The organism is Marivirga tractuosa, from assembly GCF_042140215.1.
GTDB classification, from domain to species: Bacteria; Bacteroidota; Bacteroidia; order Cytophagales; family Cyclobacteriaceae; genus Marivirga; species Marivirga tractuosa_A.
Genome location: NZ_CP159478.1, coordinates 1860687 through 1976029 on the forward strand (window position 1 = coordinate 1860687; position 115343 = coordinate 1976029).

Genomic DNA, 115343 nt, shown 5'->3' on the forward strand with positions numbered 1-115343 from the left:
TCCCATTTTAGCATGTCCACCCGCTATGATAGTAGCTCGACCTCTTATGCCTTTATGAGCAGTACTTTCTACTTTTAAAAGTGACTTAACCTCATCTGTTAATTCAAAAATTGAATACTCGCTTACGCAACTATCTATAAAATCTGGCAATAATCCTATGTCCAAAATTACAAATTTTCCAATATATTGCTGATTTTCGGCCATCATAAAAGCAAGTTTCGGCACTTGAAAACTTAATGTATAATCAGCTTTAAAAATTGTATTTCCTGGACTAGGTTCATCTGCAAAAATACCGGAAGGGATATCTACTGCTATTTTTATTCCTTTCACCGAATTTACTTTTTCTATATAAGTGGCAATTTTTCCTTCAATAGGGCGGGAGAGTCCTGAACCGAAGATGGCATCAATAAAAATAGTTTTATCTGTAGGATTTAATGGTTCTAAATCATCAACTATTTCAACCTCATGAATTGACCTTAATCTGTCTAAATTTTGTTCAAAATCATCTGAACCAGATTCGCTCATCACTAAAACGACATTTACCTTATACCTTTGATTCGCAAGCAATCTTGCTATTGCCAATCCGTCTCCACCATTATTCCCAGAACCAGCTAAAATGATAACTGCATATTCATTTGAGAAATGTTTAGAAATCCAATTCGCCACTGCTCGACTAGCTCTTTCCATCAAATCAATACTTTCGATAGGCTCGTTTTTGATGGTGTATTGATCAGCTTCTCGTATTTGTTGAACGTTAAGAATTTTCATAAAAGTAAGATAGGGAAAATGAGTTTAATATCCAGAATTTTGCTCTTACTATTGTTTTTTTTGCCATTCTACCACATTTTTGGCTACAATATTTTACAGTCTCCCAATCCTTTTTCCATTTCTTCCTCCAGGTAAATGGTCTATTACACATTGGACATATTTTGGAAGGCAATTCACTTTTTCTAAGCATTTTTGGCATAGATGAAATTTAGTTATCAATAATGCTAAATCAATGAGTTTAATGATTGTTTAAATTATCAATGTGTAATTTATTCCGAAACAAGCACGAAATTACTTTGTGAATGAAGCCTTTTCTTCTATTTTTGCAAAAACTTTAAACAGAGCATAATGAGCGTTTTAGTAAATAAAGATTCTAAAGTAATTGTCCAAGGTTTCACAGGTTCAGAAGGAACATTCCACGCTGAGCAAATGATAGAATACGGCACCAATGTAGTAGGTGGCGTCACTCCAGGAAAAGGAGGTCAAAAACATTTAGATAGACCAGTTTTCAATACTGTCGAAGATGCTGTTAAAGAAGCTGGCGCAAATGTATCCATCATTTTTGTTCCACCTGCTTTTGCCGCAGACGCCATTATGGAGGCTGCCGATGCAGGAATCAAAGTTATCATCACCATTACGGAAGGAATTCCTGTGAAGGATATGATGAAAGCAAAAACTTATATTCAAGATAAAGATTTAACCCTAATAGGTCCAAATTGCCCAGGTGTTATTACTCCAGGTGAGGCTAAAGTAGGTATCATGCCAGGATTCGTTTTCAAGAAAGGAAGAATAGGGGTTGTTTCTAAATCAGGAACTTTAACTTATGAAGCTGCTGACCAAATCGTAAAAGCTGGTTTAGGTATTTCGACTGCCATTGGTATTGGTGGTGACCCAATCATTGGAACTCCTACCAAAGAGGCTGTACAAATGTTGATGGAAGATGATGAAACTGATGCTATTGTAATGATAGGTGAAATCGGTGGAAATTATGAAGCAGAAGCTGCTCGATGGATAAAAGAAAATGGTAACAAAAAACCTGTTGTTGGATTTATTGCCGGTAAAACTGCCCCAGCTGGAAGAAGAATGGGACATGCCGGTGCTATCATTGGTGGAAAAGACGATACTGCAGAAGCTAAAATGAAAATTATGGACGAATGCGGTATATATGTTGTTCAGTCTCCAGCTGATATTGGTGAGACTATGAAAAAAGCATTATCATAAAATAAGGTCTAAAATTAGACAAAATACTTCATTCAGAGACTGTTTCAGAGTTTAAGATATTAGATCTATAAGATTGATATCAAATTTGAAACAGTCTTTTTTATTTATAGCACTTTAAATAGTAGAGATGACCAACAATGATATTATAAAAAGGATCCGCTATATTTTTGATTATAGTGATGAACAGATGATAGCTATTTTTGAAAGTGCAGATTATAAAGTCACAAGGTCATTGGTTACGGATTGGCTAAAAAGCGATGATCATGCAGAGTATAAAGAAATTCATGATGATCAACTAGCTGTTTTTTTAAATGGCTTAATAAACGAAAAAAGAGGTAAAAGAGAGGGAGAGCAACCTAAGCCTGAAAAAATACTGGATAATAATACCATCCTTAAGAAACTTAAAATTGCGTTGAAATTAAAAACGGAGGATATAACAGAGGTTTTTAAATTGGCAGGTAAACCGATTAGTCCGCATGAGGTAACCGCATTTCTAAGAAACCCTAAACAATCTCAATACCGTCCTTTTTTGGATCAATATTTAAGAAATTTTTTGAATGGTCTTCAGGTAAAATATAGAAAAGATGTTTAACCTTAGTAATCTTTTTCTTGAGTAGTCACCTTAGACTTATGCTGAATTGGAAAATTGCAAGAATTGGCGATAAAGCAAAACTCATTTGCTTTTTGATGGAGTGATTCCGCTAATTCAATTTTATCTTTTTCTAAAATCACTACTTCAGGATATAAAATAGCTTTAGTAAAATGACCTTTTCCCTCAGCTGTTTCTTCCATAGTTGCAGTTGCTTTATCCTGATAATCAATTACTGTAATTTTGTTCACTGAACAGAAATGCAGATACCACAACATATGGCAAGAGGAGATAGAAGCTAAAAATAAATCTTCAGGATTATAGAGCTCAGCATTGCCTCTAAATGCTGGGTCGGCACTTCCTTTTAGAGTAGGTTTATTTTCAATTATAATGTCATACGATCTTTCGTAGGAAGTATAGGATTTAGTGCCCTTTCCTTTGTTGCCTGTCCATTTGATCAAGGATTGATATTCGTGGGATTTCATATGATAATAATCTTTAATTCAGGGATTTAGCATTTTTGATACTGTTGAAAAAATCTAAAAGTTCCAGTGCTTTTTCCAAAGCTTCCTCATCCGTTAATCTCCTACTTTTTTTTGAAGTGGATTTTAACTCTTCGAAGCTGTTGTATTTCGTGATTTTAGGTTTATTTAATTTATCTGATTTCATTAACTTCTTGTTTGAAATAATCAATCAATATATATAACACTGAAACTCATAATTTCTATTACAAATATAAAGATTATATAATTACTATAATTCTCCCACAACTACCGTCCAAGGTCTAACTTCCCAACTTTCAATTAAACCATTTTTCAAATATGGATCATTTTTGGCAAAATCCTCCGCTATTTTAGGGCTTTCACCTTTAAAAATCAAAACTGCTCCATCTGCTGGTTCTGCCATCGCACCTGCCATAATTAAATCGCCATTTTGATGGGCTGTTTCTGCCATTTTTAAATGCTCAGCACGATAGGGAGCTCTTTTTTCAACATAATTTTCAATGGTTTTAAAGAAAAGTAGGTAGTATTTCATATAATTAATTTACTAGTTCAGGATTTCATAAATTTAATTAAAATCTAATCCTATTTTAAGTTTGAAACACCATTTTTAAAATTTTAGTAAATTGAATTACTTTTTAACCTAATACACTCATGAACAACAATAAAAAATGGCAAAACGAGCTAGAATTTTTAAGAGCCATAATCATTAAAACAGAACTGGAGAAAACCAAAAAATGGGGAGGAGAGGTTTATACCCTAAATAATGGAAATGTATTAATGATAGGGGCTTTTAAAAATTATGTCAGTATATGGTTTTTCAATGGAGTGTTTTTGAAAGATCCTTATCAGGTTTTGGTAAATTCCCAGGATGGAAAAACCAAAGCTTTACGCCATTGGCAATTCACCTCTGTGGAAGAAATGGATGAAGATAAAATCATGGAATATATCCAGGAAGCTATTGAAAACGAGAAAAAAGGATTGAAATGGAAACCAGAAAAATCAGATGAAATTGAAATCCCTGAAATTTTGCAAGAGGCTTTTACTTCTGATAAATCATTCAAGGATGCCTTTGAAGAACTAACATCATTTAAGCAAAAAGAATATATTGAACACATAGATTCAGCCAAAAGAGAAGTTACAAAAATGAGCAGATTGGAGAAAATTAAGCCTATGATTTTGGAAGGAGTGGGGCTGAATGATAAGTACAGGAAGTGAATTTCCAGGGTTTTCTATGTTAGTTTGTTACTTATCCAAAGCACCTACCACCTTCTTCAAATTTCCAGAAATAGTCACCAACCATTTCAATTGATCGGTAATTAATCTTGTAGCTTGCAAACTTTTTCTAAAGTCGGGATCAATAGGTTTAGATTCTTCTTTTTCCAATTCTTTTGTGCGGATAGCTACCAAATTTTCAAATTTCTCTTCTAAATGTTGGTAGGCTTCTTCTAGTTTTTCTTTTGCGACATTTTCAGTTTTGGCTTTCTTTAGTAAAGATTGCAATGCTTGTCTCAGATTGGTATCCACTGTTTTGATGATAACCTCAAAATCTTCCGAAACGCTTTCATGTTTATGATTTAAAATATAAGTGCCTAAAGCGGCCATAGCAGTCAAGATAGTGTGATTTAAGCCCACTATCTCATTGATCTTCCCTAAATTATCCTGATGTGATTTAGGTTCCTGACTCATCCGCTGAAAAGCAGCATTTAAGTTTCCCATTTCCAAAAAGGCATCCTTTCTGGCTAATTTGTATTCGGTTAAACCATCTGACTGATGATAGTAGCGATTGATTTCAGCCAAGTATTTCTGGTTGGCTCTTAAGGCTTGTATGATGGTGGTATTGATGCTGTAAGATTCCCAAGCAGGCCAAAGCAATGAACCAGCTGTAAAGGCAATAGAAGCTCCTATAATGGTATCTACGATTCTATACTGAATGACTTCAAAAGCATCAGGATTGATGAGGGCATAAATAAAAACTATACTGGTCGTTACAAAAATAGAGGAGGTTCTATAGTTTTTCTGTATAAAACTCAAGGCCAAGGTGAGAGAAAATATAGAGAGAACGGCATATACATAACTGTTTTGAGTAATTAATACAATGACACCAGCTATGGCTGCGCCAATAAAAGTTCCATATAGCCTATGCTTCGATCGTTCCTTGGTTAATGTATAGCCGGGGCGCATGATGACCACTATGGTCAATAATATCCAATAAGTGTTTTGTAAGGAAAAATAAGTCCCTATTCCAAAGCCCAATAGCATGGCAATCGTTAGGCGTACTGAGTGCTTGAAAATCGGAGATTTAAAGCTGAAATTTTCCTTAAGGATATTAAGGTCGTAATCCTGTTGGGTGATGAATTGCTTGCCCTCTTTACTTTTTAAACCAACATCATTTTGATTTTCAAAGTCATGGAAAATTCTTTCTATGGATTGAATTTTTTGAAGCTGATTTTCTTCATAATCCAATAAATTATGCAAGAGCAAAGCTCCTTCTCTGGCTTTGGGTAGTTTTACTTCATTCACATAGGCTTGAATATTGTCCCGGCATTTTTCAAACATAGGCCCCAAGTCATCTCTATGCTTGAGTTTTCTGCTTTTATGCATGGCTTCCGCCATTTGTTCCAGTCTATTGGATAATTCAAAAACCAGATCGATAAAAGGATTAATGAGTGGAAGTTGATTTTTAAAAAGGGCATTGATTTTTTCATAGTTGGCCGGATTAGCCATTGAAAGCTCCAGTATATCAATCAATTCAATGAAAATGAGCAATTGCTTTCTCTTGTAATTGGAGAAACCTGAGTTTTGTCTCTCGCTAAGTAATAATTCTCTTAATGACTCATGTGAAGCATTAATTTTCACCTGTAAATCGAATAATTCATTCTTTAGTTCTTCTTCATTTTGGATGGTGATAGACAATCTCCCCCTTATGCGAATATATTGTGCCGTTAATTGAAGGCATTCAGTCAATTCATTATTGATTTGACGCTTTTGTAGAAAAGGATGAAAAAGGAAAGATAGCAAAAATGACCAAAGTCCACCTATTCCGATAAACATGGCATTGATAAAAATTTCTGAACCTATTTGTTGATTAGCAAAGCTTAATACTATAGCCAATAATCCTGCAAAAGAAATTAAGGATGCACGAAAGCCATAAACTGAAATATAGGATATCCCAAAAATGAGCAATGCCATTATGGGAATTAATAGATAAAGATTGGATGCAGTAGCTGCGATAATAATGGTAGCCAAAACGGCAATAACGGAAGCTATTAAAATCCCTATACTTTTATGTTTTCGACTTCCAGGGACATCACTACTTGAGGTTAAAAACATCCCAATTGAAATGCTAAGAAAATAGGGGAGAAGGTCGAGTTGAATTCCTATCAAGACCGGAACAACTATACCAAATGTAACTAAAACAGATTTAAGGAAATCTGAACTTTTCAGGAAATTTTGAATCTTTTGGAGGTACTTTTTTATCATAGAATATCAACGACTGTTCTATTGTACTCAAAAGAATTCAAATCAGTTGAGTTTGAGCCATGTTTTTTATAATAAATATTGATTTACAAGATGTCAGTTAACCATTCTGACTTTGTTTTTTTACCAGTCATAAATGTTTAGTGGATTCATTTTGTAGGTCTATGAATTATGGGTTGGGTAAAAAAGTAGCTATTAATAGTTTTTAAGGAATGCTTTGTACTGGGGCATGTGAGAGCACTAGAATAAAAAAAGCCCCAAAGAAGTGAATTGAAGAAGGTTCTACTTTTTTACGGGGCTTCATTTTGTTTCCTAAACATTACAAACATACACCCTGTTTTCATGTCAAAAATCCCCCTTTGTCGGGGAAATATTTCTTACGGTTCATCACTGCAATTGTAATGATGAAGGATTTAATGACTGAATATTAAAGTTAAATGTAGATTATAGATAAAGTGATTATTTCTTAATATCACTCAATATGAGGGATATAGAATATTGTGAATTATGACAGTTTTGTACGATATTCATTAAAAAATAGAGAAAGTCCATGCTTCAAAAGCAATTTACTATCTTAATTCTAGCCTTTAGCATTATATGTGGTCAATCAATTTCTGCCCAAAAATTTGAAAGGAAGCATATAAACTATGCTTTTGGCTTATCAAACAGCCAAATATCGGCTCTTAAGCAAGATAGTCTTGGATATATTTGGGTGGGGACTCAAGGTGGTGGAGTTTATCGATGGGATGGAAAAAATCTAAAACCACTGCATGATAGTTTAAAATATGAGGTTGTTCGAGATGTTTTACAAACTCCTACTGGTACATGGGTTCTAAGTGTGGGGAAAATATTTAAAGTTAATAATCAACATAAAGTTAAGTCCTACACCTCGGATTTCAATTCTAAGTTAGATACGATTTCTAAAAATAGTGATGATCAATTCTTTAAAATATTTCCTGTATCCAATCAGAAATATTTGCTTCAAAGCCTTAGTGGTAAATTAATACTGATCAATGAGAAAGGAGGATTGGTAGATGAAACAGATTTAGATTACTGGTATCTGAAATCGGAAATTTATGAAGATTCTTTAGTTTTTTTCTTCGACAATAAAGTTTTTAAAATTTCAATTACGGACAACCATATACAAACACAGCAATTTGATGATGTTTTTGTTGATGATCAAATAGAAGGGTATAGCAATCGAAACACCACTCATATAGTTGATGGCCAATTTTGGGTTCAGAGAGAGAAAAGTATGATGGCTTATGATCAAAATTTCTATTTCATAAAGGAAGTTCATTTACCGTTTTCAGATCATATATATTCAATAGAGAAATGGAATGAGAATATTTGGTTTTCTACTGAAGAAGGGCTATTTCGGACTATTGAGGAGGGTAATCACTTGAAAATTATTTCTAAGGAAATGACCACTCAAGTTTACAGATTGTTGAAAACCAAAGAAGGATTATGGACTGGTACTTTAAATGGAATTTTTCATTTTACTGCGCCTAAATTGCATTTGTTGGAAAAGGAAACAGAAAATGAAAATATCAACGGATATTTTGCATTTGATTCTATCAATGGAAAGTTATGGGCAGGCAGCTATAATTCAGGGGTTCACATTTATGATGGAGAAGAATTGATTGATAAAATTGATTTTAAGGTTGAAGGCATGAATGAGATTCGTTCTATTTTACAGGATGGTGATTCCGTTTGGATAGGGACTGCAGCTGGATTGTTTAAATTAAATCTAGAAACTGATCAACTAAAAAAGATTGAGGATGTCAATTCAAGAGTAATCTCTTTGAATAAAGTAAATAATAGTATTGCTGTAGGAACTTCATCTCAAGGATTTTGGATATTCAATGATTCAGAAATAAAGCATTTTGATCATAATAATGGTTTAAGTGAGGGGGCCATTTGGACTATGAAAGCATTAGGTTCCAAAATATTTATCGGAACAGAGCGTGGTTTATTTACTCTAGAAGAAGATTCAATTCATAAATTCAGCATCAATAAAACTTTAAATAATGCACCAGTAACGGCTATCGAAAAAATTAATGATTCGATTTTTGCTGTAGGATATGCTCAATATGGAGTTATTATTTATGATTTAAATCAAAATCAAATTCTACATTTTTTTCATGATTCGAATGGTTTAAGTAGTAGCTATATCTATTTTTTAAAACTGATCAATGAAAAGCTTTGGGTTGGAAGTAGTTTAGGGATCGATATAGTGGATTATGAAGCACCATTCAATGTTTTTCAATTGCAAGATGTAAACAAATTAGGTGGTGCAGAGACATTCATGAATGGAATTGTCCACTACAGAAATAAGGTAATTGCCAGTACCATTGCTGGAACAGTAGTGGTGCCTTACAATATTTTAGAGAAAAAATCTGAGACGCTTAGCAATTTTAATCCAATTGTAATTGAAAGAGTTGAGCCTTTATCTTTTGAGCCTGTTGATGATTTTTTGGGGTTAAAACAGCAAGATGATAAGTCTTTAGAAATACCTTTTGGACACGGAAGCCTTAAATTCCATTTTAATGTGGCTCATTTTGGAGCTGAAAGATTAAAATTTATCTATCAATTGGAAGGCTATGATGAGACAATCTCAACAGCATCAGATGAGAAGTTTGCAATTTATAAACAATTGCCTGCTGGAGAATATACTTTTAAGGTATGGCGATCATTCAATAATCAAAAGGTAGGTGATCCTGCAATATTAAGCTTTGTTATTACGACTCCATTTTATAGAACAGATTGGTTTCGTGCTATAACTATTGCCTTCATCTTAGCTGTAATTATATTATTCTTTATCATTAGGGCAAGAACAAAGGCAGCCAGAGCAGTTGAAACTATTAAAATTCGTGAACAAGCACAAAGTGAATTGCGAAAGGAAATGGCTATAGATTTTCATGATGAAATGGGGAATCACTTAGCTAAAATTATAAATTTAAGCGGTGTGCTTAAAATGTGGGGCCTACAAAATGAGCAAAAAAATGTGGTCAATAAGATTGAAAATGCGGCAAATTCCTTATTTGTTTCTACAAAGGATTTGATTTGGAGCTTGCGGAAAGAGAATAATAACCTTGAGGAAGTTTACTTTAATGCTAAAGACTTTGCAGAAAACCTATTGGATAAAGCGGATATTAATTTTAGGACTTATAAAAATAATAATGCTGAGCACATAATTTTAAACCCTAAAGCTGCCCGTGATTTAAGTTTGATGATAAAAGAAGCCCTGACCAATGTTTATAAACATTCAAAAGCAAAAAATGTGAATTTGAATTTTGAAATATCATTGAACAATCAAGCAGAAATTACAATATCAGATGATGGATGTGGCTGCCTTGATTTTGGTAAGAAAACTGGCAATGGACTCAAAAACATGAAACAAAGAGCATTAAGGTCCGATTTTCTTTTAGATCAAATAGCCTCGAAAGATTCTGGATGTGAAATAAAAATCCGTATTAACCACCATAAAAAGCAAGCCCATGTTTAAAAAGAAAGTAATCATAATTGAGGATCAGGAAGATTTGAGGTATAGCTTCGAGCTGATTATTAATGGAGCGGACCAGTTTTTTGTGCATAAAACTTATGAAAATGCAGAAGATGCCATAAAGGAAATACATAAGACAAAGCCAGATATTGCCATGGTTGATTTGGAATTACCAGGAATAAATGGAATTGAGGCCATTAAGCAAATAAAGGAACAAAACCCAAAAACTGAATGTGTGATTGTAACGGTTTATGAAGACTCAGATTTGGTATTTGAAGGACTAAAAGCAGGTGCTGGAGGCTATATTATTAAGAATGCTAATTACTTAGAAATTATAAGAGCATTGGAAGAAATTAGCAAAGGAGGTGCACCAATGAGCTCACAAATTGCAAGAATGGTTATTCAGAACTTTCATGTTAACCCTAATTCACCACTTTCTAATAGAGAAACAGACGTACTCAAGTTGATTGCTGAAGGGAAAAGCTACACTCAAATTTCAGAAGACCTTTTTATAAGCAAAGAAACTGCACGCTCTCATATAAAGAATATCTACTTAAAGCTAAATGTAAATTCAAAATCTGAAGCCATATCTAAAGCCAGAAAAGATCATTTGATTTAATATAAAGATTAATTCCCTCATTTTGGGGGATAGCCTTTCTATTTTTAGCAGCTACATTTCAATTTTAAAATACATTATGAAAATATTCCTCTCTGCATTTATTGTTTTCACTATTTTAAATAGTGCATTTTCTCAAGAAAATACCATAATAGCTAATGGAGCTAAACTTCATTATAAAGTTTACGGAACTGGAGAAACCATCCTCATAATTAATGGTGAACCTGGAATGAATAGTAATGGATTTGGCGATTTGGCGAAAGAACTAGCTAAAAAATATCAAACTATTATTTATGACCAAAGAGGAACAGGAAAGTCCACTTTAGATCAAGTCCATAATAATACAGTCACAATGGACTTAATGGTTAAGGATATTGAAGCCTTAAGGGAACATCTCAAGATTGAAAAGTGGACATTGCTAGGGCATTCCTTCGGTGGAATATTAGGCTATTATTATGCATCTAAGCATCCTGAAAGAGTTAAAGCCATGATTCAATCCTCTTCAGGAGGAATGGATTTAGCCTTATTATCCTTAATAAATATACGTGAAAAACTGACAAAAATGGAATGGGATTCACTTCAGTATTATGGAAACAAAATAAATGAAGGAGATACCACTTATGCCACTTTATTGAAGAGAGGAGAATTTATGGCTCCTGCTTATTTGTATAACAGAGAATACATCCCTGTTTTAGCAGAAAGAATGACTCAAGGTAATATGCAGCTTAATGGTTTGGTATGGTCGGATCTCAGAAGGATAAATTATGATACAAAGGAATCCATGAAATCATTCGAACAACCAGTATTAATCTTTCATGGTAAGAATGATTTATTAGAGACCTCAGTTGCTGAAACAGCTCATAATATTTTGCCAAATTCTCAATTGGAGCTTTTAGATAGATGTGCTCACTATGGTTGGTTAGATAGACCTGATGTTTATTTCGATTTGATTTATGATTTTATGGATTCAGTTAAAATTCAATGATATGAAGCTATATTTTATTTTTTCAATAGTGCTTTCTTCAGTGTATTATTCAAGCTATGCTCAAAGTAATTCAACAGTTACACATAATTTAATTGAAGATCGCCTTCAATTAATGGCTGAAGAATTCAATCAAGGTAATCTAAATGAGGTGGCTGATTTTTATACTTCAGACGCAGCTGTGATTGGCCCAAAAACCTCTGTAAAAGGAGAAGAAATTAAATCCTATTGGCCAAAGTTTGGAGGAGTGGATAATTGGAAATTAGAAAGTTTGTCAGTCGAGGTCCTTTCAGCAGACGTTGTGAATCAGATCGGAATTTCAAGAATGTATTACAAAAATGCTGAGGGAAAAAATATGACTTCAGCATCTAAGTTTACTCTTATTTGGGTAAAGGTAAATGGTGAGTGGAGAATAAAACAAGACTTCTTTTTTCCAATAAGTGATTGAGGTTAATCATTTTCCCATAAACTGAACTTCCATAAGCTAAACAACAACAGACCCTATCCTTATTCTTCCTACATTCGAATTATCTGCTTTTAAGCTTCTAAATCTCCAAATCACCCAAATTAGGTTAAAAAATGGTGCAAAATACACCAAATTATGAGTGGCTGAAATACTTTCATTAATCACCACATTTGAGTAATGAATGTTTCTCTGTAATCGTCAAGGTTAACAGAATAATATTCTTCAATTCAATTTTTAACTTAAATAAATGAAAGTATGAGAAAGATTCTACTAACATGTTTCATGTTTGTGTTCGTGCTACATGCATGGGCGCAAGATCGCACCGTCAGCGGTACAGTCACTGACGCTGATACAGGCGAAGGCTTACCAGGTGTGAACGTATTATTGAAGGGTACTGGAAATGGTGTCAACACCGATTTGGATGGAAATTATAAAATATTAATCCCATCTGATGGAGGTGTTTTGGTCTATACATTTATTGGTATGGCTAAACAAGAAGTACAGATCGGTTCAAGGTCAGTAGTTGATATACAGATGGAAACTGATATTGCTGAATTGAGCGAAGTGGTGGTTGTAGGTTATGGTACTCAAAATACTAAATTATCGACTCAATCTATTTCAAAAGTCGATTCAAAATCATTTGAAAACATGCCAATCCTAAGTGCTCAAGAAGCATTACAAGGTCAAGCTGCAGGTGTTCAAATGACAAGTTCATCAGGGGTTGCTGGTTCACAACAGAATATTCGTATTAGAGGTGTATCTTCTATAAATGCTGGGGCCAGCCATTATTCGTTGTGGATGGAGTTCCAATGAATGATGCTAATGATCCAAATAATCCTTATTCTACTGCCCAAGGTGCTGTGGCGCTTAATCCTTTGCAGGAATTAAATCCTAATGAAATCGAATCAATTACTGTATTGAAAGATGCTTCAGCAACAGCAATTTATGGCTCAAGAGGATCAAATGGTGTTATAGTTATTACAACTAAAAAAGGCAAAGCAGGTAAGACGAGAGTAAATTTCGATTTCTATACTGGGGTTCAAGATATTAACAATCGAAGACCTACTATGACTGCAGACCAGCATAGGCAATACATTGCAGATATTGTTAGTGCTCAAAATGGTATTGATTATACTGTTCAAGATGTTATTGATGACGGATTAGCAACAGAAGGATCTTTTGATTGGCCAGATGCTGTTATTCAACAAGGTTCTGTCTCGAATGCTAACTTCAGTATTAGCGGTGGGGATGAGAAAACTCAATATTTCTTATCTGGGACACGTTTTACTCAAGATGCATATGCAATTGGCAATGAGATAGAAAGATTAAATACTAGATTAAACATCCTTCATAACATTACTGATAAACTCAGGGTTGGAACAAACATTGGAATAGCTAAAGTAGAGAATGATAGAATTGGTGCTGATAACAACACTTTTGCTCCATTAACTTCTTCCTATTTGCAATTGCCATGGGTACTGCCGTACGATGAAAATGGTGCTTATACTAATACAGGTTTTGTGGCTAATGTTTTAGCTATTGAAGATTTGGATAAAAATCTCAATGTCAACAGAAGGTTAACAGGGAATGCTTATTTTGAATATGATATTGTGCCTGGATTAACTTTTAAAACAGATTTTGGTACAGATCAAATTCAAGTAGAAGAAAATGCTAGAAGCGTAGAAATAGTATCACCAGGTGGAACCGCCTTTTATCAAATTACACAAGATAATAAGTGGTTGAACACTACTACTTTAAATCTAGATAAAACTTTTAGTAATCATTATGTTAACGTAATAGGAGGATATTCTTATGAACAATCTAATTTCTCAAACATTGCGGTTGCTGGGTCTGGTTTTTTAAGTGATGATTTGCCAAACACAGCTTCAGCTTCAACCCCAACAATTACTAATAATAATGCTAGTGGTTGGAGGTTAAACTCCTTGTTTGGAAGAGCCTCATATAGATATGCTACCAAATATTTAGCGGAGTTTTCATTACGTAGGGACGGTTCTTCAAGATTTGGTGAAGGTAATAAGTTCGGTGTGTTCTATGCTGGGTCTTTAGGCTACATTCTTTCAGAAGAAGCTTTCTTAAAAGATATTGATGCGATTAGTTTCTTGAAATTAAGTACTAGTTATGGGACTACAGGTAATGACCAGATTGGAAATTTCCCATCATTAGGTCTTTATCAAGCAGGAAATGATTATAATAATGTACCAGGTATTGTACCTTTTCAAGCATCTAACCCTCAATTATCATGGGAAGAAACAGCTCAATTAGACATCACCATGAACTTGGGTTTATTTAACGACAGAATCACTTTAGAAACTTCATTTTATGATAAAACTACTAATGGGTTATTATTGAATGTACCAGTTCCTTACACAACTGGTTTCGTTTCAATTACCCAAAATGCAGGTGAAATGAAGAACACAGGGCTTGATATTTTATTAAATACCAAAAACTTGGATGGTGACTTCAAATGGGAGACTAGTTTTAACTTAGGATTATTGAATAATGAAGTAACTGCACTTCCTGGGGCAACAGAAGATGCAGATGGCAGACAGTTTGTTGCTGGAACAGCCTCACAACGAGCTATTGTTGGACATTCAGTGAATACATTCTACTTGATTAGATATTCTGGAGTTAATCCAGAAACTGGTGATGCTGAATGGTTAACTAAAGATGGTGAGATAACAACTTCTCCAACTGCTGCCGATAGAGTAATCGTAGGAAGTGCAATTCCTGATTTAACTGGTGGTCTGACTAACACCTTCTCTTATAAAGGAATAGCTTTAAGTGCTCAATTAACCTTTGTGCAAGGTAATAGTGTGATGTATGATGATCTAAGATTTACTGACAATCCAAACAACGCTGGGGGGTTTAATTTAAATCCAAGGTTACTTGATTACTGGGAACAAGCAGGCGATCAATCGTATTCTCCTTCTTTGACTTCACCAACATTTGGTACTTTTGGTCAAAGATCAACTCTACAATTGCGTGATGCATCTTATTTGAGATTAAGAAATGTTTCTTTATCGTATGCCTTACCTAAATCAGTAATTGAAAGATTAGGATTAAGGTCTGCCAGAATATATGGTCAAGCTCAAAACCTAGTTACTTTCACCCAAGTTGAGGATGAATTGGAGCCTGAAATTAACGGACTGGGAGGTAATAACCTTGGAGCAGGTGAATCATTCTTTACTTTACCACAAGCCAAGTCATTTACAGCTGGTATTTCTCTAGGATTTTAATTTTAACAATTATGAAGATGAAAAATTTAAAATATATATTCTTTCTATTTGCAATAGCAACCTTTTTAGGTTGTGAGGAGCAATTAGAGTTCGATCCGCAGCAATCATTAGATACAGACCTTGCATTTGCAAATGGTCAGGCTGCGAACGGTGCACTTGTTGGTGTATACAGTGGTCTGCAAGATTTAGAAGTTCTGGGATCTATGCCGCAAATGATTAATGAATACATGGCTGATAATGTAGATTTTATAGGTTCATTCCCTACTTTACAGGAAATCAATCTGTATAATACATTATCTGATAATGGATCAATAGATCAATTATATGAGGATAATTTTGAAGTAATTACAGATGCAAATCTTGTCATTGCTAATACAGCTTCTGTTGAAGATCCTTTATTTTCAGAGGAAAATAAAGTTCAAAATATTGCAGAAGCAAGATTTATTCGTGCAATTGTTTACTTTAATATGGTAAATCTTTTTGCACAGCCTTATAATCTTAATAATGGTTCAAGTCCTGCTTTACCTTTAGTAACTGAACCATTTGATGGTGAAATCATCGAGTATTCAAGATCTTCAGTTGCAGATATACACAATCTTATCATTGAAGATTTAGATTTTGCTATTGCTAATTTACCAGGTATTAATGCTAATAGAGGTTTAGCTTCTTCTGGTGCAGCCAAGGCTTTAAAGTCTAGACTGCATTTATACAGAGGTGAATACACTGAAGCGGCTACTTTAGCTGGTGAAGTTATCAATCAAGGTGACTATGCAACAGCATCTGATTTAAGTTTCTATCCTAGTGTTGCTAGTTCCGAGGTGATTTTTGGAATTATAAATTCTGCTATTGATAATGGACGTACTGGTTCAGGTGGTTGGGATTCTTATTTCAGCCCAGCTGAAGACGGTGGTAGAGGTGATGCTCCTTTTAGCGATGATCTTTTAGCTGCTTATGATGCTAATGATCTTAGAGTTACCGAATTAAGTGCTGTTGCTCCGAATGGAAGAATATTTACATTGAAGTACAATGATGCAGTAAATAATACTTCTGATTATTTAGCTATCAGAATATCGGAAATGCATTTGACTAGAGCAGAAGCACTTGTAGTAACAGGTGGTTTAACTTCAGCAGCTGAAGCAATTGCATTGGTTAATCCTATTAGAGAAAGAGCTGGTTTAGATGCCTGGACAGTTGCAGATTTTGCAAGTGCTGATGCTTTAGTAGATGCCATCCGAACGGAAAGAAGATTGGAGTTGGCTTTTGAAGGACATAGAAGAATGGATTTATTAAGAATTGGTGCTGACTTAAGAACTGGACTACCAGCAGCAGCATTTGGTGCCAATAAAACTATCCTTCCAATTCCTCAAAGAGAAATTGACTTGAATCCTAACTTAGCTCCAAATAACGCTGGCTATTAATTTATTATATAACCATATTGAAAAGCAAGGAGAACCAATTTCCTTGCTTTTTTTGATTACAAAAAATTAGATTTTGAATTCTGCTATTTAGTATGGATTAATTTACTCATACTCGTAAAATCTGCTAAGCAATTATATCTATAGCCAACTATTAATAAGCTAATTTTTATAGTTTTATTAAATTCTCAATTGAAAACTAATATTCCTCATTTTACTATAACTTCTACATATAAATACTATTAAGTATGATGGTAACTCTATATAGCTTTTTATTTGTCATTTGGCAGGCAATATTTTGCGCAGATATTCAAAACTTAGAAAAGGTAAAGCCATTTCACATACTTTTTGTCGGAAACAGCCTTACATACACTCATGACATGCCAGCCCTTTTTAAACAAGTGGCAAAGGAAAATGATATTAAAGTGAAAGTGAAAACTTTAGCCAAACCCAATTATGCATTGGAGGATCATTGGCTAGAAGGCTCACTGCAAATGGAAATTGCAAAAGGAAAATATGATTATATCATTCTGCAGCAAGCTCCATCTCAACAAGATGGGAAGGACATGCTTATTAATTATGGCAAGAAAATAAAAGAATTATGTGAGCAGAATGGAAGTCAACTAGCTTTTTTTATGGTGTGGCCCTCAATGAAACATTATTCCAGCTTTGAGGGAGTCATCGATAATTATAGATTTGCTTCAGAACAAACTGATGCCATTCTTTGCCCCGTTGGTGAAGAGTGGAAAACATATTTTGAGCAAACAGATGATTTCTCATTTTTAAGTGAAGATGGTTTTCATCCATCCGTAAAAGGCAGCAAATCAGCTGCTAAAATTATATTTGAATCGCTAGAGCTTACTAATTAATTGAAGTGTAAAAAATATTTATCCCCCAAATTAGGTGAAAGTATATTGATTCATTATTAGCATTTTAGCAAAAAAAATATTTTATGCGCAGCTTTTTGTCTTTTCTTTTTATTCTCAGTGTCCTTACAGTTAATGCACAAACGTATCAATCCCATTTTCAGGAAGCTTCATCAGCCTACAAAGCAGGAGACTATTCTCAAATGTTAGTGGAAATAAAGAATTCTCATAAGCTACGACCTCACCATCAAACCCTTATTTATTACTTAGCTATAGCACATTCACTTAATAGTAATATCGATTCAGCCAATTATTGGCTAAGAGAAGTCTTGAGCATTGACGCTAAAAATTATGATATAGATATAGATGATTTTGAGAATCTAAAAAGTACACAAGCTTATAAAGATTTATCAGCTTACCAGGCTGAATTGCTTAAACCTATTATCAACTCAGATACAGCAATTGTGATTCCAGACGAAGAGCTTCACATAGAGGATGTGGCTTACAACCCATTTGAAAATAGATATTTATTGAGCAGTATCAATAAACGCAATATTTACTCATTTAAGATTGGAGAATTAAAACCGCTTTTTGAAAATCCTTTTCCCTTAGCCATTACTGGAATGGCAATTCAGGACACTATTCTTTGGTTTACAGGGGCAGGTTTTTCACAAGCAGGGTTAGATGAGAATGATCCTAATTTAGAAACTTCCAAATTGTATAAAGCAGATTTGAAGACAGATATTGTGTTAGATAGTTTCTCAGTTGAAGATAGTGAAACGAATGTTTTTGGTGATGTGATTTTGTCTGAGAGCGGCAAAGTTTTAGTTTCTGATAGTAAGACCAATACAGTTTATAGGCTTGAGAATGGAAAATTGAAAGAGTGGATTAGTTCTGATGAAATTCTTTCCTTACAAGGAGTGGATCTGATTGGTAAAAAGGTGTTTTTGGCTGATTATAGTCAAGGTCTTTTTGTATTTGATACGGTGCAGCAATCCATGAAAAAGATACAAAAATCACCCGATTTAGCTTTAAAAGGAATAGACGGATTATATGCCTATAAAAATGGATTAATTGTTATTCAAAATGGAGTGATTCCACATCGTATTGTCTATTTAAAATTCGATGAAGAGTATAATAAAGTTAAAAGCTTTAAGTACTTAGAGAAAAATCATCCTGCTATGGGCGAACCGACTTTGGGCTATCTTCAAAACGATTCATTGGTTTATATAGCTACTAGTTTCTGGGAATTAAATGAGAATGGAAAAATTAAAAATGAGAAAGGCATTAAGCCAGTTATTCTAATATTACCATTGGCTGAAACGTATAAATCCTACAATTCGGTTTCGGTTTTTGATTATGTCAAAATACTTGATGGAAAAAATCAGGAAGTATATCATTTCTATGAAAATAATTGGGCTGAATTTCGCAGATACGCCTTAGCTAATGGTTTCATTTCAGGTTTTAGAATGATGAAATCTGAGAGTGATGAATATGATATAATTCTGGAAACTCAATACACAGATACTATTCAACTAAACAATATTGAAAAGCATTATAAAAACTGGTTCGAAAGAAATCCTGGTACTAATTTATTGAATGAATTAAAACCAAATGACTTTCGAAAGAATGTAAAGAATGAAACAGTTTATAATAATGCAAATTTCTCAAAGCCTAGTTCTCAAAATAAAAATTGCAATTCTGAGAATCATAGAGCCTTTGATTTTTGGTTAGGCAATTGGGAAGTTTATAATAAAAACGGAGATCATATAGGCACCAACAATATCTATCTAATTCAAAATGGATGTGGCATTCAAGAAAACTGGACTTCCAAAATGGGGGGAGCAGGAACAAGTTATAATTTTTATGATGTAAAAACTGAGAAATGGCATCAAAGCTGGATTTCCAGTTCAGGTAATGCATTAATGATGAGTGGAGGTTTTTCCAATGGCAAAATGCAAATGCAATCAGAACCACTAAACGGAAAAATAGACAAGATTAGTTGGGTGCCTCAAGAAGATGAGAGTGTACTTCAAATCTGGGAAATATCTACTGATGATGGAGAAACATGGAAAGAGGCTTTTTGGGGAAAATATGTAAGAAACGATTTTTGAATAAATGATTCTGTTATTCTTTGTTATTATTAAAAGCGAGCTATTTAGTTTTTCTGCCCAGGCTTGATAAAGTGATCTCACACAGCATTTCAATATAGAACCTATTTAAATTACTGCCTTGTTAAATTAATGCATTCAAAATATTTTGTTCGGTAAACTTATTGTCTCTAAATTTGTTGTTATACTAACTAAATTAGCTCAAAGCTTAAATTTTTTCAGTTATGGCAATAATGATAACAGACGAATGTATTAACTGCGGTGCTTGTGAACCTGAGTGCCCTAATACAGCAATATATGAAGGTGGCGTTGAATGGAATTGGTCGGGAGGGACTTCCCTTTCCGGAAAAGCCAAATTAATAGACGGTACGGAGGTTGATGCAGAAGAAATGCAAGAGCCAGTTTCTGATGAGTTCTATTATATAGTAACAGGAAAATGTACTGAATGTACAGGTTTCCATGAAGAGCCTCAATGTGCAGCTGTTTGTCCGGTTGATTGCTGCGTAGATGACCCTGACAATGAAGAATCGGATGGGGAGTTAATGGCGAAAAAAGAATGGATGCATCAGGAGTAAAAACTTTCTGATTTTGAAATATTTAAACCCGCAAGATTCAAAACCTTGCGGGTTTTATTTTTTATACCCCTTCTAAAAGCAATAACTTACTGTCTTTTTCAAAAGTTAACTTCCCATTTTTAACGGTTGAACTTTCACCAGTATAGAAGTTCTTCACTTCTTGATTTTCGATAAATACATTTTCAACCACTATTTCTTTTACGTTTTCTGACATTACCACCATAACCGTATCCTTAAAATCATTTTGATTTAAGGTTCGGCTAAACGAATAGGGTGCATCCGAAATTTTTTGATGATGTCCTGCGCCAATTGACGGGTGGTTTTTTCTAAACTGCCCTAATTTTTGCCAATGATTATGGATTTCCTTTATGCTGTAGCCATCTCTTTTGGCATCAATTTCAAGCTCATCCCAATTCATTAAGGAACGTAATTTGGCATCTCCCTCTGCATCAGCATTGAGCAGTCGAGCAGTTTCATCTCCATAATAAATCTGTGCGGCTCCTGGTGCTAGCATCAAATAGTTAGCAGTATTAAAAACATTGGTTCTATCCGCATCATAAGGATTGCCATCGTCATGAGAAGAAAGATAATTTAAAACTGATTTTTCTTTCAATTCACCTTGATTTAAAAGACTGTCATACGTAGTAAAAACCTCATCAGGATGTTTGTCCTTCAACTCCCATTTCAATGAGAAATTGATCATACTGTGGAAGCCTTCATCGAAGAAATTGACAGCTGTGTCTCCATCATAAGTATAGTTTAATCCATCATAAATAGAGTAATTATAAATTTCGCCTACCATATAAAAATCCAAATCATCTAGCTTTTCTTCTGGATTTTCATTTTTCCAATCTCTTAAAGCTTTTAAGGCTTCTGCATATAATTCGCCCCATATTCCGGCTTCCGTATGCTTTACAGTATCTACTCTAAAACCATCAACTCCAAATTCTCTGATATAATCTGTAATCCATTTAATCAGGAAGTATTTTGGTGCTCTTGGGTAACCGGTGCGTTCAAAGAATTCGTCTAATTCAGCTAGTTCTTTTTCCAGTCTGCCTTCTTTTTCCCATTTGTCTAATAAATGCTGAGGAAGCTCTATTTCTTCTTCAGATTCGGTTAAAATATCTGGTAGATTGTCCACCAATGTGCATTTTACAGTACTTTCCCAATCTTGATAAGTACAATTTGGATCAGTCCTTACCCAACCATCCCAAAGAGGATCTTGCTCAGTTACAGGTCCAGTATGATTCATTACTACATCTAAAAGAATTCTTATTCCATTTTCATGGGCTGTTTTTACCAATTCGGCTAGATCATCCATAGTTCCGAAATTAGGGTCTAATGCTGTCCAGTCTTTAGTCCAGTAGCCATGGAAGCCATAGGTTTTTCCGGTTCCTTCATCTACTGAGCCATGAATTTGTTCTACCAATGGATTAACCCAGATAGCATTAACCCCTAAATCATTAAAATAGCCTTCTTTTATTTTTTGAGTGATGCCTTTAATGTCTCCACCCATAAAGCTTCGAAGTGTTGCACCATCTTGTTTTCTTCCAAAATTATAGTCATTATCAGGATTGCCATTATTAAAGCGATCCGCTAAAAGGAAGTAAACGGTGGCATTCTCCCACATAAAAGGGGCTTCTTTTATGGTTGTGCTTTGTTTTTCTGGAGCCTTGCAACTAAAAATCAGAATAAATAAAAGTAGTAGAGGTGTGCTTTTCATTGTTGTAGTATTTTATTATAGAATGAAAGATTGAAATTGCTAATAATAATTGATTTTGGCAATTAATAAGACACTTTGATTAATTGAAACAGAGTTTCAATTTGACTAGATTCCTGTTTTCACAGGAATGACGCACGGATTAGGCCTGTTAAGTTAGATGCAGTTAGTAAATTCATGAAGGGGATTTAGTACAAAAAAATTCGTTGGGATTAAGTCAAAAGCCAGAAAAGTCCGTCATTCCTTTGAAGAAAGGAATCTATCCATTTTAATCTCTGATTAAAATATCAACCTATGAATTGTGGTTCATTCTTATATTTTATACTTTAGTAATTATTCAACCGTACATCGAACCTTATGAAAGCAAAAGGAGGTTATCTTTACATCGAAAGTAATTTCTCTCGCTCAACCTTATATACAGGCGTTACTGCTAATTTATCTGTTAGATCACATCAACATAAAACAGGTGAAGGTTCAAAATTCACTAGCAAATATAAATGCACAGATCTTGTTTATTATGAGTTTTTTGAATCTATTGAGGAAGCTATTCTCAGGGAGAAGCAAATTAAGAAATGGAAAAGAGATTGGAAAGTAAGGTTAATCAAGGAGATGAATCCTACATTTAAGGATTTATATGATGAAGTTGCTGATATGGGTTAATTGAAACGCTGTTTCAATTAGACTAGATTCCTGTTTTCACAGGAATGACGCATAGATTAGCCTTATTGAGTTAATTCACTATTGTAGAATTTAACTGAACTGATAAGCAGTATAGAAAATTAGTAAAAAGCAAGAAACACCAAATTACTTTCTTAACATGATGATGCACTGATTGGACTTATTTGGTTAATTAATTATTGTAGAATCCTACTGCACAACTAAATTAGATAGACTTTACTCAAAAGCTAGAAAAGACCGTCATTCCTGCGAAGGCAGGAATCTATCCATTTTAATCGAAGATTAAAATATTGAGATAAGAATTGTGATTCATTCTTAGGTTTTATACTTTAGTAATTATTCAACCAAGAATTTAACCCATGAAAGCAAAAGGAGAGTATCTTTATATTCAAATTAATATTTCCCGCTCAACTTTATATATAGGTGTTACTGCCACCTTATCAGTCAGATCACATCAACATAAGATCGGTGAAGGTTCAAAATTCACAAGCAAATACAAATGCACAGATCTAGTATATTATGAATTTTATGAATCAATTGAGGAGGCTATTACCAGAGAGAAGCAAATAAAGAAATGGAAAAGGGAGTGGAAAATACAGCTCATCAAGGAGCTTAATCCTACATTCAAGGATTTATATGATGAAGTTGCTGATATGGGTTAATTGAAACGCTGTTTCAATTAGACTAGATTCCTGTCTTCACAGGAATGACGCACGGATTTGGCTTATTCAGTTAGCTAATCAAGGTAGAATTTAAATGCACAGATAAATGGTATGGACTTATACTCAAAAGCTAGAAAAGTTCGTCCCCGACATAAAGTACGGGGCAGGTAATTCCTTTGAAGAAAGGAATCTATCCATTTTAATCTCCGATTAAAATATCAATCCATATATTCAGAACTTAGCAAAAAAAAAAGGGCAGCAAAAAGCTACCCTCAATTATTAATTCTCTAATTATTAATTACTAATTAACCAGGTATTTGCTGAAATTCAACAGCAGGTTCTCCGTTTTTGAAAGCTTTTCTTGGCTTTAAATTAAGCGTTTGAAACAATTCCGCATCCTCATTCACTTCCGGATTTGGAGTAGTCAATAATTTGTCTCCTGCAAAAATGGAATTGGCTCCTGCCATAAAGCATAAAGCTTGTTCTTCTTGATTCATTCTTACTCTTCCGGCAGATAATCTTACCATGGCTTTTGGCATAGTAATTCTTGCTGTAGCAATCATTCTAACCATTTCCCAAACGGAAACTTTTGGTTGCTTTTCTAAAGGAGTCCCTTCAACAGGCACTAATGCATTTACCGGAACCGACTCAGGGTGCTCTTCCATAGTGGCCAAAGTGTGCAACATGCCCACTCTGTCTTTATGTTGTTCACCTAATCCTATAATTCCACCTGAGCAAACAGAGATTTTTGCTTTTCTAACATTGCCTATGGTATCTAATCTGTCATCATAAGTCCTGGTGCTGATGATATCATCATAATGCTCTTCTGAAGTATCTAAATTATGATTATAAGCATAAAGACCAGCTTCTTTTAATTTCTGAGCTTGAGGTTCTGTTAGCATACCCAATGTACAGCATACTTCCATATCCAACTCATTAATTCCTTTCACCATGTCTAGCACTCTGTCGAAGTCCCGATTATCTCGTACTTCTCTCCAAGCTGCGCCCATACAGAATCTGGTGCTGCCATTTTCCTTCGCAATTCTCGCACTTTCTAATACTTGCTCGGTAGGTAATAATTTATGAACCTTTACATCTGTGTGATAACGAGCCGCTTGCGGACAGTATGCACAATCTTCTGGGCAACCGCCTGTTTTAACACTCAATAATGTACAAACCTGCACCTCAGAAGGATCATTAAACTTTCTATGTACGGTAGCCGCTTGATAGATAAGTTCTAATATAGGTTGATTATATATTTTTTCAATTTCTTCCTTTGTCCAATCGTTCCTAATCTCTGTCATTTTAGTTTTTTATTTTGATATCAGCTAAACTGAAATTCTAACTATAATGTAAAAAAAGGAGCAAATTATTTGATTTCCAAATCAAATGGCATTCTTGTTTGCAATCCTTTATTTTCCATAACATATTCTAATTCTTCAACATAATTTGCCATTTCTCCATAAGTATATTTTTTATGAAGAATTTTAGCAGAAGTACCCATTTCACTCAACAATTGTTGGAAAAAAGGTTTCTTTTCCGGGTAATATACTCTCATATAGTCACCTTCTTCCAGTCCAGCTGAATTGGCAGCAATATTTACAGCATCATCAAAACCACCTAAAACGTCAACTAAGCCATTATCTTTAGCTTCAATACCAGACCAAACCCTTCCTGAAGCTACATTTAATAACTCATCTATTGACATATTTCTACCTTCAGCAGCTTTGGAAGTGAAGTCTTCATATCCTCTTTCTACGGAATTTTGGATAATTTGCTTTTCGGAATCATTCAAACTTCTACTGATAGTATATAAATCAGAATATTCTCCAGTGCTTACTCTATCGAATGTTATTCCTAATTTTGTATCCATAAATTTTGACAAATCCGGAATAATGGCGAAAATTCCTATTGAACCCGTAATGGTATTAGGCTGAGCAACTATTGTATCGCAAGCCATCGCCATATAATATCCACCTGAAGCGGCAACACTAGACATAGAAGCAATTACTGGCTTCACTTTTTTAGCTAATTTAACCTCCCTCCACATTACATCAGAAGCCAATGCACTTCCGCCTGGACTATTAATTCTTAATACAATGGCCTTGATCTTATCATCTAATCTAGCCTTGCGAATTTCTTTTGCAAAAACATCAGAACCAATTGAACCTTCACCACCTTTACCAGAAACGATATTTCCTTCGGCAACAATTACGGCAATTCTATTGGTATTGTATTTATCTGCAACAAATGATTTACTATATTTTTTGACAGAATTTACAGGGATCTTCGCACCTTCTTCTAGTCCTGTTATTTCTCTCATTTTAGTTAGAACCTCATCGTAGTATCCTAGTTGGGTAACTAATTTATAATTTAAAGCATCCTCAGTGGTTCTCACTTTAAGTTCATCTGAAATAGCTCTTAATTCCGATGCTTCAATTCCTCTTGATTCCGCAATATTCTTGATAAAAACACCATATACAGAATTTAGTAGTACACTGATCTGCTCCTTGCTGGCTTCACTCATATCTTTTCTAATGAATGGCTCAACAGCACTTTTGAAAGTACCTACTCTAAAAATTTGCGGTTCTACATTCAATTTTTCAAGTGTTCCTTTAAAGAAGGTAACTTCAGATGTCAGTCCACTCATATCCAGCATTCCAGCAGGGTTCAAAACGATATCATTTGCAACTGAAGCCACATAATAACCAGTTTCAGTAAAGGTTTCACTATAAGCTAAAATCGGCTTTCCTGATTCTTTAAAATCGATTAAAGCATTCCTGATTTCTTCTATTTGAGCAAAACCAGCCATTACATATGGTACATCCAAATAAATCCCTTTTATTTTATCATCTGTTTTAGCATGTTCAATAGATTCCAGTATATCTTTCAAGCTAATTGGAGTAGGTTCGTTTGTAAGTGTTTGACTAAATTCAGCAAACGGATCGTCCGAAGTCATTTCAACGATTGGACGGTTTAGCTTAATTTCCAAAAATGAGTTTTCAGAAATTTTCACCTCACTATCTTGGGAGGCTATTCCAGCAAAAATGAGAAAAAAACCTACAAAGAAGATTACTAATGCAAGTAAGCTTGCAAAGAATATTTTAAAGAAACTTTTCATAATAATAAAGATTGATAATCAATTAAATTTTAATGTTATTCTAATTCAAGTATAATTGTAAACAATTTACAAATAAGCTATAAAATTATTTGATTTGAAAGTATAATTCTATTGATGGCGAAACTTAATTATGGAAGGAATATTCTTGCTACTCGGCAGTAATTTAGGAAATCGAACAAAAGTGTTGCTTAAAGCAATTGATTCGCTTGAAAAAAATGGAATTGAAATTGTTAAAAAATCCTCTGTTTATGAAACTGCAGCATGGGGTAAAACCGATCAGCAAGATTTTTTAAATCAGGTTTTGCAAGTTGAAACAAGTTTGGATGCTCATGAATTATTAAAGTTAATTTTACAGATTGAACATGACTTGGGTAGGATAAGAAAAGTAAAATGGGGAGAGCGTTTAATAGATATCGATATTTTATACTATCACGATAGTAAAATAAAGCATGAAGATTTAGAGATTCCACATGCTGGCATTCCTTATAGAAGATTTACTTTAGTTCCTATGGTGGAAATTAGTCCTGATTTTATTCATCCCTTATATAATAAAACGCAATTGGAGCTTTTGGAAATTTGTGAAGATGACCTGGCTGCCACACTCTTTCAAGAGAAATAATTTAATTTTATTGATTCCCTTTTGATAGATTATTTCATATATTCAACCTGATATCGAAATAAAAATCATTATGAAGCACTACATTTCATTATTAAGTTTAGGAGTAATTCTCTTCATGGCTTCTTGTGGAGGATCAGAATCAAATAAAGATTCAATTGATGAAGAAGTTAAGCAGGAAGAAAAAATAGCAGATGAGGTAAAAAAATCTTCTGATCAGGCTAAAGAGGATGCAGAAGAGGTAGAAAAAGAAGTAGATGAATTGTTAGAAGGAATTTAAAAACTATAAAGAATATGAAACGACTAATAAAAGAATCGATTCTTTTTGCTCTAGCTTTTATCTTTATTGTAGGATACCAAAGTGAAGTTCTGGCTCAGGGTAATTCACAGGAGAAAAAGGAGCAAAAACAAAAAGGAAAGCCAGCTGAGGCTAAAAAGAATAGAGGCGAAAAAGCAGATTCGATTAAAAATTCTGAAGTAGATCAGGATACGGTCAGTAATAATTCAGATAGACCAAAGCAAAAAGGTAAAAGTAGCCAAATGAAGGGTGAAAAGGGGAAACATCATGGTAAAATGAAAGGTGATATGACGGGTAAAGAATTTGCACATATCCGTTCAGAAGAAGCGAAGAGTAAAATGATGGAAACTCATGAAAACATGCAGAAAGCTCAGGAGGCAATTAAACGCTCGGAAGAAAAAATTGCAAAAGCAAAGGAAAGATTAATGAAAGCTGAGGAGAATGGAGAAATGACAGAAGAAGAGATAGCTGAAAAAAAAGAAAAAATTAAGATGGCGGAGGAAAAAGTAGAGGAAGCCAAAAATAAATTAAAAGCCCAACATAATCAGGTGCATGATAAGATGATGGAATCGAGAAAAAATAAAAAGAAAAAAATAAAAGAAGCTGAAGAAGTCGAAATAGAAGATTGATTATAATAAATTTTTCCTAAAAAAACTGATTTGATGAATTCAAATCAGTTTTTTTATTGTTGCTTTAAGAAATGAAACAAAACAAGTATATGAATAATGAGGCTTTACGATAAGGTTAAATGGATATTAGGAGTGCTAATGATTATCACACTAGTTATCACTACAAATTTGGTAGATAGAAATAATTTTTTAAAAATTAATGATGCTATAGAAACCATATATGAAGATAGGCTTGTAGCTAAAGATTTAATTCTTAAAATTTCCACTTTAATACACAAAAAAGAAATAGCGGCAATAAAATCTGATTCTGTTTTTTACTCCGATCAAAATAATCAAATCAATAATGAAGTAGAAAGTTATCTTTTGAGATATAATCAAACTAAATTAACAACCAAAGAAAAGGAGTTGTTAACTAATTTTGAAAATGATTTTCAAGATTTAAAGAAACATGAATTGAATTTTATAGAATCCAATTACATCCAAAATTCTAAACTTCTAAATCAATTTCCAGATGTTAAAACTGATCTTGAAAACCTAGCTGCAATCCAATTGAAAGAAGGGGGAAGGCAATTACAAATTAGCAGAAGAGCAATGGACTCAGTTGAACTATTTACTCAGATTGAAATATACATATTGATTGTGCTTGCCATTGTAGTTCAAATAATTGTGATGTATAAACCTAAAGAGGAATAATCAAACACTTTAATCCACTTATCCACTTCCTTCAGAATTTTAAGGCAACTCCTAATCCTGATTGGTTAAAAGTTAAATTCAAAGATGGTTTTGGTTTTAAATTACCCATTAGTTGTCTGGAATTATAAAGCTCAATAGCTTCATCTGCTTTTCGGTTCGCCTTTGTTTTTATAGGAACAGCAATTGCAATTAAACTAACTCCAGTGATAAGTAATGGGACAGTGATTTCGGGACTAGGATCGAAAAATGTGGGCATAAAAGACCCTACACCAAATCCTAAAATGATTGATGAGGTCAAAGCCCATCTCCTTGATGATTTCATCATTTTATGAGCAGGCTCATAAGGTTTCATTTTCTTTACAACTTGCCTTCCAGTTACTTCTTGCCCTAAAATGAAATATCGATTTTGAACAAGATTTCCTTTTCGTTCGATTAAGGGCGCATCATTTTGACTAAATCCTATTTGAGCGATAAATAAAAATAATAGAAGAATTAATTTATTCATTGGTTGATAGTTTTTGATGATTTCAATAAATTTAATATAAAAATCTAAACCCTGAAAGCCTCAATCAAATCCACAAGCATTTCTGTTTGTTCTTTAGAATGGGTCGGGAAATTAGCTATTCGAATTTGCTCTTTTTTATAGCCTCCATAACCAGTTCCTACATGAATTTTTTTCTGTTTGAGATGGTCGATAAGCAAACTGCTATTAAAATCAGTTTTTATCACCTTTACCGTTTTAGACCTATACTTTTCATTTTCAACAAAATGATGAAGCTGTGGGTGAGCCTCTATCACTTGATTTAGTATGGCGGATTTATAATCGATTTCTCTTCTGATTGGTAAAATTCCCTTTTCAATCATATCAGAAGCTACTTTGGCTAATGTATATATTCCTAGAATATTAGGAGTCTCAGCAGTTTGAAACGCTTGTGCTTTTTCTACCATATCAGGTAATCGGTGATAAGAACCAATTGATCTTCCATCCGCTTCCATTTTTTCAGCTTTTTCAAGGCATCGGTTATTTACTATCCAAATTCCTAATCCAGCGGGTAGTCCAAAAGCCTTTTGTACAGAAAAATACAAAGTATCTATATTTCTGAAATCAATTGGAATAACTGGAACGCCTGAAACACCATCGATAGCTATCAATTTATCAGGATATTTTTCTCTTAAGGCATTGATAGTATCCAATGGAAATGTAGTGCCACAAGCAGATTCATTCAAGCAAAGGGTGATGATTTCAGCATTTTCAGGTACATCTAATACATCAAAGTCTGGAACAGTTCCGTCTTCCACCACCAATTCATGGACAGTTCGACCCAATTGGGTAGCTATTTTAGCAAAACGCTGAGAGAAAGCTCCCATACTCACATGATAACTTTCTCTTTCTACGCAATTTTCTATAATTCTTTCCCAGGCTTCATTGGCAGAGGAGGTAATCAGAATATGATATTCATCTGGAATATCCATTAACTTTCTTAACTTTTGCTGGCATTCCTTGTAGATATCCTTGAATTGCTGACCTCTATGAGAAGTACTGCAAACTCCTTTTTTCAAAGCAGTTTTAATATGCTCTTCAGCCGTGAAATACAAAGCTGATGGTCCTGGTGTAAAGAATAATTCAGACATTGGCGGTTTCTATACTTATTTTTGACTTTTTCTTATAATCGGATAATGTTATTCCAAAAAACAAAGCGGCTGGAATAATCATACCGATAGCGCAAAATAAGTACATCTGAGATAGAGAAAAAATTTCTGCTATGTTTCCTAAGAAAAAAGCCCCAATTCCTATCCCTAAATCAATGGAAGAAAAGAAAGTACTGGTAGCTACTCCTCTTTTTTCTGGCTTCACCATATTGATCACCATGGTTTGCAAAGTGGGCATTACTATGCCATTACCCAGTCCTAAAACAAAAGCAGCTACTAAAAAGCTGGGTTCAGCTGAACTTTGGGATAGTAAAACTAATCCTGAGATAGTGCCAAGAAAACTTAGTAGCATCACAAATGCTGGCCCTTTTTATCCATCATTTTTCCTGTGGTCGGACGAATAATACTTACCCCAATGGCGTAAATCAAAAAGAACATCCCTGTGCTTTCAATAGAAAGTTCTTTAGCAAATAGTGTAATAAAAGACATGATTCCTGCGAATGGAAAGGCCAAAAGTAACATCACCATGGACACCTTTAAAACTTTAGGCTCAAATACATTTTCCCAATTTAATTTATTGTTTCTATTACTGATTTTTGGGTGGTTTACAAAAAAGGACATCACTACTGCCAAAGAGCAAAGTACTCCTGAGGTAATGAATAACACTTGATAACTGCCAGTTTCTCTCAATATTTGCAAACCGATGAGTGGACCAATTGCCATGCTTAAAGTCATGGATAAACCAAAAATCCCTATACCTTCACCTCTTCTGCTATTGGGAACCAGGTCAGAGGTAATCGTACCACCTCCGGTAGTCACAATACCCCAGAATCCACCATTGACCAGCCTTAAGAAAAGTAGGAAAATAAATGATTCAGCTAATCCGTAGGTTGCCATCACTATTGCATAACAAATCATGGCAAAAAGGAATAAATTTCTTCGTCCGTATTTGTCAAAAGCATAGCCACTTAAAGGTCTTACGATTAAAGCCGATAAGGCATAAATTCCAATGATATACCCTACTTTATCTGCATTTTCTCCTAAAACATCGGTTACAAAGGTGGGTAGGGTGGGTAGTAAAAAATAAAATGATACAGCCATTAAAAGGTAGCTGAAGCAATGCAGCAGGAAATCTTTAGTGTATAATGGGGCTTTAGTCATGATGAAGTTACTAGAATAGTTAATTGAATGAGGCTGTCCAAAAAGGACAGTTTTTTTTATGCCGCTATTTTCAGATACCCACATCCATTTTCACTTATTTTTTGCTGTCCATGGATTTTCGACTTAATTTCTGTGGACATTTTATGATAAGGGGCATTTTTACCAACTCTTGGTAATTCGGCATCTGATTTTGATGTTAAAATCACATTATTGGCTATCATTTTCCTGAAGTTGTGACCTATTGCCATCAACAAAAACTCTAATTCTACTTTTTCTAATCCTGAAAATGTAAAACGGTTAAATTTATTGTTGCTTTTTAATTGACCAAACACAGCCTCTGGCTCTATTGGTCTTTTACTTCTGTGCTCAAGTCCTTTTTTGCTTGTTAAGTTTTCTCTGGCCTGCCGTTTTAGAAGGTTTAATCTGTGGTTTACCTCTATTCTTCTGTTACCTATAGCCTTATGGCAAGATGTTCTCAATGGACATTGCTCGCATCTTTTTGCTTGGTAGTAAGCGACTTTAGACTCATAACCGTTAGTTGAAGTGCGTTTCCCCTCTCCAATTTTTTCCATTCTTTGCCCCATGGGGCATACGTGAAAATCTTGCTCGGCATTATAGAAGAGGTTTTGTGGAAGAAACGGGTTGTTCTTCATCTTTTTCTTTTGCTCTTTATGGAAGTAATTATACTTCACATAGGCTTCAACACCTTTTTCTTCAAGCATTTCATAATTTTCTTCGCTGCCGTATCCTGCATCGGCCACTATTTCTTTACTCTGTTTATGGTAGAGTTCTTCAAAACCGGTCAAATGTGATTTTAAAGTAGTGGTGTCACCAGGTGTTTGATGGATGGAAACATGGGTGATAAACTGATTTTCTGTTGATATTTGGGAGTTATAAGCAGGCTTTAATTGGCCGTTTTTCATGTGGTCGTCTTTCATTCTCATGAATGTGGCACCCTTATCGGTTTTGCTGTAGGATTTTCGCTTGTCCAATATTTCCAAGTCCTTTTCATACTTCTCTAACTTTGGAAGATGCTCCTCTTGAAGCTTTTGCAGTTCTTTGGCAACTTTCTTTGATGGCTCCTTTAGTTTTTTGTTGAGTAGCGAAAGTCTTTCCTTTAACTCCTTCGAATCAATTTTTTGGGGCAATTCCTCCTTATTGACTTCTTGATTGTCTGATAAAATACTCCTTTCAATATCCGATAGAACGCTATTGATTTTTGTTTCCAGCTTGTCTTTGTACTTTTCAACCGAGCCCCGCCAAACAAAGGTGTATTTATTCGATTTAGCCTCTATTTTTGTTCCGTCAATGTACTGGACATCAAGGCTGACATACCCCATTTCCACCAGCATTTTCACTACCTCTGCAAATAAGGTCTTGATCGAGTCTTTTAAAATTTTACCACGAAAATCATTGATCGTCCTGAAATCAGGAGTTGAATTTCCCGATATAAACATAAAATGAATATTCTCATGGAGTGCCTTGGCTATTTTTCTACAGGAATACACATTGGAGAGATAACTGTAAAATAAAACCTTGATCATCATCCTGGGATGATAGGCCGATGTCCCACCTCCTTTGTACTTCTTAAGAATGTCGCTGATATCCAATGAATTGACCACCGAGTCAATTAAACGGACAGGATGATTTTCAGGGATTTTATCAAAAATGTTTACTGGAAATAATTCTGGGCAATTGCCTGTTTGATTTTTAAAAACTATCTTAGCCATCGTTGTATTTTGTACGACTCTAAAATAATATTTTTAGAGAAAATCAACAAACAAAAAAGGGTGTCTCGACTTTTCGGACACCCTCATGAATATTGCTAACTGCTGTAAAGGCTTCTTGGTTTCTTTTTCAGGTAGGAAATTAAGGAAATTAAAGTTGATTTTAACTTTCTGAGCTTGAATTCCTTAGTTTTTCTATAATAGTTGGGATATCTTCAGGCTTACAATCATGCAGCAACTCGCCATTAACGACCAAATTTGGACCTAATTTACAGTAGTCCATACATTTGGTTTTGATGAGCTTCACATTTTTAATTTTATTTGCTTTAAGTGATTGTTTCAACTCTGCTTTCACTTCTTCGCAACCATTTTTCTTGCAATCTTTTCCGGTGCAAATAAAAATATGATGATTTTGGTTTTGTGTGGATTTCAAAAAGTTTATTGGATTTTTATAAAAGTTTCAATTCAATACCTAACCTAAGAGGTTTATTTTTGATTTTTTAAAATCTATGATGTTAATAAATTCTCTTCAGTTACTTTATTAATCAGTTCAATTGAGTTCTTAACATCAAGTTTTTGCATCAAGTTTGCCCTATGGGTGTCTACGGTACGGTTACTTATAAATAATTCTTCGGCAATCTGATTGCTAGTATAACCTTTCATTATTAATTTAACTATTTCTAGTTCTCTCTTAGTAAGATTGATTTTAGGTTGAGCCAATTTTTGCTTCTTCTTTTTTAAGCTAGTGATGTAATTATTGACCATTACATCTCGAACATCTTTACTATAAAAGTTAGTGCCTTCCATTACTTTTTTCACACCATTTATCAACTCTTCTTTATCGGCTCCTTTGTGAATGTAGCCATGTACTCCAGCCTCCATGCAAGAATTGATATATTGCTCATCTAAATACATACTAAGCATGATAATCTTTGGTTCATTTGAAGAAGATAAAATTTCTGGTGCAACATCCAGCCCATTTTTCTCTGGCATAGAAATGTCAAGAACTGACCAAATCTGGACATAATTCCTCGTTTTTTTCAATAGCTTCAATTCCATTTTTGGCTTCTCCAATTACTTCGAAACCTTCCTCAGATTCTAGAAAAATTTTTATTCCGTTTCTTAATAGTTGATGATCATCGGCCAATAATATTTTAAGCATAGTTTTTAGTGTTAATGTGTATCATGATATTGGTGCCAAATTTTGAGTTACTGTCAATATCTATAACTCCTTCCATAGACTTAACCCTATCTATCATATTTATTAGTCCATGACTTTTATTAATTCCTGTTTCATATTGTACTTTTTGCAAATCAAAACCGTTTCCGTCATCTTCTATGCTCAACCTGACTTCGTTCAAATCTTTGTAGAGCTGAATAGAAATATTTTTAGCATTAGCGTGTTTAATGATGTTATTTAAAGCTTCTTGTACTATTCTGTAAATATTGATTTTTATAGCTTCTAAATCTCCTTCATTTAAGTTATTTATGAAATCGATTTTAAATTTTTGTGAATCATAAGAGTTACATAAATACTCTAAACTCGATTTCAAATCAAATATTTGTAATTTTGAAGGCATTAAGTTTTCTGAAATCTTATGAGATTCATCTATAGAAGCCTCTATCAATTCTACTAGCTTTTCTTTTATCGATTTGTCTTCAATTAGACTTTTAGTATTCATTTTAACCACATTTAGCATTTGCCCTAATCCATCATGCAATTCTCTACTTACTCTTGCTCTTTCGGCCTCCGCCCCTTCTATTTGAGCTGCTAATTTTAGTCTTTTCTGTTCCGTTACTTTCTTTAATCTTTCCAAACTTTCACTTGCATCATTAAACATGATCAGGTATTGTTCATTATCCTTATTGAAGAACTTAGCTTTGGTTATATTAATATTATTGACTGGAAATTTTCTGCCTGCAAAATTGATGTAGATTATTTCTTGAGTACTTAAGTTGTCTTGATTATTTTCTTTTAAAAGGGAAATAGAGAGTGGTTCATCTTTAAGATTTGATATTTTTATATCATCACCTAATTTAAATTCCAGTAGTATTTCTGGTAGAGTTTTAAGTAAATCCGCTGTAAATTTGTTTAAATATTGGATTTTGTATTCTGAATCAATTACGATCAAACAACTCTTGATATTTTCTAATATAGTGGATAAAAGTTTTTGTGACTCTTTCTTTTCTTTTTCCGCTTGATGTTTGAATAAACTTAATTCAACATTACTTAATAATTCTGCTTCAGCAAAAGGCTTACTTAAGAAAGTATTAGGGAAGGTAAGTTTAGCCCGGTCAAAGGTTTTTCTATCGTTTAATGCAGTTAGGTAAATTACTGGGATATCCTTTATTTTATTAATTTCTATAGAGGTTTCAATACCATCAAATTTACCCTCAAGCACCACATCCATTATTATTAGGTCTGGAGTTTGTTTTTTTATGAATTCAATAGCCTCTTCCCCAGATGTTAGGATTTTTAGAACATAATAATTGGCTCTTTGCAATACTTTTTGCAAATGCATACTAACTATCTCCGAATCTTCAATTATTAAAATGCTTTTAGGCATGATGATCTATTGGTTTGCCCTTATTTAATATTGGGAATTTAATAATAGGTATTTTTCTTATTTACAACAAAATTTAAGTTGATATTATTTCAATAATATTTTGACTTAAATCTTGAAAAAGTATACTGATTTAAATTAAATACACTTTCTAAGTATATATACTTAGAAACCAATAGGTATTATTTGCCATTAAAAAATACATAAATTTCTTTATTGATTACATTTTTGTGTTGCCATACCTTTATATCATCATAAAAATCTAAAAAAGACATGGTAAAAGCAGCCACAAAACTAGAAGAAAATATTGCCCCTAAATCAAAGGCGGCTTCGTCCTCCAATTCAAACGGAAAAGACTTAGAAAATCACATCAATGCGGTGAATAATGCATTCGCTTCCATTGAATTTGATCCTAAAGGATTCATTATTAATGCTAATGGTCAGTTTCTTAAAACTGTTGGCTATAATTTAAATGAAATAAAAGGTGAGCATCACAGTATTTTTGTATCTGATGATTATGCTCAAAGTAATGACTACAAAAGCTTTTGGAAAGCTTTAGGATCAGGAGATCATCAAAATGGTGAATTTTTAAGATTTGACAAAAATGGCAATGAAATTTGGTTGCAGGCTTCATATACTCCAATTCCTGATGATAATGGAAAAATTGTAAAAGTGATTAAATATGCTTTTGATGTAACAGAAAAGAAAAGAGTAGAACAAGAAGCTATCGAGACAGCTCAGGAATATGAAAAAGTAAAAGTGGAGTTGCAAACTCGAATGGACCAAATAAATGTTGCTTGTTTGGTTTCTGAGTCTGACTTAAAAGGAAACATCACTTATGTGAATGATAAATTGTTAGAAGTAACAGGCTATACCCGCCAAGAATGTATGGGTCAACCACACAGTATGTTCCGTCATGCAGATTCCCCAAAATCTTTATTTAAGGAAATGTGGTCTACAATTGGAAAAGGAAATATTTTCCGAGGTGAAATTAAAAACAGAAAGAAAAATGGCGATCCATATTTTGTTGATGCCATAATCGCACCAGTTTTAGGGCCAAATGGTAAGCCAGTTAAATATATTGGTGTCCGATATGACATTACGGAGCAAAAATTAAGAGAACAAGAAATCCAGCAAGCTATGGAAGAACAATCAGATGTGATTGAAGTAATCCGTGCTATGGCAAAAGGTGATTTAACCCAGAGAGTGCAAAATGATTCTGAAGTGGCTGATGAGGTGAATAGTGCACTTGATAATTTGAATGAGGTTCTGAACAGCATCAACAATGGAGCAGAAGTAGTTTCTACCTCTTCTGGAAATCTTTTGAAAAGAAGTGAAGGGATCAAAAACAGTTCTAATGAAGTGGCTTCTGCCATTTCTCAAATGGCAAAAGGTGCTCAAGATCAAGCCTTAAGAACAGATGAATCTTCAAAATTAGTTGATGGTGTGATGAAATCTTCTCAGGAAATGCAATCTAAAGCTGATTTCATTAATAAAACTGCTCAAGATGGTCAAAAACGATCTGAAGAAGGCTTGAAAATCATCAAGAATTTGGTTGAGAACATGACTGGAATCGATAGTTCTGCTATGAAAACTTCTGAATCTATCGCCATTCTTACGGAAAGAGCGGAAGAAATCGGAAGAACATTAAATGTAATTACGGATATCGCATCACAAACTAATTTATTGGCACTTAATGCAGCTATCGAAGCAGCAAGAGCTGGCGATGCAGGTAGAGGTTTTGCAGTTGTGGCGGAAGAAATCAGAAAACTAGCTGAAGATTCAAGAAAATCAGCTGTAGATATTGAGAAAATCATTAGCGATGTTCAAAAAGATACAGTTTCCGCTGGGAAGGCAATTGAAAGCATGAAAACAAGTGTGAAAGAAGGTGGAAATGCTACAAAAGACGCTGAAAATATTTTCGTAGAAATAGCTGGCTCTAGTGATACGACTTTCCAACATTCAAAAGAAATTCTATCTGCATCAAATGGGCAGAGAGAAGCTATTGAAGCGGTAGTGAAAAACATCGAGCAGATTGTAGTAGTTGCGGAAGAAACTGCGGCAGGAACACAACAAGTGGCAAGTTCTTCTCAAGAATTGAACGCAGGTATGGTAGAAGTAACAGATGCTAGCAATCAATTAAGCAAAATTGCAGAAGAATTGAAATCAGGTATCAAGAAATTCACTTTAACTAAAGCCTAAGATGGAAGCCGTAAAAGAAAAGGGAATAAAAGAAAACGAGCAGAAATCACAATTGATTGTGTTTCGCTTGGGCGATGAGGAATACGGTTTGCAGATTGGCCAAATCAAGGAAGTGGTACCAACTCCCCACATCACACGCTTGCCTCAAACACCTCCTTATGTGAAAGGTGTAGCTAATATCAGAGGAAATATTATCGCAGTGGTAGATTTGGAGGAGAAATTTGGTTTGAAAAATGAATCAGATGAAGCGGCCAATAATTACACTCTGGTAGTAGAAAGTGATGAAGTGAAAATGGGGGTTTTGGTAAGAGAGTTACCCAACACTTTAAACGTAAAGCAATCTCAAATTGAAGATTCAGCCAATATCATTCAAGATGGTGGTGCAGATCAATCCTACATCAAAGGAATTGTAAAGTTAGAGGATAGATTAATCATCATGTTGGACGTGTTCAAAACCATGAGCGAAAGTGAGTTGAATGGTGTCTTCAAGAATAATAAAGTAACTGAAAATGTCTGAGCACGCATTAAATTTGGGTGATTTCATTGTCACAAAAGACCCGACTAATATTGCCTGTTATGGTTTAGGTTCATGTGTAGGGCTGTTTATTTATGATAGAATCAATAAAATATCAGCAGCTGCTCATGTGGTTTTATCGGATGAATTCGAAAAGCATACGACTTACAATGCCAAAACAGCTTTTGAAAAATTGATAGAGGAGATTGAAAAAATTGGAGGTAACAGAAATGCCCTTCGAGCCAAAATAGTGGGCGGTGCCAATCTTTTTAATTCTGGCTTCAATACAGGGGAACGCAATGTAAGCACCCTAAGAAAATTGATTTTAGACAATAAAATCTTTTTGGCTGGGCAGGATGTAGGTGGGAATAAAAGCCGAACTGCTCGCTTTAATACATTAAATGGAGACTTGTCAGTTTCCTCACAAAATACAAATTATGCTATTTAAAAAATTATGATAATGGGAAAGAAAGTTTTAATCGTAGATGATTCGCTTTATATGCGAACACTCATAAAAGATGCACTTGAAGAAGGTGGTTATGAAATTGTGGGACAAGCTGCCAATGGAGAAGAAGCTATTGATTTAGCTTTTGAATTGCAGCCGGACATCATCACTTTGGATAATATTTTACCGGATATGATTGGTACTGATATTCTTAAGGTTTATAAAGATGAGGGCTTGCCTTCAAAAGTTTATATGATTAGCGCAGTAGGTCAAAACTCCGTAATTGAAGAAGGAATGAGCCTTGGAGCTGAGGATTATATAGTAAAACCATTTACCTCAGCACAATTGGTGCAAGCCATTGCTAAAGCCTAATGAGCTCCTCCAAAACCATATCAACCTTAATCGTGGAGGATTCAGCATTAATGCGAATTCTACTTTCTGACATCCTAAAAGCAGATCCTAACATAGAATTACTGGGGACTGCCAAAAATGGAAAAGAAGGAGTGGAAAAAGCAAGACTGTTAGAGCCGGACGTAATTATCTCGGATATGATTATGCCCGATTTCGATGGGGTGTATTTGGTTGAGCACATCATGAAAGAAATACCGACTCCTGTCATTTTACTAAGTTCATTAGAGAAAAATGATGGTTTGGTATTCGATGCTTTGCAAAAGGGAGCTTTCGATTTTCTGGATAAGCCTAAGGATGATATCACCAATTCCATCAAAGCAAAAAATTATCCTTTAACTGCTTTAGTGAAAGCTGCAGCCGAATCTAAAATTAAAAAGATAGAGGTAAAGGAAAATAAAAACAGTCATGCTTTTCATGGAACTGCAGCTTATACTGCCATTGTGATTGGAGCCTCTACGGGTGGTCCTGGCGCAATCGAAAATTTATTGAAGCAGTTGCCTAATAATTTGATTTTGCCCGTCATTATTGCTCAGCACATGCCTGACAGTTTCATTCAATCTTTTGCCAAAAGACTGGATATTTTAACGGAGTTAAAGGTAAAAGTAGCTGAATCGGGTGAGGAAATCAGACCGGGTTATATCTATTTGGCACCAGGTCATGCCAACATGCGGTTAAGAAAAAATCCGAACACAGGTGGCGTTGTGGTTCATTTTACGGATAAGGTTTTCACTGAATTCAATAATCCTTCGATTGATTGTTTGATGGAGTCCGCTGCAGAAGTGTATGGCGATAGAATGATTGGTTTAATCCTGACAGGAATGGGAAAAGATGGGACGGAAGGATTAAAAAAAATAAAAGCAAAAGGCGGGATTACGATAGCACAGGATGAAGATACTTCTGTGGTCTATGGAATGCCAAAAAGTGCCTTTGACTCGGGCGCTACCGATCGATTAGTGCCACTAGATCAAATGGGTGGCTATTTGGTAAGTTGTTTATAAAAATATTCAGAGATGTCTAACAAAGAACAAGAATATAAAAAGTTATTTATTTCGGAAGCAGATTCAAATGTGGGGGAGCTGGAAACACTCTTAACGCAATTGGAAAAATCTCCTGCTGACCAAAAGACTATTGATTCCATTTTCCGAATCACCCATACTTTAAAAGGGAATGCAGCTGGAATGGGATTTGAAGTGATTTCAAAATTTGCGCATGCATTAGAAGATTTATTTTCTGAAATCAAACAATCCAATATTAAAATTGAAGAGGAGATTTTCACCACACTTTTCAAAGCGGCAGATACACTTAAGGAACTAGTGGAATCACTTTCAGATGATAAATTGAATGTTAGATATAGGGGGATTCAACGAAAATTGGAAGTTATAGTGGAAAATAGCCGAAAGACTGAAAAGCCTCAAAAAGAACCTGCGCCTGCTAAAAAAGTGGTTGCGAAGAAATCTACTACCAAAGCTAAAAAAGCTGGTTCATCGTCTGAAAAGGAAGAAAAACAGCAGTTGAAAGAATTGCAAGCGCAAGTTGAACAGTATCAAGCTAATCAGCCGAAGAAACCAATGGCAGTTGAGGAAGATATAGAAATGATAACCGCTGAGGAAAAGGATGCCAAGAAAATCAGTTTCTCGGATATGGTACAAGTACCTGTTGAGAAGTTAGATAATCTTTTAAACTTAGTAGGGGAGTTAATTATTGAGCGTGACCGCTTAATCACCACTCATGAAGCGAATGTTTCAAGAAATGAATTCAACAGTCTAAAACGAGTATCTTCTGATTTACAATATTCCGTAATGGATGTTCGATTGGTGCAAGTAGGTTTTCTGTTCAATAAATTCCACAGAGTGGTTCGAGATGCGGCTTCCACGGAGAAAAAGCAAGTGGATTTGGTAATAGAGGGAAGCGAAACGGAAATAGACCGAAATATCTTGCAAATCATATCGGATTCTCTAATTCATTTAATTCGCAATGCAATTGGTCATGGAATTGAAAATGAGACGGATAGAAAAGGAGAAGGAAAAGATGCAGTTGGTAAATTAACGCTATCCGCAAGGAATGAAAGTGAGGGCGTAGTCATTGATATAAAAGATGACGGAAAAGGCATTGATGTAGAGAAAATCAAGAAGAAAGTTGCTCAAAAAGGCTGGGTGGAACCTTCAGTTTTGGATAAAATGTCTCAGGAAGAAATCATTTCTTTCATTTTTGAACCTGGTTTTTCTACCAATGATGCAGTAAACAGCATTTCAGGTCGAGGAGTAGGAATGGATGTCGTGAAAAAAGCCATTGATTCAGTGGGAGGAAATATAAAAGTGCAAACGGAAGCTGGAAAGGGCTCAGTTTTTTCCTTGATTTTGCCTTCTTCCATGGCAGTGAAATCCACCCTTTTATTTGAAGTAGGACATAGCCAGTATGCAGTTCCGCTTACCTATACAGATGCAGTGCTTTCCTTAGAAAGAAAGGAAATTTATAAAATTCAAAACCGCTTAATGGTGAATCATCAAGACCAAACTATAGAGGCGATTTTCTTAAAGGATTTATTCTTTCCAGAGGAGAAATCAGCACGGGAGGAGGCGCTGAAATCTGAGGGAAAATGGAATGTGATTTTGGTGACTTATAATGGTAAAAGGTTAGCATTGATAGTGGATAAACTGCTACAGCAAAAAGAGATAGTGGAAAAGCCATTAAAAAAGCCAGTTGATTTTGTACGCTTTGTAAGCGGTGTCACCATTTTGGGAAATGGTAAAGTTTGTTTGGTGATTAATATCCCTCAAATCATTCAAAAATTATTCAATCATGCAGTAAATGTAAATGCTACTGCAGTAGCTTAAATAGAACCTTTCAGGTAATTATTATAGAAAAATGGAAAAAATCAGTAAAGAATTAAAAGTAGTTGCAAACGAGATATTCCTAAAAGGATACGAAAAAGCGAGTCAGTCATTTTCTAGTTTGTCTGGCGAAAAGGTAAGCATCAAAAACTTTGAGCTATTTTTTGGAGAGGCTCCTGATTTATTGCGAAAAATTATCAAAACCAAGAACCCATCTGTTTTGATAACCGATATCATTGGAGATGCAAAAGGAAAAAGCTATTTAGTTTTTAGTGAGAAAGATGCTCAAGCAGTTCCTGAGATGTTAATTCAAAAAATGAAAAGTCTGCAGTCCAATCCTGATTTTGCAGAAATCATTTTAAAAGAAGTAGATAATATGGTTTCCGCTGCAGTTATTACAGAACTGTCTAATCAATTGGATTTAAAAATTTATGGAGATGTTCCTAAAATGATTTTTCCGGATGAAGCTAATAAAGAATGGTTGGAGGAAGAAATTGAACATAATGAAAATATGTTTGCCATACTTTCATCTGCCAATTTTGCTTTTGAAGATAATCTGAAAATATGTCCCTATTTTATCTGGATTTTAGATAAACAATTTTATTCTGTTTTTAACCAAAAAAAGCTTAGTCATGCGAATTGATAGAGCCCATAGGTTTTTAATTGTAGGGTTTGCGGGAATGCTGTTGGCTTTTATAGCCAGCATTTTGCTAACCCTGGTATTTAAAAGCTTGAATCTTTACTACCACCTTAGTATTTATGTCATTGCATTTGGTTTCTTTATACTAATGGTTTTTAATTATGTCAGAGAACGAAAAGGCATCAAACAAATTTCTGATTTAGGTACTGACCTCAATGTTGATGATTCCAAATTTGAAATAAATTCTTCCAATAAATGGACTCGAAATTTCTATCAGGACATACTCGCCAACAGACAAAAAATCAAGCAAGCCACAGAATGGATTAATGCCATTGCAGAAGGAGAGAAAATTGAATTGACAGAAGATAATGATAATCACCTATCAAAAGCAGTTGTCAACCTTCAATCTGAGCTCATAAAATTCAGAAGTAAAGAAGAAAAGCGTACCTGGCAAGCTGAGGGTTTAGCTAAATTTTCTGAGCTATTACGTACCTATAATGAAAACATGAAAGATTTTGGTTTTCACATAATTAGTGAAACCGTAAAATATGTTGAGGGAAATCAAGGTGCTATCTTCTTGGCAGGAAAGGAAGATGAGGAGGAATATTTGGAAATGATTGGTTGCTATGCTTATGAAAGAAGAAAACTAGCCAACAAAAGAATTACAAAAGGAGAGGGCTTAGTGGGGCAGTGTATGCAGGAAAAGGACTTGATTTACATAACCGATGTTCCAGAGCAATATGTCAAAATCACTTCTGGTTTAGGTCATGCCACACCACGCCATATTTTGATTATCCCCTTGGTCAGTGATGAGAAAATGGTGGGAGCAATGGAATTAGCTTCCTTTAAAATATTAGAAGATTACCAGATTGAATTCTTAAAAGATTTGGCTAAGAATATTGCAGCTTCGGTGGCTGTAATTCAAGTCAATGAAAATACACAGCAATTATTAGAAGCATCACAAAAGATGTCTAGTGAATTGCAGGCTAATGAGGAGGAGATGCGCCAAAACATGGAAGAGATGGAGGCCACTCAGGAAGAAATGGCTCGTAATCAATTAGAATTGGATGGTGTATTCAGTGCAATCAATAATACGTTATTGAAAGCCGAATTTGATGTGGAAGGCAATGTTATTACAGCCAACCAGAAATTTAAAGAATTTTTGAAGTGGGAAGATGCTGATATTAAACATAAAAAGCATGAAAATATTTGCAAGAATCCAGAGCAATGTAGTGAAATTTGGAGAAAAGTAAGAGCTGGAAATAACCATATAGCAGAATATGAAACCAGAACTTCCAAAAAGGAAAAAGTATGGATAGAAGCTTCTTATTCTCCTGTTTTGGATGTAAATGGAAACCTCAACAAAATCTTGATGTTGGGACAAGATATTTCTGAAAGAATAGCCAATGAGGAGGAGCAAAGAAGATTATCTCTAGTTGCGGACAATACCGATAATTCCGTAATCATTACCGATAAGGATGGGATGATTGAATATGTGAATTCAGGTTTTGAAAATATGACAGGATATAAGCTGGATGAAATCCAGGGTAGAAAACCTGGTGAATTCTTGCAGGGCCTGAAACCAATCAGGAAACAAAGAAAAAAATCAGCCAATTATTGAAAGAACAAAAACCTATTTATGAGGAAATCCTGAATTATACCAAAGATGGAAGAACTTACTGGGTTTCTTTAGCTATTAACCCTGTTAGAGACGAAAATGGGGATTTGAAAAATTACATTGCAGTTCAGGCAGATATTACAGCCACCAAAAAATCAGCTTTGGATGCAAAATATAAGTTGGAAGCAATCGGAAGAGCCAATGCCGTGATGGAATTTGATACCAAGGGAATAGTTTTGGATGTCAATCAAAATTATCTTGATATCATTGGCTATGAAAAGGAAGAATTGATTGGTAAGCATCATGAAATGATGGTTGATCAACATACTTCTCAATCAAAGGAGTACAAAGACCTCTGGGATCGATTAGCTAAGGGTGAGTTCGTTTCAGGAGAGTTTGAGCGGTATACTAAATCTGGTAGTAAAGTAATACTTAAAGGTGTCTTCAATCCTATTTTTGACATCAATGGCAAAGCAATTAAGGTTGTGAAATTTGCAACGGATATCACACAAGAAAAAACCTTGGAGCGAGAAAATGAAAGGCAACAAGCAGAATTAATGAACCATATGGAAGCTATCAATAAAACCATTGGTTCACTGGAATTCGATAAAAAAGGAAAAATTGTTAAAGCCAATGAAATTTATTTAAGTATCACAGGCTTCAAATTGGAAGATATAGCAGGCAAATCTTATTTTGATTTATTGCCTGAAAAAGATCGCTTCAAACCTCAATACCAATTGATGTGGGAAAGTTTGCAAAATGGTAAATTCTTTTCTGGGGAATTCAAGCAAGTCGATAAAAATGGTCATGAGGTATGGCTTTCAGGAACCATCAATCCGATTTATGACAGTGCACAAAATTTGGAGAAAGTACTTTTATTGGCTCAGTTTACTACCAAATCAAAGCAAAAACTAAATGAACTAGGTGGTTCCGTTACGGCTATGAAAGGCGTAATCCCTATTTTAGAGTTGAATACAGATTTTAGCTTGAAAAATGCCAATCCATTATTTTTTGAAGCTTCAGGTTTTAGTCGTATGACTTTAAAGGCTGTTGATTTTGCTAATCATTTTAAGTTAGAAAAAGGGGTGACTCAAAATACTGTACTGACTGACTTAGAAAATGGGAAGCGAGTTGAAACTTATTTGGAATTCAAAACAAATGATGGCGACTGGATTGGTTCTAAAGTAAGCATAGCAGGGGTTCAAAATCTCGATTTAGAGTTGGACAAAATTATTATTTTATTCACTGGAATGGTGGAACAACAATTAAAGTTAAAAAATGTCAACTGATCCTTTTATTTCATCTGCTATTGAAATTACGGACGAAGAAATGCGTGCCATTCAAGATGCCATTATGAAAAGATATGGCATTGATTTCTTTAATTATGAGCCCAAATCTTTCAAACGTAGGTTGCAGCGAATTTACCGTAAATTCAATTTTACTTCCAGTTTTGATTTATGGAGCAGGACGTTAAAGGATAAAGATTTTGTTCATGATTTCATTAATGAGGTTTCAGTAGGACTAACTTCGCTTTTTAGAGATCCTGAATTCTGGCATACTTTCAAAGGCGTTTGTAAAGAAAATTTTTCAGATCAATACAGAATAAATATATGGCATGCAGGATGTTCTTCAGGGGAAGAAATTTACACTTCAGCCATAGTCTGGGATGATTTAGGATTTACAGGAAAAGTAAAGAGTATTGCAACTGATATATCCTCAAATGCCTTAAAAACTGCTGAAAGTGGTAAAATTATTCAAGCGAAATTACCAGAATATGAAAGGAATCTAAAGCTATATAATCAAAGCGCGAGACTAGATAAGTATTTTGCGGAAGGAAAGGATGAAATTATATTCAAACCTAAATTTCTCGAGAAAGTAACTTTTAAAAATTCTAATTTGATAATGGAGGAATATGGTGAAAACCAATATGATATTATCTTTTGCAGAAATGTATTAATCTATTTTGATGGTCAGTGCCAAGGAAAAAGTGATTAAAAAAATTTACAAAGCATTAAAGCCAGGAGGTTTCTTGATTATCGGCTTTCTCGACAGCATGCTTAGCTATTTAGATGAAGAGAAATTTGAATACTTTGATTTAAGGCAACGGATTTTCAGGAAACTTTGAAATAAAAAAACCTGTCAAATTTGAATCTGACAGGCCTTTCTGTATTTTGGTTATTTCTACAATTTACTTTTCTGCTTTCTTCTTTGCAGTAGTCTTTCTTGTAGTACGTTTCTTTTTTGGCTTCTCTTCTACGATTTCATCCTCAACATCAGTTAGGATTCTACCGCAATGCTCACAAACGATTAATTTCTTTCTATCTCTGATATCAGCTTGTCTCTGTGGAGGCACAGTATTGAAACATCCACCACAAGCTCCTCTTTTAACAGGAACCACAGCAAGACCATTTCTAACATTTCCTCTTAATCTTTCATAAGAAGCAGCTAATCTATCTTCAATTTTCTTAAGCGCTTTTTCTCTATCTTTCTCAAGTTTGCTAACTTCCTCTGTTGTTTCAGACTCGATATTTTCTAATTCAGCACGTTTGCTTTCTAAATCTTTTACACGGTCTTCGTGCATAGCTTTAGTTTCCTCGATGCCTTTTACCTTATCTTCAATTTTAGCTTCAGCTTCTTTTATTTTTTTCTCATGGATTTGAATATCCAATTGCTGTAATTCAACCTCTTTAGTGATGGCATCATATTCGCGATTATTTCTAACGCTCATTTGTTGTTCGCCATATTTGGCAATCAACTTTTCTGATTCCTTCATGCCTTGTTTAGCGGCTTCAATTTCATCTTTGATTGCTTTTACGCTATCATCGAATTTTTGAATACGGGTTTCATAGCCTGCAATCTCATCTTCTAAATCAGCTACCTCGTCAGGTAGGGCTCCCCTCACTTTTTTAATATCGTCTAATTTTGAATCGATACCTTGTAATTTTTTCAAGGCATCAAGCTTTTGTGCTACAGTACTTTCCATGCAGTTAATAATATTTTATCGGATTCGTGACAGTCTGTCCTAAATGGAGTGCAATATTAGCAAAATTTTCTTTCAAAATTGCATAAAATATCTCATTTGTAAAACGTTCGCTCTCATAATGCCCTATGTCGGCTATAATTAGCCTTCCATCAGCATCAAAAAACTCATGATATTTAATGTCAGATGAGATATAAATGTCTGCTTGTTTATTTTTTGCTTGCGAAATCAGGAATGAACCTGCACCCCCGCATATTGCAACTCTTTTTATTTTACGGTTTAGTTCCTTAGTATGTTTTATAACCGATAAGCCCATTTTATCTTTCAGATAGTCGAAAAACTCTTTGGCCTCCATAGGCTCCGCTATTTCTCCTATCATTCCTGAGCCTAAATCATCATATGTATTTTCTAATTGATGCAGATAATAGGCTACTTCTTCATAAGGATGTGCCTTTTTCATAGCACTCAAGATTTTATTTTTTAAATGCATCGGAAAAATAACTTCTATCTTATGTTCATCTACACTTTCTAACTCACCTTTTTTTCCTATGCTTGGGTTGGCTTTGTCCGTTGGTAAGAAACTACCTATTCCTGCCGTTTCGAAAGCACAATCTTTATATTCGCCAATTTGACCTGCTCCGGCTTGATGTAAAGCTGATTTTAATTCTGCTGCATTCTCTTTAGGAACAAAAACACTTAATTTACCCAAGAAACCATTTTTCGGACTTAAAATTTCTGTATTTCTTAATTTTAGTTTTTCTGCAATCTTGGCATTCACTCCATTTTTAATATTATCCAAATTGGTATGAGATGCATAGATTGCTATATCATTTTTTATGGCTTTAATCACAGTTCTTTCAACGTAATTGCTTCCTGTTAATTTTTTTAGGCCTTTGAAAATTATAGGATGATGAGCAACTATGAGCTCACAACTTTTGGATATGGCTTCTTCTATAACTTCTTCGGTTACATCTAAGGTGATGAGAACATTACTTACATTTTTATTAGCATCACCTACTATCAAGCCTGCATTATCATAAGATTCTTGATAAGCTAAAGGCGCAATGCTTTCCAAATGTTGGACGATATCCTTTATTTTGCTCATATTTGTTTTTATTTCAATTCGGTCAAAGTTAAAAAGTTTTACAGCCCTTGCAATTATTTAAAAATAAGTATTGGCAATTAGTCATGTCACCCTTAAGTATTTTATACAAATTGGTAATGCAATTACGAAATCATTTATACGATATCGAACACAAAGCTGTTTTCCGATTTGATACCAAAGTTATTTCAGTAGGAAACCTTTCCATGGGCGGAACAGGGAAGACACCTTTTGTTGAATATATTTTGAGATTTTTGATTGAAAAAGGATATTCCAATCAATTAGCCACTTTATCAAGAGGCTATGGAAGAAAAACAAAAGGATTTAGAATCGCCAATGATAAGGACAATCCCAAAACAATAGGAGATGAACCATTTCAAATTTATCAGAAATTTAAAAATGATGCAGCCGTTTCGGTAGGAGAAGATAGGGTTTTGGCTATCCCAAGCATTATTTACGAACATCCTAAAAATGAAATCATTGTTTTAGATGATGCTTATCAACATAGAAGTGTGAAACCTAATTTTTCAGTACTACTAACTGATTATAATTCTCTTTTTTATGAAGATTATGTGTTGCCATCAGGTACTTTGAGAGAAAGTAGAAAGGGAGCCCAAAGAGCTGATGTTGTGGTTGTGACCAAATGTCCAATAGATTTAGGGAAAACTGAACAAGAAAAGATACAGGAGAGTATTAAGAAATATTCAGATAAAGATGTGTTTTTTACCACTGTTAAATATGAAAAGACTGTGGCAACCCAAGCAGATCGAGAAGCAAGAAGAAAAATTATTTTAGTAACAGGAATTGCACAGGCTCAAAAATTTAAGGAATACTTAATAGATCAAGATTTTGATATCATAAAACATTTCAATTTTGCTGACCATCATAATTTTACTTTAAAAGAAATTGGAGAAATTGAAATGATTGCTAATGATCTAGATGCCGATATCATAACGACTGAAAAAGATTGGGTGAGAATAATATCTATTCCTGAAATAAACGATTCATTTCAAAATAAGCTATTTTATATCCCCATCATGGTACAGTTTTTGGATGATGAAAAATCTTTTCATCATATCTTGGAAGATTCTATAATAAGAACTTAATAAATCCATGACTTTACTTAATTTTGCATCTGTTTTGAAGAAATTTTTATTGTTCATATCGATTTTTAGTTGTGGAATAGGTCCTCTTTTCGCCCAGGTTACTGATGATTCCACAAAAAACGTATATGGTGCCAAAACTACATTATTTACAACGGAAGAGAATATAAAGAATAATGTTGAGGCCTATCAGGTTTTAGATACGGGCATTTCAAATACCCATAATTGGGATCCGGTTAACATTAAGGATTATTACTATCAAAATCTTGGAACTGTAGCTACTGCTATGCGCCCGGTTTTTTATGAAGCTCCTGATGTAATTGGTAAAAGAAGCGGTTTCGGAGTTTATGATTATTATGTCAAAACACCTGATAAGTTTAAGTACTTCGATACGAAGTCACCATACACCCAATTAAGATCAGTTTTTGGGGGTAATTACAGAGCATATATTGGAATAGATTTCTCAAGAAACGTAAACGAAAACTGGAACGTAGGATTCAGCTTTAGAAGATGGACTGTAGATAAACAAATAGGGCCGCTTCAGAGTAGGGGAGATTTAAATGTTTTGAGCCATTCTTACGATATACAAACTGATTATAGGTCACCAGACAGAAAATACCACGTGATGTTTAATTTTGCTAGAACTTTTCATGCAGTAAATGAAACAGGTGGAATTAAAGATACTGCAGAAGTTATAATTTTTGAGGAATTATTTGATTATGATGATGAAGATATCAATCTTAGAAATGCTCAAGGGGGAGAATTAAGACAACAATATCATCTCTACCAGCAATATAAATTAAATAAGCAACTACAATTCTACCATGTTTTTGATAGATCAAACAGAATGAATTCCTTTTTAAATACTAATCCTTCAGCTGAAACGGATGAAGATTTTTTTGATCAATTTTTAGTAAGGACTGATTCTACTGTTGATGTGAGCCGATACGTCTATTTTCAAAATGAAGCTGGCTTTAAGGGAAGTATTGGAGATGTGTTTTATAGGTTTTATGGTAAAAGAAAAGATATTCGGTATACAGGAAAATATCTTTATTCAGTAAATCCACTGACAGAAAATTATGCTGGTGGATACGCTAGATTTGCACCTAAAGTAAATTGGCAATTAAATGCTAATGCAGAATATGAATTAAACGGTAATTATAGGATTGGAGCATCGTTAAAAGTGCCATTTCTTACCGTAAATGCTTCTAGTAGGCAATTCGCATCACCATTTTTCTATGAACAGCATTTAGGGAACCATGATTATTGGCAAAATAGTTTTGGAAGTGAGCAGGTGCAGCAATTAGGCGGAAAATTAGATATAAAGTGGAGAGACTATTTTAGGATTCAGCCTAAACTTGATTTGAAAATAGTGAGCAATCATATGTATTTTGATACACTGGCTATGCCACAGCAATCTAATGGAACAGCCACCTTGCTTCATCCAGGAATTGAAGCTAATGCTAAATATGGTTCTATGAACTTGGATGCAAATTATATTTATACACTAAAAGAAGGAGCTGATGCCGATTTATTTAGAATTCCAGAACATTTCTTAACAGTAGATTTATATTATCACAAAGTGTTTGAAGGGAAACTAGAAGCAAGGATAGGAATTGAAGGTCATTTAAAATCCACTTATTATGCTGATGATTATGATCCTGTCACACAGCAATTCCATTTACAAAATTATTTTGAAGTACCGGGTTATATGTTTTTTGATTTTTATGCAAGTGCAAAAATCAATACAGCACAATTGTTTGTTAAATTCAGACATTTGAATCAGGATATTACTGCAGGTGGATATTTTACTACACCTTACTACACAGGACAAGAAAGAATACTTGATTTTGGGTTAACCTGGTCATTTTTCGATTAAAATTAGTTCCTAAAATTAGAAATGGAAAAAGAGAAATTCACTTTAGGATTAGAATTACCTACCGACCCGAGATGGATCAATATAGCTGAAAAAAATATTAAGGATATTTTAGTTGATCATGCTTATTGTGAACAAAAAGCTGCCAGCTCATGCATGAGTTTGATAATTAATTTCCCTGAAATGGATGAAATGGTGAAAGTGATGACACCAGTGGTGGCCGAAGAATGGTCGCATTTTGAAAGAGTGTTAGAACAATTAGAAAAGAGAGGTTATAAGCTCGGTTTTCAAAGAAAAGATGAATACGTTTCCCAATTGATGAAATTGGAAATTAAAGGAGGGAGCCGAAAATTTCAATTAATGGAGAAGCTGTTGATCAATGCTTTGATTGAAGCCAGGAGCTGTGAAAGGTTTAAACAATTGCATCTCCATATTCAGGATGAGGAATTAAAGAAGTTTTATTACGAATTAATGGTTTCAGAAGCAGGACATTATAAAAACTTCTTGAAGCTAGCAGAAAGTTACCAACCAAAGGAAGAAGTAAGAAAACGTTGGGCAGAATTATTAGAAGCCGAAGCCGAAATCATGAAGAATTTGGAAGTAAGGGAAGACAGGTTGCATTAATAGAAATAATTGCTCTCTATTTGTCTCCGGATGGTGAAAACTACTACCACCTAGCGGATTTTATGCACTAAAAGCCTAATTTTATTCTTAAGGCTAGCTGACGTTCCGTGCCAGAGGCACCTAGTAAACATCACCAGCAAGATGCTGGCGATAGTTGAAAGCTTAAGGTTCAAAGCTATCAGACCTCTAGACTTTGGAACACCCCAACTTCCTCCTGCCTCGTATGTTTACAATTCTTAAAAGTAATTAGTATTTTTAATAAAGCAATTGGACAAGGTGGAGAGTAACGCGCTTGCCTAAACAAGCCATGAGCTATGTTGAGCCGGAGATAATCCTCGCCTTGTTTTTACTCTTTGTAAAATCCGAACTAGAATCTAAAGAATTTCATCAATTGAAATATCTTGCATTAACACGAGACAGGATCCATAAGAGTATCTTATTGCTGATGTTTAACTAAATTTTAAAGCCATGAAAGTACTTAGACAATGCTGTGGAATCGATGTTTCAATGGATACGCTGGATATCGTTCTGATGACCCTGCAAGAGGATTTTGAATTTAAAACTGTATCAAGTGGTCAGTTTGCCAATACCAAAAAGGATATCAAGAAATTGATGAATTGGGTTAAAAGACATCAACTTAATGATCTCCCACTTCAAGTTGTCATGGAAGCAACCGGTGTTTATCATGAGCAATTGGCTTACACGCTTTACGATAATGGTTTTGAACTTGCTGTTGTTCTGCCGAACAAAGTAGCTAATTATTGCCGTAGTACCGATGTGAGGCGCATAGACGATAAAATCAGTGCTAGACACATTGCTGAATTTGGTTTATTAAAAAAGATTGACAACTGGACAAAACCGGATGTCTCTTTATTGAAATTAAAAGGCCTGAGCAGAGAAAGAGAGCAATTACTCAATGAAAGAACCAGGGCCAAGAACCAACAACATGCCAAAGAACACATGGCAGAAGTCGATAAGTTTACATTAAAGAGAGCCAAGCAACACATTAAGTTCTTGGATAAGCTGATTGACCAAGTAGAAACTCAGATGAAAGAAATAGTCGGTCAAACCCCATGGTTAAAAAAGAAAATTGAATACATATGCTCCCTAAAAGGAGTTGGTTTTATTACAGCAACCATTGTAATAGCAGAAACAAATGGCTTTAACCTTATCAGAAACAGTCGTCAATTGGTATGTTATGCCGGTTATGATGTCAACAACAAACAATCAGGCACATCAGTTAACACTAAACCTCGCATCTCTCACAAAGGAAATAAACATATTAGAAAAGCACTTTACTTCCCAGCTTTAACGGCAGTTCAAAATGACGAACAATCAAGTAATTTTTATAATCGCTTATTTGAAAGGCAAAAAATTAAAATGAAAAGTTATGTGGCCGTGCAAAGGAAATTGCTGATACTAATTTATACGCTATGGAAAAAAGAAGAAAGATATAATCCAGAATATTACAAGGATAAATTTTTATTAGAGCAGCCCCGAGAGGCCGCCCTAACCGAGCTGGATCAAGTCCGCTCTTGATTTGTTTTCCTAATTGTAAATTTAATGAAAAATCATTTGGTTTTCAACACAGAATCTCCGGCTGGTGGAAACTACTAGCTCCTCTGGAGCATTTTCAAGAACAACTTCAACTTAAAATAGTCTATTTAACTCAAACCATTTATTTCATTTAAACTTATTCAAGCTTATAGTCTTTTGACGAGTTGATTTAAAACGTTTTACCTCATCCTTTCTTAAAGCTTCATGCTTGGTTTTTCTTCCTTGAACACGCTTACGCCACATCCTAAAACTTGAAGGTTTCATTTCCTTGCGCATGATTTTAATGGTTTGCTTTTCAGACATACCAAACTGATTATAAATAGCATCAAAAGTGGTTCGGTCTTCCCAGCCCATTTCAACTATTCTGTCAATCTCTTCAGGCTTTAAATCCTTAATTCTTTTCATGTATGATGAACAGGTGAGAAGATTGATTGTTTTGAACCATCACATTAAAAATGTTTGGTGAAAACACCAAACAGAGGGGTAGGTATATGGATTAATAGAAAAACATATAGCTAATCAAAATAGCTGCTACAATCCCAACTGCATCGGCTATCAAGCCGCAAGTTAAAGCATAACGTGAATTTCGGATATTGACTGATCCAAAATATACTGCTAAAACATAAAAAGTGGTTTCTGTTGACCCTTGCATTACACTCACTAGTCTTCCTACAAAGGAATCAGCTCCATGAACTTCCATGGCATCGACCATCATACCTCTGGCACCGCTGCCACTGAGTGGTTTCATTAAAGCAGTTGGGATACTAGGTACGAAATCAGTATTTAAGCCTACAAAAGCAACTATTGCTTCTAAGCCGTCTTTTAAAACCATCATTGCCCCTGATGCTCTAAATACGCCCACAGCCACCAAAATGGCAATCAAATACGGAATAATCATTATAGCATAATTAAAGCCTTCCTTAGCACCTTCCACAAAAGAATCATATACATTCACTTTTTTGCGAACAGCCAGTACAATAAAAGCTATGATGATAGAGAATAAAATGAAATTGGCAATATTAGACGAAATAGGCCCTAGTTCTGATTGGCTAAGGCTACTGAAAAACCAGATGATGCCTGCAATTATAAGACTCAATAGGCCTAAAGAAAGTAATATATTTTTATGGAAAAGGTTGATTTTCTGAACCAAAGAAACAGCTATTAATCCACTCAAAGTAGAGAAAAATGTAGTAAGTAAAATGGGGATAAATACATCAGAAGGATCAGCTGCACCTAACTGAGAGCGATAGACCATTATACTGATGGGAATAATGGTTAATCCTGAGGTGTTCAGTACCAAAAACATAATTTGCGCATTACTTGCTGTGTCTTTAACAGGATTTAATTCCTGCAAACTATGCATAGCTTTTAATCCCAATGGTGTGGCAGCATTATCTAAGCCCAACATGTTGGCTGAAATGTTCATCAACATGGCGCCCATGGCAGGATGATTTTTTGGAACCTCTGGAAAAAGTCTTGAAAACAAGGGAGAAGTAATTTTAGCTAAAATGGATACCATTCCTCCTTTTTCGCCTATTTTCATTATACCTAGCCAAAGAGACATCACACCTGTTAGCCATAATGAAATTTCAAATCCCAATTTGGCATTATCGAAAGTAGCTTGAGTGAGAGCTGGAAATATTTCCATATCGCCCATGAAAATCCATTGGACTAAGGCAAAGACAAAGGCAATTAGAAAAAATGCAATCCAGATGTAATTGAGAACCATAGGCGCAATTAATCACTAAAAACAGGATTTTACAATATTGAAGATAAAATTTGTGGAAAGAAAATATTTTCAATTTTTGAAACCTATTCCTAATATTTACTTACTTTTAATTAGATTTTAGTTAATTTACTACTTGATAATGAAAGAGGTAAATAAATATATAGAGAAAATTAAAAAGCTTTGCATTGATAATAATGTTAAGTCATTATTTGCATTCGGCTCTGTAATAAATGATAAATTAAGAGCCGATAGCGATATTGATTTTGTTATTGATATTGATGATAATGATCCACTTTCGTATTCTGATAAATATTTCAATATAAAATTTAATCTCGAAGACATATTCAAAAGAAAAATTGATTTACTGGAAATGAAAGCCATAAAAAACAAATTCCTAAAACAAGAAATCGAGAAAACGAAACTTCCTGTATATGGAGAATGAAATCAATACATGGCTAGAAGATATTCATCAGGCTATTAAAGAGATTTACTCATTCTTACCCGAAAAAAGAGATTATTTTGAATTCTTAAATGACTTAAAAGGTAGAAGAGCAATAGAAAGAAATCTCGAAATTATAGGGGAAGCCGTTAATAGAATCCTTAAAGTTAAACCTGAATTTCCAATTAAAAATGCAAGAAAGATTGTAGATACCAGAAATAGAATAAGTCATGGTTATGATAGTGTTTCAGATGAAATTATTTGGTCTATCGTAATTAGAGATATAGTAAACTTAAAATCTGAGGTTGAAGACTTATTAAATGAAAAATAACCTTCCCTTGATATATCTAAGAGCAATAATTTAAACATTACATAATCCCCAATTTGTAATAAATTCATAGTTTTCAGATATTCATTTTTTCAACCAAACTATCAATCAATGAAAGAAGATTTTTTGCATTATGTCTGGCGCTATCAGAAATTTGATAAAAATGAGTTAGAAACTTCCGATGGGGCTTCAATAAAAACCATCAAAACTGGTTTTGCGCATTCCAATTCTGGCCCTGATTTTCAGCAAGCTAAAATATTGATTGATGAAATGGAATGGAATGGCGCAGTAGAAATCCATATCAAGTCATCCGACTGGAATAGACACCATCATCAAACAGATCCCAATTATGAAAATGTGGTTTTGCATGTGGTCTGGAAAAATGATGAGCCAATAAAGCATCTTGATGGAAGTAGAATCCCTACAGTCGAATTGAAAGACCGGGTAAATTATGATCTGATTAAAAAGTATCAAAAGCTACAAAGTTCACCAGATGAAATCCCCTGTGCTGGGCAGTGGACTGAAATAAGTGATTTGTATAAATCTGAAATGCTGGAGAAAGCTTTAGTAGAAAGACTTCATCAAAAATCTGAAAAGGCTAAAAGCCATTTTGAGCAGGGATCCCAAAACTGGGATCAGGCATCTTATTTTATGTTGTTATCTGCTATGGGTTTTAAAGTAAACCAACATCCATTTGAGCACTTAGCTGAAATTCTTCCTTATCAATTGATTAAAAAATACAGTTCATCTATTTTTCAATTGGAAGCCCTGTTATTTGGAGCTTCGGGATTCCTAGTTCAGGATTTTGAAGATGAATATCCGACTAAGTTAAAAAAAGAATGGGAGTTTCTAAAACATAAGCATATAGCCACTTTAGGAAGTGGAATGCATCTGCATGAATGGAGATTTCTTCGCCTACGACCTGCTAATTTTCCGACCATCAGATTAGCGGAATTAGCTCAAATTTTAAATGTATTCCCTTCTTTGTTTGATACTTTTGTAATCGATCTGAATTTGAAAATACTTCAAAAAAGATTCAAGGTGAAGGTCTCTGATTACTGGCTCAATCATTATCAGTTTGATAAGGAAAGCAAATTCAGGAATAAACAATTTGGACAGAATTCCATTAAAACCTTGATCATAAATTGTATTCCGCCACTTTTGGCACTTTACGCCAATAGCGTAGGAGAGGAGAAATATATGGATAAAGCCATTGGCTTATTGAATGACTTAAAAGCAGAAAAGAATTATATTACCAAAAAATTTGAGGATTTGGGAGAAGATCTAAAATCTGCATTTGATTCACAAGCTATGATTCAACTTCATAATGAATATTGTCAACCTAAAAAGTGTCTGGATTGCAGTATAGGCTTATCCATTTTGAAAGCATGATTTCTATCATTGTCCATATTCTGATTTTGACTGTAATTTTTAGTGCAGTCATTCGAAAAATATCAGAAGTGGATGATAAGATAATCTTCAGTGCTTTTATGCTTCTTAAAATCAGTTGTGGTGTCCTTATGGGTTTTCTATACTGGTCTTATTACGGTGGAATTGGTGATACTATATACTTTTATGAGCAAGCTCAAGCCTTATTTCAATATTTTCAGACCGATAGAATTTCATTTTCAGAATGGATTGGATTTGCTCCTTTAAGTTTATCCCAAGCTGAATTTTCAGCCCAGTCAGAGCCAAGAACTTACTTTTTCGTCAGACTGATGAGTTTTCTTTATGCTCTAACTCAAGGAAATTATTTCAGCATGAGCATTTATTTAAGCTTTTTTTCAGGATTAGCTACATGGTCATTTGCTCGTGAATTGGTGAAAATTTCCAAGGAAAATAAGTTTGTAATCTATATTGCCTTGCTTTTTATTCCTTCAATTACTTTTTGGAGTTCAGGTTTAATGAAAGAAAGCCTAATGACTATTGCTATTTATGCTTTAGGTTTTTCGGTTTTAAAATGGGTAGCTAAACCCTCAAATTGGTTATATGCAATTCTTGCTATATTAAGTGTATTTGTCTTATGGAAAGTGAAGTACTATGTTCCTATTGCTTTATTACCAATTCTAGTTTTAACCCTCCTTTTTAATCAAACAAAATTTTTAAGAGAATTTCCTTTCCCTAAAAAGCTAATGCTTTATGTTGGATTATTGATTGTTGGGGGAACTGGCATAGCTTTTATTCATCCGGTTTTCCACAGCGGTCGCTTTTTTGAGTTGATTCGAATTAGCCATGATGTTATAGCTCAAAACACTGTTGATTCTATAATACAATTTCAACTAGCCAAGAATGATTTTTTATTTGTTATTCAAAACCTTCCTTTAGCTTGGTTCACAGGAATATTTCGTCCCTTTATTTGGGAAGCATTCAGCTTTTTTTCCTTAATCTGGGCTATTGAAAAAATAATTTTTACGCTCTTAGTCGTTATCGCTATAATCTTATCTTTTAAACTGAAATTTAATCGTTCTGAAAAATGGTGGGGGATAGCCATTTTAATTTATGTGAGTGTATTATCTTCGGTTATTACTTTAGCTACTCCAAACTTCGGGACTTTAATCCGATATGAAGTGGCATATATGCCATTTTTATGGCTTATGGTAATTATAATTTTGAATAAATTTAAGAGAAAAGTATAATCTAAAACTAATTCTTTTGCCTTAAAAACGTAAAACTACTCCAAATGAACATTGAAGAATTTAGAAGTTTTTGTATAAATAAATACGGAGTAACGGAAGAACTCCCATTTGATGAAAGCACTTTAGTTTTTAAAGTGATGGGAAAAATGTTTGCTTTAATTGATATTGATTTATTTGAAAGTGTTAATGTAAAATGTGATCCTGAGGAGGCTATTAAGCTTAGAGAAAAGTATGATGCTGTAAAACCTGGATATCATATGAACAAAAAGCATTGGAATACCATTGAATTTAATGGGAATATGTCTGATAAGGAAATTTTTCATTGGGTAAATCATAGCTATGATTTGGTAGTATCAAAATTACCTAAAAAAATTAGGATCGAAGTGAATCAGAATAAATAGAATTCCACTCTCCTGTTAAGTTCCCTCCCTTCAAATTCATCATCATTAGTGGCAATAGGGCGCTCTTTACCTTCACAGCTGATTTCTATTCTGTATTGATTTACACCTCGATTAATTAAGGCATCCTTTACATTATCTGCTCGATTACATGAGAGGTCAATATTTATATCTTCCCCACCTATGGCGTCAGTATGTCCTTCCAAAAGTATTTTTATTTGTGGATTATTTTCTAATTCTTCACTAATCTTATCCAAAAGGATATCAAATTTACCTTGTAGCTTGTCTGAATTAAATTTAAAGTAAATATTTCTATTAATTTTTTTACCTTTTGATCCTGCATCTATTAAGTCTATATTTTCTTCTTCTCCTAAACCAAGCTTAGCTCCAAGTTGGGATAAAAATCCTTGATTATTCCTTTCTTGTTCTTTCGCGTAATCCATTTCCTGGTCAATTTTAATGGCATCAGGATTGGTGTTTTGTGCAATCGATTGCTTATTGTCAGATGGCTTATTCACCTCTTCCTTATCACTATCATTTCCTTGGTCGATTTCCTTTTTAGTGATTAATTTCTCAGGTTCAGGTTCAGGTTCAGGTTCTTGCGTTTCTTCTGTTTTCTTTTTCTTATTTCGGTCTCTTGCAGCTATAATTTTTTCTTTTATTTCATCTGAAAGCGTAGCTCTCCAAATATTACGATTCCCTGCACCAGAAGGGTAAGAATCATAATATAAGTAATTAAAGCTTGGATCTATAGAAACGAATGTCTCTTCAAACTTTGTGTTAATCACATTTCCTAAATTCTCTGGTTCTGTCCACTCATCCCATCCATCTCCTTTTCGATGAGCCATAAAAATATCAGCAGCACCACGTCCTTTATGACCGTAACTTGCGAAAAATAGTGTGTTACCATCATTAGTTAAGAATGGGGCGAAATCTGCCTTAGGGGAGTTTATAGATTTCCCCATGTACATAGGAGTACTGAATGTTTTGGCATCATCTTGATAAACACTGTAGTACAAATCCTGATCCCCTTCAGAATCTTTTCTTTCTACAGCCATCAAAATCACCTTATGCTTAAAATTATAGTCGAAATCTACATAGGGGCTGTTGTTGTAATAACCATCAATAGGTAATTCCTTGGGGTCTTTACTTCCTTTAGTGAAAAGGGCTAATTCAGATCCTACACCTCTATATCTGGCATTTACAAATATTAAAGAATCATCATTTTTACTAGCTCTTACTAAATCATTGGCTTTTTTGTCATTATAATTTTTTCCAAGGTTCTTTGGTTTAGTCCAAATTCCTCTGGCATCATATTGACTAACCCAAACATCTTGAAAATCTTTTTCACCTTTTATATTTCCAGGATGAAACCTTCTGTTTATATACAGTTTTTTGCCATCATCTGAGATAATAGGCCTTACGTCCTGTGAGGTGCTATTTACATCTCCTGGAATCCCCTCTGTAGTTACTTTTTCTTGAGCATTTGCTAAATGAGGTACTAAAAAATATATAAATAGTAAAAATGTTCTCAATTAAGACGTTATTTTGGGTATTTGAATGAAAAAGTGACTAAAAATTTCAAATAATAAAAAAAACGAAAAATATCGAGATGAAATAAGGTTTTTCGATTAAGGGCATATTATTGTATATGAATTTACATGAATCTTAATAATATAATGTAATTATGTCGTTTTTTATGCTTTTGGATAATTCTTATGTTATTATCTTTATCTTTTTATTTTATTTACAGGAATTCTTCTGCTGAACTATATGAAAAGATTGTTTTTATTTCAATTAGTTTATTTTAAATTGCATTTTATTTATAATACCAATTATGAAAATCCTAAAATCTCTCTTAATTTTGTTTTTATTTTGGAATGCATCCAATAAAACTATGGCACAAGATTCAAAAACATATTTAGCATTAGGAGATTCTTATACAATAGGAGAGGCTGTTGGTAGTAATGAAACTTGGTCAAAAGTATTATCAGATAAGCTTAATCAAAGAGGAATTGAAATTAAACTAGATAAGGTTGTCGCTACTACAGGTTGGACGACAGATGAATTATTAAATGCCATTAATAATGATTCATCTCTACAAAGTACTAAATATGATATTGTAAGTATATTGATTGGAGTAAATAATCAATATAGAGGATATGGAATTAAGCAGTATGAGGAAGAATTTGAAATTATTTTACAAAAGGCCATAAATTTGGCAGGAAAAAAGACCAATAAAGTATTTGTTGTCAGTATTCCAGATTATGGAGTAACTCCTTTTGCAAAAGAAAATGATAAGAATTCTGCAATCATTACTAAGGAATTGAAAGTATATAATCGAATCGCTAAAAACTTATCGGACGAGTATGGTGTTAGATTTTTCGATATTACTCCAATTTCTTTAAAAGCAATTTGGGATACAGCTTATATTGCTGAAGATAAACTGCATCCTTCGGCCAAAATGTATGCTGAATGGGCAGAATACATGGAAGCAGGAGTTTTTCAATTACTGAATGATTAATGAAAAAGCACATCCATTTTTACCTTCTTATTTTACTTGTTTTTACGGGCTGTAAAGACAAAATGGTATGTGCTGCTTTTCAGAGTAGTTATATTTTAGATGAGGAAGAGCAAAAGAAAAGATTTTCCTTATTTGAAGGTGACTCACTTGTTTTAACGGCTTCAGCATCTAATAATAATTTCAAAACAAATATTTACGGTATTTCAGAAAAGAAATATGGTTATTGGAGAGAGCAAGAATTACTGAAAGTAAAACAAAAGGAAGTATATAGCGAAGAGGTAGATTCTTTATTAGACGTTCGAAAAAATGGCCTTCCTGAAAAGGCTGAAGGTGGTGAGGTAAAAGAAAAGTCTCCTTTTACCCCAGAACTTGATTCAGCTCAGGTGGCACAAGGTCAAGATGCCTGGGATAATACCAAAAGATTTAATTACAATGTAGATTTTGTGAATTATATGTTGCTTGTAGGTAATGATGTCTTAAAAGAACAAGCAGCCCAAAGGGATTCAGCTGCAGCAAAAGCAGAAAGAAAAGAAGTTGAAAACGCTAGTGATTCAACTTCAAATAAGAAAAAAGGCTTTATGAAAAGACTTTTTGGAGGGAAAGAAAAAAGCGAAAATTCCGAAAGCGAAAAACCAGAAGAGCAGAATTCAGAAGAAGAGCAAGAATAAAAAAAAGCTATTTCATATTGAAACAGCTTTAAATTAATTTTAACAATTAATAATCAGATCACTCATTTATCTATCTGCATCCAATCTTAAAAGGGAAGATTTTTTCAAGGCTTTTAATATTAAATAAAGCAACACAGAAATAGCAGCCGCAATAATTAAATAAACATTAAAGTTTTGTGTTCCTTTTAAAAGTTCTGCTGTCACATCAAATGCACAGAAAATGATGAAAATGGCAGCAAAACCATTCTTTTCTTTCTTCAAAACTTTCTTCCAACTAAAAGCTAAATTCGGCTTCACAAAATTCTTAAAAGATGGGATGAAGGCAGGAGTTTTTTCAGCCCAAGAAGTATATACTTCCTTAAATTTTCTTCTTAAGAATTGCTCTTCAGCAAACATGATTCTTTCATAATATACCCAATAAAATAAAATAAAGGCTACTATGAACCAAATGTTCTCTGTCACCAATGCTGGCCCCAACCACATGAAAAAATTCCCTACATAAAGAGGGTGTCTTACAGTGGAATAAATCCCTGTTGTATTCAGGCTGTCAGCCACTTGTTCGCCTGTATTTCTACCAGAGGTGTTTTTTGGAGTGTGCCCTACGGTATATGCTCTAATGTATTGTCCAAATAAACTTACGGCAATACAAAAAATCAGGAAGTAATTTTTTATTTGGGGGTCTTGAATGATAAATAATTCAGGATTTAAGGCCGCATAAACATAAATTGCCATTCCGATAAATAAAATAATAACAGGTAAAGTACCTCTATATTTAAAAAGCCAAACGCCTTGTTGTTCAAATTCTTCCTGTAATGCCATTAATGATAAAGTTCAATTTAAAAAGTTGCAAATTAACTATTATCTAAGCAATTAATTAAGCTAATCTTGATAAAATATAGTGTTAATGGATAAAATTTGCCTTAAATGTAATTCAATAAGTTAAAATCCGATTTTTGATGTAATTTGTACTCTCTTATTTAAACAGCTTAAAAATGAAAAATATCTATTTTATTTTAATCCTGATTACAATATTCAGCACTTCAGTATATGCACAAGAGGCTCAATTTCCTATAGTGAAAGGCTATGGAGGCATTTATGAAATTGAGAATGCAGTAGAACAATTAAAGGAAGGCAAGCAAGTGAAAATTATAGTTGAATTGGTTTCAGGAAATGAAAAACCTGAAGATCATTCTTTTTGGGTGAATAATATTGCGCGACTAATGAATTTGCATGGCATTGAGGGAGTTTCACCTGCTGATTTAGATATGAAAGTCATTGTTCATGGTCCTGCAGTTTATGATTTGCTGTCCCATGGCAATTATTTTGAGCAGTTTAGAATCCCAAAAAACCCAAATATTCCTGTTTTAGAAGCACTTGATCAAGCTGGTGCTGCTATCATAATCTGCGGACAGTCATTAATCATGAGAGATTTAGGAAGAAATGAGATATGGGAAAAAACCCATGTTGCCACTTCTGCTTTAACTACTATTACCAAAAATGTAGCAGATGGATATGTGCTGATTAAGTTTTGAGGTGGCCAAGTGTTGAAGTGGTCGAGTGAGAAAGTGGAGAAGTTTACAGATTCAACCAATAGGTGAGTTTTAAAACCAGTGCCCTGTTCTTAGTGTTATCACCAGGAATGAAATCAACTGGGCCATTTGGAGCAAAATTTTCAGTGTAGACTAGAAAGATATCAGAGGCTGGCGCAAATCTCCATTGAAAACGTAAGTTGTAATTTACATTATCAAACCGATTATTGTATTGAGCAAAGCCTGTGAAAAATACAGCATCGGTCATGGTCAGATCTAACCTTGGCCCGATTAAGTAAAATTTGGCTTCTCCAAAGCCTTCTGCTAATTCGATTGAATTGAAATCGTATCGAATTGAAAAAGATCCATATGGCTGGAAACGGTAGCCCACATTTCCATTGACGTTAAATCTGCTACCATTATAAAAACCACCGTAGCTGGTGCTAATATCATAGTTTAACAATGATCTTCTGTCTGAGGTGTAATTGGCTTGCAAAACATTCCATTCATAATCTGTCCCTTGCAAGAGCAAGCTGTCATTAAATGGAGCTATAGGGCTGAAGTCAAAAAACATATATTCATAATTTCTACTCAAATTAACAGAAGCAGAAGAAGTATTAGTAAAATTAAAATCATGCGACAGACTGAAAGAGCGATCGGTTATTCTGCTAAAATCCGAATTGGTGGTATAGGATACATCTAAACTTACGCTATGATTAATGATTTTATCATTTTCAGGATAGAAAATATAGCTTGGGCTTAAGGAACCTTGATTATAGCCCACTCTTGGTACAAATCCCATTTCAGCATTAAAGCCATCACCAATGGCAGTATGGACCCATCTAACAGAATAGTTTCTTCTTTGATAACGTAAAAAAGCTCCGTGATTATAGGTGCCGTTTTTATTCCAGTTATCAAATGAACGTTGATAGTAGAAATCTCCTGCCCAACGAGTATCTTCAGTAAAAAGATTAAATTCTGCTCCTAATACTCTGTTGAAAAGTTTATAACTCGTTGTAGTATCATTGTCTTGAATTTCTCTTCGGGCCACCTGTGGATTATATTCACTGATATCTTTTCCTTTCTCTACCCCTAAGTTTTCTTTGTTAGCAAATACAAAAGCCAAATTAGATCGTTTCAAAATATTTTGCTGAAGTGCAACTACACTATAATTTTGATAGGGGAGTTGTAGGTCATCACGTTTATCAGTCAACATATTTAAAACACCTATTCTCAGCTTTTCATTAAGTTTTCCACTCATTCTGGCACCGCCTAAAATGGGAACTTGTTCCGATCGACCTAAGGTATCGGTTGTAATTCCGATTCTTCTAGAGAAAAAGGCCCTTGACTGAGGGAAACCAAATTTGCTAAAGAGATCGGCATTTTCAAGGAAGAATTGTCTTCTCTCTGGGAATTGCACTTCAAATCTGCTTAGGTTAATAACCTGTCGATCTACTTCCACTTGAGAGAAATCAGGATTTACGGTTAAATCTAAGTTAAGGGAAGGAGAAAGCCCGATTTTTGCATCGAAACCAACATTTCCACCCAATCCTTCATCCAAATCGGGTTCCTGAAAATTTCTACTATAATCCCCCAAGGCATAAGGTATAAAAGAGATATTTGTACCAGCTTCTGGAGGGTTTTCAGGCCACCTTACTTGGCCTGAAAAAGTTAGGGCATTTGCATTAAATTGCTGAGGAACGGCAATCCAACTACTTTGCTCGTTTCTTTTTAATTGGTTCCGCGTAAATTGAATGTTCCAAACCTTATTTTCATGGCTATATCGTATGGATTTAAAAGGAATTGCAATCTCAGCTACCCATCGGTCTTGGTAGGTTTTGACATTAGAATACCACTTATTGTCCCAGTCTGCATTAGTATTGGATCCTTCATCTATAGTGGCTTCACGTTGTACTCCAAAAGGAGTTATTCCAAATGAAAACCCGTTAGTGAAGTCATTATAGGGGTCAATAAAAACGGTAAAATTTTCATTTAATGGCCCATCCCAGTCTCTTCTTAAAGATTGTACTACATAACCATCTTCTCCATCAAAACATGTAATGGCGAAATAAAAATTTTCTTCATCATAAGTCATTCTCACTTCTGACTCCAAAGAAGCAGGACGGTCATCATTGGGAATAGTCATAAAGAAGTCAGTTGCTACTTCTGAATTTTTCCAAACAGTTTCATTCAATTCCCCATCTAAAACTATATTTTCCTTTGTTTTTTGGAGATTGTATTGGGTTTGCTGAGCCTTATTTTGAGCGTTGGCAATTTGAAAAAAACTGATACTAAATATTATAAATCCTAAATATTGTAGAGCTGCTTTCATTAGTTGCAATACTACTAAAAGTAAAGCTGTATTCTTAGATAATTTTTATAAGTGGATTTATTCTTTTCTATTACTAGCCCTATTTACTATACTTCTAATTACATCGTCAATTTCATGGGCAGATCGTAATGCATTTTTCAATAGAAAAGCAGCTTCATTATCTAAATTTTTTAACTGATCTAAATGTTTTTCTTCTAGTCTGCTGATGATCCCCATCATCCTGGTTAAAGGTTCACGAACCAGATGAGATTGTTCCCAAGCTATATCTTTTAATTGCTGATTTTGATTTTCTATCTGGCTTATATAGGATTCTGTTTCACTTAAATCAATTGCCATTAGTAAAATGGCGTCAATGCCTTGATAATCTATGAAATTACTGTAAAGCTTAACTTGAATTTCATGACCGTTTTTTAGTTTGTGTTTATGAAGGTTCTCGTTTTTTAATATTTCACCTTCAGTATGATGATTCCTTAATTTTTCTTCATCATAATCCTTATCTATATTCTGGATTTTCATTTTTAAGAATTCATCCTTCGTATAGCCATATTTTTCTAATGCTGAATTATTGACTTCGATAAAATTACCCGTATGGCTATTGATGACCCAAATAGGTTGAGGATTCACTTGAAAAAGTTGATGATATCTTTTTACGGATGTTTCAAGTTGTTTATCAATGTGTTTTCGTTCAAAAGCATATGTAATACTTTTCCTTAATCTTTTACTGGTAAGATCATCTTTTAACAAGTAATCCGTGTAGCCTAAAGTCAATGATTCAATTGCTATATTGATATCATCATGGCCTGTTAGGATAATGATAGGAGTATTTGGTGCTAAAGTAATAATTTCTTTTAACAGACTATGATGGTCAATATCTGGTAAGCTTAAATCCAATAAAATTAATTTATACTGAATAGTATCCTTATGTAGAAAGTTCTTAGCTTCATTAAAATCACTAGCTGTTTCTAATATTAATCTAGGAAATTCCTCTCTTAGATAATCAGAAACTAATACTTGATCTCCAGGATTATCCTCTATTAATAGTATATTCAGTCCTTTATTTTCGGGTATTGGCATAAAGTTTTCTTTTAATAAAAATGTGGAGTAATTAAAATACTCCAATACATTACAATTATGTAATCTATTCTGATCTTTATAAATCAGGCTTATTATAATTGTTTACTAATTGTAAAATGAAAAGTGGAACCTAGCCCTTCCTGGCTTTCAATATCAATTTCTCCAAAATGAGTTTCTACTATCTTTTTACAAACTGCTAAACCTATTCCATGACTTTGTGAATCTTTGTCATGAACTTTTTGGAAGACTTTAAATACTCTTTCAAAATCTCTTTCCGAAATACCAATTCCATTATCTGCAACTGAAAACAAATAATATAATTCATTTTCATCTGCAGTAATAATAATTTTAGGCTTTGCTTTAGAACGATATTTTATTGCATTTTGTACAAGGTTTTGTAATAACCTTCCAAACAATATAGGATAGGCTTGAAATTTCTCAATATTATCTTCCACTATAATTTCTGCATTATGCTCTACAATTAAAGAATTTAACGAAAATTTTAATTCCTTAATAGCCTCTTCAACTTTAATAGTCTTTAAGTCTTCATTAAGAACTCCTGATCTTGAAAACTCTAATAATGAATTGATCAGCTGATTCATTTTATCTCCAGCAGAAACTGCCATGTCCATGTATTTTACCAGTTTTTCATCCAATTCGCCTTCAGATTTTTTCAAAATCAGTTCTAGAATGCTTTTAATGTTTCGTGCAGGCTCTTTTAAATCATGAGAAGCCACATATGCAAATTCCTCTAATGACTTGTTCAGCTCTGTGAGCTTATTATTTCGGGATTTAAGTATTTGGTTTAACGACTCAATTTGGTTTTCAAATTCTTTTTCACGACTTATTTCTGCCTGAATGGAAAAGAAACCAATAGGTTTTCTGAATCGGTCATGTAAAAGTTCACATTGAATATTAGTCCAATATTTATGTCCTTTGTCAGTATAATTAATGATATCCACTTGAAAACCTTTTCTTTCTTTTATGGCATCACTCATTATTTTCACAGTTTTAGGGTCTGTCTCCTTTCCTTGTAGGAAATCTCCTGGCTTTTTGCCTAAAACATAAGACTCCTTATAGCCTGTTAATTTTAAAAAGGATTCATTAACATAATTAATTTTTCCTTCTAAATCGGTAATGATTATAGCATATTTAGTCTGTTTAGCAATTAAAGATAGTTTTTGAATTTCTTCCTCGAAATAAATCCTTCTACTAACGTCCTTACTAATGGCTAAAATTTTAAATAATTCGCCTTTTTCATTGTTTACAGCCTTAAATCGAGTTTCCAACCATTTTGATTCGTTCCTTCCTGTTTTGAGTTCAATTTGGATTGTAGCTGTGTTTTCCCCTTGCTTTATTTTATTAAATGTGCTTTTCCATAAGTTTTGATGGTCTTTGTCTTTTATAAATTTATTAGGATTTATAGTAAGTAAATTTTCAGGATTCACACCTAAAATTTCTTTTGCAGCAGGTGAAATATATTCTATTTCCCCATTCATATCGAGCAAACAAATCATCTCACTTGATTGATTTATAATCAATTTGAATAGCTCAATTTGATTTTCGAAATCTTGATTAATTTGGTTTATAGCATTTTCAGGAAGTTGTACCGAATTATTGGCTTGAGAATAGGATGTGATTTCCACAAAAGATATTACAACACCTTTAATCTCATTTTTATTGGTTCTAAATGGAGATACCCTCATCATAAACTGCCTATCATTCGGGTCTTGAATGGTCGTTTCAAAAGGCTGTAAATCTCTGTGAACTTCCTCTATTTTATCCGTGAAATTTTCTATTTGAAAGCGTGACCTAAAATGACTGATATGTCTGCCCTCATCATGTACCATCAGATTAAGTATATCTTTAATTGCAGGGGTAAACTTCCTAATATTGAGTTCTTCATCTAAAAAAAGTATCGCAATATTGGTGCTGTAAATAAGGTTGTTTAAATCATTATTGGAAGCGGTCAGTTCTTCTACTTTTTCTTGAAACTCTGCATTTACAGTATATAATTCTTCATTTACCGACTCTAATTCTTCATTTGAACTTTGCAGTTCTTCATTGGATGCTTGTAGTTCCTCGTTGCTTGATTCAAGTTCTTCAATGGTTGTTTGAAGGTTTTCTTTATTTACCTTTAATTCTCTTTCCAGTAGCTCGATTTTTTCTTTGGAGGCTAAATCTAAGTTGATAGGAGAGGTTTTACCTTTCTTTTGTATGCTTTTATTCCCTTCAAACAATGCAATAATCAATACAGACCCATCATCACTTTCTATTTTTTTGAAATAAATATTGAGGAATTTTGTGTCATATATTTTTTCCATTTCCGGAGTGAGCTCCGCATTTTTTAAGCTTACTTCCTTGTCTTCTTGAATAATTTTATTGGCAGCGACCTCAAAAGTTAAACTTAAATTTTCAGGCAACATTCTAAGGATATTGATGCTGACTACGCCTAAAGGTAATTTGAGCCATTGATTAGTTCTTCCTGTGGTATGAACCAAATCAAAATTCTGATTAAATATGACTGCATCAGGGACATATTCTTGAATTAAAAAGTCTCTGATGTTTTCCAACATTTTTTTAGGAGAGATTGTAAATTTACTGTTTGCCGAGCTGATTTGATTTTGGTCTGTTGAAGGAGTCATTTTCATCCTAATGGGTTTCTTATTGGCTCCTTGATCCATTGCTTTTAAGACCTTTTGATTCTTCTTATTTTGAAATATTTTATGTTTTTTATCGAACTCTTGAAATGCAGTATCTTTCTCCCCAACTGATTCACTTGAGCCTAATACTAGGAATCCATTTGATTTCAAGGTGAATTGAAAGAGCGAAAAAAGCTGTTTTTGAATATTAGGATTCAGATAAATTAAAAAATTTCTACAACTGACTAAATCAATTTTACTAAATGGAGGATCCTGAATGATGTTGTGAACCGTAAAGACAATCATATCCCGGATTTCATTCGCAATCTTGTAGCCTTCTTTTTGATGGATAAAATATGCTCCTAAAATGTTGGGTTCTATTTCATTGGCAATATTTTCCGGAAAAAAGGGATTACTAGCAGCTTTAATGGCCTCAACATCCAAATCCGTTGCAAAGATTTTTACATCATATTGAAGATTATTTTTCCTTAGATAATCTTTTATTAAAATGGCTATAGAGTAGGCTTCTTCCCCGCTAGAACAAGCGGGAACCCATACTCTAATATTTTTGGTTTCTGATGTTTGATTAATTAATTCTGGAATGAGTCTATCCTTGATGGCATCAAAAGTTTCCGTATCTCTGAAAAAACGGGTAACTCCTATTAGTAATTCTTTTGCCAATAATGCCCCTTCAGAATTATTCTTTTTGAGATATTCTAAATATTTATCCAAATTGGTGAAGCCTTGAATACCCATTCTTCTGACCGTTCTCCTGTACATAGTGGAGAATTTGTATCCTGAGAAATCAATTTGGGTTTGATTTTCAACTTCTTTTAGGATATTCTTGATTTGCTTACTGTTTTCTTCGGTCTGAAAATCAAGTAATGTTAACTTTTTATTGCTATTAAAGAATATATCAAGTTCTTTTGGTAAGTCTTCAACGGCACATACTTTATCAACAGAACCAGTATGGATGGCATTTTTGGGCATTCCATCAAATTTTGATGATTCCGGATCTTGGACTAATACAATTCCTCCTTTTTCTTTTATAAATTTAATTCCTTCCGAACCATCACTACCAGTGCCAGATAAAACAATGGCTGCGGAGAGTTCTTGGTTATGCTCTGCCAAAGATTGGAAAAAGGTGGTAATAGGAAAGCTCAACTTTTTATCTTCCTTATCGCTTAGTTTTAATTTATTTCCTGAAAGAGTAACGAATTTTTTGGGTGGATTAAGAAAAATGGAATTGGGTTCAATGTCCATTCCATCTTCAATAACTTTGATGGGCAAATTAGTGTGCCTTGCCAACAACTCATCCATCAGGCTTTTATGGTTGGGGGCTAAATGCTGAATGACTACATAAGCATAACCAGCAATATGATTAGCATAATTAAAAAATACTTCTAAAGGCTCTAGACCCCCCGCAGAAGCACCGATGCCTATGATTGGTGTTCGGTTTGTTAACATAATTTTATTTCTTTGGGATAGTAAAATAAAAATTACTTCCTTTTCCAAATTGAGACCCTACCCAAATAGTACCTCCGTATTTTTCTACTATCTTTTTACAAATTGCTAAGCCTAATCCAGTCCCAGTATATTCAGATTTGGAATGCAGTCTTTGAAATATCTGGAATATTTTATCTTGATGCTTCGGGTCTATCCCTATTCCATTATCCGCTATTTTAAATTGGTAGTCATGTTTAGATTCTTTCAAACCAATCTCAATTTTTGGCTTGCTATCATTTGAAGAATACTTAATGGCATTGCCAATTAAGTTGTGGAAAAGTTGCCTTATGGCAGTTCTGGAATAATATATTTCAGGTAATTCAACTATATCTAAATCAACATTTTTGATATTCAAACTAGAATGAAGCAAGCTCAATACTTCTGCTAATTCTTCATTTAAATCTAACTTTTGAAGTTCTTCTTTTTGGCTCCCTGCTCTAGAGTATTCCAATAAATCTATGATAATTTGTCGCATTCTATGAGCACCATCTACCGCAAAATTGATGTAAGTTTGGGCTTTGTCATCTAATTGACTTTCATATTTATTCTTTAATTGGGTCATAAAGCTGGACACCATTCTCAAGGGTTCTTGCAAATCGTGGGAAGCTATATAGGCAAATTGTTCTAGTTCTTTATTGCTGTTCTCCAGCTTTTGTGTGTATTCTTGAAGTTCTTGATTTAATTTCTCCAATTCCTCCTGCTGTTTTTTCTCTAAAGTTATATCCCTGAAATAGATGGAGAGGCCTCTCTTTGAGGGATAACTTCTGATATTAAACCATTTCTCCAAGGGTTCATTATAAAAATCGAAGGTTCTGGTCTCATTATATTTTAAGGCTTTATCATATTCTTCTTCTGCTATGGTCCCTTTTGCATAGCGAAACAAATCCCATTTATTTTTACCTATTGCATCTTCCTTTTTTATATTCAATAATTTTTCCGCCTTTTTGTTAAAGTAGATGAAGTTATAATCTTTGTCCACTGCCAAAAACGCATCAGATATACTTTCTAATATTTCACTTTCTTTTTCATAAGCTTCCTCTAAGGCTTGGGTGATTATTTTCCTTTTGGTTATATCTTTATAATATACTGAAAATCCATCTTCGCTTGGGTAGATACTTTCATCAAACCATAGATCATAAAATTCATAATAAAATTCAAATTGAGCTGGTTTACCAGTCCTTTTTACTTCATCTAAATAATTTTTAAAAACTGATTTTTTAAGCTGTGGGAATGCTTCAAAAGCATTTTTTCCTATGAGGTCGTTTTGATCTTTCCTCATGGTTTTAAGGGCACTTTTATTTACATAAGTGAAATTATAGTCCTTATCTAAAGCATAAAAAGCATCTGTAATGCTTTCCAGTATATTTTTCTTTTCTTCCAATGTTTCAACTATACCTCTTCTGTTCAAAACTTTATCTGTAACATCTATCACGGTGGAGATCATGAGGTCTTGCTCAATAACTGGAATGTTTTTGGCATCTACATACTTGTTTCTTCCATCTTCTGTTTGAATTTTTAATTCACTCCACTTCATCCTTTCTAAATCCCCACTTTCGATATCAGCAAATATTCGTTCCTTGATTTCTTTTCGATATTCGGGATCACTATATACATTGTTAAAAAAAGAGCTCACATCGGTTAATTTGCTTTCTGGCCAACCGTAAACGGAGCTAAATTCGCTATTCATTAAGGCAAGTTTACCAGAACTGATTTCATTTACAGCTACCCCCATCGGGATGTGTTCTAGTATATTTTCAACAAGTTCTTTTTGTTTATTGAGTTCAAGTTCAATTAATTTTTTCTCAGTAATGTCGGTACTATGGCAAACTAATCCGATTATCTTTTCATTATCATAGATAGGAGTTAGGTTGGCTTGAATCCAAGCTGGTTTAAGATGGTCATTTTCTGATGGAGGGATTTCTATATTTATTTCATTTCCTTTAAAACATTCATCATATAAAGCTTTCCATCTATCAATATAATCAGCAGGCAATATGGGGATTTGAAGCATATTTTGGCCTACTTGTAGATCAAAACCTAAATCATCCATAAAGCGCTTTGTCATGGCCTGATTACTTGCCAATAAATTGTAATCTTTGTCTATGCTCCAGATAAGGTTTTGCGTCCCATTAATTAACGCATGAGAGGATTTAAGAATTTTTTCACGTTCACTTTCCTTATTTTTAATTGAAGTAGATTCTTTTGCAACACAATAGAGTAATTCCTTTTTCTTGTCATATTTAGCAGACCAAACTATTGGCACTGAAAATCCTTTTTTATGAACAAAGTGGTTTTCAAAAAAAGCAACTTCTTTTCCACTTTTTATTTCTTGGTGGATATTAGCAGTCTTTTTGAAATCCTGTGGGGCTACAAAATCCAAAAATAATTTGCCTTCTAATTCTTGGGGTTCATAGCCCCATATTTTTTTGCTTGCTTTGCTTACTGAAATGAAATAACCTTTCTTATCAATAGTACATAGGATATCCAGACTTAATTCCATGAATTCATCTAAGGATATCTGGATTTGGTTGGACATGCTCTTTTGTTAAAAAAAATAAACTATAAAATTATTATGATGTAATTACATAAGTTAATAAATATAGTTATAAGTAAATTCTTTTACAAAGGGAACGAATTTTAAGCTAGGGAAAAAAGCTATTTGCGGTCATACACTACATAGTCAAATTCAAAAGCATGCCTATCATCCTTAGGGTGGTGTTCTCTACTTAATTCTTTCCAGTCTGATTTGTCAAATTCGGGAAAATAAGCTTCTGCATCGGGGAATTCTGCATTAACCTCTGTGATATACATCCTATCCGCATATTTTAAACCTTGTTTATAGATTTGACCACCTCCTATTATAAACAACTCCTCTTCATTATTGGATTTGGCAAATTCAATTCCATCTTTAATGTCATGAAATACTTTTACGCCATTATGCTCCCAATCTTTATTTCGGGTGATGACGATGTTCACTCTTTTGGGTAAAGGCTGATATTTCTCGCCTAGAGAATCAAAGTTTTTTCTCCCCATCAAGATATGATGGTTTCTAGTCTTGTCTTTAAAATATTTTAAATCATCTGGCAAGTGCCAAATCATGTCATTGTCTTTTCCAATGGCATTGTCATTTGCCTTTGCCACTATCATTGATATTTTCATTTTGTTTTAATTTTAGAAACTTTAACTTAAGAAATTAAAGTGTGGTCTATATGTTTAAAATTTGTGTGAATTACGCATTTTTTTAGCGACTTCTTAACTCATTTGTAAGTAAATTAATTTGAGTAATTAATCATAGTAATAAAGCCTTATTTATGATTCCAGAATCGATTAAACATTTTTTGAATTCATTTCTTCAAAAAGAAATAACTCAATTTTCTCCTGTGGGTGGAGGTAGTATTCATGATGCTTATCGATACTCGATAGATGGGAAAGAGTTTTTTATAAAGTACAATGATGAAGTTGAAGGCATAATTGCAAAAGAGGTAGATGGACTCAATGCAATAGCCAAATTGAATTGTATTGCCACACCAGAAGTAATAGCCTTTGAAAAAATTGATAATTATGAAGTATTGATTTTGCCTTATATTAAAGGAGGTTTAAAAACGCCAAAGTCATGGGAGAATTTTGGAGAACACTTGGCAGAAATGCATAAAAAGCCAGCGCAACATTACGGTTGGCACCAAAGTAATTTTATCGGTAGTCTATATCAAAGCAATGAAAGGACTACTGATTTTATTGATTTTTTTATTCATCAGAGATTAAGGCCTCAAATTAAATTAGCTGAAAAACAACACTATTTTTCAGTTGAAGAAATCAATCAGTTTGAAAAACTATTTAAAAAACTTAATGAAATTCTGCCCGCTACAAGTCCTTCTTTAGTACATGGTGATTTATGGAGTGGTAATTTTATGATAGGAGAGAAGGATACTCCATATTTGATTGACCCTTCCGTCCATTTCAATTTCAGAGAAACGGATATTGCTTTTACTCATCTATTCGGAGGCTTTGATGTCAAGTTTTATGAAAGCTACAATCACCACTTTCCTTTGGAGCCTGAATTTCAAGAAAGAATATCACTTTATAATATTTATCCCTTATTGGTTCATTTGAATTTATTTGGCCGTGGATATTATGGTTCTGTGATGAGTAACCTTAATCAATATGTAAGATAGATGTCCGCACTTGGGATTTTATGTGTACGGAAATGAACATATTTATTATTTTGAAGAATTAAAAACCCGTCCTATTTCATTTAAACGCATATCTGCAACTATTCAATTTTTGGCAGCGTCTTAGCTATAGAAACAATAACAAAACAAAATTTTAACAAAAAATCTAAAAAAATGAAAACTATTAAGACCACCGCCAAAATGATTGTTTTAACATTAATAATGGGATTAGCAATTACTGTAACTGCCTTTGCGAGTTCAACTGAACCGCACAATAATCCGTTTTTTTCGGATGCTGAAATGATCAACTTATTAGAAACAGAAGCTGACTTTAATCAATTTGAATCTGAAATGAGAGAGGCAGGTGTATTAGAATGTGAGAATACTGAAATTATAGTTGTTTTAGGTCAAGAAGATGAAATTGTTTATCAAGGAAGTCACCAAATGGAAGATGAAAGCAATGCTTTTTTAACCAGGCTCTTAACTAAAGCTGATTTCATCATGTCTTCAGGAGGCAAAAATTTCTACAAAGTATTCTAATATAAACTTCATCACTAAATATTGATTTTATGGAAGATCTATAAAAAAGGCTGCCCCAAAAAGGACAGCCTTTAATATTTCCTCTAAAATCTTTCAACTTACTTAAACTTAGGATGATCTTGACCAGGAAAGTTCTCCTCAAAGAAATCACCATATTCACCAATCGTTTTCTTCATGTCTTTTCTTAGCCAGAGTATACCTATTAAGTTTGGTATAGTCATCAAGGCAATGGTGATAGCAGATAGTGTCCAGATGATTGTAGTGTCCTGGAAAGCAGCAAAGAAGAATGCCACTACATATACTATTCTGTAATAAATAACTGATTTAGGCCCGAATAAATAAGTCATGGCTCTATCTCCATAGTATGACCAGCTGATGGCCGTACTAAATGCAAATAATAATAAACCAATAGAAACAATATATTGACCATAGTCTCCAAAAAATCCTCTATTAAATGCTAAAGCAGTTAAAGGTGCACTATGAACCAATGATTCTCCTATGAATTTAATATCTCTTTCATCGGAAACTTTACCACCCTTAATGGCTATTGAACCTGTAAATAATTCATCAGTTAATAAGTCTTCATCCTTATAAACCATAATGTTATCAGCAAAACTTCTACTATGAATAAAAGTGAAATTCTCATTATTTTGGATTTCACCATCAACAACTTCTATTTTGCCAGTATAAGTAGGTAATTTTTCCTCATCATTAATATGAAGATAAATTTTATTTTTATGGTCTTCATTAGATTCAACATATTGCTTCTCTAAAATTTCAATTTCTGAATATTCAAAATTGTTGACGTGCTTTTCGTTCCACGCTCCTGATGAAAGAAGCACTAATCCTGTAACCGTACAGATTATAATAGTATCGATAAATGGTTCTAAGATAGCCACCATACCTTCTGAAAGTGGCTCATTAGCTTTTGCAGATGCGTGAGCGATTGGAGCAGAACCCTGGCCAGCTTCATTGGAAAACAAGCCTCTATTTACACCTCTATTAAATGCATAAGCAATGTTAGCACCAATAAAACCACCAGTTGCAGCAGATCCAGTAAATACATCACCAAAAATTGCAATAAGAGAAGGAATGATGTTTTCGTAATTAAAAAGGATTACTGCAAATGCACCTATAAAATAAATGATTGCCATACCTGGAACCAATTTCGAAGTAACTGCCGCAATTCTTTTAATACCTCCAATGATTACTAAAGCCAAACAAACAGCCAAAACTGCTCCTGTAATCACCTGATCAATACCAAAAGTGGCTAATAAAGTACTTGAAATACTATTAATTTGGGGTAAGCTTCCAGTTCCGAAAGAGGATAAAACGGTTGCAAAAGCAAAGATAGCGGCCAACCATTTAAGGTTTACTTTTTTGCCATTGAATTTGAAGTTAGCATTTTTCATGTAGTACATTGGCCCACCTGCCATAGTACCATCACTCAATTTGGTTCTGTATTTATGTGAAAGCGATACTTCCACGAATTTGGTACACATACCAATAGCCGCAGTTACTAACATCCAAAATAAAGCGGCAGGACCTCCTAAGTGAATAGCGAATGCAACACCAGCAATATTTCCAGTTCCTACTGTTCCTGATAATGCAGTGGCTAATGCTTGAAAATGAGAAGTGTCTCCAGGTAAATCTTTTCTATCAAATTTCCCACTAACTATTTTCAGCGCATGTTTGAAAAATCGTATTTGCGGGAATTTTAAATAGATAGTGAAAAATAAACCCGTACCTAAAAGGGCGTATGGAAACCAAGTGGCACTCCCTATAAAACTATCAATAAAAATCAGGAAATTATTTACTTCTTGCATAAAGCTTATAGTTCAATCAGTCAATTTTTTTGTGAATGGAGACAAAACTAAGAAAAATTACATAACATAATTGATTTGATTCCACAGTTTTTATGATTGGCGAAAAGAAATGATAAGTTTAGAGCATTTTGCCTAGCCTACAGTATTAGTTTTTCCACAAATGCATTTTAAGCCGTATTATTTATGAAAAGGTTATAATAAATGATGCTAATCAATTTAAAATAACTGATCTTCAGTTGATTAACTCCGATAAATTATTAAATCCTTAAAGTTCAAATATGTGTGTTTTGAAATTCATGTTTTTATTTGAATCTCCCAATTTATTATTTAGCAATCATATTTTTAAAATTATCCGTCATTCGGATGAAAAAATCAAGTGAATTTTTCGTGTTAATAATCATATTTTCTAATTCGCTTAATTGAGTCTATATTTGAACTAATCTTAAAATTATATAATGAACCCATGAAGCAATTATCTTTTATTTTATACCTCTTTCTATTCTCTTTTATAAGCCAAGCTCAATTTGAATTAGATAGCTTAAAGCAAAAATGGACTACTATTGGTCGTGAATCCATAGAAGGAGTTTATTCTCTTTCAGGAAATAGCAGATCTTACTCAGTGGCTTTAGCAAAAGAGGAAGATGTTTATAAATTAGTTTATCTTGAAGGAGGGCTAGATAATTGGGTGTATGGCGATCTGAAAGGAATGATTGCAAAATCTGAGGAAATGTATGAAGGCAGATGGAATGCTGGAAAACCTACTAAACCTAATTTGGAGGATGTTAAGATAGTCTTTGGTAACAAAAAGTTTATACTGTATTGGTCAGATTGGTCAATTGATGAATTTAAAATGACTTATCCTGAAGAAGCCAAAGAACCTACTGATATGGATAAAGTCATTATGGATTATGCTTTTAAAAGAGAGGTGATCTCTATTCCTATCCAATTAAGTGATTCAGGTTCAGTTGAAATTCCAGTAATGGTTAATGATGTATTAAAGATTTATGTTGGATTGGAGAAAACTTCAACAGAAGTAATTGTTTCAAAAGATATTGCTAAAACACTGATTCAAACCAAAACATTAGGTTATAAAGAATGGAAAGAAGGCAATTACTATCAATTTATTGATGAAAAGAAAGCTTTTGAACCACCTCATATATTTAATCTTAATTCTTTAGCATTGGGCGAAGGACAATTAACCAGCCTTGAAGCCGTTATTTCGGAAGACATCTCAAGGTCAATGTTAATTAGTATGGACGTTTTAGAACGTTTTGGTAAAGTAAACATTGACATGGACAAGCTGTTATTAACAATAAAACCTTAATCATGATTTTAAGTCAATATTTAATTATTCTATTTTCATTTTTTGCACCGCCTTCATCTTCTACTCTTGAATTAGAAATAGGAGAGTTTAGAAATACTAAGGGACATGTTTTGATCTCCGTATTTGATAATGCAAATGATTATCCTGATAATGAGGGTAAAGCCATTGCAAACAAAAAAGTCAAGGTAACGCAAAAGACTCATACAATAACCATTGAGGATTTGCCTCAAGGTGAATATGCCGTAGTATTTCTTCATGATGAGAATGATAATGAAGAAATGGATACCAATTTTGTAGGTGCACCAGAAGAAGGTTATGGTGCAAGCAATGATGCGGTCAATACTTTCAGTGCTCCAAAATACAAGGAAGCAAAATTCCTTTTGGAAGGCGAAAAGAAATCCTTAAAATTGAAGATATTTTATTAAACCAAACTATGCGTACAATTCTGATATTGATTTTATTACCATTTTTCTTTAATTCTTGTGATCAAAAAGCTCAAAATAATGAGACAAATGACCCCCTTTGGGAATTAGAAAAGCAAGTTTTTGAAAAAGGGGAAAATATAGAAATAGAAGAAATCAATAAATCAATAGAGAAAGCCACCACTATGCGCTTGAGTTGGGCTTACAGTCCGATTACTATTGCTATAAGAGTAGCTGGACAACAAATGATTAGTCCAGAGGTGAAAGTTCTAGCTAAAAGTAAGTCTGGGAATGAGTTGATTACCCATGCAGTTGTCATGATTGAAAAGAAGAATTTACAGGATGATTCGGTAAATGACCAATATTATCGAATCGAATTAAAACTAGGCGGAAGCATATGGCAAGTGATGGATGTCAAAAAAGCCTGGAATTGCAAAGCTAACAGAGGACATAGCGAAGTGAATGCTGAAGTTTGTAAATAAAAACCAATGGCTTCTCGTTTCGATTACTTCTATTTAATAGAGATTCAGTATCTAGGTTTTCGCTACCACGGTTGGCAATTCCAGCATGGATTGAAAACACTCCAAGGGATGCTTGAAAAAACATTCACTTTCCTTTTTAAAGATGAGAAATTCAAGATTTTGGGAGCTGGACGTACAGATGCAATGGTATCAGCTCAATCTGCCTATTTTGAATTATTCGTTAATCACGAATTAGAAATGGAAGCTTTTCAAAAAGAGTTAGATGAAAACTTACCTGCTGATATTAAAGTAATTGATATAAAAAAAGTCAACAGTCAATTCAATGTTATTCAGGATGTAAGCTTGAAAACCTATCATTATTATTTTGCATCAGTTGAAGAAAAATACCCCTTTGCATCTCCCTTCATGAATTGTATTCAATTTCCTTTGGATTTATCTAAAATGAAAGAAGCAGCAAAACTCTTTGAAGGAGAGCATGATTTTAAATATTTCATGGTAGGTGAATCTAAAAATAAAGACACAGTTCGCAATATTAAAGAGAGTAGAATAGAAGAGAATACCGAATTAACAGCCAGTTTCTTCCCTAAAGAAAGTTTTGTTTTTAAAGTAAAGGGAAAGGGGTTTATGCGCTACCAAATCCGCTTGATGATGGGAGCATTGATCAGAATAGGGCGAAATGAAATTTCCTTGCAAGATTTGGAAAATGCTTTGCAAGGAAATCTACCCAGTTTTGATAAATTGAATGCTGCTGCTTCGGGACTTATGGTGAAAAATGTAGAGTTTAAGATTTAAACAAATCAGAACTCAAATATCTATCTCCTCGATCACAAGTTATGCATACGATCACGCCTGATTCTATTTCCTGAGCGATTTGCAGTGCTGCGTATAAAGCACCACCACTGCTCATTCCAGCTAATATTCCTTCTTCCTTTGCCATTCTTTGGGTCATCTTGGTAGCATTTTCTTCGCTTATATCGATAGTTCTATCCACCCTTTCAGCTTCAAATATTTTGGGTAAAAACTCTGGTGACCATCTTCTGATTCCAGGAATTCTAGAGCCATCAGTAGGCTGAGTGCCCACGATTTGAATAGAAGGGTTTTGCTCTTTTAAATATCGAGAAACGCCCATGATAGTACCAGTTGTCCCCATAGCCGAAACAAAATGTGTGATTTCACCCTTTGTATCGTTCCAAATTTCAGGGCCTGTGGTTTTGTAATGCTGTTTGTAATTATCGGGGTTGCCAAATTGATTGAGCATATAATATTCACCTGTTGCTGCCATTTCTTCAGCTACAGTCCTTGAATATTCTATAGTGCCTTCAGCTTTGGTCAAGATAACTTCTGCTCCATAAGCCTCCATAGATTGAATTCTTTCAGCAGTGGAGTTTTCAGGCATAATTAAGGTCATATGCAAACCTTTTAATTTGGCAATCATGGCTAAAGCAATACCTGTGTTCCCACTAGTGGCCTCGACAAGTTTATCTCCTGCTTTTATATCTCCTCTTTCCAAAGCAGCCCCAATCATTCCTAAAGCAGCACGATCTTTTACGCTACCTCCAGGATTTTGCCCCTCAAGCTTGCAGTAAATTTTTACTTTTTTATTGGTTGGAATATTTTTAAGTTCCACTATAGGCGTATTGCCTACTAAATCTTCTACAAACATATTATTTTAGGCTACTTTTATGTAAATGCTTATTTTCTGAATCATAATAAAGTCTTGAATGAGGCTCCAGGCTTTTGGTTATCCAACTGTTTCCGCCAATTATACAATGGTCACCAATGAATGTTTTTCCGCCTAGAATTGTGACATTTGCATAAATCACGACATAATTTCCAATTGTAGGATGTCTCTTTTGGCTGGCATTTTCTTTTCTGACGCTGGTTGCACCTAAGGTAACCCCCTGATAGATTTTCACATAATCACCTATATCAGTCGTTTCTCCAATTACAATTCCTGTCCCGTGGTCAATGCAGAAATGCGATCCAATATTAGCTGCAGGATGGATGTCAACACCAGTTCTGCTATGAGCATGTTCACTTATTATGCGTGCTATTAATACATATCCAGCATTGTAGATACAGTGTGCGATTCTGTATGCAGCAATAGCCTTAAATCCAGGATAAGTCTTCACTACCTCCAATCTACTTTTTGCTGCAGGGTCGCCTTCATAGATAGCACTTATATCTTTTTCTAATGCAATTTTGATTTTTATTAAATCATTGAAAAGTACTCCTTCTTCACCTGGATATTCTTTCTGAAGATTTTTACATCTCTTTTCTAAAAGATCATGCCATTCATTTTTTAGCTCTATGTATCTTTTTTCTAATTCAGCTTTACTGGAAATTTTTTCATTACCATAATCAGGAAAAATAAAACCCAACAAAGCTTCATAAAAGGAAATGATGCTGTCTGGTGAAGGACAGCCCATTGCATTTTGATGTTCTTTATAAATACTTTCTAAAAATTCTTCTTGCATGAATCAATCTTTAATCTCTTCTCTTCCGTCTGCATGAATAGCAAATCTCCCTCTGCTTTTCTCATGAACATTTTCGTATGAAGGCCATGGCCAACCCCCGAATTCAGTTTTTTGAAATTCCATTATGGTTTCTCTGACTTCTGCAGGGTAATTCAATACAAACGGTCCATGTTGAACTACAGGTTCGTTAATTGGTTTACCTTGCAATAATAATAATCTTGCTTCCTCATCACCATTTTTTAATGTGATTTCTGCTCTGGCATCAATATAGGCACCGTGATAATGTGGTAAGTCAGTGTCATTTAATTTAAAATCTTTTCCTTGGAAGAAATATATATTTCTATTGATTTTATTTTCGCTTGTTGGTAATGTGAACTCTGCATTAGGTTCCATTTTAATATGCCAAATTGCCACTTCATTATCAGGATTAGCTGCCCATGAATCTGGTGCTGGTTTTGGAGCTGATTCATCACCTACTTTACCTGCCATTACTTCGATCTCAGTTGATTTTCCATTTACGTCTTCATGTTTGTAAACTGGAATAGTATCTTTCCAAAGCATGGCAAAGTGAGGATCAACCTTTTTACTGTCTCTTGGTAAATTTAACCAAATCTGAAAAAGCTCTAGTGGGTTTTCCTCATTCTCTTTTAATAATGGAAACATTTCTGAGTGTTGTACTCCTTTTCCAGCAGTCATCCATTGCACATCTCCGTTACCAAACCTTCCTGCAGCACCTAATGAATCAGAATGGTCAACCAAACCTTTTCTTACGGCTGTAACTGTCTCAAATCCACAATGTGGGTGTGCTGGGAAACCTGGTACTTTACTTCCGTGATACATTCTCCAACCATCTTTAATGGTGAAATCTTGTCCTATCATTCTACCCTCTAAAGAAGCGGCAGGTTCCAACTCTTTGTTTCCTTTTGGGAAAAAATCCTCATGATGAACACAAAACAAAAAGGGGTCTTGTGTTTGCCAAGGGAAGCTTAATTTTTCTATTTTATTGATTCCTGAATTTTCCATGTAGGTACAACGATTTTAGCGCTAATTATGTTGATGAAAAATGAATCGATTTAAGAAATAGGAGGTAATTTTTCACCGCAATTATGACAAAACTTTGCAAAATCGCCATGTTGCTTAGCTCCGCAATTTTCGCAGCTTCTACTGTCTACCTTAAATCTACTCTTATTCATTTCAGAGGTTACAATTCCAGTGGGTACTGCAATGATTCCATATCCCATGATCATAATAAAGGAGGCGACAATTTGACCTAAGGGAGTGATAGGAGCAATATCTCCATAACCAACAGTAGTGAGCGTTACTATTGACCAATAAATTCCTCTCGGAATATCAGTAAACCCACTTTCGGGTGGTTCAATTAAATACATAACTGCACCCATTATGGAAACTAAAATTAATACAGTAGCAATAAATAATGTGATTTTCTTTCTACTTGCAAGTAGAGCCGTAGAAAGTTGAGAGGCTTCTCCTAAATATTGAGTGAGTTTGAAAATTCGAAAGATTCTTAATAATCTAAGTCCCCTGATAATCATTAAAGATTGAGCTCCTGCAAATACAAAAGCTAATAGCGAAGGTAAAATTGAGAGTAAATCAACTATTCCAAAAAAGCTTTTAATGTAGTGCCAGGGTTTTTTAACCACTATAATTCTCAATATATATTCTATAACAAATAGCCCTGTAAATATCCATTCGGCCCATAAAAAGTAAATGCCATAATTCAACCGGAATCTACCAACACTTTCTAAAATAACAGCTAATACACTTAGGAAAATGGCGACTAATAAAATAGCATCAAATAGTTTCCCCCAGAATGTATCTGCTTTGAAAATAATTTCAAATGTTTTCTCTTTCCATTTCGCATTTGTATTTGCTTGTTCATCCATCAATATCGCTTTTTCATCAAAAATTTAATCTTATTACTTTTTAAATTGTTCAAACTATAATACCATTTTTGTGTTTTATCTATAATATTTATAAATTAAGTTAACTTTAACTAAAATTGAAATAATTAATCATATCTAACTTTAACTAAGTGAAATTACTGACCAGAGCTTTACTTCTACCATTTCTTATCCCCTTTAGCTTATTTGGACAAGCTAAAAGTAATAATACTTTGCCTGAAAAATCAATTAATTATGGAATAGATAAAACTTATGAACCCTATGAGTTTATAAATAAGGACGGTAAGGCAGACGGCTTTAATGTGGAAATTATAAAAGCAATTGGAGAAGAACTTAATTGGAATATTGAGATTTATCCTGATGATTGGAAAGTAATCAGAAAAAAGTTAGAAGACACAAATGAATTGGATGTTGCAGCCTATTTTAAGTCTGCAGCTCGTGAAGATAGCATCTTGTTTTCCCGTCCTATAAGTTTGGTTTATTATTCCATATTCACTCGATCGGACAAAGAGCCTGTCGAGGATTTGTTTAGTCTTTCTGGTAAAAAGGTAGCCATTCAAGAAGCTACAATAGTAGAAGAATATTTTGATCAACTTGGATTTTTAGATTTAAGAGACCTTCAGACTTATTCCTCAGAATCTGATGCTATTAATGCTGTAGTAAGAGGAGAGGCAGATTGTGCTATCACTTCCTTTATGACGACAAATTATAAAATGGAAGTCGAAAATATTAAAAATATTCAATCTTCAAGTGATCCAGTTTTTATTACGGAATACTGTTTTGTAGTGAATAAAGAAGATTCGGCTATTCTTGATTCTTTAAACTGGGGATTAAGATTAGTAAAAGCATCAGGAGAGTATGATCAATTATTTCAAAAGTGGTTGACACCTAAAAAGGGATGGTGGTCTCAAAATCAGGAACTAGTAATCATGATTTTAGCCATTTTATTTTTATTATCAGTAACGGCTTTGGTATATATTTATTCACTAAGAAAGTTGGTTCAAAAAAAATCACAAGTCATTAAAAAAGAAATTCAAACCAGGGCTGAAACAGAATGGGAACTGCTGGAAAGTGAGAATTTAAGAAAGAAAATGGAGGTTTTTACTTCTGTAATGCTTGTTGAAACTGACTTAGAGCATAATATTACCCAGGCACCTAAATTGTTTTATTCCACCTTAGGATTTAATGAAGAAGATATCTTAGGAGTTAATATTCATCAGCTAATAAATGCTAAATCAGTTTCTAAGGATAAAGAAATTAAAAGTGTTTTAATGAATAAGGAATTTCCATATTTAGATGCTGAATATGAATTCAAGACTAGTTCAAATATTCCCGTATGGATGGAAAGTAGCACCTCATTACTTTATGATGAAAAGAAACGGATAAAGGGATTTAAACAATTTTTAAGGGATATTACTCCATTAAAACAAGCAAATATCAATTTAAAAGATTTGAATGCTGAATTGGCTAACTTTATGTATAAGACCTCCCATGATGTAAGGGGCCTATAGCCAATGTTTTAGGATTAGTGAATTTGGGTAATATGACCTCAAAAGATAAAGAAATCCAAAGCTATTTTGGATTGATAGAAAAAAGTGTTCAAAAACTTGAGCACATCTTTAATGATTTTAAAGAAGTAAGTTTTATCCTGCATGGTGAATTGAATATAACCACATTTGATATAAAGGAATTAATAGAAGAGGTATCCATTTCAGTCTTCAGGAAGAGAAATAAAGATATTAATAAAGCATTAATTGATGTAGAGGTATTAACAGATTCTCAATATATGACTTCTGATAGAGCTTTACTTAAAAGATTGGTCTATCAAATAATTGAAAATGTATTTGAGCATAATAATTATTATGATACTGAATTGAAAATCACATTCGAAAAAGAAAATTCATCTCATTATAGGATGTATTTTAAAGATAATGGAATAGGAATACCTGAAAATTTACAGAAAAAGGTTTTTGAAGTGTTCTTTAAAGGGAAGCGAAGTGATATAAATGTAGGGATGGGGCTTTACATGGCAAAAAAAGTAGTTTCAAGACTTGGAGGAGAATTAAATCTAAAAAGTGAAATTGAAACGGGTACAACTATAGAAGTGATATTGCCCGTTAGGCAACTAGCTGAGAATTTGAATTATAATTAGGGTTCTCTTGAAAATTAAAACGTGACTCTAATTATCATTCAAAGCAAATATAAAGTCTCATTTTTTGAAATTTTATCATATCTAAAACCTCAAAAAGCTTTGATTTAGAGGAAATCTGAGGTTTTAGATATTAAATCTAGATTTATACCCAAAATTATATCTTGAAGTTTCTACTTTTCCTTTTTGCTACTATATAACAAGAATTGTCCGCAGGCGTCTTTGACGCTAAAATGTCTCGCAAAGTCGCTAAGCCGCAAAGTTTTCGCAGAGAATACTTTTGTTATCTACTTTGATGTTCAGTTTATAAGACTGCGATGACTTGATCAAAAAGAAAGAAAAAATCAAGACAAAAAGATGCTTCATCGCTACATACCATCGCTGGCCCGCCTTTTGTCCTCCTGCCCGCCCTCTTCGAGCAAGACCTTTCCCGCATTTATCGGGATATTATTTGGTTTTGAAGATTGGTAGTATTAATCAAGAGAGGCTTAATTAGATTATTTGGGAATGGAAAAAGAGAAAATAGTACCTTTTCCTTCTTCGCTTTTCACCCAAATTTCACCACCATTTTTCTCAACAAATTCCTTGCATAATATTAAGCCTAAACCAGTACCTTTTTCTTTTGCTGTTCCTTGAGTGGAGTGCTTAGTGTCTATCCTAAAGATTTTACTAGCAACATCTTTTGGCATCCCCACTCCATTATCTGCTATTTTCACAACATATCTTTTGTTTTCTTCTATTACACCCATTTTAATTTTCCCTCCATCCTCGGTGAATTTTATGGCATTAGATAATAAATTTCTAATCACAGTTGTAATGGAATTAGGATGAGCAAAAGCACTTACAGGCTTAGTGTTTTTCACCTCAATCTCAATGTTTTTATTTTCTGCTTGCTTCTCAAGAAGCTTTTTATTTTCACTTAGCATTTCCGTAAGATCAACTTCCTCAGCTTTAAATTCTATGTTTCCTGTTTGAGAACGAGACCATTGAAGGAGATTTTCCAATAGTGCAAATAAATTTTTCAAAGATTTATCTAAGTCCTTGGCTAACATCTGTATCTCTTCCGTACTTAAACTGCTGGTATGATTCATTAATAGACCAGAAAATGAAGTCAGTGAATTTAAAGGCCCCTTTAAATCATGGCTGATAATAGAGAAGAATTTATCTTTGGTTGCATTTAAATCCTCTAGCTCATCATTTTGAGCCTTCACTTTCAGGTTAGCTGTTTTCAATTTGGAATTACTTCTCCTTTGCACAAGAAAAAGGGTGAAGATCAAAACAAGGATGATGGCGATTAAGGCCACCATTATAATTAAGAAATTTTTAAACCTTTTCTCTTCTTCTAATTCGAATTCCTTTTGAATTCTATTTAATTCTAATTGATCAATTAAGCTTTGTTTTTGATTGATAGAATAACGGCTTTGCATTTTTAAGATACTTCTGTCATTCTTCTCTTTTTGTAGAAAGTCTTCTAACGCTTTAAATAATTCGCTATATTCTAAGGCATTCTTATAATCTCCTATGGCTTTATATGCTTTACTTAATAAGGCATAAGTTTCCTGAACCAGTTCCTGATTTTGAGAACTTTGAGCTAGAGGATTTGCTAATTTTAAATTTGCCAGTGCTCTTTCAGGATTGTCCTCTTTTAAATAATATCTTCCAACCGAATTATATAAAGAGGCTAATTGCGCTTCTGCATTTTTGTTATTTTGCAAAATATCGAGGGCTGCTACATAATTGTCGTATGCTTGATTAGATTTATTTTGAAGTAAATAGATATTCCCTACAGCATTTAAACATTCAGCTTCTTGTATAGGAGACTTAATCCTTCTGTACGTTTTTAAAGCTTTTTTATAATAACTTAAAGCTTTTTCGTATTCATTTTCATTTGCATATATATCTGCTAAATCAGTATTTGCATCTGCCTCTACCTTAGGAATTCGTTCGGAGTTGGCATAATGAAGGATGTTTTGGTGTTGTTCTATAGATTTGCCCGTTTCTCCTGTAGCGTAATAGGTATAACCCAATTTTTGATTGATATAAAGTCTAAGAGGGGGGAGATCGTAATTTCTGAGTAAGTTAGAAGCTTTTTCTAAAAACTCTTTGCCATAATAGTAATCTTCTACTTGGTCAAAAAGCTGATAAAAGCCAATATAGGTAAAAATTAGAGCAATCTCATTTTCTGTTTTTTCATCAATATCTAAAGCTCTAATTAGCAAAGACATTGCCTTTTCTAAATCATTGGTTTTGTTAATGTGAATAAAAGCTAATTCTTTAGAAACCTTGCTTTCAATATCATTTCTATCAATATCTTTAGCCGACTGTAATTCCTCCTTTTTATTTTCTAATAAATCCTCTGTGTCAGCAGTAGAAATACGTGTTTCCAGGGCTCTAAACCATTCCCATTCCGAAGCAAGGTCTTTCTTTTGTGCTTCCAGACTAAAGATTGAGATCGAAAAAATTGTAATGAATAATATCGCTTTTCTAAGCATTATGAATTGACATTAAATATCAAATTAAGCAAAAAAATATTGATAGTAAGTATTAGATTAAGTGTTTTTTAGATAAAAATTAAGATTTTTTGAAATAAATAATCTTAATAATTTCTGAGTTAGAAACAGCCTTTAATGATCATAATTGATGATTTTGAAGATTTTGTTTCAAATAAACATTTTAGTTTAATGTAAAAAGTTATTAAATAATGTAATTAATTTAATAATAGATTTTAAATTTTAGATTAATGGACTTATATTTGAATGTAAGATATTTAAACGCTTTCGACATGAAAAGACTTTTACTAGTTATTATTTCAGCATTATTTCTTGGAGCATGTGCCCAAAAAACATGTCCAACTTATGCTTCAACTGATTTGAACACTGAACAAGAATCTAATTCTGAAGAACAATCTGTTTGATCTTCAATTCTTTTTATTCAATATATTTCTTCACATCCTGAGCTGTAATTTTTTCTGCACCTAAGATTATAAGTCTCTCCACTACATTTCGAAGTTCACGTATATTGCCACTCCAATTATATTCCTTTAATTGATTCAATGCATCTTTGTCTATAGATTTTTTCTTGGCACCGTGCTCTTCCGCAATATCACCTAAAAATCTTTCAACTAATTCAGGTATATCATCCTTTCTGTTTTTCAATGGGGGAACATTAATTCTAATGACACTTAATCTGTGGAATAGATCCTCTCGAAATTCACCATTATCAATAGCTTCCTTTAAGTTTTTATTGGTGGCCGCAATAATTCTGACATCCACTTTAATATCTTTATCTCCACCCACTCTATTGATTTTACTCTCCTGTAAAGCTCGCAAAACCTTAGCTTGAGCAGATAAAGGCATATCTCCTATTTCATCTAAAAATAAAGTACCTCCTGAAGCTTGTTCGAATTTTCCTATTCTTTGTTTTACAGCAGATGTGAAAGATCCCTTTTCATGTCCAAATAACTCACTTTCAATTAATTCAGAAGGAATTGCAGCGCAGTTTACTTCTACCATTGGTGATTTTGCTCTTTCACTTTGCTCGTGAATTTGTCTTGCCACCAATTCTTTTCCTGTCCCATTTTCTCCAATGATCAATACCCTTGCATCGGTAGGGGCTACTTTAGCGATCGTATCTTTTACTTCCTCCAATTCTTTGGAGGAGCCAATCATTTCATATTTTTTAGAGACTTTCTTTCTGAGTGTTTTAGTTTCTGCCATCAGTGTTGACTTGTCTAAAGCATTTCGGACAGAAACTAATAATCTATTTAAATCAGGCGGTTTGGAAATAAAATCGAAAGCGCCTTTTTTGGTGGCTTCCACAGCATTGTCAATAGTGCCATGAGCAGAAATCATAATGAAAGGAATTTCAATCCCTTTTTCATATACTGCATTGAGTAATTCCATGCCGTCCATTTTCGGCATTTTGATATCACAAAGGACTAGATCGTAATGTTCGTTTTCGATTTTTTTTAAGCCTTCAGCACCATTTGCTACTTCTTCTACCTCATATTTTTCATATTCTAGTATCTCCTTTAAAGTTTGGCGAATACTAGCTTCATCATCTATCAATAGTATTTTGGACATAGTTATTGGGTTTTGCAAAGTTCAATATAAATAAAAAATTGCAAGCCTATAAGCCGAGTTCTGTTTCCGTCAAAAGACGGACTCTTATCATTTATCTAACGCAGTCTACCCCTTTTTACCATCCAAATAGGATTTTAGGACGAGCAGCCCTTATCCCGAAGTTCGAAAACTTCGGGAGCAAAAATGTATGTGACCTTACAACCCGAAAGGTTTACCGTGCACTCGAATATTACTATCCGAGACGGTGGGCTCTTACCCCACCTTTTCACTATGACCTTAACGACTAGCGTTAAGGCTACCTGTTTTCTGTGGCACTATCTGTTCTTGATTTTCACATCAAGACCCTTGGTTTCTCAAGGTACGGTGCTCTGTGTTGCTCGGACTTTCCTCCCCCCGATAAATCGAAGAGCGATAAGACGGCTTGCAATTTTTATTATTAAATCTTATTGACAAAAATAAGACCAAAAAATGGATTTGGAAGTGAGAATAGGTGAATTAGTTGAAATTATTAAAATGTTATAGATGTGCCTTTAATGCACATCTTGTCCTGTTAATTTGTGTTCCCAAGCATCAGCTACAGTAGCTACTTCTTCTATAATGTCTTTTAAAACCGCTTCGGTAGCACTTTCCTCTAATATTGCTGCTTCAACTCTTATGAAGTCGTCTACCAAAACAAAGCGTGCAGTACAAAAAGTAGCATTAGCTCGAATAAGGTTTTCTAGATTAATAGCAGTACTAAATTCACATACTTTGGAAGTAAATTCTATACTTGGTTTATTGGTGATATCACTCTTTTTTAAAGTGCCTAGTACTGCTTGGTATCTATTACCGCCTAAGGGATAAATAACCACTGACTTATTGGTATCATATTCTTGGAATTGACCACCAATCTCATTGGCGTAGGATTCCATAAATTCATTAAAATTCATAAGGCTGTCATTAAAAAGTTTTCTTAGTCACGTTTTATATGATTCTTCAAGTAAGAAGATGTATATAGTAACAAATTTAGTAAATTATTGTAATAAATTTAGAAATAATTTTATTTAATCTTTACCAATGTCGCCCCATAGCCAAATTTTTCTTTGTGCGTATCCTTAAAAAATTGAATATTATCATGTTGAGACAATTGTTTATGGATGTTATTTTTTAAAACGCCATTTCCAACCCCGTGTATAAAAATAATTTCATCTAAACCTGCCATAAAGGCTTCATTAAGTTTTTCTTCAAATTTTGAAAGCTGAATTTTGAGAATATCCTCTTTTGGTAAATTTTCATAATAGGGATCAATAGTTTCAATATGTAGATCTATTTCAGGAATTTGATTATTGCTTTTCCCAATGTTTTTATAGCTTTCGCTTTCTTCTTTTCCTTTAAAAAAGCTGTCTTTTAATTTATCTATATCAATCTTTTCAGGTTCAACTGATTCTTTTGAAGATTGATTTAATGGGATTAGATAGCCTTTCTTATTTAAGTATGGGATGTCGGTTTTGTCTTTCTGAAAATGTTTGGCTTTTATTTTCACAGTGATTTTTTCTGGTCTCATTGGGATTGACCACTTACTGTTTTCGGTAAGAATTGTGAAAGAAAGTGGAGCCCAAGTATTGAGATGATCCATATTTCTTTCTGTGATTTTACTGAATTTCTCAGCAAATATTTTTTCAGACAGGATGGTCTTTTCTTCATTTTTGCCATTTATCTCATTAGCCATTATCAAAATATCTTCTTTTGATGGATTGAGGAAGTATATGCTGTTCAGATGATCATTTAAAGGGATAATTGCTAAATGAAAACCCTTTAATTGATTTGGCTGCTCGTAAACTGTTTTTTGTTTAGTAGGCTTTTGGCTTTCATATTTTTGAGTATCAAATGCTGTACTTTCATCAGAAGAAACGACTACCAATTCAGATTCCAAAACAGGAATAGCAAATCCATCTTCTATTTCAACTTCCACCAAAGATTTATCTAGCATTTTAACTACTATGCCTTCTTCGGTTCCTTTCATTAATCTAACTCTATCGCCTATTTGCATGATTATTCAATTTTTAAAAATATAAAGGATGCAAAACTACGCCTTTTCCATCCCATTCTACTGTTGGGAACGGAATTTTAACCTTATTGATTAGCTTGAATATAATTTTTAACCACTTTTGCTCTACCTCGAATTTGCTTAGGTTCATATCCAAACTCAGCAGCCATTGTCTGTTTGCAGTATATCCATTTTCTATGTTCTCTTCAGGACTTCCGTAAATCATTTGATTGCCACTGTAGCCAACTGAAAATTGTAGCCAATCAGGGAATCTATTGCTTTCACTAAAAATATTAAAATCAGTACTTAACCAATATGTTTGCCCATTATAATCTTTAATGAGTTGTTCAAAATAATTATTCCCAAGTGTATTGGGTCTTAAGTCAGCATAAGGGCTTGGTGAAAATGAAAACTTTGGATATATGTAATTCTGTTTAAATAGAAATTGTTGGTAGGGGAGGAATGCGCCAATAGTATTAGCTAAAGCATCTCCCCAAGAGGCTCCATAACTTGTGGAAAAACCGTCAAAAACTTCAATAGGAAGCATCATTAATGTAGAACTTATGCTGCTGTATAGCATAGCTTTTTTGGGATTCATTCCAGTGTTTTTCAACAATTCAAAATTGATATCTGTGAGATGGTAGGCCGTATAAATATGTCCTAATTTATCCATCTGCAGCCATTGCTTATTGTCGTTGAAGAATTGGAAAGATTGTGACTCGCTATCCTTATACCATAAAAAGCCCAATCCCGTCATTCCGCTGGCATAAACTGCACTTTCAGCTATAATAAGATTTCTTAGCTTTTTTTGGTCAATGCTATCTTTTTGAATTTGGGCATGGACTAGATTCTGGAATAATATTAAGGCAGAAAAGATAAGTAGCAATATCCTCATAATTCAAAATTAGGGATATTTAGCTATTAAGCATTATCTAAGGCAGATTTGTAGGTGTCCAAAGCACGTTGTCTTGCTTCTTTATGGACAACCATTGGTTCAGGATAATCTGAAGTATTCACTTCTGGTACCCATTTTTTGATGTAAGCTTTATTTTTATCGAATTTATCGGTTTGGCTGTATGGATTGAAGATTCGGAAATAGGGCTGAGCATCCGTTCCAGTCCCCGCAGCCCATTGCCATCCACCATTGTTGGATGCTAATTCATAATCTAATAGTTTTTCTGCAAAATAGGCTTCTCCCCATCTCCAATCGATGAGTAGGTGCTTGGTTAAAAAACTAGCGGTAATCATTCTTACCCTATTATGCATATAACCGGTTTGATTTAACTCCCGCATGCCAGCATCCACAATGGGGTACCCTGTTTTCCCCTCGCACCATTTTTTAAAATCTTCTTTACTATTTCGCCATGGAATGGCATCATATTTTGACTTGAAAGCATTATTCACCACATGAGGGAAGTTAGCTAGAATCATACTATAAAAATCTCTCCAAATTAATTCATTAAGCCAGGTATCGTTCAGTTTTTGAGCATAAGAAACGGCTTCTCTTATGCTTATAGTACCAAATCTCAAATGAATTCCTAACCTGCTCGTGCCGTTTTTAGCTGGGAAATCACGATGCTCATCGTATTTTTTAATTATGCTTTTATCATATTCCCTTGCAGGAATAGGTATATCTGATTTGACGAATCCAATATCTTCCAGACTGGGTAGTGTTGGATTGAATTGATGAAAATTTTCTTTCTTAAAGGAGATCTTATAAGGATGAATATGTCCTGACTCCAGCTTTTCGAGCCATTTATTTTTGAATGGTGTGAACACCTTATAAGGCTCGTTACCACCAGTCAAAATTTCATCTTTCTCGAAAATCACATGATCCTTAAAATCATAGAAGCCAATACCTTTTTGTTGTAAAATATGATCTATTTTCTGATCTCTTTCTAAAGCGTAAGGTTCATAATCTCTATTGGTGAATACGGATTGAATGTTATATTCTTCAATTAATGATTTATAGACTTCCTCTGGTTTACCATGTTTAACTAACACTCCTGAACCGATTTCTTGGAGTTGTTTATCTATTTCTGTTAACTGATTATGGATAAAATTTACTCTAGCATCAGACTTATCTTTGAGATCATCCAAAATCTCAGAATCAAAAATGAAAATAGGGAGTACGGGTTGATTATCTTGCAGTGCATAATATAATGCAGTATTATCATATAGTCTTAAATCCCTTCTAAACCAGAAAATAATTATATTCATTTTAATTTTGTTTTATTATAGATTTAGTTTTATTTTTAAAAAAATTAAATTCAAATGAAAGTATAAATTTAAACTGAAACCTTATGAGAAAGTTAACAAAAGTATGTATGGGAATCTTAACAATTATTTCTGTATCATGTTCAGAAAATGAAATGGAAATTATTGAAACGAGAGATATCAATGAATTTAGACGTTTAGATATTTCAGATATAAAACAGCTAGTTCATAATGAGAAAGATGAAGAAATTAGACGGTTAAACGATATTTCATATGAATTATGTGAAGAATTTAAAAAATATGTTGCTTCTGGAACAAGAATTCGAAAAAAAATCAACTTTGAGTTTAATAAATCAAAAAATGATGCGGTAGTAGTTACTAAAATTTTCGATAATAGTGTAATAAATAACAACGCAAGAACTAGGTCTTTATTAAATCGCGCTAGTCAAATAAATATTCATAATAAAACTTACCAATCAGAATTATTTCTGGTTAATCGTGCTTCAGCAGATTTTTCTAAAGAATTGATAATTTCACCAGCTTTTGAATTGGAGGACACTGATGATTGTGAAGATTGTATTGCAGCGTATATTAATAATGAAGTCACTGGTGAATGGGATTTGATTATGTTAAGTGAAGATGAAGCCTTGAATACATCAAACCCAGTTATGGTTATGTCTCAAAATTTGGCTGGAGCAGATATCGTAATGCCTATATATGATGGTGGCGGATCTAGTTCAGGTGGAGGTTCGACAGGTAGTAGTTCATGGGATAATAAATATAGATTAAAGAATTTTAAAATGCACGACAGATATGAAGGAGTAGGAAATTCTGAATTGGGTATATCATATATTACCTATCTTTATGGGTATGGTACATCTGCAATAAATAGAGATCAGAAAGTATTTAAGGTGGATAAAGATGATATTGGAAAAAATCTTCAAGTTACTGGCGATTTGCCTACTGTGATGTATAGAGCAGAAGATTATGATAATCCAGATAAAGGAGAAAGTTTTTGGTTTTCAGCTATTAATTTTTTTGAAAGGGATTGGGCACATTCGAAGAAAACTTTTTCCACAGTTGTACATCCAGATACTGGTAAAACCTATTCCTTAAGTGGTAATGCTAAGTTGTCTTCAGATGTATATTTATACTCTGGACAACAACCTGTTTGGCTTGGAAATAGTATTGTGAGTTATGGTTATAAATATTTGTATTCTTCCCCTGCGAATGGTTCTTATTTCAAAATAGTTAAACAATAGATATGATTTAAATGTCAAATTAATTTGTAGAATTATATAAAATGAATTGTAATTTGTTGTTAACTTGATATACAAAATACTTATTAATTAGCTTTTAAAGCTCATTGAACTTTGTTTCAATGAGCATTTTTATTTATAAAAGAGATAAAAAAGTCTATTTTATGAGTTATTATTTTAGGGACTAAGTAAAATGATTCCAAAATTATCAACTACTTATTTGGGATCATTACCTTTAGTTATATACAATCAAAGTGAAAGCTAAAAAACTCATTAAAGATGTGTTCATTAAATAAACTAAGTTTTTTTGCCTAAAGGCAGCTTCTCAGCTAATTCTACTTCCTACTTTTTTGATTTACCGTTTCAAAATAGTTGTATTATTTAAGTAAAAGTCATAAGTTATTTTTGACACAATTTCCGAATATTATGTGTTCATAGCACTGTTTTTTTCTTTTTTTAAATAGAATTTTTGAACTCACAACCATTTTTTAAAAAGTTAAATTGGAAAATTTTTAGTGAAATTGTTTTTGAACTTTCACATCATTCTCTTCCCTCTTGATAATATCATTTTTAATGTGGTTTAAATCATTGTCAGATTCTTTTTCAGTAGGTTCGGATTTTTTTTCTATACTTTTCTTTTTTTGATTTTTATTAAAAATATCACGTAACTGATCAAAGCTGGTCACATATACTAAACTAACCCCAGTACTAGTCGTTGCTGAATTCGATAATTGAGAAGTGATCAATGTATTGAAATTAGTTCTATTATAAATTTTAGCCCTAAGCTTTCCATCAGGTGTCAATAAATATTCTACTGACCAATCTCCTAAAATTCCTAAAATTTCTTGGTTTACATTGTCAGTTTCGCCTTGAGTAAACCCTCCATCTCTAGTGACTCTTAATCTCCCACCAAGAAAGCTATAAGAAAGTCTTAACTGGAAAGTATTAAATTGATCTTCATCAAATGAACCTAAATCCACATCGATTTCAAGATTTTCATCTATCTGAGTTACCCAATAACTCAATTGATTTGAGAGGAATTCGCTTACGGAACTACCTACTGACCCACTTACTGCAAAGGAAGCACGTGGCGATAATCTTCGCAGAATAATTAAACTAAATACTTGTCTTTTAAGTTCTTGCTCATCTACCTCCAACTCTGATTCAAAGGCAATTACACTAGTTCTCAATGGGAAAACTGATTGTGTTGATGTATATATTTGATCTGGATATTCGGAAAAGTTGATATCAAAAGCGACTTGAGGCTGTAATAAATCACCCTGCAAATCCAAAATCACTTTTGCTGGATACCTTCTTTTTAATTCTGGAGAATTAGCAATCGTAGAATCTTGGCCCATATCAATTATGGGCAATAAAGAAACGTTTTGTTCATAGACCGCTTGAATATCCAAATTGGCTCGATAGGGATCTCCATCCCATGTGATATGGCTGCCTGATTGAATACTGAATTCTTTATTAATAATATTATAGAGTGTAAAATTATAACCGCCCTCCGTAAGCGTATAATCTCCAATCATAGAAAAAGCGCCATTTGTATCTATATTCATACTTAATTTACCATTGCCCCTTCCTCTTATGATATCCCCAGATTTTATATCAAAAATTATTTCTGCATATGCATCAGGTGTGAGCTCCAAATCTAAATTCATGGTTACTCCTCTTATATCCACACCTTCTGATTTATTGATAACCTTGGTTTCACTATCTGCTGTGTCTTTAACATTTATGAAATTAATAAAGTCTTCTTGTTCCACTGAAGAAGTACTTTCCACTGGAATAAATATTCTTGTACCTTTTTCTGATTTTGCGTTTGCATCTATTGTTAGGTTTCCAACGCTGCCTGTAAAAGAAATATCTCCACTGGTAAATGCCGTACCATAATACAATTGGTTGTCTTTAGCGGAAGTGTTGAGCACTTTTAAATTATCCATTTGCCCCTTTAAATCTAATCTTAAATCAGTGAATCCGTCATGCAAAAGATCACCATTAAGAAACCCTCTGTTTCCTTGATTATCTGTGAGCTGAATATTCTCAAAGGTTACTTTTTCTTGGTTGAAATTGATATTTCCAGTGTAATCATAAAAGGTGTTTAAATAATTAACTCTAATTCCTCCATTGGTGATTTTTCCTGTTCCATTAACCACTGGCCGGTTTAAATTACCTGATATCTTAAACTCACCATCCACCTCACCGCTCATATCAGAAAAGATGGTGTTAATGAAGGGTTCAACTATAACTAAATTAGTTTTTCGTAAATTTGCATTTAAATCTAAAGGGCTTCTTTCGTTAGCTGGCGCGTAACTTCCTTCCAATTTTATGATGTCTTGTTCTTGTCGCTTAACAATGTAATCCATCATTAATTTTTCCTCTTTTGGTTCCCAATTGGAATAGCCATTAATGTCTCCAATTAAAAATTCGTCCAGGTAGATATCGAGTAAGCTTAATTCGGTTGAAAGCAGAAATTTATTTTGAAAATTTTGAATGTTAATAAACCCATTGGCAGTACCTTTAAAATCATGTTGCTCAACAAGTTCATTTATGTTTTCAATTTTGAAACTGTCGATATTGATCATTAAAGATTTGGTAGAATCCATGGATAGTTCACCATTTGCAATTATCCTCTCATCCTCAGAAGAGATACCAAAATTCTTAAATAAGTAATTATTGCGGCTAATTTTAAGATTATTGCCCTCAACAAAATTCCAGTTTTTTGAAAAGAACTCAATATCGGATTGAGTTATTGAAAGATTTATACTATCCTCCAGAAATTCTAAACTTCCACTTAGGTTAAGGTGATTGTCACTTTGAACTTGGTCAAGAAAAGTAGTGAAATTTATTTCTCTTCCAGTCCAATAAAGCTCCATATTCAGGTTTTCGCTTTGTATATTATTATTTAATTGTTGATTGGCTGAATTTATAAAACCTATTCCGAGCACATCTTGACTTAAATGATATTTGCTGAAATTCAGATCAATATTATTTTTTGAGAACACATAATTATCATAATTAATTGAGTCAAAGGAAGATTCTATATAAATACTACTACTTTCTCCATTTTGAAATTGACCGGATATCAAAGCTCCTTCCTCAATATATAATTTAGGTATGAACAGATTAATTAAAGGGTTAATCTCTTTAATCAGGAAATTAAAGTTGAGAGCGTACTCTTCTAAATTTGCGGACGAGTCAATTGCGCTATAATAATTTTCAATCTTGTTTTTATCATTCTCAATGTTAAGTCGATATTCTTTAGCTGTTCTAAACAAATCCTTCTGCAACTGTGTGAATTGATATTCCCCATCTATATTTGCTCTAAATAGATCAGAGTTTATATTTAATTTTCTAAAACCATTATTGTTAGATGTATTGACAGTTAAAGAATCTAATTGAATGGAATTTCCCCTATAAGCTGCATATATTTTTTGTAATGAGGTGTTGCCTTCAATACTATCCAGCGTAATGCCACTACCATTAAGATTTCCTTTGGCCTTAATGATTAAATCTTCTTTTGTAATATTTAGTTTTTTCAAATTAATGGTATCCAGATCAGCAGTCACATTGATTAAATTTTTATTATTTCTCAAATCAATTGATCCATCCATTTGAAACTTTAATAATGGATCATTAATATTTAATTTTCCATTAAAAAATTCTGAAGCTAATTCTGCGTTGGTAGTAATATTCTGATATTCATACCCATTAATTCCAATTAAGTTGATGTTAGCATTCAAATTAAGCTTGGCTGTTTCTAAAGTGAATCCTGAGCCTTGAATATTGCCAGTCATTTGTACTTTTTGAAAAATAGAATCAGCATCTAAAAATTTACCTAAATTGAAATTATAGGTTGAAACACTACCTTTATAAGTAGATTTTCTAGAATCTTGAGCGATTTTAAGGTTTAGATCAGATTCTACTCGTCCTAATGGTGATGTAAAAACTCCATCGGCCACGAAATCAGTAGGGAAGCCCATAAAACTGCCCCTAAAATTAGTGATCCCAAAATTCTGAATTCTTTGGTAGGCTATACTATCATTCACATATTGTTTGAGATCTGAAGGAACCAGAGAAGAGTTTATTAAGTCTACATCAATAAATGCTTCACTTATATTTGGGAGTCCATCTATGCTTAAATCTCCTTTAATAAAACTGGAATTTCCAAATTGCATATCAAGATCTTTAGCTTTAAACCTTTTGATTTTACCATCGAATTTCCCTGTTAGATTTATTTTTTCATCGTAATTATTAACAAAGGGAGCAAAGAGCGCAAGATCCTCCGAGTAAATTATTGAATTCTTAAAATTGGCATTTATATTCACTGAATCTATTAAATAGGAAAGATCACTGATGCTATTATAGGTGAAAACAATGGAATCAGTAATTAAACTTTTATTCAGTTCTAAATTCAATTCTGTTAAAGAGAGTCTACTTTGAGAAATTTCAAAATTGGTATTCAGGTGATGAATGCTTAAGTCTGTTGCAGAATCAATGGCAGATAATTGATTTACCTCAATTTGAATGGTGTCTGCTCTGCTTGAAAAATTATTTAGATCAGCATTTAAATCATGTAAAACAAATTGGTTGTAATTAAATCCTTCCTGAATGCTGTCTACATCCAAATTAATTACCCCTAAATTGATATTAGATAATGAAGCTTCTCTAATCAGTAGGTTTATAGCCTTTTTTACAGTGCTGTCTTTTTTGGGAGCAGATAAATTCCGTATGGCTTCGACCAAATAATCTATATTAAAATAATCATCTCCTTTTTCTCTGATAAGCATTACCCTACCATCACTTAATCTTAAATTATCTAAAAGTATACTTTCATCATCTATAAGTTGCTTTATGTCATAATCAATCCATATTGATTTCAGGTCAATGAAAGTACTTTGGTCTTTATTTTTTACATAAAGTCCTGAAAGCGTGATTTGGTCAAACCATTCAATATTTATTTTTTCAATACTAATATCAAAACCTAATTTTTCACTTAAATAGTCACTGCCATATTGGGCAACTTTGGTTTGAACAGAGGAAGATTGCATGGCTAAAACCAAAACACTCATCGAAAAAAAAAGTATAAGGAATACCCATAATATTGCTTTTGCAATACCTTTTTTAATACCTTGCGTTATATTTTGCTCCTCTTTCAAATTTTATGGATATCAATATTTTAGCCATCGAATCTTCCTGTGATGAAACTTCTGCGGCAGTTGTACAAAACGGGAAAGTACTTAATAATATTATTGCTACTCAGTCGGTTCACGAAAAATACGGAGGAGTAGTTCCCGAATTGGCATCGCGTGCTCACCAACAACATATAGTACCTGTGGTTGAACAAGCACTTTCCGCTGCAAATATAAGCAAGAAGGATTTAAAAGCAGTAGCTTTTACTCAAGGACCTGGCCTGTTAGGTGCTTTATTAGTAGGAAGTAGTTTTGCGAAGTCATTAGCATCTGCTTTGCAAATACCATTAATAGGCGTAAATCACATGCAAGCCCATATTTTAGCCCATTTTATTGAAGAACCAAAACCAAAATTTCCTTTTCTATGTCTTACGGTTAGTGGCGGCCATACACAGATTGTGAAAGTTAATGATTATCTCGATATGGAAATATTGGGAGAAACCAGAGATGATGCTGTAGGTGAAGCTTTTGATAAGATTGCAAAAATTATTGGTTTACCTTATCCTGGTGGGCCAATGATAGATAAGCATGCTAAAAAAGGAAATCATGAAGCATTTCAATTTCCTGAAACTGAAATGCCAGGATTTAATTATTCTTTTAGCGGAATTAAAACAGCAGTATTATATTTTTTGCAAAATAATAGTCAAAAAGATCCTGATTTCGTTAGCGATAATTTGGATGATATATGTGCTAGCGTTCAGCACCGGTTAATTATGACGCTATTGCAGAAATTAAAAAAGGCATCTAAACATACAGGAATTAAAGAAATAGCTATAGCGGGAGGGGTATCTGCTAATTCTTATTTGAGAAAAATGTTAGCAGAAACTGGAGAGGAGTTGAACTGGAATACTTATATTCCAAAATTTGAATATTGCACTGATAATGCTGGAATGATTGCTATGACGGCACATTTCAAATATCAAAAGCAAGAATTTTTGGGCATGGATGCTGCTCCAATACCAAGAATGAAATTTTCAGTTGAAAAAGATAAATGAAAGATATTTTCAAAATAGGAGATAAAAAACTTCACAATTTTAAAGTAAAAGCTCAAGATGTGGCACATTTTGAGCAACAAGCCGTACATGATGTTTGTGCTACCTTTACTTTAGCCAGAGAAATTGAATGGGCAACTCGACTATTTGTATTGGAAATGCTGGAAGAAGGAGAAGAAGGAATTGGTACTCATTTAAATATCGAACATCAATCACCTGCTTTGGTAGGAGATACGGTGGAAATAGAGGCAAAATATAGTGGGATTAAAGAAAGGGAAATAATTTGTGATTATAGGGCAAAAGTTGAAAATAGAATTGTTGCAGTAGGAACAACTGGCCAAAAAATACTTAGAAAAGAAAAATTAGCCCGATTTTTTGATAGTTTATCAAAATAAAGTATTAATTTTTGTTAGAATTGTGAAATATGAGTGATAAAAAAGAGTTTAGTACTTCAGTTACAGTAAAAAATAAGAAAGCTAGATTTGAATATGAGTGGTTGGATACCTTTCAAACGGGTATAGTATTACAAGGTACTGAAATTAAAGCTATTCGCTTGCATAAAGTGGGCTTACAAGAAGCTTATTGCTATATTCATAGAGGAGAAGTATTTGTGAAAGGAATGCACATTGGGCATTATGAATTAGGTACTCATTATAATCATGAAGAAAAAAGGGAACGCAAATTGCTTCTTAAAAAGCAAGAGATAGAGAAGATTAGAAAGCGGATGGAAGAGAAAGGTTTAACCTTGATACCCACTAAGCTTTTTATAAATAATAGAGGTTTGGCTAAATTAGAAATAGCATTGGCAAAAGGTAAAAAAATACACGATAAGAGAGACAGTATCAAAGAAAAAGATATGAAGCGGGAATTGTCTAAAATGAAATTTTAATCTATGATTTCAATAGGGGAAAAAGGTATTTGTAGATTGAGTATTGTTCCTGTGCGGGCAGATGCTTCTGATTCTGCTGAGATGGTCACCCAATTATTGTTTGGTGACCATTATGAAGTCACAGACGTTTCAAAAGACAAAAAATGGATAAAAATTAAGATCTATTTTGATGGATATGAAGGCTGGATTGATGCTAAACAAAATCATAAAATAACTGATGAGTATTTCGAGCAAATTAATAATTCTGATTATAAAATTTGTACTGATCTAACTGCAAGTATTTTATATCACAAGAATTTATTGCCAGTTACTATGGGTGCAATTATCCCTATTTCAACCAATGAAATTTTTGCAATAGAGGAACATTTAGGTTTTAATGGAGAAGCAAAATCATTGAGTGCAAGGCGAGATTTTGATTTCTTGAAAAATATATCCAAAAAATATATGAATGCGCCTTATCTGTGGGGAGGAAAATCTCCTTTTGGTATTGATTGCTCTGGTTTTACTCAGATCGTGTTTAAAATATGTGGTTACAATTTAAAACGTGATGCCTCGCAGCAAGTAGAGCAAGGCAAGACAATTGATAATCTGGAAAATGCTTTAGCTGGAGACTTGGCTTTTTTCAGAAATGAACATAAAAAAGTTACGCATGTGGGCATTTTACTTGATAATCAGGAGATTATTCATGCTTCTGGCAAAGTAAAGATTGATTTTTTAGATGAAAATGGTATCTTCAATGCTGAACAAAAAGGTTACACACATTATTTGACCGATATAAAAAGAATATTAGCATGAAAATCTAGACTGATTTTTATGCTTGATTAAAATTTTAAAGCATGAAGATTGGTTCCAGACGCGCATTAGTTCTTAATCAGGATTATAGTCCTGTTACGGTTTGTAGTATCCCTAAAGCCTTTTTATTACTGTACTTACAAAAAGCTGAACTAATTGAAAATGATGAAAAGCGTAAGCTTCGTTCAGTTGATCGCTCATTTCCTTTTCCCTCTGTCATCCGATTAACCAATTATGTTAATATGCCTTATAAGGGAGTTATGCTAACTCGGCAAAATGTATTCAAGCGGGATGGACATGAATGTCAATATTGTGGAACCTCAAAAGATTTGACACTAGATCATTTGATACCTCGCTCAAAAGGAGGGAAGTCGATTTGGAATAATCTGGTAACCGCTTGTAAAAGATGTAATGCCAGAAAAGGAAATAATACACCAGAAGAAAGTGATTTAAAGCTCAAGCGTCCACCTTTCAAACCTAGTTATGTAATGTTCATTAGAGATTTTTCAGGTGAGATAGATGAAAAGTGGATGCCGTTTTTGAAAACGAAACAGATGAGTGCTTAAATAAAAAAACCGTTCTGTAAGATCAGAACGGTTTTTGGTTTAAGTGAATAGTTGGTTATGGTTATGTACTATCTCAAAAACAATAATTCTCTGTATTTTGGCAAAGGCCAAAGCTCATCATCTACATATAACTCAAGTTTATCAGCAGCGTATCTGATTTTGTCAAAATAAGCTTCTTTCACTTCATCACAATATCTAGTAGCCATTTCTACTATGTCTTCAACTTTATTGAGTTCTTTTCTCTTTTCAATCATTTCATGCACCAAGCTTCTCAAGTCTTTAGTATAACCAGAAATCAATTCAATATTCTTCAATATTTCTGAATTGTCCAGTTTTAAAGCGCTTAAGTTTTTAGCATTTTGAGCCAGAGTATTTTGGTATTTTACCGCAGTTGGAATGATTTGATTTAATGCAATGTCTCCCATTAAACGTGATTCGATCTGGATTTTCATCATGTAATTCTCCAGATAGATTTCATTACGAGCTTCTAATTCTTCTGCAGTCATCACATTATGCTTGGCGAAAAGCTTTTTAGCTTTATCTGTAACAAATGCTTCTAAAGCTCTAGGAGTATTTTTTACATTGGCCAGGCCTCTTTTTTCAGCTTCTTTCTCCCATTCTTCTGAGTAACCATCACCTTCAAATCTTACTTTTTTGGAATCTTTAATGTATTGTCTTAAAATATTAACAATGGCAATTTTCTTGTCTGTTCCTTTGCCCATTTCAGCTTTTACTTCTTTGTGGAACTCAGATAATTGCTCAGCCATTATCAAATTTAAAATAGACATTGGTTGTGCTACGTTCTGATCGGAACCAACAGCTCTGAACTCGAATTTATTTCCTGTAAAGGCAAAAGGAGAAGTTCTGTTTCGGTCGGTATTATCTAAAATAATTTGTGGGATTTTGTCTATGCCCAATTTCATGTACATATTATCTCCCTTATCAATCTTGATATTACCTTTTTCTTCTAATTCGTCTAAAACAGCAGTTAACTGAGAGCCAATAAAAACAGACATCACTGCTGGTGGAGCTTCATTTGCCCCCAATCTGTGGTCATTACTTGCAGAAGCGATAGAAGCTCTTAATAACTCTCCATTATCAGCAACCGCTTTGATAGTATTCACTAAAAAAACCAAGAACAATAGATTTTCCCTTGCACTATTACTTGGTTGAAATAAATTAACGCCTGTGTTAGTAATCAATGACCAGTTATTGTGCTTTCCACTTCCATTTAATCCCGCAAATGGTTTTTCATGGAAAAGAACTTCTAAATCATGTCTAGCTGCTACACGTCTCATAACGTCCATCATCAAGCTATTATGATCAGTAGCCACATTTATATCTTCAAATAATGGAGCCGCTTCAAACTGACTTGGGGCAACTTCATTATGTCGAGTAGAAATTGGAATACCTAATTTTAAACATTCAATTTCAAAATCTTTCATGTAGTTGTAAATTCTACTTGGAATAGAGCCAAAATAATGATCATCTAATTGCTGGCCTCTTGCAGGATTATGACCAAAAAGCGTTCTTCCAGATAATAAAAGATCAGGACGTGCCGAAAATAATGCTTTATCTACAACAAAATATTCTTGCTCACAGCCTAAAGAAGCATTTACTTTATTAACATTTCTATCGAATAATTGTACCACTTTAGTGGCTGCGTTATCCACTGCTTCTACTGCTTTAAGCAAAGGAGCTTTATGGTCTAATGCTTCACCTGTATAAGCAACAAATATAGTTGGGATACACAAGGTTCTTCCGAATATAAACATTGGAGAAGAAGGGTCCCATGCAGTATAACCTCTTGCTTCAAATGTAGTTCTTAATCCTCCGTTTGGAAAAGAGGAGGCATCAGGTTCTTGTTGAACCAACATAGAGCCTGCAAATACTTCGATCCCTTTCTGTGCATTAAAAAATGAATCATGCTTTTCGGCAGTTGATCCAGTTAAGGGCTGAAACCAGTGCGTATAGTGAGTTACACCTTTTGTGATTGCCCAAGCTTTTACTGCAGAAGCAATTTGGTCTGCAGTTTCCATATCTATTTTTTTGCCTTTATCGATGGCACTACTTACTTTTTTAAAAACATCGGGCGCCAATGAAGCTTTCATTTCGTTCAAAGTGAATACATCCTTTCCAAAATAATCTGAAATTTTATTAGATGGGGCTTCGATTCTTTCAGTTTTTCTTCTTGAAACGATATCGAGTGCGTTGAATCTTAAATTAGCCATTTTTATGTTTTTTGGTTTAAATTCGAACCAAATTTAGATAAATATTTGTGAAATAATTGATTTTAGGTCTAAAAAATATTTTAAAAACATAAAAAATGATAAAAATCACTGTATTTGAGCCTAATTTTTTAACTGATCACAACTTTTTAATGAAATTCAGCTCTTTTTATGGAGAAAATGAGGAAAATACCTGAAAACATGTTAGTTAGCTTTTCTTATGGTTTTAAATAAAGAAAAGGAGTGAAATTCTTATCTTAATCTTTCCTTAAACTCAAAAAAATTTAGATTCAGGAATTTTAGCCTTAACTTTGCGGTTCATTTTGCAAAATTCTCGGCATGAACAAAAAAGTTGCTTTTTATACACTCGGCTGTAAATTGAATTTCTCAGAGACATCTTCTATTTCAAGAATGTTTGAAAACAGAGGTTATGAGAAAGTCGATTTTCAGGCTAATCCTGATATATTCATTATCAATACCTGCTCAGTAACAGAAAATGCTGATAAAAAATGCAAGAAGGTTGTAAAAGAAGCCAAAAAAATTAATCCTGATGCATTTGTGACTATTATAGGTTGTTATGCCCAGCTGAAGCCTAAGGAGATTTCTGAAATTAAAGGAGTAGATGCCGTTTTGGGTGCAGCAGAGAAATTCCAGTTGATTGATAAGTTGGATGGCTTCACCAAAAAAGATGAAACACAAGTTATTGCTTCGGATATAAAAGAAGCTAAGAGTTTTAATAATGCTTTCTCTATAAATGACAGGACTCGAACCTTTTTAAAAGTTCAGGATGGCTGTAATTATCATTGTGCATTTTGCACCATCCCATTAGCTAGAGGAAAGAGTAGGAGTGATACTATAGAAAATATTGTGAAAAGTGCTCAGCAAATTGCTAGCGAAGATGTAAAAGAAATAGTTTTGACTGGTGTAAATACTGGTGATTTTGGTATTCAGGATGGGAAAAGAAAAGAGCGATTTGTCGATTTGGTCAAAGAACTGGATAATGTAGAAGGAATAGAAAGATTTCGTATTTCAAGTATAGAACCCAATCTGTTGACTAATGAAATCATCGAGTTTGTAAGTCAGTCCAAAAGATTTGTGCCTCATTTCCATGTTCCGCTTCAAAGTGGTAGCAATAAGGTTTTGCGCAAAATGAGAAGGCGCTATCTGCGAGAGCTTTATGAAGATAGAGTAGCAAAAATTAAGCAATTGATGCCGCAATGTTGTATAGGAGTGGATGTGATTGTAGGGTTTCCTGGAGAAACAGAAGAGGATTTCTTAGAGACTTATCACTTTTTAAAAGATTTACCCATATCGTATCTGCATGTTTTTACCTATTCCGAAAGACCAAATACCGATGCGGATGAAATGGATGAAGTGGTACCGATGAAAGTCCGAAATGAGCGTTCAAAAATGCTAAGAAGCTTATCTGAAAAGAAAAAGAGAGCTTTTTATGAAGAAAATCTAGGTAGGGAAGAAGTAGTTTTATTCGAGAAAGATATACATGATGGCTTGATGGAAGGCTTCACTGATAATTATGTAAGAGTGGTAGCCAAATATGATCCCATTCTAATCAACGAATTGAAAAAAGTGAAACTGACTAATTTGACTGCTGAGGGTTTAATGGAAGTGACAGAAGTGGAGACGGAAGTATTGGAGCATTAATTCTTAATTTAGCTAGATTGGAGGGTGTAGGGTGTTGAGCACTAGAGCTTCCAACTTTTCATTCCACACACTCCAATTTCCGGCCTTCGGTACTGACATAGTTTGTCGCTCATTTTATCCAACTTCCATCATCCAACACCCAACTTCTCAAAACCGCAAAGCCTCTTTAAAAACCATTAAATCATCTTTCAGCTTTGTGGTGCCTTTAGGGAAGTCAATATGGTTTTGAAGTTTAGTTTCGGGGCTCACAAGTAATTCCCTTAATTTTAAATGCTGATTGATGAAAGTAAATTCCATATCTGGATAAATGGCTTTTAAAGCATCTACTATATCCAAAACCTGTAAATTTTTATCAACGACATTATAATAAGCTGAAGGGATGTCATCCTTGATGGTTACCTGCTTTAAAATTTCAGAAGCTTTTTGAATGGAGATAAAGGGGCGATGCTGTTTCCCATCTCCATGAATGGCAATATGCTTATTGAAATTGGCATCAAACATAAAACGATTAATCACAGCATCAAAGCGAACTGCATTGGCATAACCATAAACATTGCCTAACCTTAGAATTTGCGTATTGATTTTATCCATCAAACGCGCTACATGCTCTTCACCTCTTAATTTTGAGATGCCATAAATCGTTCTGGGATTAGGGTGATGGTTTTCATCTATAATATCTTTAGAAGAACCAAATACAGAAACACTACTGGCAAAAACAAAATGCTCTACTTCAGATTCTTCCACAGCATAAACCAATTCTGCCGTACCCCAATGATTGCTCTGCTCAAAATAGTGGGGATCAGCATCCGCAAAAGGCGTGGTTACTTTTGCCGCCAAATGGATGACTGTATCTATGCCATTTAAAGCTTTTTTAAGCTTTCTTGTATCCAATAGTTCCCCTTGAATAAAATTAATCTTTTCCTGATTGGGGAGCTTATCACCTAAAAAGAAATGATAATTATTGCGGCTCAAATTATCATAAATCACAATTTGCTCTACTTCCTGCAAAGGCAATAATTTTTTAATCAAAGCAGAACCAATATACCCGGCTCCTCCTGTTATCAATATTTTCTTCATGGGGTATTTAATTTAAAGAATGCGAAAATAAGGTATTATTGGTAGTTGTGAAAATGCGGAGATAGGGAAGTTTGATTAATGATTTTAATATAATGAGTGTTCAACTGAAAAATTGTTATAAACGATTTTAATAGTTTAAATATTATTACAATATTGGGACTAATATGAGGATTATATTTCTTTCTTTAATTTTAGTATTCATAGGCTGCTCAAGTGAAAAGGTAATTCATGAAACTTTTATAAAAAATCAAGATATAGTTTTTACTGATACGATTGAAATTAAAAATCAAAGTATAGCGCTATCGGCTTTAAATCCTAAACTATATGGTGACAGTCTTTTATTCACTATGGATGGGGCATATCAGGATTTGTTTATGTATAATCTCAAAACAGCTCGATTAATTATTTGGGATAATGATTTTATAAGTGGGACACGCCTACCTAATATATCATTACATGATTACATTTTCCACAAGGGTTATATTTACCTTTTTTACAAGAGTATTTATAAGGTATATCAATTCACTATAGATGGAGATTTTGTCCAAAAAATAACTATTGAACAGCCCAATAAGGGTTCTAATGCGGAAGGAAGAGAATTTTTTGAGATTACAGAAGAAGGTAATTTTATCATCAATCAAGAGATGGATGGCTATAAATCTTTACAATCCTTATTTCAGAATACTAAAACAATTGGAGTATATCGTAATACTGGAAATGCTTTAAAGTCCTTTGGTGATTTTCCAGAAAGCTATCATAGAGGTGGCATCGTTCTCAGTAAGTTTTACAATTATATGCTGGATAAGAAAATGGTTTTTACATTAAATTCGGTTGGTGTGCCACGACTTAGACAATATGATGTAACTGGAAGTTTGCAGAATTCATATAGATTTAAACTAGATGATTTTAACGAACAGATTTATTACTTTGAAAATAGTCCTTTCGATTCCAAAATCAATGATCAGATTACTCAAATTGGGAGGGATGTAGTAAGAGGAGATTCTTTGATTTACTTTTCCTACCAACGTTATGATAATGAAAATCCACCAGAGGGTTATGAAACACTGGAATTCAAATTGGGAGTATTAGATTTAGCGAAAAAATCTTTAAACACATTTAAGATCGGTGGAAATAATCTGGTGGGGACTACCAAAAGAATGATTCCACAGATTTACGATGGCAAAATATACTTTTTACTTTCACCAAATGATACTGAAAAGGAACAATTGATTTTAGTGGAGTCGAAAATTCAATGATTAGATTTCAGGTCTGCTAAGTTAACTTTAAAAGTAGTTCCTTTTCTTGGAGCACTTTCAAATTCAATAGTACCCTCCAATTGCTCCACTAGTGTCTTCACTATGGATAAACCAAGACCTGAGGTGCTTTCCCCGGCTGTTGGTTTATTACTCATTTTCTGGAATTTTTGAAATATTTTTGGCTGTTCCTCCTTCAAAATCCCCATTCCCTCATCTTTTATTTCTATTTGAAGCTCATTTCCTTTTTGTACTGCTTTAAGATATACAGTACTGTTTTCATAAGAGAATTTCAAGGCATTTGATAGGAGGTTATCCATTATGCGTTGCAACTTGTCAGGATCAGTATTAAATGCATTGTTTTCTACATTAATTTCTTTCTCAATCTTTATACTTTTCAGTTTGGCGGTATCTTCATATTTCTGAATCAGTTCGTCAAAATAAAATTGGATGTCTATTTTCTCTATTTCAGCCTTTTGTTGAGATTCAATTCTATAAAGTTGTAATAAATCCTCAATTAATTGAACCCCCTGCTGATTAGATTTTTCTAATTTATCTAAATAATCTTTTTGATCGTCAGTCAGATTATTAGGCATTTTTACTAATTGAATCAATCCTTTATTATTATTTAGAGGTGATTTCAGATCATGAGCTAATACATGTATTAATCCATTCTTTTCATCATGTATTTTTTTTAACTCTTCATTGTTTTGAATTAATTCTTTATTTCGCTCATTTAGTTCTTTTGTTCTTTCATCTACGGTCTTTTCTAATCGCTGATTTGATTGTTGCAGTGCCAGACTCAAATCCTGATTTTTAATATAGGTTTGATTTTGTCGATTGGCCAATATAATCACATGACTAAATAAATAAAAGAATATACCCAAAGCAAAAACCATATCACCAACAATATGAGATTGATGGATAAGTATTTCGATTACAGTAACAGTAAAAAGCAAAATAAAACCAATAAGTGCTATTATTAATTCTTTATCTCCTGTTAAACTTCCTTTAAAAATATAATACAATATTGCTGTTCCTGTTATTACAGTCACAATTTGCATAATTGGCACTAAGTTAGAATTATAAACAATAGGAGTGAAAAGTGTAATGATGGTCGCTGATACTCCTATATAATAAGGAATATTAGCAAAAAATTTAGGTATATCTTCTGGAAAAAGATAGTATATAAAACGAATAGTAAAAGCAAAAATAAGGTAAAAGCTGATTAATTCTATTCTAGTGCTTAGCCACCACGGAAAATTTAAATAGTCAATTAATAAATATTCATTTACACTTAAAGCTCTGAGAATTGTAAATAAGCAAACTAGTGCAAAATAAGTATTCATTTTATTTCTAGTTCTAAAAAGGTTAGAACCTAAATGATATAAGCCCATAAAGAATATGGAGCCAATTAAGAAGAATGATAATGATATATTTTGTCCTCTGTCCTCAAGTAGTAGGTCATTTTCTCCTATTTCAGGTGGTCTAGACATTCCGCCTTTACGGTAATGGAAATTTGAAATTTGAATAACCACATCTAATGTATCTGAATTAGGTATCCGGTATATTTTATTGCGATAATCTGGCTTGGCTGTTTCCACAGAAGTACCTAGTTTACCTACCTCTCCAATTTCTTTTCCATTAATGAAAATCTTGTAATTAGTACTTTGAATCTTTCCATTAATCGCTAGGTTTTTATATTTTGGATCGATAATTATTTTAGCGTAGTATGTGGCATATCCAGTAGAAGGGAGCTCCTTTCCTCTGAACTCCATTCCTGTCCAAGTGTGGGGAACTTCCGTAAAAACAGCAGAATCCAAATCCCTCATTTCTTGTGAGGTAAGTAGTTTTCCATATTCGAATTGCCAACTGCCTTGAAGAAATGCAATTTCTTTATTCAAGTCTTTTTTTCGCAAATCAAAAGTAGATTGCTGCCCATGACCTGTAGAGATCACAGTAAATAAAATAATTATAAAAATGGATAATACCTTTTTCCACATAATTTCCTAGCCTCCATAGCTTATTTTACCAATAGTTAGAGTGCAAATTTAAGGCTTGTTACAAAGATATCAGTTTGTTTTTCACTTCAAAAAGTACAAGACATAGGTATAGTGTTAGTTTTAGGATAAAACATATACGTTTGAAAATTATAGAGCTTTTAAATATTGCGAATATTTATTTATAAATCTATGAACTTATGGAATGTTAAAATCAACTTCATGATTTCATAGATGAACTCTTAATAAAAATAATTATATGTAGGAATCCAGAATTTCAGTTTACCTCCTGTGCTATATTATAAAGTAGCCCAAAAATTATTAAATGCACTAAATTTATTCAGAAAGTTATGCATACATAATAAATATCACCCCTGTAAGATTTAGATGTAGCTACAGTAATTAGTTTTTAATTGTGTATTTTTAATGGACAAGATGATAAATTAATGATTATAATTAGAAAAAAATAATTCTATTTTTTATTTAACTAAATCAGTATGTAAGCCACATTCAGTCTTATTCATTCCATACCAACGGCTTTCTCGCTCTTGCATATCCAAATCAAATTTCCGGGTGCAAGGTTCGCAGCCGATACTGAAATAGCCTTTAGCTTCAAGTGGATGATCAGGTAATTGATGTTCTTTTCTGTAATCATGAATCATCTTGGAATTCCAATCCAACATAGGGTGTAATCGGATAGAACCATGAGGAGCAGCTTGCTCTTCTTTCATGGCAGAGCGGGTTTTGCTTTGATCTGCACGTACACCATTGATCCAAATATCATGTTGCATTAATACTGCATCCATCGGTTGAGTTTTATTGAGATAGCAGCAATAGTCAGGGTCAGAGGTGAAGAACATTTTTCCGTTTGCATCTCGCTGCATATTTTTTGGAGTCAAAGGCTTTAAGTCTACTAAATTATTCAAGCCAAAATCAGCCATGATTTTATCCCGAAAAGCAACAGTATCAGGGAAATGATAACCAGTATTAATAAAATAAACAGGAATATCTGAATCTATCTTGCTTAGCATATGTAACAGTACCAAACTATGAGACTGAAAAGAAGAAGTAGTGAAATACTTCTTCCCTTCTGATTGGTATTGCTTGATTTTATGTTCTAATTCCTTAAAAGTCATTTATTAGTATTTAGTATCGAGAAGCTAGTATCTAGTAATTAACTAGGATAGTTTTCAATCTCGACTTTCATTTGTTCCTCTGATAAAGTTGTGGCTCCTTCTTCTGATAAAGAGATTCTGTACTACAGTTTTTCTATGGATTCAAGTCTGTCAATTAGATCATCTATAGAAATTTAGTCTTCAGGAAATTTATCTATATGTTCTTTAAGCTTAACTTTTGAAATCATAGTTTTTTATCTAAAATACAAAATCTATTTTGGTATCTAGTTTTGAGTAAAAAAACTGAATACTTAATACTTATAACTTAAAACTATAGCCCTTAAGTTCAATAATTCATACTCCAAAATCTTTGTACCTTGTTCTTTGTACCCAGTACTATCAAGCAATCGTACTTCCAGGATTTACTTCCGCTCCCGGCTGCACAAACTGCAAATTCCCTTCCGAATCTTCTGCCATTAAAACCATACCTTCAGAAACTTCTCCCATCATAGGTCGAGGTGCTAAGTTCACTAAAATAGTTACTTGCTTTCCTACTACTTCTTCTGCTTTGAAATGCTTTGCTATTCCACTTAAAATAGTACGTTTATCTATTCCAGTATCAATGGTAAGCTTAAGAAGCTTGTTTGATTTTTTTACTTTCTCAGCTTCCAAAATAGTACCGACTCTTAAATCCATTTTCATGAAATCATCAAACTTAATTTCCTCTTTCATGGGTTCTACATTAGGACTTCCGCCAGCATTGGCTTTTTTAGCTTCTTCTAATTTATTTACTTGCTCTTCCACTGTATTGTCTTCAATTTTTTCAAATAATAATTCTGCTTTGTTGATCTGATGTCCGGCTTCCAGTAAATCAGCACTTCCTGCCAAATCCCATTCATAAGCTTCAATGTTCAACATCTTCCTCAGCTTAGTTGCCGTAAATGGCAAGAATGGCTCACAAACTATACTCAAATTAGCAGCAATCTGTAAAGCCAGATTCATAATAGTTTTAACCCTTTCTGGATTTTCTTTTTGCAGTTTCCAAGGCTCAGTTTCTGCTAAGTACTTATTTCCCAAACGGGCAAATTCCATCAT

The 115343-nt window shown here is 33.6% G+C and carries 102 protein-coding genes, 1 other RNA gene and 2 pseudogenes (2 of these 105 cut by a window edge); 58 read left to right on the plus strand and 47 right to left on the minus strand.

Features of this window, described 5'->3' with window-relative positions; genetic code table 11:
* A protein-coding gene (locus ABWH96_RS08540) for an NAD(P)H-hydrate dehydratase (RefSeq protein WP_375581035.1) crosses the window boundary here: on the minus strand, positions 1 to 768 show its 5' portion. Its footprint begins 726 nt before the window's first position; only the first 768 of its 1494 coding nucleotides appear in the window; the start codon lies at positions 766 to 768; the stop codon falls past the left edge of the window.
* Positions 755 to 967 (minus strand): DUF2256 domain-containing protein, encoded by a 213-nt coding sequence (locus ABWH96_RS08545; RefSeq protein ID WP_375581036.1) that lies wholly within the window; start codon positions 965 to 967, stop codon positions 755 to 757. Before ABWH96_RS08545 ends, ABWH96_RS08540 begins: the two co-directional genes overlap by 14 nt.
* A gap of 149 nt (positions 968 to 1116) precedes the next feature.
* Here ABWH96_RS08545 and sucD point away from each other — a divergent pair, with 149 nt between their 5' ends.
* Both sucD and ABWH96_RS08555 read left to right on the plus strand, forming a co-directional pair.
* The gene (gene sucD, locus ABWH96_RS08550) at positions 1117 to 1989 is read left to right on the plus strand and encodes a succinate--CoA ligase subunit alpha (RefSeq protein ID WP_375581037.1); all 873 of its coding nucleotides are present in this window, start codon (positions 1117 to 1119) and stop codon (positions 1987 to 1989) included.
* A 127-nt stretch (positions 1990 to 2116) separates the two neighbouring features.
* Positions 2117 to 2581 (plus strand): DUF1456 family protein, encoded by a 465-nt coding sequence (locus ABWH96_RS08555; RefSeq protein ID WP_375581038.1) that lies wholly within the window; start codon positions 2117 to 2119, stop codon positions 2579 to 2581.
* 2 nt (positions 2582 to 2583) lie between these two features.
* On the opposite strand, the gene ABWH96_RS08560 is transcribed toward ABWH96_RS08555, so the two are convergent.
* The 3 genes from ABWH96_RS08560 to ABWH96_RS08570 all read right to left on the minus strand — a co-directional run bounded on the left by ABWH96_RS08560 (position 2584) and on the right by ABWH96_RS08570 (position 3613).
* The gene (locus tag ABWH96_RS08560) at positions 2584 to 3063 is read right to left on the minus strand and encodes an OsmC family protein (RefSeq protein ID WP_375581039.1); all 480 of its coding nucleotides are present in this window, start codon (positions 3061 to 3063) and stop codon (positions 2584 to 2586) included.
* 13 nt (positions 3064 to 3076) lie between these two features.
* Positions 3077 to 3247: a hypothetical protein gene (locus ABWH96_RS08565; RefSeq protein WP_375581040.1), complete on the minus strand. Its 171-nt coding sequence runs from the start codon at positions 3245 to 3247 to the stop codon at positions 3077 to 3079.
* A gap of 84 nt (positions 3248 to 3331) precedes the next feature.
* Positions 3332 to 3613, minus strand: a complete 282-nt coding sequence (locus ABWH96_RS08570; protein ID WP_375581041.1) for a YciI-like protein — start codon at positions 3611 to 3613, stop codon at positions 3332 to 3334.
* 119 nt (positions 3614 to 3732) lie between these two features.
* Here ABWH96_RS08570 and ABWH96_RS08575 point away from each other — a divergent pair, with 119 nt between their 5' ends.
* Positions 3733 to 4296, plus strand: a complete 564-nt coding sequence (locus ABWH96_RS08575; protein ID WP_375581042.1) for a YdeI family protein — start codon at positions 3733 to 3735, stop codon at positions 4294 to 4296.
* A gap of 27 nt (positions 4297 to 4323) precedes the next feature.
* Here ABWH96_RS08575 and ABWH96_RS08580 read toward each other — a convergent pair whose 3' ends face one another.
* Positions 4324 to 6561 carry an FUSC family membrane protein gene (locus tag ABWH96_RS08580; RefSeq protein ID WP_375581043.1) on the minus strand — a complete coding sequence of 746 codons (2238 nt, stop codon included), beginning with the start codon at positions 6559 to 6561 and terminating at the stop codon, positions 4324 to 4326.
* 547 nt (positions 6562 to 7108) lie between these two features.
* On the opposite strand from ABWH96_RS08580, the gene ABWH96_RS08585 reads away from it, so the two are divergent.
* From ABWH96_RS08585 to ABWH96_RS08630, 10 genes are all read left to right on the plus strand, one after another.
* Complete coding sequence (locus ABWH96_RS08585) at positions 7109 to 10066, plus strand: two-component regulator propeller domain-containing protein (protein ID WP_375581044.1); 2958 nt, start codon at positions 7109 to 7111, stop codon at positions 10064 to 10066.
* Complete coding sequence (locus ABWH96_RS08590) at positions 10059 to 10682, plus strand: response regulator (protein WP_375581045.1); 624 nt, start codon at positions 10059 to 10061, stop codon at positions 10680 to 10682. The genes ABWH96_RS08585 and ABWH96_RS08590 overlap by 8 nt, the downstream gene beginning before the upstream one ends.
* Before the next feature lie 76 nt (positions 10683 to 10758).
* Positions 10759 to 11664 carry an alpha/beta fold hydrolase gene (locus ABWH96_RS08595; protein WP_375581046.1) on the plus strand — a complete coding sequence of 302 codons (906 nt, stop codon included), beginning with the start codon at positions 10759 to 10761 and terminating at the stop codon, positions 11662 to 11664.
* A 1-nt stretch (position 11665) separates the two neighbouring features.
* Entirely contained in the window at positions 11666 to 12109 is a 444-nt protein-coding gene (locus ABWH96_RS08600; protein ID WP_375581047.1) for a YybH family protein, read from the plus strand.
* 306 nt (positions 12110 to 12415) lie between these two features.
* Complete coding sequence (locus ABWH96_RS08605; RefSeq protein WP_375581048.1) at positions 12416 to 12940, plus strand: carboxypeptidase-like regulatory domain-containing protein; 525 nt, start codon at positions 12416 to 12418, stop codon at positions 12938 to 12940.
* Entirely contained in the window at positions 12937 to 15384 is a 2448-nt protein-coding gene (locus ABWH96_RS08610) for a SusC/RagA family TonB-linked outer membrane protein (protein ID WP_375581049.1), read from the plus strand. Before ABWH96_RS08605 ends, ABWH96_RS08610 begins: the two co-directional genes overlap by 4 nt.
* Positions 15385 to 15401: 17 nt before the next feature.
* Complete coding sequence (locus ABWH96_RS08615; RefSeq protein ID WP_375581050.1) at positions 15402 to 16802, plus strand: RagB/SusD family nutrient uptake outer membrane protein; 1401 nt, start codon at positions 15402 to 15404, stop codon at positions 16800 to 16802.
* 245 nt (positions 16803 to 17047) lie between these two features.
* Positions 17048 to 17668, plus strand: coding sequence for an SGNH/GDSL hydrolase family protein (locus ABWH96_RS08620; RefSeq protein WP_375581051.1), 621 nt, complete (start codon positions 17048 to 17050; stop codon positions 17666 to 17668).
* Between the two features lie 83 nt (positions 17669 to 17751).
* Entirely contained in the window at positions 17752 to 19779 is a 2028-nt protein-coding gene (locus ABWH96_RS08625; protein ID WP_375581052.1) for a hypothetical protein, read from the plus strand.
* 221 nt (positions 19780 to 20000) lie between these two features.
* The gene (locus ABWH96_RS08630; RefSeq protein WP_375581053.1) at positions 20001 to 20351 is read left to right on the plus strand and encodes a 4Fe-4S binding protein; all 351 of its coding nucleotides are present in this window, start codon (positions 20001 to 20003) and stop codon (positions 20349 to 20351) included.
* A 61-nt stretch (positions 20352 to 20412) separates the two neighbouring features.
* Here the strand turns inward: ABWH96_RS08630 and ABWH96_RS08635 are convergent, their stop codons facing one another.
* Complete coding sequence (locus ABWH96_RS08635; RefSeq protein ID WP_375581054.1) at positions 20413 to 22074, minus strand: alpha-amylase family glycosyl hydrolase; 1662 nt, start codon at positions 22072 to 22074, stop codon at positions 20413 to 20415.
* A 354-nt stretch (positions 22075 to 22428) separates the two neighbouring features.
* On the opposite strand from ABWH96_RS08635, the gene ABWH96_RS08640 reads away from it, so the two are divergent.
* The gene (locus tag ABWH96_RS08640) at positions 22429 to 22731 is read left to right on the plus strand and encodes a GIY-YIG nuclease family protein (protein WP_375581055.1); all 303 of its coding nucleotides are present in this window, start codon (positions 22429 to 22431) and stop codon (positions 22729 to 22731) included.
* Positions 22732 to 23108: 377 nt separating this feature from the next.
* A complete protein-coding gene (locus ABWH96_RS08645) occupies positions 23109 to 23411 on the plus strand; it encodes a GIY-YIG nuclease family protein (protein WP_375581056.1) in 303 nt (100 codons plus the stop codon).
* Positions 23412 to 23716: 305 nt separating this feature from the next.
* On the opposite strand, the gene bioB is transcribed toward ABWH96_RS08645, so the two are convergent.
* Both bioB and sppA read right to left on the minus strand, forming a co-directional pair.
* A complete protein-coding gene (gene bioB, locus ABWH96_RS08650; RefSeq protein ID WP_375581057.1) occupies positions 23717 to 24715 on the minus strand; it encodes a biotin synthase BioB in 999 nt (332 codons plus the stop codon).
* A 65-nt stretch (positions 24716 to 24780) separates the two neighbouring features.
* Positions 24781 to 26532 (minus strand): signal peptide peptidase SppA, encoded by a 1752-nt coding sequence (gene sppA, locus ABWH96_RS08655; RefSeq protein ID WP_375581058.1) that lies wholly within the window; start codon positions 26530 to 26532, stop codon positions 24781 to 24783.
* 130 nt (positions 26533 to 26662) lie between these two features.
* Between sppA and folK the strand changes: the two genes are divergently transcribed.
* From folK to ABWH96_RS08675, 4 genes are all read left to right on the plus strand, one after another.
* Positions 26663 to 27151, plus strand: a complete 489-nt coding sequence (gene folK, locus ABWH96_RS08660; RefSeq protein WP_375581059.1) for a 2-amino-4-hydroxy-6-hydroxymethyldihydropteridine diphosphokinase — start codon at positions 26663 to 26665, stop codon at positions 27149 to 27151.
* Positions 27152 to 27221: 70 nt separating this feature from the next.
* A complete protein-coding gene (locus ABWH96_RS08665) occupies positions 27222 to 27428 on the plus strand; it encodes a hypothetical protein (RefSeq protein ID WP_375581060.1) in 207 nt (68 codons plus the stop codon).
* Positions 27429 to 27442: 14 nt separating this feature from the next.
* Complete coding sequence (locus tag ABWH96_RS08670) at positions 27443 to 28075, plus strand: hypothetical protein (RefSeq protein WP_375581061.1); 633 nt, start codon at positions 27443 to 27445, stop codon at positions 28073 to 28075.
* Positions 28076 to 28171: 96 nt separating this feature from the next.
* Positions 28172 to 28768 carry an MCP four helix bundle domain-containing protein gene (locus ABWH96_RS08675; protein WP_375581062.1) on the plus strand — a complete coding sequence of 199 codons (597 nt, stop codon included), beginning with the start codon at positions 28172 to 28174 and terminating at the stop codon, positions 28766 to 28768.
* A gap of 31 nt (positions 28769 to 28799) precedes the next feature.
* On the opposite strand, the gene ABWH96_RS08680 is transcribed toward ABWH96_RS08675, so the two are convergent.
* From ABWH96_RS08680 to ABWH96_RS08720, 9 genes and pseudogenes are all read right to left on the minus strand, one after another.
* The gene (locus tag ABWH96_RS08680; RefSeq protein ID WP_375581063.1) at positions 28800 to 29273 is read right to left on the minus strand and encodes a hypothetical protein; all 474 of its coding nucleotides are present in this window, start codon (positions 29271 to 29273) and stop codon (positions 28800 to 28802) included.
* A 44-nt stretch (positions 29274 to 29317) separates the two neighbouring features.
* Positions 29318 to 30400 (minus strand): aminotransferase class V-fold PLP-dependent enzyme, encoded by a 1083-nt coding sequence (locus tag ABWH96_RS08685; RefSeq protein ID WP_375581064.1) that lies wholly within the window; start codon positions 30398 to 30400, stop codon positions 29318 to 29320.
* Positions 30393 to 30770: an MFS transporter gene (locus tag ABWH96_RS08690; RefSeq protein ID WP_375581476.1), complete on the minus strand. Its 378-nt coding sequence runs from the start codon at positions 30768 to 30770 to the stop codon at positions 30393 to 30395. Before ABWH96_RS08690 ends, ABWH96_RS08685 begins: the two co-directional genes overlap by 8 nt.
* Complete coding sequence (locus tag ABWH96_RS08695; protein WP_375581065.1) at positions 30770 to 31519, minus strand: MFS transporter; 750 nt, start codon at positions 31517 to 31519, stop codon at positions 30770 to 30772. The genes ABWH96_RS08690 and ABWH96_RS08695 overlap by 1 nt, the downstream gene beginning before the upstream one ends.
* A 278-nt stretch (positions 31520 to 31797) precedes the next feature.
* Positions 31798 to 33309: pseudogene (locus tag ABWH96_RS08700) on the minus strand (IS1182 family transposase); the annotation flags it as partial.
* A gap of 160 nt (positions 33310 to 33469) precedes the next feature.
* Entirely contained in the window at positions 33470 to 33739 is a 270-nt protein-coding gene (locus ABWH96_RS08705; protein ID WP_375581066.1) for a (2Fe-2S) ferredoxin domain-containing protein, read from the minus strand.
* 74 nt (positions 33740 to 33813) lie between these two features.
* The gene (locus tag ABWH96_RS08710; RefSeq protein WP_375581067.1) at positions 33814 to 34299 is read right to left on the minus strand and encodes a LuxR C-terminal-related transcriptional regulator; all 486 of its coding nucleotides are present in this window, start codon (positions 34297 to 34299) and stop codon (positions 33814 to 33816) included.
* A gap of 7 nt (positions 34300 to 34306) precedes the next feature.
* The gene (locus tag ABWH96_RS08715; RefSeq protein ID WP_375581068.1) at positions 34307 to 34468 is read right to left on the minus strand and encodes a response regulator transcription factor; all 162 of its coding nucleotides are present in this window, start codon (positions 34466 to 34468) and stop codon (positions 34307 to 34309) included.
* Positions 34461 to 35873 carry a response regulator gene (locus tag ABWH96_RS08720; RefSeq protein WP_375581069.1) on the minus strand — a complete coding sequence of 471 codons (1413 nt, stop codon included), beginning with the start codon at positions 35871 to 35873 and terminating at the stop codon, positions 34461 to 34463. The genes ABWH96_RS08715 and ABWH96_RS08720 overlap by 8 nt, the downstream gene beginning before the upstream one ends.
* A 270-nt stretch (positions 35874 to 36143) precedes the next feature.
* Here ABWH96_RS08720 and ABWH96_RS08725 point away from each other — a divergent pair, with 270 nt between their 5' ends.
* From ABWH96_RS08725 to ABWH96_RS08770, 10 genes are read left to right on the plus strand one after another with little or no spacing between them, the layout of a single operon-like run.
* Positions 36144 to 38072: a methyl-accepting chemotaxis protein gene (locus ABWH96_RS08725; RefSeq protein ID WP_375581070.1), complete on the plus strand. Its 1929-nt coding sequence runs from the start codon at positions 36144 to 36146 to the stop codon at positions 38070 to 38072.
* A 1-nt stretch (position 38073) separates the two neighbouring features.
* A complete protein-coding gene (locus ABWH96_RS08730) occupies positions 38074 to 38589 on the plus strand; it encodes a chemotaxis protein CheW (protein WP_375581071.1) in 516 nt (171 codons plus the stop codon).
* The gene (locus tag ABWH96_RS08735) at positions 38582 to 39034 is read left to right on the plus strand and encodes a chemotaxis protein CheD (protein WP_375581072.1); all 453 of its coding nucleotides are present in this window, start codon (positions 38582 to 38584) and stop codon (positions 39032 to 39034) included. Before ABWH96_RS08730 ends, ABWH96_RS08735 begins: the two co-directional genes overlap by 8 nt.
* 12 nt (positions 39035 to 39046) lie before the next feature.
* Complete coding sequence (locus ABWH96_RS08740) at positions 39047 to 39403, plus strand: response regulator (protein ID WP_375581073.1); 357 nt, start codon at positions 39047 to 39049, stop codon at positions 39401 to 39403.
* Entirely contained in the window at positions 39403 to 40440 is a 1038-nt protein-coding gene (gene cheB / locus ABWH96_RS08745; protein ID WP_375581074.1) for a chemotaxis-specific protein-glutamate methyltransferase CheB, read from the plus strand. The genes ABWH96_RS08740 and cheB overlap by 1 nt, the downstream gene beginning before the upstream one ends.
* 12 nt (positions 40441 to 40452) lie before the next feature.
* On the plus strand, positions 40453 to 42276 hold the full coding sequence (locus ABWH96_RS08750) for a chemotaxis protein CheA (protein ID WP_375581075.1): 1824 nt from the start codon (positions 40453 to 40455) through the stop codon (positions 42274 to 42276).
* Between the two features lie 31 nt (positions 42277 to 42307).
* A complete protein-coding gene (locus ABWH96_RS08755; RefSeq protein ID WP_375581076.1) occupies positions 42308 to 42916 on the plus strand; it encodes a hypothetical protein in 609 nt (202 codons plus the stop codon).
* Positions 42906 to 44534, plus strand: a complete 1629-nt coding sequence (locus ABWH96_RS08760; RefSeq protein ID WP_375581077.1) for a PAS domain S-box protein — start codon at positions 42906 to 42908, stop codon at positions 44532 to 44534. The genes ABWH96_RS08755 and ABWH96_RS08760 overlap by 11 nt, the downstream gene beginning before the upstream one ends.
* On the plus strand, positions 44531 to 45820 hold the full coding sequence (locus ABWH96_RS08765; protein ID WP_375581078.1) for a PAS domain S-box protein: 1290 nt from the start codon (positions 44531 to 44533) through the stop codon (positions 45818 to 45820). The genes ABWH96_RS08760 and ABWH96_RS08765 overlap by 4 nt, the downstream gene beginning before the upstream one ends.
* The gene (locus ABWH96_RS08770) at positions 45810 to 46526 is read left to right on the plus strand and encodes a CheR family methyltransferase (RefSeq protein WP_375581079.1); all 717 of its coding nucleotides are present in this window, start codon (positions 45810 to 45812) and stop codon (positions 46524 to 46526) included. The genes ABWH96_RS08765 and ABWH96_RS08770 overlap by 11 nt, the downstream gene beginning before the upstream one ends.
* Before the next feature lie 193 nt (positions 46527 to 46719).
* On the opposite strand, the gene ABWH96_RS08775 is transcribed toward ABWH96_RS08770, so the two are convergent.
* Positions 46720 to 47514, minus strand: coding sequence for a zinc ribbon domain-containing protein (locus tag ABWH96_RS08775; protein ID WP_375581080.1), 795 nt, complete (start codon positions 47512 to 47514; stop codon positions 46720 to 46722).
* Positions 47515 to 47518: 4 nt separating this feature from the next.
* Positions 47519 to 48616: a Nif3-like dinuclear metal center hexameric protein gene (locus ABWH96_RS08780; RefSeq protein ID WP_375581081.1), complete on the minus strand. Its 1098-nt coding sequence runs from the start codon at positions 48614 to 48616 to the stop codon at positions 47519 to 47521.
* A gap of 83 nt (positions 48617 to 48699) precedes the next feature.
* On the opposite strand from ABWH96_RS08780, the gene lpxK reads away from it, so the two are divergent.
* The 4 genes from lpxK to ABWH96_RS08800 all read left to right on the plus strand — a co-directional run bounded on the left by lpxK (position 48700) and on the right by ABWH96_RS08800 (position 53755).
* A complete protein-coding gene (gene lpxK / locus ABWH96_RS08785; protein ID WP_375581082.1) occupies positions 48700 to 49719 on the plus strand; it encodes a tetraacyldisaccharide 4'-kinase in 1020 nt (339 codons plus the stop codon).
* Between the two features lie 7 nt (positions 49720 to 49726).
* Positions 49727 to 51595, plus strand: a complete 1869-nt coding sequence (locus ABWH96_RS08790) for a putative porin (RefSeq protein WP_375581083.1) — start codon at positions 49727 to 49729, stop codon at positions 51593 to 51595.
* A gap of 21 nt (positions 51596 to 51616) precedes the next feature.
* A complete protein-coding gene (locus ABWH96_RS08795) occupies positions 51617 to 52216 on the plus strand; it encodes a tRNA-(ms[2]io[6]A)-hydroxylase (RefSeq protein ID WP_375581084.1) in 600 nt (199 codons plus the stop codon).
* 468 nt (positions 52217 to 52684) lie between these two features.
* On the plus strand, positions 52685 to 53755 hold the full coding sequence (locus tag ABWH96_RS08800; protein WP_375580787.1) for an IS110 family transposase: 1071 nt from the start codon (positions 52685 to 52687) through the stop codon (positions 53753 to 53755).
* 144 nt (positions 53756 to 53899) lie between these two features.
* Here the strand turns inward: ABWH96_RS08800 and ABWH96_RS08805 are convergent, their stop codons facing one another.
* Both ABWH96_RS08805 and ABWH96_RS08810 read right to left on the minus strand, forming a co-directional pair.
* A complete protein-coding gene (locus ABWH96_RS08805; protein WP_375581085.1) occupies positions 53900 to 54178 on the minus strand; it encodes a TIGR03643 family protein in 279 nt (92 codons plus the stop codon).
* Positions 54179 to 54269: 91 nt separating this feature from the next.
* Entirely contained in the window at positions 54270 to 55502 is a 1233-nt protein-coding gene (locus tag ABWH96_RS08810; RefSeq protein ID WP_375581086.1) for a nucleoside recognition domain-containing protein, read from the minus strand.
* A 139-nt stretch (positions 55503 to 55641) separates the two neighbouring features.
* Here ABWH96_RS08810 and ABWH96_RS08815 point away from each other — a divergent pair, with 139 nt between their 5' ends.
* The 5 genes from ABWH96_RS08815 to ABWH96_RS08835 all read left to right on the plus strand — a co-directional run bounded on the left by ABWH96_RS08815 (position 55642) and on the right by ABWH96_RS08835 (position 59306).
* Positions 55642 to 55944: a nucleotidyltransferase domain-containing protein gene (locus ABWH96_RS08815; protein WP_013455697.1), complete on the plus strand. Its 303-nt coding sequence runs from the start codon at positions 55642 to 55644 to the stop codon at positions 55942 to 55944.
* The gene (locus tag ABWH96_RS08820) at positions 55934 to 56272 is read left to right on the plus strand and encodes a DUF86 domain-containing protein (RefSeq protein ID WP_375581087.1); all 339 of its coding nucleotides are present in this window, start codon (positions 55934 to 55936) and stop codon (positions 56270 to 56272) included. The genes ABWH96_RS08815 and ABWH96_RS08820 overlap by 11 nt, the downstream gene beginning before the upstream one ends.
* Positions 56273 to 56380: 108 nt before the next feature.
* Positions 56381 to 57661, plus strand: a complete 1281-nt coding sequence (locus ABWH96_RS08825; RefSeq protein WP_375581088.1) for a DUF2851 family protein — start codon at positions 56381 to 56383, stop codon at positions 57659 to 57661.
* Positions 57658 to 58905, plus strand: coding sequence for a hypothetical protein (locus ABWH96_RS08830; protein ID WP_375581089.1), 1248 nt, complete (start codon positions 57658 to 57660; stop codon positions 58903 to 58905). The genes ABWH96_RS08825 and ABWH96_RS08830 overlap by 4 nt, the downstream gene beginning before the upstream one ends.
* 44 nt (positions 58906 to 58949) lie before the next feature.
* Positions 58950 to 59306, plus strand: coding sequence for an MmcQ/YjbR family DNA-binding protein (locus tag ABWH96_RS08835; RefSeq protein ID WP_375581090.1), 357 nt, complete (start codon positions 58950 to 58952; stop codon positions 59304 to 59306).
* Here ABWH96_RS08835 and ABWH96_RS08840 read toward each other — a convergent pair.
* Positions 59294 to 60838 (minus strand): OmpA family protein, encoded by a 1545-nt coding sequence (locus tag ABWH96_RS08840; protein ID WP_375581091.1) that lies wholly within the window; start codon positions 60836 to 60838, stop codon positions 59294 to 59296. The two genes, ABWH96_RS08835 and ABWH96_RS08840, sit on opposite strands and share 13 nt — an antisense overlap.
* Positions 60839 to 61200: 362 nt before the next feature.
* Between ABWH96_RS08840 and ABWH96_RS08845 the strand changes: the two genes are divergently transcribed.
* Both ABWH96_RS08845 and ABWH96_RS08850 read left to right on the plus strand, forming a co-directional pair.
* Positions 61201 to 61827 carry an SGNH/GDSL hydrolase family protein gene (locus ABWH96_RS08845; protein WP_375581092.1) on the plus strand — a complete coding sequence of 209 codons (627 nt, stop codon included), beginning with the start codon at positions 61201 to 61203 and terminating at the stop codon, positions 61825 to 61827.
* Entirely contained in the window at positions 61827 to 62495 is a 669-nt protein-coding gene (locus ABWH96_RS08850; RefSeq protein WP_375581093.1) for a hypothetical protein, read from the plus strand. Before ABWH96_RS08845 ends, ABWH96_RS08850 begins: the two co-directional genes overlap by 1 nt.
* A 66-nt stretch (positions 62496 to 62561) precedes the next feature.
* Here the strand turns inward: ABWH96_RS08850 and ABWH96_RS08855 are convergent, their stop codons facing one another.
* Positions 62562 to 63314, minus strand: a complete 753-nt coding sequence (locus tag ABWH96_RS08855; RefSeq protein ID WP_375581094.1) for a methyltransferase family protein — start codon at positions 63312 to 63314, stop codon at positions 62562 to 62564.
* A 173-nt stretch (positions 63315 to 63487) separates the two neighbouring features.
* On the opposite strand from ABWH96_RS08855, the gene ABWH96_RS08860 reads away from it, so the two are divergent.
* Entirely contained in the window at positions 63488 to 64027 is a 540-nt protein-coding gene (locus ABWH96_RS08860; RefSeq protein ID WP_375581095.1) for a DsrE family protein, read from the plus strand.
* 43 nt (positions 64028 to 64070) lie between these two features.
* Here the strand turns inward: ABWH96_RS08860 and ABWH96_RS08865 are convergent, their stop codons facing one another.
* From ABWH96_RS08865 to ABWH96_RS08885, 5 genes are all read right to left on the minus strand, one after another.
* Entirely contained in the window at positions 64071 to 66356 is a 2286-nt protein-coding gene (locus tag ABWH96_RS08865; RefSeq protein WP_375581096.1) for a DUF5916 domain-containing protein, read from the minus strand.
* 57 nt (positions 66357 to 66413) lie between these two features.
* Positions 66414 to 67430, minus strand: coding sequence for a response regulator (locus tag ABWH96_RS08870; RefSeq protein WP_375581097.1), 1017 nt, complete (start codon positions 67428 to 67430; stop codon positions 66414 to 66416).
* A 92-nt stretch (positions 67431 to 67522) separates the two neighbouring features.
* Positions 67523 to 71539, minus strand: coding sequence for a CheR family methyltransferase (locus tag ABWH96_RS08875; RefSeq protein WP_375581098.1), 4017 nt, complete (start codon positions 71537 to 71539; stop codon positions 67523 to 67525).
* Between the two features lie 4 nt (positions 71540 to 71543).
* Positions 71544 to 74114, minus strand: coding sequence for a PAS domain S-box protein (locus ABWH96_RS08880; protein ID WP_375581099.1), 2571 nt, complete (start codon positions 74112 to 74114; stop codon positions 71544 to 71546).
* A 119-nt stretch (positions 74115 to 74233) separates the two neighbouring features.
* Positions 74234 to 74737 (minus strand): dihydrofolate reductase, encoded by a 504-nt coding sequence (locus ABWH96_RS08885; protein WP_375581100.1) that lies wholly within the window; start codon positions 74735 to 74737, stop codon positions 74234 to 74236.
* 152 nt (positions 74738 to 74889) lie between these two features.
* On the opposite strand from ABWH96_RS08885, the gene ABWH96_RS08890 reads away from it, so the two are divergent.
* Together ABWH96_RS08890 and ABWH96_RS08895 are read left to right on the plus strand one after the other, a co-directional pair.
* Entirely contained in the window at positions 74890 to 75750 is an 861-nt protein-coding gene (locus tag ABWH96_RS08890; protein WP_375581101.1) for a fructosamine kinase family protein, read from the plus strand.
* 171 nt (positions 75751 to 75921) lie between these two features.
* On the plus strand, positions 75922 to 76287 hold the full coding sequence (locus ABWH96_RS08895) for a hypothetical protein (protein WP_375581102.1): 366 nt from the start codon (positions 75922 to 75924) through the stop codon (positions 76285 to 76287).
* A gap of 98 nt (positions 76288 to 76385) precedes the next feature.
* Here ABWH96_RS08895 and ABWH96_RS08900 read toward each other — a convergent pair whose 3' ends face one another.
* Positions 76386 to 78113: an alanine/glycine:cation symporter family protein gene (locus ABWH96_RS08900; RefSeq protein WP_375581103.1), complete on the minus strand. Its 1728-nt coding sequence runs from the start codon at positions 78111 to 78113 to the stop codon at positions 76386 to 76388.
* Positions 78114 to 78576: 463 nt separating this feature from the next.
* On the opposite strand from ABWH96_RS08900, the gene ABWH96_RS08905 reads away from it, so the two are divergent.
* The 4 genes from ABWH96_RS08905 to truA are packed head-to-tail and all read left to right on the plus strand — an operon-like array spanning position 78577 to position 81133.
* Positions 78577 to 79437: a hypothetical protein gene (locus ABWH96_RS08905; RefSeq protein ID WP_375581104.1), complete on the plus strand. Its 861-nt coding sequence runs from the start codon at positions 78577 to 78579 to the stop codon at positions 79435 to 79437.
* A 2-nt stretch (positions 79438 to 79439) separates the two neighbouring features.
* Entirely contained in the window at positions 79440 to 79862 is a 423-nt protein-coding gene (locus ABWH96_RS08910; RefSeq protein WP_375581105.1) for a DUF2141 domain-containing protein, read from the plus strand.
* 8 nt (positions 79863 to 79870) lie between these two features.
* The gene (locus tag ABWH96_RS08915) at positions 79871 to 80341 is read left to right on the plus strand and encodes a hypothetical protein (protein ID WP_375581106.1); all 471 of its coding nucleotides are present in this window, start codon (positions 79871 to 79873) and stop codon (positions 80339 to 80341) included.
* 6 nt (positions 80342 to 80347) lie between these two features.
* On the plus strand, positions 80348 to 81133 hold the full coding sequence (truA, locus tag ABWH96_RS08920; protein ID WP_375581107.1) for a tRNA pseudouridine(38-40) synthase TruA: 786 nt from the start codon (positions 80348 to 80350) through the stop codon (positions 81131 to 81133).
* Here the strand turns inward: truA and cysM are convergent.
* Genes cysM through ABWH96_RS08940 form a run of 4 tightly spaced genes read right to left on the minus strand, consistent with a single transcriptional unit; the run spans position 81123 to position 84722 of the window.
* Positions 81123 to 82004 (minus strand): cysteine synthase CysM, encoded by an 882-nt coding sequence (cysM, locus tag ABWH96_RS08925; protein ID WP_375581108.1) that lies wholly within the window; start codon positions 82002 to 82004, stop codon positions 81123 to 81125. The two genes, truA and cysM, sit on opposite strands and share 11 nt — an antisense overlap.
* Before the next feature lies 1 nt (position 82005).
* Complete coding sequence (gene epsC / locus ABWH96_RS08930; RefSeq protein WP_375581109.1) at positions 82006 to 82818, minus strand: serine O-acetyltransferase EpsC; 813 nt, start codon at positions 82816 to 82818, stop codon at positions 82006 to 82008.
* A 3-nt stretch (positions 82819 to 82821) separates the two neighbouring features.
* On the minus strand, positions 82822 to 83841 hold the full coding sequence (locus ABWH96_RS08935) for a pirin family protein (RefSeq protein ID WP_375581110.1): 1020 nt from the start codon (positions 83839 to 83841) through the stop codon (positions 82822 to 82824).
* Between the two features lie 50 nt (positions 83842 to 83891).
* Complete coding sequence (locus tag ABWH96_RS08940; protein ID WP_375581111.1) at positions 83892 to 84722, minus strand: ion transporter; 831 nt, start codon at positions 84720 to 84722, stop codon at positions 83892 to 83894.
* 149 nt (positions 84723 to 84871) lie between these two features.
* On the opposite strand from ABWH96_RS08940, the gene ABWH96_RS08945 reads away from it, so the two are divergent.
* Complete coding sequence (locus tag ABWH96_RS08945; protein ID WP_375581112.1) at positions 84872 to 86251, plus strand: transporter substrate-binding domain-containing protein; 1380 nt, start codon at positions 84872 to 84874, stop codon at positions 86249 to 86251.
* A 32-nt stretch (positions 86252 to 86283) separates the two neighbouring features.
* Entirely contained in the window at positions 86284 to 86892 is a 609-nt protein-coding gene (locus ABWH96_RS08950; RefSeq protein ID WP_375581113.1) for a sensor histidine kinase, read from the plus strand.
* Between the two features lie 494 nt (positions 86893 to 87386).
* Here ABWH96_RS08950 and ABWH96_RS08955 read toward each other — a convergent pair whose 3' ends face one another.
* A complete protein-coding gene (locus ABWH96_RS08955) occupies positions 87387 to 89381 on the minus strand; it encodes an ATP-binding protein (protein ID WP_375581114.1) in 1995 nt (664 codons plus the stop codon).
* A 290-nt stretch (positions 89382 to 89671) separates the two neighbouring features.
* On the opposite strand from ABWH96_RS08955, the gene ABWH96_RS08960 reads away from it, so the two are divergent.
* The gene (locus ABWH96_RS08960; protein WP_375581115.1) at positions 89672 to 89803 is read left to right on the plus strand and encodes a hypothetical protein; all 132 of its coding nucleotides are present in this window, start codon (positions 89672 to 89674) and stop codon (positions 89801 to 89803) included.
* Between the two features lie 13 nt (positions 89804 to 89816).
* On the opposite strand, the gene ABWH96_RS08965 is transcribed toward ABWH96_RS08960, so the two are convergent.
* The 6 genes from ABWH96_RS08965 to ABWH96_RS08990 all read right to left on the minus strand — a co-directional run bounded on the left by ABWH96_RS08965 (position 89817) and on the right by ABWH96_RS08990 (position 95217).
* The gene (locus ABWH96_RS08965; RefSeq protein ID WP_375581116.1) at positions 89817 to 90971 is read right to left on the minus strand and encodes a sigma-54-dependent transcriptional regulator; all 1155 of its coding nucleotides are present in this window, start codon (positions 90969 to 90971) and stop codon (positions 89817 to 89819) included.
* Between the two features lie 33 nt (positions 90972 to 91004).
* Positions 91005 to 91399: RNase P RNA component class A (gene rnpB / locus ABWH96_RS08970), an RNA gene on the minus strand.
* 102 nt (positions 91400 to 91501) lie between these two features.
* Positions 91502 to 91900 (minus strand): hypothetical protein, encoded by a 399-nt coding sequence (locus ABWH96_RS08975; protein WP_375581117.1) that lies wholly within the window; start codon positions 91898 to 91900, stop codon positions 91502 to 91504.
* Between the two features lie 110 nt (positions 91901 to 92010).
* Complete coding sequence (locus ABWH96_RS08980) at positions 92011 to 93000, minus strand: Smr/MutS family protein (protein ID WP_375581118.1); 990 nt, start codon at positions 92998 to 93000, stop codon at positions 92011 to 92013.
* A 13-nt stretch (positions 93001 to 93013) separates the two neighbouring features.
* A complete protein-coding gene (locus ABWH96_RS08985; protein WP_375581119.1) occupies positions 93014 to 93892 on the minus strand; it encodes a DUF2279 domain-containing protein in 879 nt (292 codons plus the stop codon).
* A gap of 26 nt (positions 93893 to 93918) precedes the next feature.
* Positions 93919 to 95217, minus strand: a complete 1299-nt coding sequence (locus ABWH96_RS08990) for a cryptochrome/photolyase family protein (RefSeq protein WP_375581120.1) — start codon at positions 95215 to 95217, stop codon at positions 93919 to 93921.
* 83 nt (positions 95218 to 95300) lie between these two features.
* Between ABWH96_RS08990 and ABWH96_RS08995 the strand changes: the two genes are divergently transcribed.
* Complete coding sequence (locus tag ABWH96_RS08995; protein ID WP_375581121.1) at positions 95301 to 96476, plus strand: hypothetical protein; 1176 nt, start codon at positions 95301 to 95303, stop codon at positions 96474 to 96476.
* Positions 96477 to 96985: 509 nt separating this feature from the next.
* Here the strand turns inward: ABWH96_RS08995 and ABWH96_RS09000 are convergent.
* Positions 96986 to 101641 carry a translocation/assembly module TamB domain-containing protein gene (locus ABWH96_RS09000; RefSeq protein ID WP_375581122.1) on the minus strand — a complete coding sequence of 1552 codons (4656 nt, stop codon included), beginning with the start codon at positions 101639 to 101641 and terminating at the stop codon, positions 96986 to 96988.
* 5 nt (positions 101642 to 101646) lie between these two features.
* On the opposite strand from ABWH96_RS09000, the gene tsaD reads away from it, so the two are divergent.
* From tsaD to ABWH96_RS09025, 5 genes are read left to right on the plus strand one after another with little or no spacing between them, the layout of a single operon-like run.
* Positions 101647 to 102669 carry a tRNA (adenosine(37)-N6)-threonylcarbamoyltransferase complex transferase subunit TsaD gene (gene tsaD / locus ABWH96_RS09005; protein ID WP_375581123.1) on the plus strand — a complete coding sequence of 341 codons (1023 nt, stop codon included), beginning with the start codon at positions 101647 to 101649 and terminating at the stop codon, positions 102667 to 102669.
* Positions 102666 to 103061 (plus strand): thioesterase family protein, encoded by a 396-nt coding sequence (locus ABWH96_RS09010; RefSeq protein WP_375581124.1) that lies wholly within the window; start codon positions 102666 to 102668, stop codon positions 103059 to 103061. The genes tsaD and ABWH96_RS09010 overlap by 4 nt, the downstream gene beginning before the upstream one ends.
* A gap of 29 nt (positions 103062 to 103090) precedes the next feature.
* Entirely contained in the window at positions 103091 to 103555 is a 465-nt protein-coding gene (smpB, locus tag ABWH96_RS09015; protein ID WP_375581125.1) for an SsrA-binding protein SmpB, read from the plus strand.
* Positions 103556 to 103558: 3 nt separating this feature from the next.
* Complete coding sequence (locus ABWH96_RS09020) at positions 103559 to 104350, plus strand: NlpC/P60 family protein (RefSeq protein WP_375581126.1); 792 nt, start codon at positions 103559 to 103561, stop codon at positions 104348 to 104350.
* Positions 104351 to 104391: 41 nt separating this feature from the next.
* Positions 104392 to 104913 (plus strand): HNH endonuclease, encoded by a 522-nt coding sequence (locus tag ABWH96_RS09025; RefSeq protein ID WP_375581127.1) that lies wholly within the window; start codon positions 104392 to 104394, stop codon positions 104911 to 104913.
* A gap of 68 nt (positions 104914 to 104981) precedes the next feature.
* On the opposite strand, the gene ABWH96_RS09030 is transcribed toward ABWH96_RS09025, so the two are convergent.
* Positions 104982 to 107144, minus strand: coding sequence for a glutamine synthetase III (locus tag ABWH96_RS09030; RefSeq protein ID WP_375581128.1), 2163 nt, complete (start codon positions 107142 to 107144; stop codon positions 104982 to 104984).
* Positions 107145 to 107480: 336 nt separating this feature from the next.
* Here ABWH96_RS09030 and mtaB point away from each other — a divergent pair, with 336 nt between their 5' ends.
* The gene (mtaB, locus tag ABWH96_RS09035; protein ID WP_375581129.1) at positions 107481 to 108803 is read left to right on the plus strand and encodes a tRNA (N(6)-L-threonylcarbamoyladenosine(37)-C(2))-methylthiotransferase MtaB; all 1323 of its coding nucleotides are present in this window, start codon (positions 107481 to 107483) and stop codon (positions 108801 to 108803) included.
* Between the two features lie 147 nt (positions 108804 to 108950).
* Here mtaB and ABWH96_RS09040 read toward each other — a convergent pair whose 3' ends face one another.
* Positions 108951 to 109880, minus strand: a complete 930-nt coding sequence (locus ABWH96_RS09040; protein ID WP_375581130.1) for an NAD-dependent epimerase/dehydratase family protein — start codon at positions 109878 to 109880, stop codon at positions 108951 to 108953.
* A gap of 164 nt (positions 109881 to 110044) precedes the next feature.
* Here ABWH96_RS09040 and ABWH96_RS09045 point away from each other — a divergent pair, with 164 nt between their 5' ends.
* Entirely contained in the window at positions 110045 to 111136 is a 1092-nt protein-coding gene (locus ABWH96_RS09045) for a hypothetical protein (RefSeq protein ID WP_375581131.1), read from the plus strand.
* Here the strand turns inward: ABWH96_RS09045 and ABWH96_RS09050 are convergent.
* The 3 genes and pseudogenes from ABWH96_RS09050 to metG all read right to left on the minus strand — a co-directional run.
* Positions 111130 to 113136, minus strand: coding sequence for an ATP-binding protein (locus ABWH96_RS09050; RefSeq protein WP_375581132.1), 2007 nt, complete (start codon positions 113134 to 113136; stop codon positions 111130 to 111132). The two genes, ABWH96_RS09045 and ABWH96_RS09050, sit on opposite strands and share 7 nt — an antisense overlap.
* 476 nt (positions 113137 to 113612) lie before the next feature.
* Positions 113613 to 114269, minus strand: a complete 657-nt coding sequence (locus ABWH96_RS09055) for a phosphoadenylyl-sulfate reductase (protein ID WP_375581133.1) — start codon at positions 114267 to 114269, stop codon at positions 113613 to 113615.
* 378 nt (positions 114270 to 114647) lie between these two features.
* Positions 114648 to 115343: pseudogene (gene metG / locus ABWH96_RS09060) on the minus strand (methionine--tRNA ligase) (it continues 1372 nt past the right edge of the window).

Bases quoted from the DNA above. Each gene is read 5' to 3' on its own strand.
- ABWH96_RS08855 (WP_375581094.1), bottom strand. From the start codon at position 63,314: ATGGCATTACAGGAAGAATTTGAACAACAAGGCGTTTGGCTTTTTAAA.
- ABWH96_RS08670 (WP_375581061.1), top strand. From the start codon at position 27,443: ATGAAACGACTAATAAAAGAATCGATTCTTTTTGCTCTAGCTTTTATC.
- ABWH96_RS08645 (WP_375581056.1), top strand. From the start codon at position 23,109: ATGAAAGCAAAAGGAGAGTATCTTTATATTCAAATTAATATTTCCCGC.
- ABWH96_RS08545 (WP_375581036.1), bottom strand. From the start codon at position 967: ATGCCAAAAATGCTTAGAAAAAGTGAATTGCCTTCCAAAATATGTCCA.
- ABWH96_RS08595 (WP_375581046.1), top strand. From the start codon at position 10,759: ATGAAAATATTCCTCTCTGCATTTATTGTTTTCACTATTTTAAATAGT.
- ABWH96_RS08960 (WP_375581115.1), top strand. From the start codon at position 89,672: ATGAAAAGACTTTTACTAGTTATTATTTCAGCATTATTTCTTGGAGCA.
- ABWH96_RS08860 (WP_375581095.1), top strand. From the start codon at position 63,488: ATGAAAAATATCTATTTTATTTTAATCCTGATTACAATATTCAGCACT.
- ABWH96_RS08895 (WP_375581102.1), top strand. From the start codon at position 75,922: ATGAAAACTATTAAGACCACCGCCAAAATGATTGTTTTAACATTAATA.
- ABWH96_RS08760 (WP_375581077.1), top strand. From the start codon at position 42,906: ATGCGAATTGATAGAGCCCATAGGTTTTTAATTGTAGGGTTTGCGGGA.
- ABWH96_RS08905 (WP_375581104.1), top strand. From the start codon at position 78,577: ATGAAGCAATTATCTTTTATTTTATACCTCTTTCTATTCTCTTTTATA.
- lpxK (WP_375581082.1), top strand. From the start codon at position 48,700: ATGTCACCCTTAAGTATTTTATACAAATTGGTAATGCAATTACGAAAT.
- ABWH96_RS08640 (WP_375581055.1), top strand. From the start codon at position 22,429: ATGAAAGCAAAAGGAGGTTATCTTTACATCGAAAGTAATTTCTCTCGC.
- ABWH96_RS08565 (WP_375581040.1), bottom strand. From the start codon at position 3,247: ATGAAATCAGATAAATTAAATAAACCTAAAATCACGAAATACAACAGC.
- ABWH96_RS08780 (WP_375581081.1), bottom strand. From the start codon at position 48,616: ATGAGCAAAATAAAGGATATCGTCCAACATTTGGAAAGCATTGCGCCT.
- ABWH96_RS08910 (WP_375581105.1), top strand. From the start codon at position 79,440: ATGATTTTAAGTCAATATTTAATTATTCTATTTTCATTTTTTGCACCG.
- ABWH96_RS09050 (WP_375581132.1), bottom strand. From the start codon at position 113,136: ATGTGGAAAAAGGTATTATCCATTTTTATAATTATTTTATTTACTGTG.
- ABWH96_RS08560 (WP_375581039.1), bottom strand. From the start codon at position 3,063: ATGAAATCCCACGAATATCAATCCTTGATCAAATGGACAGGCAACAAA.
- ABWH96_RS08585 (WP_375581044.1), top strand. From the start codon at position 7,109: ATGCTTCAAAAGCAATTTACTATCTTAATTCTAGCCTTTAGCATTATA.
- ABWH96_RS08680 (WP_375581063.1), bottom strand. From the start codon at position 29,273: ATGAATAAATTAATTCTTCTATTATTTTTATTTATCGCTCAAATAGGA.
- ABWH96_RS08845 (WP_375581092.1), top strand. From the start codon at position 61,201: ATGGCACAAGATTCAAAAACATATTTAGCATTAGGAGATTCTTATACA.
- sucD (WP_375581037.1), top strand. From the start codon at position 1,117: ATGAGCGTTTTAGTAAATAAAGATTCTAAAGTAATTGTCCAAGGTTTC.
- ABWH96_RS08870 (WP_375581097.1), bottom strand. From the start codon at position 67,430: ATGCCAATACCCGAAAATAAAGGACTGAATATACTATTAATAGAGGAT.
- ABWH96_RS08730 (WP_375581071.1), top strand. From the start codon at position 38,074: ATGGAAGCCGTAAAAGAAAAGGGAATAAAAGAAAACGAGCAGAAATCA.
- sppA (WP_375581058.1), bottom strand. From the start codon at position 26,532: ATGAAAAGTTTCTTTAAAATATTCTTTGCAAGCTTACTTGCATTAGTA.
- mtaB (WP_375581129.1), top strand. From the start codon at position 107,481: ATGAACAAAAAAGTTGCTTTTTATACACTCGGCTGTAAATTGAATTTC.
- tsaD (WP_375581123.1), top strand. From the start codon at position 101,647: ATGGATATCAATATTTTAGCCATCGAATCTTCCTGTGATGAAACTTCT.
- ABWH96_RS09040 (WP_375581130.1), bottom strand. From the start codon at position 109,880: ATGAAGAAAATATTGATAACAGGAGGAGCCGGGTATATTGGTTCTGCT.
- ABWH96_RS08720 (WP_375581069.1), bottom strand. From the start codon at position 35,873: ATGCCTAAAAGCATTTTAATAATTGAAGATTCGGAGATAGTTAGTATG.
- ABWH96_RS08715 (WP_375581068.1), bottom strand. From the start codon at position 34,468: ATGCTTAAAATATTATTGGCCGATGATCATCAACTATTAAGAAACGGA.
- ABWH96_RS08955 (WP_375581114.1), bottom strand. From the start codon at position 89,381: ATGCTTAGAAAAGCGATATTATTCATTACAATTTTTTCGATCTCAATC.
- ABWH96_RS08625 (WP_375581052.1), top strand. From the start codon at position 17,752: ATGCGCAGCTTTTTGTCTTTTCTTTTTATTCTCAGTGTCCTTACAGTT.
- ABWH96_RS08770 (WP_375581079.1), top strand. From the start codon at position 45,810: ATGTCAACTGATCCTTTTATTTCATCTGCTATTGAAATTACGGACGAA.
- ABWH96_RS08830 (WP_375581089.1), top strand. From the start codon at position 57,658: ATGATTTCTATCATTGTCCATATTCTGATTTTGACTGTAATTTTTAGT.
- ABWH96_RS08985 (WP_375581119.1), bottom strand. From the start codon at position 93,892: ATGAGGATATTGCTACTTATCTTTTCTGCCTTAATATTATTCCAGAAT.
- ABWH96_RS08665 (WP_375581060.1), top strand. From the start codon at position 27,222: ATGAAGCACTACATTTCATTATTAAGTTTAGGAGTAATTCTCTTCATG.
- ABWH96_RS08620 (WP_375581051.1), top strand. From the start codon at position 17,048: ATGATGGTAACTCTATATAGCTTTTTATTTGTCATTTGGCAGGCAATA.
- ABWH96_RS09055 (WP_375581133.1), bottom strand. From the start codon at position 114,269: ATGACTTTTAAGGAATTAGAACATAAAATCAAGCAATACCAATCAGAA.
- ABWH96_RS08755 (WP_375581076.1), top strand. From the start codon at position 42,308: ATGGAAAAAATCAGTAAAGAATTAAAAGTAGTTGCAAACGAGATATTC.
- ABWH96_RS08710 (WP_375581067.1), bottom strand. From the start codon at position 34,299: ATGCCAGAGAAAAATGGGCTGGATGTTGCACCAGAAATTTTATCTTCT.
- ABWH96_RS08630 (WP_375581053.1), top strand. From the start codon at position 20,001: ATGGCAATAATGATAACAGACGAATGTATTAACTGCGGTGCTTGTGAA.
- ABWH96_RS08610 (WP_375581049.1), top strand. From the start codon at position 12,937: ATGAATGATGCTAATGATCCAAATAATCCTTATTCTACTGCCCAAGGT.
- ABWH96_RS08975 (WP_375581117.1), bottom strand. From the start codon at position 91,900: ATGAATTTTAATGAATTTATGGAATCCTACGCCAATGAGATTGGTGGT.
- ABWH96_RS08805 (WP_375581085.1), bottom strand. From the start codon at position 54,178: ATGAAAAGAATTAAGGATTTAAAGCCTGAAGAGATTGACAGAATAGTT.
- ABWH96_RS09030 (WP_375581128.1), bottom strand. From the start codon at position 107,144: ATGGCTAATTTAAGATTCAACGCACTCGATATCGTTTCAAGAAGAAAA.
- ABWH96_RS08675 (WP_375581062.1), top strand. From the start codon at position 28,172: ATGAGGCTTTACGATAAGGTTAAATGGATATTAGGAGTGCTAATGATT.
- bioB (WP_375581057.1), bottom strand. From the start codon at position 24,715: ATGACAGAGATTAGGAACGATTGGACAAAGGAAGAAATTGAAAAAATA.
- ABWH96_RS08790 (WP_375581083.1), top strand. From the start codon at position 49,727: ATGACTTTACTTAATTTTGCATCTGTTTTGAAGAAATTTTTATTGTTC.
- epsC (WP_375581109.1), bottom strand. From the start codon at position 82,818: ATGCAAGAAGAATTTTTAGAAAGTATTTATAAAGAACATCAAAATGCA.
- ABWH96_RS08590 (WP_375581045.1), top strand. From the start codon at position 10,059: ATGTTTAAAAAGAAAGTAATCATAATTGAGGATCAGGAAGATTTGAGG.
- ABWH96_RS08815 (WP_013455697.1), top strand. From the start codon at position 55,642: ATGAAAGAGGTAAATAAATATATAGAGAAAATTAAAAAGCTTTGCATT.
- smpB (WP_375581125.1), top strand. From the start codon at position 103,091: ATGAGTGATAAAAAAGAGTTTAGTACTTCAGTTACAGTAAAAAATAAG.
- ABWH96_RS08950 (WP_375581113.1), top strand. From the start codon at position 86,284: ATGACCTCAAAAGATAAAGAAATCCAAAGCTATTTTGGATTGATAGAA.
- ABWH96_RS08600 (WP_375581047.1), top strand. From the start codon at position 11,666: ATGAAGCTATATTTTATTTTTTCAATAGTGCTTTCTTCAGTGTATTAT.
- ABWH96_RS08880 (WP_375581099.1), bottom strand. From the start codon at position 74,114: ATGTCCAACCAAATCCAGATATCCTTAGATGAATTCATGGAATTAAGT.
- ABWH96_RS08775 (WP_375581080.1), bottom strand. From the start codon at position 47,514: ATGGAAAGTACTGTAGCACAAAAGCTTGATGCCTTGAAAAAATTACAA.
- ABWH96_RS09025 (WP_375581127.1), top strand. From the start codon at position 104,392: ATGAAGATTGGTTCCAGACGCGCATTAGTTCTTAATCAGGATTATAGT.
- ABWH96_RS08695 (WP_375581065.1), bottom strand. From the start codon at position 31,519: ATGGCTGTATCATTTTATTTTTTACTACCCACCCTACCCACCTTTGTA.
- ABWH96_RS08885 (WP_375581100.1), bottom strand. From the start codon at position 74,737: ATGAAAATATCAATGATAGTGGCAAAGGCAAATGACAATGCCATTGGA.
- cysM (WP_375581108.1), bottom strand. From the start codon at position 82,004: ATGTTTGTAGAAGATTTAGTAGGCAATACGCCTATAGTGGAACTTAAA.
- ABWH96_RS08820 (WP_375581087.1), top strand. From the start codon at position 55,934: ATGGAGAATGAAATCAATACATGGCTAGAAGATATTCATCAGGCTATT.
- folK (WP_375581059.1), top strand. From the start codon at position 26,663: ATGGAAGGAATATTCTTGCTACTCGGCAGTAATTTAGGAAATCGAACA.
- ABWH96_RS08900 (WP_375581103.1), bottom strand. From the start codon at position 78,113: ATGCAAGAAGTAAATAATTTCCTGATTTTTATTGATAGTTTTATAGGG.
- ABWH96_RS08725 (WP_375581070.1), top strand. From the start codon at position 36,144: ATGGTAAAAGCAGCCACAAAACTAGAAGAAAATATTGCCCCTAAATCA.
- ABWH96_RS08825 (WP_375581088.1), top strand. From the start codon at position 56,381: ATGAAAGAAGATTTTTTGCATTATGTCTGGCGCTATCAGAAATTTGAT.
- ABWH96_RS08800 (WP_375580787.1), top strand. From the start codon at position 52,685: ATGAAAGTACTTAGACAATGCTGTGGAATCGATGTTTCAATGGATACG.
- ABWH96_RS08915 (WP_375581106.1), top strand. From the start codon at position 79,871: ATGCGTACAATTCTGATATTGATTTTATTACCATTTTTCTTTAATTCT.
- ABWH96_RS09045 (WP_375581131.1), top strand. From the start codon at position 110,045: ATGAGGATTATATTTCTTTCTTTAATTTTAGTATTCATAGGCTGCTCA.
- ABWH96_RS08890 (WP_375581101.1), top strand. From the start codon at position 74,890: ATGATTCCAGAATCGATTAAACATTTTTTGAATTCATTTCTTCAAAAA.
- ABWH96_RS08615 (WP_375581050.1), top strand. From the start codon at position 15,402: ATGAAAAATTTAAAATATATATTCTTTCTATTTGCAATAGCAACCTTT.
- ABWH96_RS08740 (WP_375581073.1), top strand. From the start codon at position 39,047: ATGGGAAAGAAAGTTTTAATCGTAGATGATTCGCTTTATATGCGAACA.
- ABWH96_RS08850 (WP_375581093.1), top strand. From the start codon at position 61,827: ATGAAAAAGCACATCCATTTTTACCTTCTTATTTTACTTGTTTTTACG.
- ABWH96_RS08635 (WP_375581054.1), bottom strand. From the start codon at position 22,074: ATGAAAAGCACACCTCTACTACTTTTATTTATTCTGATTTTTAGTTGC.
- ABWH96_RS08940 (WP_375581111.1), bottom strand. From the start codon at position 84,722: ATGGATGAACAAGCAAATACAAATGCGAAATGGAAAGAGAAAACATTT.
- ABWH96_RS08865 (WP_375581096.1), bottom strand. From the start codon at position 66,356: ATGAAAGCAGCTCTACAATATTTAGGATTTATAATATTTAGTATCAGT.
- ABWH96_RS08980 (WP_375581118.1), bottom strand. From the start codon at position 93,000: ATGCAAATAGGCGATAGAGTTAGATTAATGAAAGGAACCGAAGAAGGC.
- ABWH96_RS08835 (WP_375581090.1), top strand. From the start codon at position 58,950: ATGAACATTGAAGAATTTAGAAGTTTTTGTATAAATAAATACGGAGTA.
- ABWH96_RS08555 (WP_375581038.1), top strand. From the start codon at position 2,117: ATGACCAACAATGATATTATAAAAAGGATCCGCTATATTTTTGATTAT.
- cheB (WP_375581074.1), top strand. From the start codon at position 39,403: ATGAGCTCCTCCAAAACCATATCAACCTTAATCGTGGAGGATTCAGCA.
- ABWH96_RS08965 (WP_375581116.1), bottom strand. From the start codon at position 90,971: ATGTCCAAAATACTATTGATAGATGATGAAGCTAGTATTCGCCAAACT.
- ABWH96_RS08795 (WP_375581084.1), top strand. From the start codon at position 51,617: ATGGAAAAAGAGAAATTCACTTTAGGATTAGAATTACCTACCGACCCG.
- truA (WP_375581107.1), top strand. From the start codon at position 80,348: ATGGCTTCTCGTTTCGATTACTTCTATTTAATAGAGATTCAGTATCTA.
- ABWH96_RS09020 (WP_375581126.1), top strand. From the start codon at position 103,559: ATGATTTCAATAGGGGAAAAAGGTATTTGTAGATTGAGTATTGTTCCT.
- ABWH96_RS08990 (WP_375581120.1), bottom strand. From the start codon at position 95,217: ATGAATATAATTATTTTCTGGTTTAGAAGGGATTTAAGACTATATGAT.
- ABWH96_RS08750 (WP_375581075.1), top strand. From the start codon at position 40,453: ATGTCTAACAAAGAACAAGAATATAAAAAGTTATTTATTTCGGAAGCA.
- ABWH96_RS08575 (WP_375581042.1), top strand. From the start codon at position 3,733: ATGAACAACAATAAAAAATGGCAAAACGAGCTAGAATTTTTAAGAGCC.
- ABWH96_RS08995 (WP_375581121.1), top strand. From the start codon at position 95,301: ATGAGAAAGTTAACAAAAGTATGTATGGGAATCTTAACAATTATTTCT.
- ABWH96_RS09010 (WP_375581124.1), top strand. From the start codon at position 102,666: ATGAAAGATATTTTCAAAATAGGAGATAAAAAACTTCACAATTTTAAA.
- ABWH96_RS08935 (WP_375581110.1), bottom strand. From the start codon at position 83,841: ATGGAAAATTCAGGAATCAATAAAATAGAAAAATTAAGCTTCCCTTGG.
- ABWH96_RS08685 (WP_375581064.1), bottom strand. From the start codon at position 30,400: ATGTCTGAATTATTCTTTACACCAGGACCATCAGCTTTGTATTTCACG.
- ABWH96_RS08570 (WP_375581041.1), bottom strand. From the start codon at position 3,613: ATGAAATACTACCTACTTTTCTTTAAAACCATTGAAAATTATGTTGAA.
- ABWH96_RS08875 (WP_375581098.1), bottom strand. From the start codon at position 71,539: ATGTTAACAAACCGAACACCAATCATAGGCATCGGTGCTTCTGCGGGG.
- ABWH96_RS08810 (WP_375581086.1), bottom strand. From the start codon at position 55,502: ATGGTTCTCAATTACATCTGGATTGCATTTTTTCTAATTGCCTTTGTC.
- ABWH96_RS08735 (WP_375581072.1), top strand. From the start codon at position 38,582: ATGTCTGAGCACGCATTAAATTTGGGTGATTTCATTGTCACAAAAGAC.
- ABWH96_RS08690 (WP_375581476.1), bottom strand. From the start codon at position 30,770: ATGCTACTAAGTTTTCTTGGCACTATCTCAGGATTAGTTTTACTATCC.
- ABWH96_RS08580 (WP_375581043.1), bottom strand. From the start codon at position 6,561: ATGATAAAAAAGTACCTCCAAAAGATTCAAAATTTCCTGAAAAGTTCA.